We start from the raw sequence: 115343 nt of genomic DNA, 5'->3' as shown, positions 1-115343 counted from the left end.
GTCTCGACCAGTCACGAGTCAATGTCAACGGAGGGGCAATCGCTTTTGGACATCCACTTGGGGCGAGCGGTGCAAGGATTTTAACGACTCTTTTGTATGAAATGAAAAAACGGGATTCTAAATATGGCCTTGCGACAATGTGTGTTGGAGTAGGCCAGGGAATCGCAACGATTATTGAAAATATAGGAGAGAGTTAAATGAAATATATCAAATTCCAGAAGGAACAGCATATCGCTTATATCACGATTGATCGACCTGAATCACTGAACTGCTTTAATTACGAAACGCTGCAGGAGCTTGGCAATGCAGTAGAAAGCCTGCATACAGATCCAGATGTAAGAGTGGTAATTTTTACAGGGGCTGGTGACAAGGCATTCAGCGCCGGCGCGGACTTGAAGGAACGAAAAAATCTCTCAGAGGCCGAAGTACGTCGAAATGTGAAGAAAATCAGGGATGTCTTTAGCGCGGTTGCAGAATTGCCTCAGCCGACGATTGCGGCTGTGAATGGGTTTGCTTTTGGCGGGGGATTCGAACTGATGCTTGCATGTGATTTTAAAATTGCCGCAGAAAGTTCCTTGATGGGCATGACAGAGGTAAGCTGGGGCATCATCCCAGGTGCTGGCGGGACACAGCGTCTTTCAAGGCTCATCGGGGAAATGAAGGCGAAGGAATTGATTTTTACTGCAAGAAAGATCTCAGCTGAAAAAGCTCTCGAGCTTGGTATTTTAACTGAGGTGGCAGCAAAAGAAAACGTCATGACAGTTTGCAAGGAGTTAGCAGATGAAATCCTGCAAAATGCTCCAATAGCTGTTAGACAGGCGAAGTATGCCATCCAGCATGGAAGCAGCACCGCCCTGCAGACAGGGCTTGCAATAGAGTCGAAGGCGTATGAAGTCACGATTCCAACAAAGGATCGTGTTGAAGCTTTAAATGCTTTTAGCGAGAAACGAAAACCTGTTTTTACAGCAGAATAAGACTTATCCATAGGGACAATTCCCTATGGATTTTTACTATTTAAGCAATTTGTTTTTGCAAAATAATGATAATACTGTAAAATATTCTATAACGGATTTTTTCCGTTCAACTAAAAAAATGAGGATGACAAAAGCTTGAATACTAGATCAATGATTTTTACACTTTATGGTGACTATATATCCCATTATGGGAGCAAGATTTGGATTGGCAGCCTGATTCGGCTGCTTAACGAATTTGGCCACAACGATCAGTCTGTTAGAGCCGCCATTTCAAGGATGAACAAGCAAGGATGGGTGCAGGCTGAGAAGATTGGCAACAAGAGCTATTATTCGCTGACCCCCCGCGGCCAAAAAAGGATTGATGAAGCGGGTAAGCGTATCTTTAAGCTGAAGCCTGAAGGATGGGATGGCAAATGGAGAATCCTGATGTATACGATTCCTGAGGAAATCCGGAATGTCCGCGATGAGCTTCGGAAGGAATTAATCTGGAGCGGGTTCGGTTCGATGTCAAACAGCTTTTGGATATCGGCTAACAATCTTGAAAGGCAAGTAAATGATTTAATTGAAAAATACGAGATTAAACAGTACGTTGATTTCTTTGTTGCAGAATACAATGGTCCCCATGAAAATCAGAGATTGGTAGAAAAAAGCTGGGATTTACATGATATCAATGCTAAGTACCAGGATTTCATCAGCGAATACAGCCAGAAATACATCATTGATAAAAACAAGATTCAAAAGGGAAGCATGTCAGACGCCGAATGCTTCGTTGAGCGGACAAAGCTCGTACATGAATACAGAAAGTTCCTGTTCTTCGATCCAGGACTGCCAGAGGAGCTATTGCCTGAAAAATGGCTCGGCAGCCACGCCGCGGCACTCTTTAGTGAATATTACAAGGAGCTGGCTGAGCCCGCATCCCGTTTCTTCGAGTCCGTCTTTAAAGAAGGCAATGAAATTAAGCATAAAGCTGTAGATTATGATGTAATGGACCATCCGTATATCATGGAATGATTGTTAGAGGCACAAATCATCTATGGTTGTGTCTCTTTTCATTTTTTACCGGCAAACACCGATTACATACGGTAAACTATGGGAAACTTTTGACCGTGAAGGATACAAGAACAAGAAGGGAATGGCCGAAATAGAGGTAGTAGAAGCTGGTATGTTCGGCAAGGAAGACTTGCCGGAATACGAAATGGAAATCTGGGTGCCGGTTGAATCATAAAAGAGCCTGAAATCTCTTCAGGCTCTTATTTAACGCGATAACCTAAATACTCTTTAAGTGCTCTCGGTATTCCTTGCCCTTTTGGACATATGTATCGATTGAGAGCTGGATCAATTCCAAATCCTTTTCGCCAATTTCCCTTACGACCTTTCCAGGTGCTCCAATCACTAAGGAGCGCGGTGGGATTTTCTTCCCGGCAGGTATCAGAGTATTAGCTCCGATAATACATTCCTCGCCAATTTCAGCGCCATCAAGAATGGTCGAGCCCATGCCAATGATACATCTTTTTCTGATGGTGCAGCCATGCAGAATGGCATTATGCCCAACGGTCACTTCATCTTCAATGACCAGCGGCGATCCTTCATACAAGTGGCAAGTGACATTGTCCTGAATACTGCAGCTTTCCCCGATGGTAATCGTATCCTCATCTCCGCGCAAAACAGCATTGAACCATACACTTGTATTCCTGCCAATATTTACGTCGCCAATAATATAGCTCCCTGGTGCCTGGAACACTGTTTCATCGACTGAAGGTTTTTTATCCAGATAGGAAAGAATCATGAAACCACTCCTTTTCTTAATTGTCTTAATTTTAAAATTAGTATAACATTATTATAACGAAGGGGGAATTTTTGTGAATGGAATTACTTCTGTTCTGGGCATAAAATATCCAATCATCCAGGGTGGAATGGGGAATATCAGCAATGCTGCTTTAACCGCGGCTGTTTCAGAGGCGGGTGGTCTTGGAACGATTGGTGCTGGCACGATGTCCGCCGATGAAGTGGAAAAGATAATTGTTGAAACAAAAGCGAGGACATCTATGCCGTTTTCAGTAAATGTGGCATTAAGTGTTTCTCCGAATGCGGTGGAAGTGCTGAGACTGGCTGTTAAACATCAGGTTCCTGTTGTCACTCTTTCTGCAGGCAATCCAGCACCTTTTATTCCTAAACTGCATGAAGCAGGCATAAAGGTTATTGCAGTAGTTGCTTCTGTTAAACAGGCAAAAAAAGCTGAAGAAGCTGGGGCAAATATTTTAGTAGCAGAAGGATATGAGGCTGCTGGCATCAATTCAAATCTTGAAACTACGACTCTTGCCCTTATTCCTCAAATTGTCGAACATGTCAATATACCCGTTGCAGCAGCTGGAGGAATCGGGGACGGCAAAGGTCTTGCTGCCATGCTGGCATTGGGAGCATCTGGGATTCAAATGGGAACAAGATTTATCGCTACCAGGGAAGCTCCATTTCATGAAGCCTATAAGCAAAAATTATTGCAGGCAACCGATCATGAAACCGTAATTGTGGGGAGGTCTGTTGGAAGGATCCGCAGGCTGTTGAACACCCCATACGCAGAGAAGCTGCTTGAGGCTGAAAAGCAGGGTATTACCGCAGATGAGTTTGCTGAGCTGACTTCTGAAGAACTGCATAAAAAAGGTGCGCTGGAAGGGAATGTAGAGCGAGGGTTCATGAATGGCGGACAGGTCTCCGGATTGATTTCCGATATTCCAACTGTTCAGGAACTGCATGACCGAATGGTAAAAGAGGCGAAGGAACGGCTTCGAATATCAGTAGATTTAATATGAATGACCAAGCATGCTTCGAATAGGAGCGTGCTTTTTATAGCTGAAAAAAATTTTTTATTATTATTTTTGTAAAACATCTTGCTAGTTTAGCAAAGTGATGGTTTAATTAATAATTAAAAATCTAAACATACTAAATGTTCGGAATATTATTGACACTATTTTTACCTGGTGTTAATATAACGTTATATTTACGGTGTTCATAGTGAATATCATACATTTTGAAATCGTTTTCAAAAAACTTTCCATGTTTAGTACAACTTATGCAAAAACCGTTTCAAAATTGGTGCGTTCCGGCAGCTTGCAAGTCTTAAGTCTACATAGTAATTTTTGCCGGTTTATAAAAATATCAAGGGGGATCTTTATGAAAAAATCAGTGAAAGCTATTTCTCTTGTCCTAGCCAGTGCCCTGTTAATGGCTGGATGCGGAGGAAAGGAAGCATCAAACGGCGCTTCTGACAAAAAACAGTACAAGATTGGATTGACGCAATTTGCTGAGCATCCATCACTTGATGCTGCAACAGAAGGGTTCAAAAAAGCTCTAGAAGATAAGGGATTCAAAGAGGGCGATAATGTAAAGTATGACTTCCAGAATGCCCAGGCTGATATGAACAATACAGCATCGATTGCGAACAACTTTGTAGGTGACAAGGTTGACCTGATTTTTGCAAACGCAACTCCTAGTGCAGTTGCAGCACTTAATGCAACAAAAGATATACCGATTATCTTTACTTCGGTAACGGATCCTGTGGGGGCAGGTCTTGTCGAATCATTTGATAAGCCTGGTGACAACATTACTGGTACTACAGATAATCATCCAGAAGCAACTAAAAAGACGATTGATTTTATGACAAAGGAAGTTGGAGCGAAGAAAATCGGCGTCATCTACAATGCTGGTGAGCAAAACTCTGAAGTCCAGCTGAAAGAAGTCAAAAAGCTAGCTGAAGCAAATGGTGCGAAGGTAGTTGAAGCGTCTATCTCAACATCTGCAGAAGTTAAACAGGCAGCTGAATCTCTCGTTGGCCGTGTCGATGCCATTTATGTACCGACTGACAATACGGTAGTTTCTGCACTTGAATCAGTCATATCTGTTGCGAATGGAAAGAAGATTCCTTTATTCGTTGGAGAACTGGATTCCATGAAGCGTGGAGCGGTTGCGGCAAGCGGATTTAACTACTACGATATCGGTTACCAATCAGGACTGATGGCTGCAGAAATTTTATCAGGCAAAAAGAAAGCATCTGAAATTCCTGTTGAGCTTCCTGATTCATTGACATTAACAATCAACAAAAAAGCAGCTAAGGAACAAGGCGTCGAAGTGAAGGAAGCTTGGGGAGAAGACGCTGAGTTCTACGAAGAATAAGAGAAAGGATGATACATCTTGTTTACTGCAATATTTGGAGCATTTGAGTCAGGTATCATTTATGCGATCATGGCTCTCGGCGTATATTTATCCTTTCGAGTACTAGATTTTCCAGATTTGACGGTTGACGGCAGTTTCGTAACAGGAGCTGCGGTTGCCGCCATCATGATCGTGAACGGAGCAAATCCATTTGTTGCTACAATGACCGCGCTGATTGCGGGGTTCATCGCTGGCTGTTTAACAGGGTTTATCCATACAGTCGGAAAGGTAAATGCACTCTTGTCAGGTATCCTGATGATGATTGCCTTGTATTCTATCAATCTCAGAATCATGGGTAAATCGAATGTGCCTTTATTAAACACAGATACTGCAATGACTGCTGTAAGAGACTTTTTTGATAAAACGGGCATTGATTCATTTTTCAATGGTATCCTGACAGCAGCTGGACTTGGTGACAGTCTGCCAAGAACATGGGGAATCCTTTTGTTCATGGTGATTGTAACTTTTGCTCTAAAATTTATTACCGATGCTTTCCTAAAGACTGAAATCGGTTTGGCAATTCGTGCTACAGGTGATAACAAAAGGATGATCCGGAGCTTTTCTTCCAATACGAACTTAATGATTATTCTCGGCCTTGGCCTTTCGAATGCAATGGTTGCCTTTTCTGGAGCATTGATTGCCCAGCAAGGTGGCTTCGCGGATGTTGGAATGGGAATTGGGATGATCATCATAGGTCTTGCTTCTGTTATTATTGGTGAGGCTCTTTTCGGTACAAAATCGATTGCACGGACTACACTGGCTGTCATTGGCGGTTCGATCATTTACCGAATCGTTGTAACGCTGGCACTAAGGGTAGAATTCCTTGAGCCAGGAGATATGAAACTGATTACAGCAGTCATTGTTATCCTTGCGTTGACTGCACCAAAAATGATTGATAGCTACAAAGAGAAAAAACGGAAGGTCAAAAGGCAGCTTGAAGGCTTGCAAATGGTAAGCTTACCTTCTGAAGGAAAGGGTGAGGCTGGTGCTGCACTTAAATCAGATTCATAGAGTCTTTAACGAGGGTACGCCAGACGAAAAGATTGCCCTTGATAATATCAATCTCACTTTGAAAAAAGGGGATTTTGTTACGGTAATTGGGAGTAACGGCGCTGGCAAATCAACGTTGATGAATATCATTTCCGGCGTGATGCTTCCTGACCACGGGCGAGTCTCCCTTGACGGAAAAGATGTCACGTATATGTCAGAGTATAATCGTTCAAAGATGATTGGCCGTGTATTCCAGGATCCGATGGCTGGAACCGCACCAAGTATGACAATTGAGGAAAACCTCGCAATTGCCTATTCAAGGAACAAGCGCCGTTCACTCGTGCTAGGCGTGACGAAAAAACGGCGCGACTTATTCAAAGAAGTACTGGAATCGCTGCACCTCGGTCTTGAAAATAGACTGAACGCTAAAGTAGGATTACTGTCAGGAGGAGAGCGGCAGGCGTTGTCACTGCTGATGGCGACATTTACGGAGCCATCAATTCTCTTGCTTGATGAGCATACTGCAGCCCTTGATCCATCCCGTGCTGAGTTGATCACGAATTTGACAAAGGAAATCGTCGAAAAATACCATTTGACGACCCTGATGGTTACTCATAATATGCAACAGGCACTTGACCTTGGCAACAGGCTGATCATGATGGATAAAGGTCAGATTATCTTTGAAGTAAATGAAGAACAAAAAGCAAAGCTTACGATCGAAGATTTGCTTAATGAATTCCAGCGGATACGCGGGACCAAGATGGCAAGCGACCGGGCATTGCTTAGTTAGAATATTAAGGACCAATCAGCTATTATATGGCTGCTTGGTCCTTTTTTCTGTTCTCCAAAGGGAGATAAGATAACTATTTTTCATTTAACCCAACCAAAGAGAAAATATTATATCACTATTACTTTGAGAAAATACCAAAATTTCTTACAATTTATTGACCATTTATTTAACGAAATGTTATGATAACGTTAAATAAACGTTATACATATTTACAACTTGGAAAGGTGGGATATGATGCGCGATGGCTTAACAGCAGGCAAATCGGCCACCATCAATGTCATAGTTACACCCGATATGTTTGCAAGCTTTGAGGGAAAGCTTATCCATCCAGTATACTCTACGGTATCAATGGTATATCACATGGAATGGGTCTCAAGGCAAATTATCCTTCCGTTTTTGGAGGATCATGAAGAAGGGATGGGCGGAGCAGTGACTGTGAAGCATATTGCCCCATGCATTGAAGGCGCAGAGGTTTTGATTACTGCTACTGTTACTGATGTGCATGCTAATACAATTATAACCAACGTGAAGGCTGAATGCCGTGGTCGACTCGTTGGGGTAGGAGAAGTGAAGCAAGTCATCCTTCCTAAAACGAAAATAACTGAATTATTAACAGGAAGCTAAAAAAATTTGCGCTAAAATGAAAGCGCTAACACGATTTAACGGAATAAAGGGGGAAAGAGAAATGGATATGTTTGAACAAATCAGAGAGCACGAACAGGTTGTATTTTGTAATGATGAAGCTACAGGATTAAAGGCGATTATTGCGATTCACAGTACAAGATTAGGACCTGCTTTGGGAGGGTGCCGCATGTACCCATATAAAACAGTGGATGATGCACTAGAAGATGTACTTCGTCTTTCAAAGGGAATGACATATAAATGTGCAGCTGCAGATGTAGATTTTGGCGGAGGAAAAGCGGTTATTATCGGTGATCCTGCCAATGATAAGAGTCCGGAGTTATTCAGGGCATTTGGACAATTTGTAGAATCGATCCAAGGCCGTTTCTATACAGGCACGGACATGGGAACTGATCCAGAAGATTTTGTTCACGCATTAAAGGAAACAAACTGCATTGTAGGTGTGGATGAAGTATATGGCGGCAGTGGGGATTCTTCCGTTCCGACCGCACAGGGCGTTATTTATGGATTGCAGGCAACCAGCAAAGCACTTTGGGGAACAGACGATTTATCCGGAAAATCCTACTCAATCCAGGGTTTAGGAAAGGTTGGCTACAAGGTTGCAGAATACTTGCTTGAGAACGGTGCAGATCTATATGTAACAGATATCAACCAGAAGGCGATTGACCAGATTGTGCAGAAAGCACAGGAAATGGGTGCTGGAATCAAGGTTGTGGGCAGTGATGAAATTTATTCCCAGCCAGCTGATGTATTCATCCCATGCGCAATGGGCGGAGTAATTAATGATGATACAATTCCGCAGCTTCAGGTCAAAGCAGTTGTCGGTTCTGCAAATAATCAGCTGAAGGAAGTGCGTCATGGGCTTATCCTACAGGAAAAAGGAATTCTTTATGCTCCGGACTATATCGTCAACGCTGGCGGCTTAATCCAGGTAGCGGATGAACTGTATTCACCTAATAAAGAGCGCGTCTTAATGAAGACGAAAGCAATCTATAATTCTCTATTGAATGTGTACAGCCAGGCTGAACGTGAAGGAATCACAACAGTAGAAGCGGCAAATAAGTTCTGTGAAAACAGGATTGAGGCAAGAACGCGGCGTAACAGCTTTTTCTCTCATATGAAACGCCCAAAATGGGCAGTGAGAATGTAATAGATTTATAGTTTATTAAAATCAGACTTTAAAAAAGGGTGAGCCGATGGATAAACTTTTTCCGATTTTTCAAGTGATGGATCAAAACGGAAATATCGTGTCCGAGGAACATAAGTATTTAGTTACAGAGGAACGTGTGAAAAAATTCTTTTCAGAAATGGTCAGGATTCGTATGTTTGACCGAAAATCAATCAGTCTGCAGCGCCAGGGGAGAATCGGGACGTATGCTCCATTTGAAGGCCAGGAGGCTTCACAGGTAGGTACAGCCCTAGCGCTGAAAAGCGATGATTGGTTGTTCCCGACATACCGGGACCACGGGGCGGCTATGGTATTTGGCCATTCACTAAGAAACATTTTGTTGTTCTGGAATGGACGGAATGAAGGCTGTGTTCCGCCGGATGGGAAGAAGATTTTTCCTCCGGCAATACCGATTGCGACGCAGATTCCTCATGCTGCTGGCGCAGCATTTGCAGAAAAACAAAAGGGAACGAAGAATGCCGCTATCTGCTATTTTGGCGATGGCGCTACTTCCGAGGGCGATTTTCATGAAGGATTGAATTTTGCAAGCATCTTTAAGTCTCCGGTTGTTTATTTTAACCAAAATAATCAGTATGCGATTTCTGTTCCAATCAGCAAGCAAATGAACTCCGCTACGATTGCACAAAAGGCGATTGCTTATGATATACCAGGAGTAAGAATTGACGGGAATGATGTATTTGCAGTTTATCTGGAAACAGAGAGAGCACTTGAACGCGCTCGAAGCGGGGAAGGTCCTACATTGATCGAATCGGTGACGTGGAGATATGGAGCCCACACGACAGCGGATGATCCAACGAAATATCGAGACCAGGGAGATAGTGCAGTAAGGCGGATGGAAACAGATCCACTACTTCGACTTGAACGCTGGATGAAAAATGAAGGTGTTTATGATGAAGCGTGGGTTAAGGATATCGAGGCGAAAGCTAGCGCAGAAATTGATGCTGCGGTCCATGAAATGGAGAGCTTCCCGGCTGCCGATCCTGCTGTGATTTTTGATTATGTTTTTGAAAAACCGACATGGACGATTGAGAAGCAAAAGCGGGAATACCTTGAGTTGATTGGTGGTGAGGCGCAATGAATACAGCTGTTCAAACAAAGACATTAACACTTGTTCAGGCGATAACTGATGGTCTTGATACGATGCTTGCAGAAAGCAAGGATGTCATTCTACTTGGAGAGGACATCGGGAAAAATGGAGGAGTGTTCCGTGCAACTGACGGACTTCAGGAGAAATACGGAGAAGACCGTGTTGTCGACACTCCTTTAAGTGAAGCAGGATTTGTCGGAGCAGCAATCGGCATGGCGGTAAATGGTTTCCGTCCGGTAGTTGAAATCCAGTTCCTTGGTTTCATCTATCCGGCGTACGAACAGATTATGACTCATGCATCTAGATTGAGAATGCGGACATTGGGCCATTTTACGGTACCGATGGTAATCCGCGCTCCTTATGGCGCAGGAGTTCGTGCTCCAGAAATCCATTGTGATAGTACGGAATCACTTTTCACTCATATGCCAGGCATAAAGGTTGTTTGTCCATCCAATGCTTATGATGCAAAGGGTTTGATGATTGCCGCGATTGAAGATCCAGATCCCGTTTTGTTCCTTGAACCGATGAGGAGCTACCGCTCTTCCAGGGATGAGGTGCCTGAGGGCAAGTACACCGTGGAAATCGGGAAGGGTAAGAAGCTTACCGAAGGAGAAGATGTCACCGTCATCGCATGGGGAGCAATGATACCTGTTGTCATGAAGGCGGCTGAAGAAATGAAGAATAAAGGGATTGACTGTGAGGTGCTTGATTTAAGGACTCTTTATCCGATTGATAAAGACCTGGTCATTGAGTCTGTCCAAAAGACAGGTCGAACAGTCATCGTCCATGAAGCACACGCGACCGGAGGAACAGGCAGCGACCTGATTTCCCTGATCAATGATGAAGCATTCCTATATCAAAAAGCACCTGCAGAGCGAGTAACTGGCTATGATACGCCGGTGCCTTACTTTGGATTCGAAGACCATTATCTGCCGACCCCAATAAGAGTCGCAGCTGCAATTGAGAAAGTGATGAAGTTTTAGGAGGCGTGCCAATGGTTGAAGTTAAGCTCCATGATATTGGGGAAGGGATGACTGAAGCGGATATTAACTGTTACCTCGTTAAAGCTGGTGATTTTGTTAAGGCTGATGACCCATTGGTTGAGGTTCAGACGGATAAAATGACCGCGGAAATCCCTGCACCTCGATCAGGAATTGTTAAGCAAATACTTTTAAGTCCAGGTGAAACGGTCAAGGTAGGAACCACGCTGTTGATTATGGAGGATATGCCTTCAAACAGTGCAGAAACGTCAGTCGAGAAGCTTGATTTGAATGATAGCCATATCGAAGCAGAAGCTCAGCCCGTGCCAGGACTTAATTTGCTGAATCGGCCTATGAATGGCGTTTTAACAGAAGGTGAAAGCAAAAAGCCGAAGCGTATTTTAGCATCACCTTATACGAGGAAAATTGCCCGGGAAAATAACGTCAACATATTAGATGTTACCGGTTCAGGACCTGCCGGGCGAATAGTTGATGAAGATGTATATACTTTTATTAAAAGAAGAGATTCTAAGGCTGCGAACGATTCTGAAGGTGCTTCTGTATTAAAGGTTTCGAAGGTTTCAGAACATGGTTCCGAAGCGAAGGTTCTGAATGATTCGGAAGGTGGTTCTGAACTTGCTCGGAATGAGGTTCCGAAGCATTCAGAAGCACTGCATTCAGATATATTACCGTTTAGAGGCCGCAGGAAGCAGATTGCAAAAAAGATGGTTCAGTCGCTATACACGATTCCGCATTGCACTCATTTTGAAGAAATCGATGTGAGCGAGCTGATCTGCTTCAGGCAGGAACTTAAGGATGCTGGAAATTCGATTTCAGCCACTGCTTTTTTCATCAAAGCCTTGTCAATTGGCTTAAAAGAATTCCCTGTATTCAATGCGAAGCTTGACGAAGAAAACGAAAGCATCCAACTTTTGCGTGAGCACCATATCGGAATCGCGATCGATACTCCTGATGGACTGATCGTTCCAGTCATTAGGAATGTTGAGCAGAAAAATTTAAAGCAAATTCATGAAGAGATGAAGAGGCTGACGAAGCTTGCGCTAGACGACAAGCTGACGGTCAAGGATATTTCGGGTGGTACATTCACAATCAGCAATGTAGGACCGCTTGGCGGAAGTATTGGTGCGACACCGATTATCCAGCATCCGCAGACTGCTCTCGTTTCCTTCCATAAAACAAAGAAGCGTCCGGTTGTGACTGAACAGGATGAAATAGCGATCCGTTCAATCATGAATCTTTCAATGGCCTTTGATCACCGAGTAGCGGATGGGGCGACAGCTGTTGCTTTTACCAACCGTTTTGCCCAGTTGATTGAAAATCCAAAAATGATGCTGCTGGAGTTGATGTAAATGGTCGTTGGTGAACTTGCACATGAAAAAGATCTAGTCATCATTGGCGGAGGACCTGGCGGATATCATGCGGCAATCAGGGCAGCGCAGCTTGGGAAAAATGTCACTTTAATAGAAAGAGATCAGCTCGGCGGGATTTGCCTGAATAAGGGCTGTATCCCTTCGAAGGTGATGACCCATGGAGCGGAAAGACTGGTGGCTGCCAAGCAGGATGAGTTGCTTGGAATTGAATCTTCGGGGATACATTTTGAGATTCAAAAGCTGCTAAGCTATAAAAATCAAGTCGTCAAGCAGCTTCGCGATGGAGTCGAAGCATTATGTAAGGTGAATAAAATTGAAGTTGTGAAAGGCAGCGCTTTTTTCCTGTCGGATGAAAAAATCGGCGTCGAAAATGAAGACAGCTATGAAGTTTATCGATTTAATGAAGCAATCATAGCTACTGGAGGTACTCCAGTGAAATTGGAAGGTGTACCGGTATCTGATGAGAGATTCATAGATATTTGGTCGATCGCCGATTTGGCTGAAGTCCCTGAACATCTCATCGTGCTTGGAAGTGACTCGATCGCCTTGGAAATGGCAATGACCTTTCAGGCATTCGGTTCAAAGGTAACCCTCGTTTTAAATGAAGGAAAAGAGGACTTTTCATTCGACTCCAGCATTAATAGAGAATTAAACAGGGTGTTAAAGAAGTCCGGTATTTCTATTGTTAAAGGCTTCTCATTTGAGGAAGTTAAATTAACAGTAGATGCTGTTTCTGTTACCCTTGATAGTTCAAAGGGTCAGAGGACTGTTGAAGGCAGTCATTTATTTTATTCTCTTGGCGTGAAGCCTCAAATAGATCAATTAGGTATAGATCGGCTGGGAATGAAAATGTCTGCAGAAGGTTTTATTTTAACAGACCAAAAAGGCCGTACTTCGATTGAGAGGATCTTTGCAATCGGTGATGTAACAGAAGGACCACAGCTTGCAGTCAAGGCAATTAAACAAGGCAAGACTGCTGCGGAGACAATTTGCGGCAGGGCAAGTGAAAATGACCTTACTTTTATTCCGCATATTGCCCGGACACGGCCGCCGATTGCCTGTTCAGGGTTAACCGAACAGGAAGCTGAGCTGCAAGGATATGAAGTTGGCGTTGGAGAATTTTCAATGTCTGCCAACGGATTCGCGACGATTCTTGGTAAAAAAGAAGGCCTTGTGAAGGTAGTCTTTGATAAGGAAAGCGATTTGCTGTTAGGCGTCCATTTAATCGGCCAAGGAGCAGTTGAATTGATTTCAAACGGGATCCAGGCTTTGGAGATGGCTGCGCGTGATGAGGATATAAAGTTTCCGTCCTACCCGCATCCATGCATAAATGAAGCACTGCTTGAAGCTGTAGAGGCGTTTAAAGGGGAAGCGATTCATAGCGTGCCGAAGAAGCAGAAGGTGAAGGTTTAGAGCTGGTTATTAAAATGTGCCAACTGGTGAAAAAATGATTCCAACCGGTGAAAAATTCACTCCAACCGGTGAATAATCGAGCCCAACCGGTGAAAAAACACTTCCAACTGGTGAAAAAAAATTAAACTGCTCATTTTAAAGATAGATTGATAGAAAAAACGTATAAAAAGATACTTTTGGATCTTCAAATAAATATTATTTTCAAATCAAGATCGAAAAAGTGTGAAAAAATCATTTCCCTTCACCACGTAAAAGCATTATAGCTTTACATCGTGTTCTTGAGAGCATAGCTATAGTTAATGTAAAATAATTTTAAATATTATAAATATTTAAAATGGAGGTTTTAGGATGGAAGAGAAAGTGATGGTTTCTGGTCAAACAAATGAAGATTTTTTTCCTGTTAAGGATGTAGATTATTTGGAGCTTTATGTAGGGAATGCAAAGCAGACGGCTCACTTTTTTCAGACGGCTTTCGGCTTTAAGGTTGTAGGCTATTCAGGCCTTGAAACTGGCAATCGTGAAACGACTTCATTTGTTCTTCAGCAGCGTAAAATTCGCTTGGTGGTGACGGGAACATATAGTGACTCCACTCGTGTTGCTCAGTTTGTAAAAACTCATGGTGACGGTGTTAAGGATATTGCGTTGGCTGTTGATGATGTTGAAAAGGCTTACCAATCTGCAGTCAGCCGCGGCGCAATTGAAATCCAGCCTCCACATGAGCTTTCAGATGAGCATGGCACTTTGAAAAAGGCAATCATCGGAACTTATGGTGATACAATCCATACGCTTGTTGAAAGAAAAGATTACAAAGGATTTTTCATGCCGGGATTCGTAGAGCATGAAACGAATGTACCTTTTGTGGATGCTGGCTTCATCGGCATCGACCATGTTGTTGGCAATGTTGAGAGAATGGAAGAATGGGTTAACTATTATGCCAATGTAATGGGCTTCCAGGAAATGAAGCACTTCACAGATAAGGACATAGTGACTGAGTATTCAGCGTTAATGTCCAAGGTTATGCACAACGGCGGCAGAATCAAATTCCCAATCAATGAGCCAGCTGAAGGGAAGCGCAAATCGCAGATACAGGAATACCTTGAGTTCTATAACGGTCCTGGCGTCCAGCACCTTGCCATCCTGACTGAGGATATCGTCAGCACAGTCTCAACGCTGCGTAAAAACGGCGTAGAATTCCTAAGCACACCTGACTCTTACTATGAAATGCTGTCAGAACGTGTAGGGAAAATTGATGAAGAAATCGATAAGCTTAAAGAGCTTAGCATTTTAGTAGATCGTGACGACGAAGGCTATCTGCTGCAAATTTTTACAAAGCCAATCGTCGACCGTCCAACATTGTTCATCGAGATCATTCAGCGTAAAGGCGCACGAGGATTTGGTGAAGGAAACTTCAAAGCCCTATTTGAATCAATTGAACGTGAACAAGAAAGACGCGGCAACCTTTAAAAGCCGGATCAAAAGGGGGCAATCGCTCCCTTTTCTTCTTATTTAAGATTGCGATCAAATTAGGGGGATGAACATGAATGTAAAAGCACGAGCAGAACTAGAAGGGATTACACCATATGCCCTCGGCCAGACAATAGCGGAAATCAAGGAGCAATATGGAATCACCACAGTAAGAAAGTTATCCGATAACGAAAATGTGTATGGTACTTCAATGATGGTCCGACAGGCGATCATCCAAGAAACGATGAATCTTAGCTTGTATCCGGATGGTTTGACTTCAAAGGTCGTTGAAAAATTATCCTCACATTATCAAATTGAACCGAAGCATTTTCTTGTATCAAATGGTTCAGAGGAGATCCTCAGGCTCCTCACAAGAGCGTATATCGATAAAAATGATGAAGCCGTCATGGCTGAAGTGACGTTTCCGCGTTATAAAACAAATGTGTTGATTGAAGGTGGCAATGCCGTTACAGTGCCTATGTTAGTGGGCAAGCATGACCTTGAAAAAATGCTGCAGGCAATCAATGAAAAAACAAAAATGGTATTTGTCTGCAATCCTAATAACCCAACTGGAACAATCGTCGCAAAACAGGAGCTGCTTTCTTTTATAGCCAGTGTTCCTTCCCATGTTTTAATCATCATCGATGAAGCTTATTTTGAATATGCGGATTCTGAAGAGTATCTGGATACGATGCCTTTGCTAAAACAATATCAAAATCTAGTGATTCTCAGGACCTTTTCGAAAATCTATGGGCTCGCAAGCCTCCGCATTGGCTATGGAATTATGCATGAAGAGATCGCGAAGGAACTCCATAAGGTGCGTGATGTCTTTAACGTCAACCAGCTTGCACAGGCTGCTGCAGTGGCGGCGCTGGAAGACCAGAACTTCGTAAAGGATTGCTCAGCTAAAAATAGCATTGAAAGAGACTTTTTGAGCGCTAAATTCAAGGAGCTTGAAATTGATAGCTTTCCGTCACAATCGAACTTTTTATATGCGTTCACAAACAAGCCAGTTATTCAGAAGCTTACTGAAAATGGCATACTGGTGCGACAGATGCAGCTGCCTGTTTATAAGGAAGCGTTCCGGATTACGCTCGGAACTCGTGATGATCATGAATTCATTTTGCAAGTTGTCGGCCAGCTTTTTCATGAAAGGGCGGTGTAGGCTTTGGAAATCAAAACAGACTCCCTTGAATGGAGAGACGCGTATAAACTGCTGCAAGGCTCTATTCTTCCTCGGCCGATTGCCTTCGTATCAAGCGTGGATGAGAACGGCAATGCCAATCTTGCTCCATTCAGCTTTTTCACAGCGATCAGTGCCGATCCGATGATGGTCTGCTTTTCGCCGATGCGAAGAGGAACGGATGGCGCGAAGAAGGATACTCTGAAAAATATAGAAGCGACAAAGCAATTCGTCATCAATATTGTCAGCGAGGAATTCGTTGGGCAAATGAACGAGTGTGCGACCGAGTTCTCTTCAGAAGTGGATGAATTCGAGGCCTCAGGTCTTACTAAGGAAAAGAGCTTAGCAGTCATAGCGCCTAGGGTTAAGGAATCTCAGATCCATCTCGAATGTGAATTAGATCAGGTCCTCCATTTCGGCGGCGATCATGCAGGTGCCGGAAGCCTGGTAATCGGCAAGGTAATTCATGTTCATGTGAGTGACGAGCTATATGAAAGCGGCAGGATCATCTCTGTAAAATTAAACCCTGTAGGCAGGCTTGCTGGTGCCACTTATACGCTGCCTCTGGCAAAAACGTTTGAACTGCAAAGAAAATAGGTGATGACATGAAATTCATTACGTTTATGAAAAAAGATGGCTCGGTCAGTGCGGGCTGGATTAACTCCAGAAATATGGCAGTGGATATGCACGAAGCCTCAAATGGAACACTGCCAGATAATATGCTTGCCTTTATCGAAAACCATGAAAAGTACATGGAATATATCGAACAATATAAAGGGTTAATCGAAACGGGGAACGGCTCTTATCCAATGGAGGATGTCTCGTTAAAAGCTCCGCTGCCAAATCCAAAAAGCGTGCGCGATTTTTATGCGTTTGAACAGCATGTAAAAACGGCTAGGGAAAACCGTGGTCTGGAGATGATTCCAGAATGGTATGAGATTCCTGTATTTTATTTTACCAACCACCTTGCAATTAAGGGGCCTGAAGAAGAAATCAGAAGGCCAAAAGCATGTGAATGGCTCGACTATGAGCTTGAAATCGCATGTGTCATTGGCAAGGAAGGTCGAAATATCAAAGCTGAGGATGCTGAACAGCACATTTTTGGCTTTTTTATCATGAATGACTGGAGTGCCCGTGATTTGCAACGCAAGGAAATGATGGTTGGCCTCGGTCCTGCAAAAGGGAAGGACTTTGCGACTTCCTTTGGTCCGTATTTGATTACAAAGGACGAACTAAAATCCCTTAAAGCAAAAAAGGGTTATGATCTTGAAATGACTGCAAGGGTAAATGGCAAGGTACTTTCAAAGGGGAATATGAAGGACCTTTACTATTCCTTCGGAGAAATGATCGAGCGCGCTTCTGCAGGCACGAGCCTTTTTCCAGGGGAAGTCATCGGATCTGGGACTGTCGGAACAGGCTGCATTCTTGAGCTTGGAACAGATGTGCACCGCTGGCTGGAACCAGGGGATGAAGTTGAACTTGAGATTACCGGACTTGGTGTCCTGAAAAATAAAATCATAGAAGATTAGAAGGAAGGTGTTTTCATGTATTACCGCCAGCTTGGAAAAATCCCGAAGAAACGCCATACCATTTTTAAGAAGGAAGACGGCTCACTTTTTAGGGAGCAGGTTATGGGAACAAAGGGTTTCTCGGGAACACAGTCGATCCTTTATCACCACCATATGCCTACAGAGGTTGCGAAAAGTGAATTGATCGGCAGCTATCTTCCTGAATATGAAGAGCAGGGATCTTTGAACCACAGGCATTTTTTAACTGATCAAATCACGAAAACCGGGGATGCCCTAAATGGAAGGGAGTATATTCTCGGCAATGATGACCTGTTGATTGGAACTGCGAATATAACGGAGGCGATGAAGCAGTTTTACCGTAATGGCGATGGGGATGAGATGCTGTTCATCCACCATGGCTCAGGACTGGTGGAAACAATGTTTGGAACGTTGCCATATCGTCCTGGAGACTATGTTGTTATTCCAATCGGAACCATCTATCGAGTTATTCCTGATACTGCAGAACCGACTAAAGCACTGATTGTTGAATCGTTCAGCCAGATTACGACTCCGCGCCGTTATCGCAATGAATATGGGCAGCTGCTTGAGCACAGCCCGTTCTGTGAGCGCGATATCCGCGGACCTGAAACACTTCAAACCTTTGCAGATAAAGGCGAATACGAGATAATCACCAAGACGCGCGGCTACCTTCATCGCCATGTACTGAACCACCATCCGCTTGACGTGGTAGGCTGGGATGGCTATCTGTATCCTTGGGCGTTCAATATCGAGGATTTCGAGCCGATTACCGGGCGGGTCCATCAGCCGCCGCCAGTCCATCAAACTTTTGAAGGCCATAATTATGTTATTTGTTCATTTGTACCGCGGCTATATGATTACCATCCGGAAGCGATTCCCGCACCATACTATCACAGTAACGTCAACAGTGATGAGCTGCTGTACTATGTGGAAGGCAATTTCATGAGCAGGAAAGGAATCAAGGAAGGATCGATTACATTGCATCCAAGCGGAATTCCACATGGGCCGCATCCAGGTAAAACAGAAGCGAGTATCGGTAAAAAGGAAACACTTGAGCTTGCTGTGATGATTGATACCTTCAAGCCGCTGAAAACGGTCAAGAAAGCGAAAGAGATTGAAGACGAACAATATATGTATACCTGGATTGAAAAATAACTACTTTAACACACCCTTCCTAAAGGGTGTGTTTTTTTATTGAAGGATTTGGTTATTTGTCCTCCTCTTAGGGAAATCCATTAATAAACAATCTCAACATAGGAAACACTAACAAAATCTATTTCGGATTAGGAGGATTTGAATTGACCTTATCTATATTCGCCTTAGGCGGCATAAACGAAATTGGGAAAAACATGTATGGTATCCAGTATGATGATGACATTTTTGTTGTTGACTGTGGTGGTAAATTTCCGGATGAAAGTTTGTTAGGGATTGATTTAATTATCCCGGAATTAACGTATCTTGAAGAAAATAAAGAAAAAATCCGTGCTTTAATCGTGACACATGGGCATGAGGACCATATTGGCGGTGTTCCATATTTCTTTAAAAAATTAAATGTTCCTATTTATGCGACTGATTTCACATTAGGATTGATCGAACTGAAATTAAGTGAACATAGGCTTTTAAGAGATACTGAACTCATCAAGGTTCATTCAGATTCACAGATCGATTTCGGCCAGGTCAAAGTTTCATTTTTCAAAGTTAGCCACAGCATTCCGGATTGCCTGGGAATTGTATTCCACACACCAGAGGGAAATGTTGTACATACGGGGGATTTCAAATTTGACCTAACACCAGCAAATGATGAGCAGTCTGAGATTCATAAAATGGCACAAATCGGGACTGAAGGCGTAACAGTTTTATTATCAGAAAGTACAAACGCAGAACGTACCGGATTGACACCATCTGAACGAATGGTTGCAGGCCACCTGGAAGAAGCATTTATGAAGGCGGATGGTAAAATCTTTGTTTCTACTTTTGCATCGAATGTAAATCGTGTACAGCAGGTTGTTGAAGCTGCTATCAAGACAAATAGAAAGCTTGCATTACTGGGCAGGAGCATGGTGAATGTTGTAGATGTCGCAATCGAACGCGGATACTTGAATGTACCAGAAGGCATGCTAATTGAGCCAAAGGTCGTCGACCAACTGGATCCTGAAAAGGTAGCGATTTTATGTACGGGAAGCCAGGGTGAACCAATGGCTGCTCTTGCCCGCCTTGCAACTGGTAATTTCCGCGATGTTTCCATTTACCCTGGTGATACAGTGATCATGGCAGCTTCCCCAATTCCAGGAAATGAAAAAGATGTATCGCGAATTATTGATAATCTTTTTAAACTAGGCGCTAAGGTCATATATGGTTCAGGCAGCACGACAGGAATGCATGTTTCTGGCCACGGCTACCAGGAAGACTTGAAGCTGATGCTTACTTTGATGAAACCGAAGTATTTCATCCCGATACACGGCGAATATCGTATGCTGCATCATCATCGCTTGCTGGCTGAATCGGTCGGAGTGGAGAAGGGAAATACGTTTATTATAAAAAATGGTGATGTAGTTGATATTGAAAATTCAACAGCGAGACAAACTCGCAGCATTCCTGCTGGTGATACGTATGTAGATGGAGTAAGCGTTGGTGATGTCGGGGAAATTGTACTTAGAGACAGGAAACAGCTGTCTGAGGATGGTATGCTCGTCATAGTGTTAACGCTGAGCAAAACAGAACGGAAAATCATTTCAGGACCAGATACCATTTCGCGAGGATTTGTTTTTGTTAAAAACTCAGAGGATTTAATGAGAGATGTAAACAGAATTGTCACGAAAACAGTTACCGACATGCAGGAAGATAATATTTACAGATGGAATGTGATTAAACAAGGCATCAAGAAAGCGGTAGGGCAGCATATTTTTCAACAGACAAGAAGAAAGCCGATGATCCTGCCAATCATAATTGAAATATAAGATAATTTTCCAAAGTCCACATCGGAAATGATTTGGACTTTTTTTTCTTATCATGTTGTCATTCGATTGGCTATGTTTAAGGTGCAGGTGCGAATGATCAAAAAAGGGATAGGGCGAATCGAAATCTCTCTTTGATGGGAGTGTCTCTCATACAAACTGAGGATTTATTAAATTAGTAACATTACTATCACAGACACCTTTGGGGAAGAATTTAATTTAGATAAAAAATAAAAATATTCTTACCCAGATTGACATAACACTAAAAGGTGTTGTAATTTAAATATAACACTAAAAGGTGTTATTAATATTTGGAGGTTTTAGAATGCAAACATTACCTGAAATCCGCAAAACAGTTTTACTTAATGCGCCAATTGAAAAAGTATGGAAAGCAGTTGCTACTTCTGAAGGGATTGCTCGCTGGTGGATGCCAAACACTTTTGAACCTGAACTGGGTAAAGAATTCATCCTACATGCAGGCCCTTTTGGTGATTCTCCTTGTAAAGTAACTGAGTTGGCTCCGCCAAACCGTTTGGGCTTTGACTGGGGAAAGGACTGGCATCTTGTATTTGAATTGAAGCAGGTTGATGAAAAAACGGAATTCACCCTGATTCATTCTGGCTGGGATCCTGAAAAAGCTACTGAGTTCGGACAGCCTCACTCAATTGTCCAGGGCATAATGGACAACGGCTGGGATAAGATTGTGAAAGAAGCACTTCCAGCCTACCTGGAGGCATAGCATGGGGGCTGCTGAGGCAAAGCATGATGTCTTCCAGGCTATAGCTGACCCAACCCGCCGCCAAATATTAAAATTGCTCGCAGACAAGGAAATGCCGATCGCTTCCATTACAGAAAGCTTTCCAATCACTAGGACCGCTGTTAATAAACATCTGTTTGTTCTGTCAGAGGCAGGGCTTGTTTCGAGCAGGAGGATAGGAAGGGAAACTCGGTTTTCACTTCAGCCAGAACCATTGCAGGAATTAAAAGAATGGCTATCTTTTTTTGAACTTTATTGGGATAACAAACTTATTTCCTTGAAGAACTTTGTGGAATCAGATGAGTAACCAAATAACAAAGGAGTTAGTTTAGTATGGAGAAAGTAACCCCATTTTTAATGTTTGAAGGTCAAGCAGAAGAAGCGATGAATTTTTATACTTCCTTGATAGAGGACTCTGAAATTACCAGCATTGCAAAATATGGTGCTGAAGGGCCTGGAAAAGAAGGCAGCGTCATTCAGGCTACATTTACTCTAAAAGGACAGGAATTTATGTGTATAGACAGCTATGTTCAGCATGAATTTACATTCACACCTTCATACTCCACGTTTCTGACTTGCAGCAGCGAACAGGAAATAGACGATCTATTTGAAAAATTATCTGAAGGTGGAAGCACCTTGATGCCACTAGGGGACTATTCCTTTAGCAAGAAATTCGGATGGATAGTGGACAAGTTTGGCGTTTCCTGGCAGCTTTCTCTTCCATTTTAAACATATAAAGCCTGGAGTCATTCTCCATGCTTTTTTTGTGCATTCATACTTAACAAAAGATGAGATAAAGTCTACACTATTAACATTGATTCCTATAAGTTGTTTTCTCATGAATTTTCAACATATTTATAACACCTACCTAAAAGAGTTTTAGAAAAGAGTTTATATAAAATAAAGCATCCAAAGGAGGAAGCAGGGCATGGAAATAAAATTGAACCATAATATCATAAAAGATTTGTGCGGAACTGTTTCCTTCAAGCGTGGGGATGCTTTTTACCGGGCAGATAAAGTGAAATTTGAAAATTATAGCCATCAACGTGTGGAAGCGGCCGTTACGGGTGCCGATGTATTCCATGTAACTGTTATATCAAATGAGGATGGTGGATTCGTTACGGCTTGCACTTGTCCAAAGTTGGCTTCCGTCAAAAATGAATGCCAGCACACCGCAGCTGTTTTATTGGCTATGATGGATCAACAAAAGCAAATCCCTACAGCTGCTCCTTATAACCAGGATTCATTAAATGGACTGGCAGATGGCTTGCTGTCTATTTTCAGTGAGCAGCCACGGAGGTCGAGCGGGCACCAGCTGCATTTCGAAACAAGAAAAGTGTTAAATGCAGAGTTCCTAATAAAGCCCATTGAGGCTGGCGACAAGCAAAACATTATTGGTATTTCAATGAAGATTGGTTCCATACCAATAAAGGACATTAGTGGATTTTTAAAGGATGTAAAAGAAGGGAAAACAAATTCACTTTCAAGTTTGTTCACATATGATCCAATGCTGCATTGCTTCCAAAATGAAGCAGATGCCATCATTCAAAAGTTGATTCAGGTTACAATGGACTCCGACTCACTGCCGAATGGCTTAGAGAGCAATGATGAAAATTTAATCATACCGCCTACTATATGGACTCAATTGCTGCCATTGCTAACAAAGACTCCGCATGTAAAGATTGGGCATAAAGGTGAAATATTTGATGGACTTTCTATAACTAAGGGGAAATTGCCATTAACATTTAATTTTGAAGTAACAGTTCAAAAGTATTATCACCTGAAAATAAAGGGACTAAAACAGCTTACCGTGCTGAACTCATATGATTCTGTTTTAGTTAGTGGCCAAGTAACTCAGCTTGAGACTGAGGATTGTGCTCGTCTGTTTGAGCTAAAACAGATGATTTTGGCAACAGATACTGAACAGATTCCGATTACGAAGGATCAAATCGGATTTTTTGTTGAAAAAGTGGTTCCTGGCTTGAGAAGACTTGGTGAGGTACAAATAAATGGCGATATTTCCAAGCATTTTATGAAAACGCCGCTGACTGCTAAATTGTACCTTGATCGCGTAAATAACCGACTGCTTGCGGGGCTTGAATTCCACTATGGGAATATCGTTCTCAATCCATTTGAGGGCAGGGAACCTAAGACAGGTTCACTGTTGGTCAGGGACAAGGAGAAGGAAGATTTAATCCTAGAAATGATGGAAGAGAGTTCGTTTGCAAAAACAGAAGGCGGATATTATCTACATAATGAAGATCTTGAGTATGAGTTTTTGTATCATATGATGCCGAAGCTTCAGAAGCTAGTGCAAATATACGCTACCACAGCCGTGAGGAATCGGATTTTCAGGGAACCTGCACGTCCGCAAATCAGGGTCAAAGTGAAAAAAGTGCGGACAAACTGGCTGGAGTTCAAATTCGAAATGGACAGTATCCCAGAGAGCCAGATTCGTGAGCTTTTGGACGCGCTGGAAGAAAAACGGAAATATTTCCGTTTGCGTAATGGTTCTCTGATGTCACTGGAGACAAGGGAATTTGAAGAAATCCAGCGCTTTTTAAAGGCTGGCGCCATCCAGAATGAAGACTTGGAGAAGGGATTGAACCTCCCGCTGATCCGGGGAATGCAGGTCCTTGATTCGTTCGATGATCAAGCTGTTTTTATGCTAGAGCAATCATTCAAAGAATTTTTAGCCGAAATCAGCCATTCAGGAAGCAATAAATTCAAATTGCCTGAAAAACTTGATTTGATTTTGCGGGATTACCAGAAACAAGGGTATCAATGGATGAAAACTCTCGCTAGCTATGGCTTTGGCGGAATCCTTGCTGATGATATGGGACTAGGAAAAACGTTACAAAGCATTGCCTACATTGCCTCCGTGCTCCCTGATCTAAAGAAAATGAAGCTCCCAGTATTGATTGTTTGTCCATCATCTCTAACGTATAACTGGCTCAGTGAGTTTATGAAATTTGCACCGGAAATTCAGGCTCTCATCATCAATGGCGAAAGCAAAGAACGGGCAAAGCTGTTTAAAGAACTGGATGATGTGGATGTCGTCATTACTTCTTATATGCTGCTGCGCAGGGACATTCACCTGTATGAAAAAATGTCCTTCCATACGATCTTTTTCGATGAAGCGCAGGCCTTTAAAAACCCTGTTACTCAGACAGCCAAGGCAGTACTCAAGTTGAAGGCTGAACATCGCTTCGCTCTTACAGGTACTCCTGTTGAGAATTCGATAGAAGAATTGTGGTCTATTTTCCGGGTTGTATTTCCAGAGCTTTTTAAAGGATTGAAGGAGTACAGCAATTTGCCAAGAAAAACAATCGCCCGGCGGATCCGCCCTTTTTTACTGCGGAGGATAAAGGAAGACGTCCTGGGAGAGCTTCCTGAAAAAGTTGAGTCCATTGACACGGCCGAATTGCTGCCTGAACAAAAAAAGCTCTATGCGGCTTATCTTGCAAAGCTTCGCCATAAAACTCTGAAGCATCTTGATAAAGATACAATCCGTAAAAATCGGATTAAAATCCTGTCCGGCCTGACGAGACTAAGGCAAATTTGCTGCCATCCAGCTCTGTTTGTGGATGGGTATAAGGGGAGTTCAGCCAAATTTGAGCAGCTTCTTAAAATCATCGAAGAAGCAAGGCTTTCTGGCAGAAGAGTCCTTATTTTCTCGCAGTTTACAAAAATGCTTGGACTGATTGGAAAAGAGCTGACATATCAGGGCATTCCATTTTTTTACCTGGACGGTCAAACTCCATCTGAGGAACGAGTAGAGACATGCAATCGATATAATGAAGGGGAGCGGGACTTTTTCTTGATATCCCTGAAGGCTGGCGGGACAGGGTTGAATTTGACAGGTGCTGATACAGTGATTCTCTATGATCTATGGTGGAACCCGGCGGTTGAGGAGCAGGCTGCAGATCGTGCTCACAGGATGGGTCAAAAAAATACCGTCCAGGTAATCAAGCTGATTGCCCGCGGTACAATTGAGGAAAAAATGAATGAACTGCAGGATCGCAAAAGAAACATAATTGAAGAAATTATTGAAGAAAAAGCAACCGCAGCACTAACTGAAGAAGATATCCGGGAAATCCTGATGATTTAGAGGCTCATAGAGAGTTGTGACTTTAAGAATTGAGAAAAAAAGCCGATAATAATTCTGATGTCATCATAAAGACTGATTGGAGAAAGAGGAGAGATTTTATTGGCTAATAAAGGATTGAGTGTGGGGAAACAGGCGCCGGATTTTGCTTTGCCTGGTACGAACAATAAACAATATAGATTATCAGACTACAGTGAGCAGCCGGTCATTCTTGTTTTCTTAAGGGGAACGTGGTGACCGAATTGCCGAAATCAGCTGGTCCAGCTGAACGAATTTTATGATATCTTAAAGGAAAAAGGAATCCAGATCCTTGGGATTGCCGGACAGAACTTAAATGGAATCCAGGCATACGTGGATAAGGAGGGAATCAAGATTCCAATCCTTTCGGATGAAAATAGAGCAGTTATCAAACAATACGAGGTATTCGTGCCAATAAAATGGGATAGCTTCCGAATCGCGATCCCAAGTACGTACGTTTTGGATAAAAACCATACGATCCAATACAGTTATATCGGAGACTCACAATTTGACCGTCCAGCGATAGAAGAAATTATCCAGATGGCCAAAAGTCTTGAGCCCACATCTGATGTATCTGGAAAAGCTGCCGATTCGGGCCAAGCTGCGGTTTTTGTTGGAGCGATGAAGGAGACATTCCACGACATCGTTTTCTCGACCCAAACGATCAAGAAAAGTGTAAACCATAATTTATCTTCAATTGACGATCTGGCTGCTCAGCTCGAGCGCAATAATGAGTCACTTTCACAATTTTTTTCTGTCTTCGAGCAGATGGAATCCAAAATAAATAGGCATAGTGATACGATTCGTAAAGTGGTGGAGGAAACGTCGGCAATCTCCGAGGATAATAAACAGGCTTCAGCGCATATGGCACAGACATCTGAATTGCTTAAGGAGCTTGTGAGCCTGACGCAAATGGTCGGCAGCATTAGTTCAACGATTTCTGGCATTGCTGCACAAACGAAAATCCTGGCACTTAATGCATCAATCGAGGCAGCACGTGCCGGTGAGCATGGAAAAGGTTTTTCCGTAGTGGCGAAGGAAGTTGGAAAGCTTGCGACTGCTTCAGCCGAGGCTTCGCAAGATATTTCAGCTCAGCTCAATAGAATTGAAACTAAAATTAACTCGAGCTTTGATTCCTTTAAGGATTTTGACGGTCTTATGCATGAAATTGATGTCAAGGTTCAAGGTCAAACCAAGGAATTAACAGATGTTTCTTCAGGAATCCAGTCCATTCGCTATGAAAGCTCTGAGCTTGCTGAAAGCCTTAGACAAATTACAGAACAGCAGCAGATGCAGCAGAAACTGATTTTTTCCGTCAAAGAGCAGGAGTATACAATTGCGTCTGAAATAGAAGGAATCCACAAGGACATTGAGGAAAATAATAACCTTCTCCTTGAATTGGATAAAAGATTGTAAGATTTAATTGCGGAAAATACTTTTTATAGCGAGAATGAAAATTTAATAGCGAAAAACTATTTTTATATTGGACTAGAAATAATCATTGTTTTTCTTTCAGTTCGCTACATAAAACCCCCTTGTGCTATACAAGGGGGCTAACTTGTTCCTTAGACTTACATTACATTTTCACTATCAAGATAATGCTTTAGGGTTTGCTGCAGGGTTCCTCTTGTCTCTGCCTTCTGGATAAAGCTAATTCCTGTATGGATCATTCTTCTCACAAGCTCAGGGCGCATTCCTGTAATGACAGCCTTTGAACCCATCATGTTGATCCCATTCAAAACTTTTTGGAAATGGTCAATTACGTTCATTTCCATATCAGCAATACCGGATAGATCCATAATCAGAGTTTGGACTTTAAGTCGAGAAATATCCATTAGGACTTTTTCCTCGATAATTTGCATACGATATTCGTCGATCATGCCAATCAAAGGCAATACTGCCACTGAAGTGCTGATTGGAATGATCGGAACAGATAAATGTTCAACTAATTTTCTCTGAGAGTTCAGAAGTTCATCCTTATAATTGGTATAGCTCAGGAAGAAGGTATTCAAAAATTGGTCAACCTGTTCATTGATTCTCTTTTCCAGTTCGAAAAATTCGTTTCTATCACTGAATTTCCCGTTCATACGGTCAAACTGATTCAGAAATTGCCATAATGTACGTCTGATTGCCTGGACCCATTCCAACTTGAAGGCTACAGTCAAGGAATGTTCTGCCCAAGCAACGCCCTCTATTTCAGCAAAAGCAATTAAGCTTTCTTCATCCCGTTCTACAATATATCCTACTAATTTTTCAGCGTTTTTTAAAAGGTCGATGTTGCCTCTCAGCAAAATATCATGGATCTTGGTTGCTACATTTACAGCTTCTGATAATAACTTCTCTTCGAAAATCCCTCTGTTTGCTCTGATGAACTCGATTACTTCATCCTTTTGAACATAGGTTGCTTCCATTATGTGCACTCCCTTAGATAAATCAAATTTATATGAATATGAAGAAATATTAGTTAACACCATCAGTATAGGTAAAACCTTCTTGTAAGCAACTTTAGCAAAGGTCGTTGGAAAATTCAAATATTTGCAGGAAGCTCAGCTTTAAAATAGTAATGTGGAAGGAATTTAGCTACCTTGCAGCGAAATAGATGATGAAAATTATTATATCGCAAATATAGGTGGAATAAAAATGAGACTAACTGTCAACATCGAGAATGTCATTTCCAGGACTTATGACGAAGACTTTGAAGCCATTGCTGACCAGGATCAGAAAAATGAGAATAGAATGGGAGATTGTTAATGGGCGTCACACTTAAACCAATTACAAAAGAAAACTGGGAAGAAGCCATCGATTTAACCGTTAAAGAGGAGCAGAAGCATTTAATCGCTTCAAATTTATATTCGATTGCAGAGGTCCAGTTTCTTGAAAATTTCAAGGCATCAGGCATTTATTACGAAGAAAAGATGATTGGGTTTGCAATGTATGGAATCGATTCAGACGACAATAATTATTGGATATATCGTTTGATGCTTGATCAGGCTTATCAAGGCAAAGGATTTGGTGCCACATCTGTAAACTTAATTGTGGAAGAGATAAAGTGTATCAATTCAGCAAACATTCCATTTATCATGATTGGCTACCATCCAGAGAATGATGGGGCACGGTATGCATATAAAAAAGCTGGATTTGTTGAAACAGAAATGGCACCATGGGGGGAGCAGCTTGCTGCGTTTTATTTGGGTGATTTAATAGAAACAGTGGAATAAGATGCTCTAAATAAAGATAGCCAGCATGTGGTTTACACCAAGCTGGCTATCTGTTTCTATTAAGAAGCTTTATTTATAGCTGATGAAGTCTTTGCCGGTTTGAAGACACCTTCCCATTTAGCAATAACAATTGCAGCAAGGGAATTACCAACAACATTCACGGCAGTTCTTCCCATATCAAGGATCCTGTCAATACCAGCAATGAATGCCAAGCCTTCAACAGGTAGTCCGACCGTACCCAGTGTTGCTAAAAGAACTACGAAGGAAACACCAGGAACTCCGGCGATCCCTTTTGAGGTCACCATTAATACAAGCATTAAGGATACTTGTTCAGAGATGCTCATATCGATACCGTACATTTGGGCAATGAAGATCGCAGCCAATGCCTGGTAAAGTGTCGAGCCATCCAGATTAAAGGAATAGCCTGTTGGAATAACGAAAGAAGTAATATGTTTAGGTGCTCCTTCTTTCTCCATTTTATCCATGATTCTAGGCAAAACAGTTTCAGAGCTTGCTGTCGAGAATGCTAAAATTAATTCATCTTTTAGTGTTAAAATTAATTTGAAAATATTGTATCCAGCAAGCTTGGCTACAAGACCCAAAACACCAATTACAAAGAAAATCATTGTTCCATATACAGTCAGGACCAGTTTGCCGAGCGGAATCAAGGATTCAAGGCCGAATTTAGATACAGTAACCCCAATCAGGGCGAATACTCCGAATGGAGCGAACTTCATGATTTGGTTTGTTGCATAGAACATTGCGTCAGCCGTTCCTTGGAAAAATGCGATAACAGGTTTTCCTTTTTCACCAATTGCGGAGATTCCTAGTCCAAAAACGAGAGAAAAGAAAATGATCGCCAGCATATCGCCTTCAGCAACTGCTGCAATTGGATTTGTAGGTACGATTTCAACCAATGTAGTAATCATCGATTTTGTTTCCTGTGTTTCAGCAGTATCTACATAACTAGCAATATCGGTTTTATCAAGCTCGCTCATGTTTACCCCAGTTCCAGGGTGGAATACATTTGCAGCGATAATACCTACGATGATCGCAATGGTAGTTATGACCTCAAAATAAAGTAGCGTTTTACCGCCAATTTTACCTAACTGCTTAATATCGCCTACACCAGCAACTGCCACAACAATACTTGCAACAACGATTGGTACGACGATCATCTTAATTAATCGGAGAAAAATATCTCCAATCGGCTGCAGGTAAGAAGCAACAGCAGGATTTCCAAAGAAGACTGCGCCTACAATAATACCAAGAACCAGACCGATAAAAATTTGACCAGCTAAACTGATTTTTTTCATCTGCATTTCCTCACCTTCTGTAAAATTCTATGCTAAAAAAGCAATTGGCAATGGAAACAAGATCTTTCCTCCGCAAAAAAAGACACTTTGGGTGTCTATTAACAGAGTATTCTCCTCTGTTCCCTTAGTCGCTGACGAGGTTAGCTGTCGGGTTAGGAATTGGAAACACAAATCCCCTTCGTAATGAATTCACCCCAGGCGGAAACCGCCGTTTGGTTCCCCCGTTCTTATAAATAAGATTAAGCGGTAAATATTGATTTATATTATATCAATATTATTAATATGTAAATGTTAATTGATTTCCAGAGTATTAGTTTGTATTGAATTCATTAGGAAATAACGTGAATGCTCATGAAAACGGAAGGGGAATTTTTTAATTGCAGAACAAGATTTAATGATGATTTAGTGTTTTAATAACCAGAAGCAAGCCGAACATAAGGAGGATTTTTATTGTTATTCCAGAGTGGAAAGATAAAAGTATGAGAATTAGAAAAAAAGGATGCCGATTTTTTAGCTAAATGGCTATCAAATCCTGTTGTCCTTCAATTTTTTGAGGGAAGGGATCGTTCCTTTGATTTAGATATGGTTAGGGATGTGTTTTTTACATCTGATTCTGATGAAACACGATGCATTGTTCTTTTTGAGGATAAAGAAATAGGCTATATTCAATTTTATGAATTGGGACCGTCTGATCGTTTTGATTTTGGTTTAGACCAATCGGAAATCATATACGGTACAGATCAATTTATTGGAGAAATAAACTATTGGAACAAAGGAATAGGGCAGCTGTTAATGCAATCAATGTTAAATTATTTAATTGAACAAAAAGGAGCGGATCTGGTTATTGTCGATCCGCAAACCTGGAATGAAAGGGCAATAGCCTGTTATGAAAAAGTGGGATTCCAAAGTATAAATTCTTGCCCAAACATGAATGGCATGAAGGAGAACTTCGGGACAGCTGGCTGATGCAATATAAAGCAAAAAAATGTTAGATATCCTCGCCTGATCTATTGCCGGAAAAAATGTGTGTAACTATGCTGGAAAGGGAGCCTAAAATCGCGCTGCCGATTATATCGGACGGATAATGATGTCCAACCCAAATCCTTGAGAATCCTGTTAGTCCAGACATGAAGAGCATGAAGATACCTAGTGTTCGATGATACATGAAAATGGTTGTAGAAGCAGCAAAGGCAAGCAGTGTATGTTTGCTTGGGAAGGTTGAATCCATCTTCGAGGGGATAAGGATTCCTACGCGCCTTTTCTTAAAAGGACGGGGTTTATAAAAAAATAACTTAAATAAACTATGGATAAATAATGTGTAAAAGATTGAGCCGCCGGTTTCAACAGTTAGCCTCTTTTTAAATCGGTTTTTGATCAAAAAAACAACTAAAAACGAAATATATACATACCGGATTCTATTGGAAATGAGAATCATCAATTTATCAACGACCCAATTGCGTCCGGACAGCTGATTGATTAACTGAAATAGTCTAAGGTCCATCGGAGAACTCCTTAAGGTTGTTTTGTTTATTTTCTCCTGGCAATTATGAAACATGTATGGAAATAGAATCAATATTAGCTGGATAAATCAGGACAACAAATAAAGTTTCAGGAGGAGGCGAGTAATAATGGAATTGAGAAGGATAAAAGAAATTAATGAAATAACAGATTTTATCGCAAATCATAACAGCCTGCTACTCAAACATATAAAAGGCCAAATTTATTGAAAATAGGAAATGAAGATGGAAGAGGATTTTTAGAGGGATTAAAACTTTCCCAATTTCATTTTTACCAAAAAAAAATCAAGCACTCGCGTAGCTGCTTGAAAAATAATGCAGCAAACTTCTTTCTGTCAGGCTGAGGTATTGTTTTTTTCATTGCCGATATCCTCCGCGCCTCGGTTACTGTTGTCTACTCTAAACAATTCAAGCCCTCTTAATAATGCATCTCCACCAAAACCAGCCATTATTGACATCAAAAATACTCTTAACAGCGAATCCGCCTCTGACGATATTACGAGCAATGCAGCAGCTAAGGCACCTGTAAGAATTTCTTCTAGGAAACCAAGATAGATAAACTTCTTTGTCTTTCGGGGCATGATGATCTTGCCTCGTTTTCTCACATGGCCCGTCAATCCCACAAACCCACCAATCAGCATTGCCAAAATAATGCTTTCTGACATTCTTCTTCACACTCCTAAAGTCTAAATTTTTGTGGCTGACCTTAGGTAACTCTTGGTGTAATACTATTATACAAGTATCAATAGGAGAAAAGCATGTGTAAATTTAACGAATTTTCAGTACATTAAAATTAGTAAAAACTATGTGTAACTTTTTCAATTAATGCTTTTTTAATGTAATAAAGGGATCTCCTAGAAAAGTTACAGGTCCTTAGACTCAAAGGAGGAATTAATGTGAGGCGAGGCGAAGATTTATACAACAAATGATAAAGGAGCCAAAAATGTTCATTATCAATGTCGAGGGAGCCATATTTAGAGATGGAAAGTGGCTTATCATTGAAAGCAGTACCAAAGAAGAACACGCAGGAGGTCTGTTATCTTTGGTGGGAGGTACAGTGGAGAATGAGGGCAATACAAAGGACTTGCTTGAAAGAACTTTAAAAAGAGAACTGTATGAAGAAGTTGGAGTGACGATTAAGGACAAAGTTGAGTTCGTTCGCAATACTACTTTTATGCTTAGGGACGGAAAAGAAGTCATGGATTTTGTATTTCTAGCAGAGATAGAGTCGGGCGAGCCTTTTGCAAAAAGTCTGGATGAGGTTGATAAGGTATTATGGCTAACAACTGAAGAAACTCATGTCCATCCCAGGTCTCCAATCTGGCTGAAGGAAAGTATTCAAGAGGCAGACCTAGTTAGACGATGTTTGATAGCTATGGGACTTTAGCTACCTGCTTTAGGCGGCTTTCTTCATGAAAAGGAAATCTTACCCATTATGTGGAATTTTTATATGAGTGTATTAATGAAGGCATATAGCGGTTGAAAGGTGAGGAAGGCAATCAGTGGATGTCATACAAAATTTCGTATCACTATTTGAATCAGTTAACCGGGCAGAGCGTTTTATAGTAGGAATCGATGGCCTGAGCAGGTCCGGGAAAACTACACTTGTTAAAAACCTAGGCAATGTATTGGAGAAAATGGACATTCCGTATCAAATTTTGCATATAGATGATTTCATTGTAGAAAGGCCAAAGCGTTATCATACTGGCAATGATGAATGGTATGAATATTATTCCCTCCAGTGGGATGTACATTGGCTAAAAGAGAATCTTTTTGAAAAACTTCCTTGGTCGGAAACACTTATGCTGCCTTTTTATGATCATGAAAAAGACAGGCAAGTATTTAAAGAGGTAGGATTGAAAGAAGCGGCTGTGGTCATTGTAGAAGGAGTTTTCCTTTCAAGAGAGGAATGGAGAAATTTTTTTGACTATATTGCATTTCTTGATTGTCCAAGGGAAGTTAGGTTTTGCCGTGAAAGTAGTGGTACTCAACAAAACCTTCAAAAATTTGAACAGAGATATTGGAAGGCAGAAGATTTTTATTTGGAAACTGAATCACCGAAGGATAAGGCTAATTTAATTATTCCTTTTCAGCTATTAAAGGAGTGACTTGAGATAGCACAAACAATAAGGGTTTTTGCATCGGAGGAAGAAAATGAAAAAAGGTAAAATTATATTGTTAAACGGGGTTTCAAGTTCAGGGAAAACCTCTTTATCCAAGGAGCTAATAAATCTGCTGCCAGATTATTTTCATATAAGTATTGATGATTTTGATACCATTATTGAACGGATAGAGGACAGAGAGAATGACAGACTGATTCCAGTTCCAACTGAGCACTTTTTCACAGGAATCTTGCATTGTTCTCAGACAAGGGAGTCAATCTGATAGTCGACCAAATACTTCATGATGAAGATACTCTAAAGGATTGTGTGGCAATACTGGAGAACTATCTTGTGTTTTTCGTAGGGGTTCACTGTCCGGCTGGTGAGCTTAAACGCAGGGAGAAGGCTAGGGGTGACAGAACGCTTGGTCAGGCTGTCAGACAATTGGATTTTGTACATAAGCAGAAAGAGGTTTATGACGTAGAAGTTGATTCTTTTCAAATGAGTTTGGGCTCAGCAGCAAAAGTGATTGCTGAAAAGGTAAATGAGCTGGAAGCGCCGGCAGGCTGGAAAGCTACTGTACAGAATCTCAAGCAAACAAACCATTCGTAGATTAGCAGGTGATGAATAGATGGGCTGGAAGAAAATATTTGGTTTTGCAAAAAGTCAGGCTAAGCAAGTTAACGTTGAAGAATTGGCTATTCAGTTAGGATTTACAGAAGAAATGATAAAAGTCATAAAAAAGGCTGCAAATACAGATTTACGGCCTTTTTATTGGAAAGATTTATATTCAGAAGTTGACGACAAAGCAATTGGAATATCCTTTAATACGAAAGAGGATACAGCGGAACGTCTTCTCCATAAGCTGCAAACAGAGTTAAAGCCAATGGGCTGTTTAGCTTTTATCAATGAAAGAGGAAACAATAGCACTAGTGTGGGGATTGTAATAGGAGATGACCAGTTTGAGATACTTAAATTTCAGCAGACGAATGGGGAAAACTACGACATTAGTAATGGTGATGTAGTATTTAAATTAAAGGAGTGGCATAAACGATATTCCTTTACTATTATTGGGGCGGATTAGGATTGTGTTGAAGTCGATTTTGCCAAGTTTCCAACAAATACTGACTTGCAACCTTTCGTAAAAGAATTGTATGAATTTTGCCCAGACATCATCGACCAGGGAACAGGGAATATAGAAGGTTTTATTGAAGATCTGAAAGAGTTTAGAAAATTGGTTTTGTGGTGGGATTAGCGAATGTGAGAAAGATAAGAATAAAAGTTCATCATCGCTTCTTACTCATTTCTATTGCTATAGGATGGTTAGGAGTTTCGATTACACCATTTTTTGACTCCGTAATTGTTACTGCAGAATATGATTTAACAATGCACAAGCTTGGTTTTCCCTTGCCGATAATTGAACAGCATACATCGTTAACACCTTTGGAGGAAGCATTTCCGTTTCGATTGGGCCTGGTCAATCTACAAGAGAATCCCACTTCTCTACTAATAGGAAACTATTCATTACAAGTCATTTTAGCAAGTATCACCTTTTATTTTTTAATGATGACTTTTGCTAATTTAATGAGAAATCATAGAAATTGAAAATTGGTCAAAAGGGGGACGGGGAATTTGAGTGTTAATCATCTTGCTGAAAAATTTAGGGATTTTGCAATGAATGAGTGCAAAAATTCAAGTCCTTTATATGAATTCCTGGCAATGAAAATAGCTGAGGATGAGGAAGTTCTTGGTCTAGCCTTAAAAGCAAGGGAGGGCCAGCCTATCCCGAATCTGCTTTTTGGGGCAGTTCACTATCTATTGTTAAAAGGAAATGAGCATGAATTAAGAGAGTTCTATCCAAGCTTGGTAAAAAAACCGCGAAATCTGGAAGAGTCTTTAAAGTATTTCAGAGATTTCTGCGTACAAAAATCTAAAGAAATAAATGAGATGCTAACAAACAAGATTGTGCAAACAAATGAAGTTAGAAGGTGCTCATACCTCTATCCAGCTTTTAACTTTATATACGGAAAGACTCAAAAACCGCTGGCCTTAATTGAAATAGGCACAAGTGCAGGGCTGCAGCTCTTAGTCGATAAATACAGTTACTCGTATGGTACAGAGCGAAATTATGGGGATGAAAATTCAGGTGTACATATTTCAGCTGAAATAAGAGGTGACTACACCCCTTTGAATCAATTAGGTCATTTTAATGTGGCTTCAAGAATTGGAATAGACCTTCATATAAATGATGTATCAGATGAAGAAGATTACTTGTGGCTTAAATCGCTGATTTGGCCAGAACATCAAGAAAGACGTGAACTTTTCGAAAAGGCAGCATGGTATGTAAGGAACAATCCATTGAAATTAATAGAGGGTGATGGAGTCGAATTGCTTCAGAGCGTTTCAAAAGATATTCCTGATGATCAGATAATTTGTGTTTTCCATACTCACGTTGCCAATCAGATGCCTATTGAAACAAAGGAAAGACTCCTTCTGAACATCAAAAATATTGGAGAGAAGCGGGACATTTTCCATCTTTATAACAATATTCAGGACCGTGATCTCCACCTTGATTACTATTTGAATGGAAAAGAAAGCTTAAATAAAATAGCGGAAACTGAGGGGCATGGCAGATGGTTCACATGGCTGATGCCGGATTAAAGTCATGAAATAGCAGCCAATAAGGAGGTCAGCACATGATATTAGATGCTAGTTTGATATTTTGGATACTAGTTAGTGCTGCGAGTATTTTATTTGCTATCGGGATGATTAAGAAATCATGGAAAGTATTTTTATATAGTGGATTAACAATTTTTCTGCCCGCCATCTATTTCTTTGGTGCAGAGAATTGGTTCATGCTGCTCGGACTAGTGCCTTTGATTCCGTTTGGGATTGCTTTTATCATCGCAAAAAATCGTGTAACAGAATGAGGTGGTCTTTTGCTGGAGACAGAACGATGCAAACTTCTTGATTTAAAGCATATTGATTTTATTGAAATTAAAAAACTGTACATTAACCATGATGTTAGAAAGTATTTAGGCGGCATTGTTGATGAAGCTGATTTGAAGAAAGCTGCAGAATTTATGCTTAAAAATGAGGGAGAATCTCATTTCTGGGTAGTAAGAGAGAGAATTTCTAATGCGTTCATGGGCTTAGTTTCACTCACGCCTCATCATGATGGTGAGTATACCGAGGTGTCCTACCAGTTCATGCCATCATGGTGGGGGAAGGGTTACGGGAGAGAAGTGGTAGGAGTGGTTATCAAATACGGTTTAAAGGAATTGCATCTTTCAAAAATAATCGCAGAGACACAAACAGCCAATAAGGCTTCCTGTAGACTTTTAGAATCGGCAGGCATGGAAAGGGAAAAAACGCTAATCCGGTTCGGAGCAGAACAGGCTCTTTATTCTATCGAGAGAAGATAATCGGAGGGAAGATTGTGAAATTAAGATTAGCACAAGAAAAAGATATAGATCAGCTTATTAAAATGAGATGGGATTTCACACTTGAGGATTATCCTGAAATGGGTGAGGGAACCGAATATTGTACTTTTCAAAAAGAGTGCGGAGATTTCCTGAAAGAAGCGATCGGCAGTGGCGAGTGGTTTATTTGGATAGCAGAAAACAATAATAGAATCGTTTCCCATATTTATATTGAATTGTTAAAAAAGGTACCGCGTCCAGGTAGAATCACGCATCCTTTTGCTTATATGACAAATGTCTATACTGTGCCAGAATACAGAGGCCAAGGGGTTGGCAGCAAGCTTCTATCAAAGGTGAACGAATGGGCAGAGAATATGAAATTTGAATTCATTATCGTATGGCCGAGTGAGACCAGTATTGAATTTTATAACAGGAACGGATATACACATTGCAAAGAGCCTATGGAGAAGCATTTTTAGAGGATTCTCAGCGGTTCTTAATTAAAGAGAATCGTTGTATAAATGCGAAAAATTCCAAATTTTCGAAACCTAATAACCTTAAAATCGTAAAAATATGTTACTTGGTTATTAGGAGGAAGAACATGGCTAAACTTACATTCAGTACAGAAAGTACTTCGAAAATCCTTTTGGTTTCAGCGCTCATTTTGTTGATCAGCAGTCTTTTCATGCCTTTTGTATTGGTCTTCTTTATTCAAGATTATTTATATTTGTCCAGCGAGAAATGGTTTTATGATACTCCAGCGTCTGCCTATGTCATTTTTATTATTGGCATGCTATGGATACCTATAATGATTCTGATTCATATGTTTAGTCAGTGGAAGTTTGAACTTCGATATTTTAAGTGGATTACACTTTTGCTTATGACCCTGAGCATTCCATTCTTTATGTTCGGAATATCTAATTATTACTACCTAGATGATAAGGGAATCCATTTTAACGATGTAAAAACATTCAACACAATCACATCGTATGAATGGGAAGATATTAAAAATGCAAAGGAAGTATATACGAAGAGTAATAATGTCACCGTAATGGATCACTATGAATTTGAAACAAAAAAAAGTGAAATAATCAACCTTGCTTCAAACCATAAGGTAAGCAGCTATAAATTTAGGATATATGAAAAGCTGGAGGAACATGGTGTGGTGATAACTAATAATCTTGGTGATTTATATGAATGATCGTCTTAAACAAAATATAGGCTTTGTTTGGAGGCAAATATGTTAAAAAGAAGATATGGTGACCGTGCGGATTGGGCCCGCGTCACGGAGAGAAGGTTTATTCAAGCATACCTTGATGAAGATGAATTTAAAGGATATGTAACCTATCTAAATGTTTTGCAGGTTACTGAACCTCTTTTCGTTCAATATGGAGATAAAAAAGTTTGTATCGTTGATAAGGGTTTTACCTGGCTCCAGCATTTCCCGCAAGAGGAGCAATTTTCTATTACAACCATGTTCGATTCGAAGGGAGAGATTGTCCAATGGTATATTGATATTTGCTATCAAAACGGGATTGAAAATGAGAGACCATGGTTGGATGATCTATTTTTAGATATTGTAGTTCTTCCAAAAGGGGAAATTTTTCAATTAGACAAAGATGAATTAGAAGTTGCGTTTGTTACAAAAATTATTGATCAACCGTTATATGAACTAGCTCGGTCTAAGGCTGAAGTTATCACCGGATTGATTGAAATAAATGAATTTCATTTCCTTAAGCTTTCAGAGATCCATAAAGATCGGTTGCAGAGATTGAAAGAAAAAGAGAATTTATAGTCTTTTCACAGTGACCCACATTGGAGGATTCCATGTTTATTAAAGTTTATACATATCACATTATTCCTGAAAGAGAGCAGGATTTTCTAGAAATACAAGCCCAAGCTGAAAATGTATATTCAAGATATATAGAAAAACAATCTCTTTTTTTGAGAAGCAAAGAAGACTGCACAAAGTGGTTGGAAGTCCAGATTTATAAAGATGAAATCAGCTACGATGAGAGCATCAAAATAATTGATCAGCAAAAAGAAATCGCGGATCTTTACACCAAGTTTCTGAAGTTGATTATTTCAAAGGAAGAATTAACCGAAGAAAATTATGAGCAAATATTAATTAAGTGATTCTTATGAGGAGTGTTATTTTGAAAAAAACTGCCTTACTATTATATTCGCAGTTTAGCGAATATGAATTGAGTGTTGCTTTATCCATTCTGATGCAAGGAGAAAAGCCTGTCCATAACTGTTAGCCTGGATAAGTCGCCACTCAAAGGTGAGTCGGGTTTGAAATGTATACCAGACATGGCTTTGGAAGACTTGAATTTGGATGAGATTGATAGTCTTTTATTGCCGGGATGCATGAATAATAATGCCCTGCAAAATAAAGAAAAATATTCCGAGTTTATCAAGCAAGCTTCAAAGAGAGATTTAGTGATTGCTAGTATTTCGAGCTCTCCCATGCAATTAGCAGAAGCGGGTGTACTCGTTGGACGAAAGTACACTGTTGGCCTCATGAAAGAGTTTATGGAGGACTCAGGAGTATTCGAAATGGAAAACTATTCAGATGAGCTAGTCGTTCAGGACGGAAACATTATTACTGCCCGCGGAAGAGGCTTCATCCGATTTGGCTGTTGTTTAGGTAAAGCCTTAGATCTGGAATTTGATGAGAGATGGTACAGGGAATAACTTAGGAGGCTTTAGCAGCTATAGTTCAAAGGAAAAGAGAACTTTAATCATTTTTCCGTTATTTTGCACAAAGTCGGAACTATTAAAGGTAAAGAAATTAGATGGGTGGACAATCAGCAGCAAGATAATATTTAGGATGAATGGTTTCTCGATAATCCTAGTATCATGACCAATAAGATAAGTAAAATCCTGATCAAGTGGTCCTTTGTTACGGTCTTTAAATGAGCAACAAGAATGATTCCAATAAGTGGATTTTCCTCTACCTGCAAAATAACAATAATATCTAACAATGCGATGACCATATCACTTGCAAGGTTTTGTATGGATTCCTCCAATCGTCAGTCTCCTCCCTTCCTACTAGGCATATCTTATGCCGGTCTGTGGAGGCCTGTGTTTGAATTAAGGAATATTTGCGCCAAGTTCCCAAAAAAAATTGTAAAAATATTAAGAGAATATAAGAAAAAGTGGTGTGATCTTAAATGGTAAATATTAAGGAATTGATCAATAATGAACAGTTGCTTGAAGCATACCCAGTTATGAAACAGTTAAGGACTGATTTGACAGAGGAAACGTACTTTGAGCTGCTTAATCAAATGAAAAAGGAAGGGTATCAATTGTTTGCCTTATATGATGAAGAGAAAATAGTCTCCTTGGCTGGACTTAGCTGGAGAACAAATTTTTACAATAAAAAACACATATATATTCATGACCTTGTTACAGACGCTTCTGCTCGTTCGCGGGGTTATGGTGAAAGTCTGCTAAGGTATATCCATAACTGGGGAAAAGGAAATGGAGCTGAATTTGTCGCTCTGGAGTCTGGCATTCAGCGGAAAGATGCCCATCGGTTTTATGAAGAAAAATTAAACTATGATAAGTGGTGCTATTCATTTAGGAAGACATTATAGCAAGGAGTTTAGGAATTAGCGTATTAAAAAAGTGTCTCAAAGGCTCTTTTTCAACCCAAAGTCTAAGAAACAGCGTTAAATGCAGGCGGATATTCGATCCTTCCTTGCATCCCTGATAATGAACCGCTTTCGAGTTCAAGTCCCATAAATACCTCATCTGGCACGGGGAAAGGGGGATTTATTCCAAAAGCTTTGGAAGAGGCGAATCCGAATCGAGGGTGAAAGTTAGGATGACCAAGTACAAAATTTGATGATAACCTGATTCTCTACAAGCTTCCAAACCTCTGGTTACTAGTACGGAGCCAATGCCTTTATTTTGATATCCTGTATTGATATTGTTTTAGGTAATAGTGAATTACTCACAAACTAGTTATTGGGTCTGGATTTCTTCTACGTACCTTATACCTATTTCTTTCGTTATCTCCGTAATTTCATAAGAAATAATCTACATTCATTTTAGCAGTATATTCCATATATAGAATCGAAGATTTTTTAAAATAGATAAATTTTGCTTTATCTTTTGCGCGTAAGTTTATTTTTCTGTTATGATAAAAGTTGGCTTTTTTGTGCCAAGAACGAAAATGCGTAATTTTTGAGGAGAAGAATGCATGACAAACACACTTCCATTTACCATTACCAAGGACGATACCTTTTTTGATTTATTAGGTGATTATATTGGTGATGTATTTTATGATATTTTGCCTGAAAAAGGCTATGAACTGCGTGACGAACAGATATATATGGCCTTCCAGGTGGAGCAGGCTTTTAAAAATAAGGGAATCATTTTTGCGGAAGCGGGAGTGGGAACTGGCAAAACATTTGTATATCTAATATATGCCATCCTTTATGCCCGTTATATGAGAAAACCGGCCATTATTTCATGTTCGGATGAAACACTTATTGAGCAGCTTGTAAAAGAAGGCGGAGATATTGAAAAGCTTGAGAAAGCACTTGGCCTGAATGTGGATGTCCGATTAGCAAAGGCCCGAGAAAATTATGTCTGTGTAAAGAAGCTCGACAATCTTTCAAATACAACGAATGAAAAAGAGATTCTCGATGTTCATGACCAGCTGCCGGATTTCATCTTTGATGAAGGCATATCCATGAACTCTTTCAGCCGTTATGGTGACCGCAAAGAATATCCATGGGTATCCAATGAAAAATGGTCCATGATGGCATGGGATCCGCTCCAGCAATGCTCCACTTGTGAATGGCGCCACCGCTGCGGCCAAACCTTGAACCGTGATCACTACCGTCATGCTGGTGATTTAATCATATGTTCCCATGACTTTTATATGGAACATGTCTGGACGAAAGAGTCCCGCAAAAGGGAAGGGCAAATGCCGCTTCTCCCTGAAGCGAGCACCGTCATTTTTGATGAAGGCCACCTGCTTGAATTTGCAGCGCAAAAAGGGCTTACTTATCGTTTTAACTCACAAACGCTGACGACGGTCCTAACAGGATATATGCATCAGGATGTTAGGGAAGAGTCGCTTTATTTAATCGAGGATATTTTAGAGCTTCATGATGCATGGTTCGACCTGCTTGTTGATAACTCAGTAGCGGTTGTAGGATCTAATCGAAAAGAAGTTCCGCTCCTTGCTAGTATCAGGAAAACAGCTGAAACCCTTGAGAAAAAGGTAAGTGATTTGATGGATCAGCTTGTTTTTGATGCTGAATTATTCGTCATCGATGATTACCATTTGAAAATCATGGAAGAGTATTTGGAGTTCTTTGCTTATGGTTTAGGAATTTTCCTTAAAAATGATGAAGGGATCTTCTGGCTTGAGGAGAATGAGGTTCAAACATCATTGGTTATTATGCCTCGATTAGTTGAAGAAATTTTGAAGAAGGAAGTCTTTTCACAAAATATTCCTTTTGTTTTTTCTTCAGCTACATTATCCCAGGCTGGCGACTTTAGTTATATTGCTAAAAGCCTTGGTATTGAACAGTTTTCTTCCTTTACAGTGGCGTCTCCGTTTGATTATGAAGAGCAGATGAAGATGGCGGGACACATCCAGACAGATGAAACGAATAAATGGGAGCAGATTGGGGCCGACTTATTAAGCCAAAACGGAAAATCTCTTGTGTTATTTTCATCCTCTCAGGAAATGGAACGCTTTAGGGCATGGGCAGATATTCAAAAATGGCCATTTGCCATACTTTTTGAGGGAGACAGAGAAATTAGTGAAACCGTAAAGGCCTTCCAAAGCGAGCATACAACAGTACTATGTTCTTATAGTTTATGGGAAGGATTGGACGTTCCAGGTGAATCATTAATCCAGGTGATTATTTCTTCCTTGCCGTTCCCTCCTCATGATCCTGTTTTCCAGGCGAAACGAAAGCATGCCAATAACGCAACTGTAGAGATTGACCTGCCATATATGCTGCTGCGTTTAAGGCAGGGAATGGGCCGTTTGATTAGGAGCAGCCAGGATTCCGGAATTGTACATCTGTGGTTAACTGCTGGGCAAAAGGAAGCCTATTTAAATGACATCGTAAAAGTTCTCCCTGTTCAGAATGTAAAATGGTACTAGAAAATATTAAAGATGAAAAAGACTCCCGGAAGATAAATACCTCCGGGATTCTTTTTAGCGAATTAGGTGTGGATTTAAATTAGAACCAGCATCCACATTTTCTGTGGTGGCGATTACGATCATCACGATCGCGATCACGATCACGATCATCTCTATCATCCTGAGCACCTTCTAAGTCTTCGATAATACAACGGCGCACTGCGCGGCAAAGATCATCAAAGTCAATAGTTGCTCTCACTTGATTACGGTCCCTATCCCTGTCCCTGTTAGGGAAAAAAACATTAGAAACATCGTTGTTATTTCTGTTGCATCCCATTTTTTTCAACTCCTTCCCTTGTTGATACATTATCTTATGAGATAATGGACAACATGCTAGGGGTTCTGCCCTGTAAATGGTAAAATGTGCTACTCTCCTAGATAAGGGGTAGTATAAATTAGATACACAAAGATAATCACGAAATAGTTTAGAACTGTATCTTTCCATTCTAAATGTGTTTCATCAATTAAAATGGTTAACAATATGGTTGTATTTATAAATGAACGGAGTTGATAAACATGAGTAAAGCGAAGAGTAAAGGCGGAACAGGTCGAGGTACAGGTAAAAAAGGATGGAACAGATGGCAATCAAGCGCGAATAAGGCTAAAAGTGCCAAGCCTTATAAGAGTAAAGGTGTGAAACACCAGGATAAAACAGAAGAATAATAAAGGGGCTAGTCCGTAATGGAGATGGTTTATAGAGAATCTGAAGGTTCCATAATCAGTAAAACATCTTATTTAATAGATTCATATGTAAAAAAGCAAGCGGAAAGCCGCTTGCTTTTTTTTAATGCATATGACGGTATACTCCGATCACTTTGCCCAGAATCGAAACGTTGCGGAGGATAATAGGATCCATGGATGAATTTTCTGGCTGGAGCCTGAAATAATCCTTTTCCTTGAAGAAACGCTTAACTGTTGCTTCGTCTTCTTCTGTCATCGCAACAACGATATCACCATTGTTGGCCGTTTTCTGCTGCTTAACGATGACATAATCACCATCAAGGATTCCCGCTTCAATCATACTGTCTCCCATGATTTCAAGCATGAACACTTGCTCATCATGAGGGACGAGACGATCAGGAAGAGGGAAGTACTCTTCGACATTTTCGATTGCCGTAATCGGCATACCCGCAGTTACTTTACCAACGACAGGTACGTTGACAACATTATATTTAGGGATACGGCTATCTTCTTCTATTTCAAGGATTTCGATTGCGCGCGGCTTTGTAGGATCGCGTCTGATCAAGCCCTTGCTTTCTAGTCTAGCTAAATGTCCATGGACAGTGGAGCTGGAGGCAAGGCCAACCGCTTCGCCAATTTCGCGTACGGATGGTGGATATCCTTTTTTCTTGACTTCACCTTTAATGAACTCAAATATGTCTTGTTGCCGTTTCGATAACTTCGTCATATTCACGCACCTCGTATATTTTCTTGTCCTTATTATACCATGTCCTCTATCGAGATACAAACATAAGTTCGAATATTTAGTTGACACGAAACAAATGTTCGTTTTATAATGAAATCAAATGAACGAACATACATTCGCAAAGAGGTGCTGAACATGAAAAAACTTTGGGAAAACTATTCATATGCAATCATCCTGCTTGCTGTCAGCTTGATTTTTTCGTTAGTGGCGAAAGCTCATTTAAATATTTCAGACGATGCATACATAACTGTTACTATAGAAGAAGGGCAATCATTATGGGAGATTGCCGAAACATATGCAAATGAACATAATCTTTCAGAAAACGAGTTCGTTAGCTGGGTACAGAAAAAAAATGGAATAGCCGGCGAGGTGATTTTTCCTGGCGATGAACTTGTCATCCCCGTGATGGCTGAACAAGTAGAGCCGACACAGATTGCCGGCGCAGAAAGATAAAATAAGCAAAGCGAATAAGGTGACATCATGAAAGCAATTATTTATTGCCGCGTAAGTACGACAAAAGAAACACAGGAAACCTCACTGGCGAGGCAGGAGGAGGAATTAATCCGCCTTGCTGGCAGCTACGGCTTCGAGGTTCAGAGAATCATTAAGGAGCAGGCAAGCGGATACGATCTTGAAAGAGAAGGTATATTGGAACTCCTCGACCTAATTAAAGATAAAACAATCGGAGCACTGTTGATTCAGGATGAAACACGTCTTGGCAGAGGAAATGCTAAGGTCGCAATTCTCCACTGCATTTTAAAAGAAAAAATCAAGCTTTACAGTATTTCGCACAATGGTGAGCTTCAGCTTTCAGAATCAGATTCGATGGTGCTTCAAATTGTGAGCATGGTCGAAGAATATCAAAGAAAGATCCACAATATCAAAATCAAAAGAGGGATGCAGCGGGCTATTGAGCACGGATATAAGCCTCAGCGGAACTTGAAAAATCAAGGTGACCATTCTGGGAGAGAACGGAAAGATATGCCAATCGAAGAGATTGTCAAGCTCAGGAATAATGGTCTTACTTTTGCCGAGATTGCTGCAACATTAAGAGGCTTTGGGTTCAATGTTTCAAAAGCAACAGTTAATCGCAGATATCTAGAATACATAGAGACAAAGGATGAGGAAACTCCTTTCTTGTAAAAATCCCCTGATTCTAGTAACATGACTTTTAACGTAACTTTTTTACAAAGGAGCTTTACCAATGCTATCTAGTGATAAAATTGCCAGAATTAATGAATTGGCACGAAAAGCAAAAGCATCAAAGTTGACTGAGGAAGAGGCAAAGGAACAAACGAAGCTTCGAGCAGAATATCTGCAATCCTTCCGTTCTTCCATGCTTAATACATTAAAAGGTGTAACCATTGTGGATCCAGCTGGGAATGATGTTACTCCTGGTAAGCTAAAAGAATTTCAAAACAAAAATAAGCTTCATTAATAGAGTTCATACAAAGGGATACATAATGTTTGTATCCTTTTTCTGTTTCTAAAGTGAGTTGGAACAGTACTTAAAACAGCGTAACTGCGTGGATTCTGTTACATAACTTTAAGGCATTTGTGTCAAAATAAATAACTATACGGCCTTTTCTGTCTCCTTCAGGCACAATTTGTTGTATAATAATTATTCTCGCTATAATATTAAGATTGTAGCCAGTACTTATAGAAAGGATGTATTTAATGTTTAATAAAATTGATATGCTTTCAATTGATTCAATTCGTACTTTATCGATTGACGCAATTGAAAAGGCGAATTCCGGACACCCTGGCATGCCAATGGGAGCAGCTCCGATGGCATACACGCTTTGGACTCGTTACATGAACATCAACCCTAAAAATCCTGAATGGTTTAACCGTGACCGTTTTGTATTATCTGCAGGTCATGGATCAATGTTGTTATACAGCTTGTTGCACCTTGCAGGTTATGACCTTTCAATGGATGACATTAAGCAATTCCGCCAGTGGGGCAGCAAAACTCCAGGCCACCCTGAATTTGGCCACACAGCAGGAATCGATGCTACTACAGGTCCACTAGGACAAGGGGTTGCTATGGCAGTAGGTATGGCAATGGCTGAACGCCACCTTGCAGCTGTTTACAATAAGGACAACTATAACATCGTTGACCACTATACATATAGCATTTGCGGCGATGGAGACTTAATGGAAGGTGTATCAGCAGAGGCAGCTTCTCTTGCAGCTCACCTCAAATTAGGCAGATTGGTCGTTATGTATGATTCGAACGACATTTCACTGGACGGAGAGTTAAATAAGTCATTCTCTGAAAGTGTTGCTGACCGATTCAAGGCATATGGGTGGCAGTATATTCGTGTAGAGGATGGCAACAACCTTGAAGAAATCGCTAAAGCACTGGAAGAAGCGAAGACAGATGAAAATCGTCCAACATTAATCGAAGTAAAAACGGTTATCGGTTATGGTTCACCTAACCTTTCTGGTAAATCTGATGTTCACGGTGCTCCACTTGGCGCTGACGAACTTAAGCTTACTAAAGAAGCATACAAATGGACTTTTGAAGAAGACTTCCATGTCCCTGGCGAAGTATATGACCACTTTAAACAGCAGATTGCTGATAAGGGTGAACAAACTGAGCAGGCATGGAATGAACTATTCGCTAAATATAAGAGCGAGTATCCTGAACTCGGTGCACAGCTAGAAAAAGCAATGAATGCTGAGCTTGTAGAAGGATGGGATAAGGACATTCCGGTATATGAAGACGGAAAGAGTCTTGCAAGTCGTGCATCTTCAGGTGAAGCTCTTAACGGCATCGCAAAAAATCTTCCTTATCTAGTTGGAGGATCTGCTGACCTTGCGGGTTCCAACAAGACAATGATTAAAGGAACAGGAGATTTCTTCCCAGGTTCTTTTGAAGGCCGCAACATCTGGTTCGGAGTGCGTGAATTCGCAATGGGAGCAGCAATGAACGGAATGGCTCTTCACGGCGGTTTAAAAGTATTCGGGGGAACTTTCTTCGTATTCTCTGACTACCTTAAACCTGCAATCAGACTTGCTGCATTAATGGGATTGCCTGTGACATATGTATTCACTCATGACAGCATTGCAGTAGGAGAAGACGGACCAACACATGAACCAGTTGAACAACTTGCTGGTCTTCGCGCAATTCCCAACTTGTCAGTAATCCGTCCTGCTGATGGAAATGAAACAGCAGCGGCTTGGAAATTAGCTGTTGAATCAACAAAGACGCCAACTGCGCTTGTGTTGACTCGCCAAAACCTTCCTACCATTAAAGATACTGCTAAGAATGCTTATGAAGGAGTATCTAAAGGTGCATACGTAATTTCACCTGCAGGAAAAGAAACAGCAGATGCAATGCTGCTTGCTGCAGGCTCTGAAGTAGGCCTTGCAGTACAGGCTCAAGAAGCTCTTGCTTCTGAAGGCATTAATGTCTCAGTAGTCAGCATGCCTTCTTGGGATCGTTTCGAGCAACAATCAAAGGAATATAAAGAAAGTGTCATTCCTAAGTCAGTCAAGAAACGACTTGGAATTGAAATGGGCTCTTCACTAGGCTGGCACCGCTATGTTGGCGATGAAGGTGAAGTTATTGCGATTGACACATTTGGAGCCTCAGCACCAGGTGAAAAAATCATGGAAGAGTACGGCTTCTCTGTGAACAATGTAGTAGCTCGTGTGAAAGCTTTGCTTGAACAAAACTAAATACACAAAACGAGTATGAAACCATTTGGTTTTATACTCGTTTTTTTTGTTGAAAAAAGAATTGAAAAAGTTAAGTTGAAATTTTTGAGTCATTTAGCAATATAGCTTGTCTGCATTTCAACAAGCTTTACAAGCAGAGGAGGTAAAAATGTTATTGTGATACAATTGATAAAGTAAATTAACTAATTTCTAATTAGAGAAATTTGCAGCAAGGTTTTAATTGGTCCGTTTATTCAAGGATAATAGTAATTATATTTTAATCATGAATGGGCAAAATAGTTTATTGTGTCGTGCAGAAATATATGGTAAAGTTAAATACGAACGTAAGTTCTATAAAAAGAAGAAGAGGTGCTGTCATGGTAACAGGAATTGTCCCTTATTTAGTTACGAATGGAAACGGTCAGGAAGCAGTGAAATTCTATCAGCATGCATTAGGAGCAGAAGTGATTAATCTCTCTACATTTGGAGATATGCCTGAGGATCCTAATTATCCAATTGCTCCTGAAATGAAAAATCTTGTTATGAATGCTCAGCTGAAAGTTGGAAATGCACTTTTGATGCTTTCTGATAATATGCCGGGTCATCCTTATCAGCTGGGAAACCAGGTTACAGTAGCGCTTTTGATCAGCAATAAAGAGAAGGCTAATGAGATATTTGAGAAGCTGCAGGATGGTGGCAAGGTAACGATGCCAATTCAGGAAACCTTTTGGAGCCCAGCTTATGGCCAGGTAACAGATAAATTCGGAATAGATTGGCAAGTATCTACTGATCCTGAAAAATAAAAATAAAGGCCAGTCTGCACCCGCAGACTGGCTTAAAAGAAATATTTTAGAGTGAATCATTAATGACCTTTTTAGAATAAATCACGGATAGTACACCAAAAATCGAATAAAGTGCTGTGTAAAGGACCATGACAATCAGCATTGGCCACCATAATTCTGTTCCGAAAAAGAACCACCCAGATTTCACAGCAAAGTAGCTGTGCATCAAGCCAATTATTAAAGGAATGCCAAAGTTAAAACTTTGTTTTGCCTGGATACCTCTAAGCAAATCTCCCTTGGTGAAACCAAGTTTACGCAGAATCGTGTAGTTTGGTTTTTCATCCTCGCTTTGATCCATTTGTTTAAAATATAGAATGCAGCCCGAGGTGACCAAAAATGTCAACCCAAGGAAGCCGACGATGAACATGATCAGCCCCATTTGGCTTTTTTGCTGGTTTGTTAAATCAAGTCTGGATTCATTTCCGTCAATTTCACCTAACTTCATTTCATGAAACAATACATTTGCCTTTTCAAGATTCTTCTCATTTTTAATATCTATGCCGATATAAAGGGATGATTCATATTGTAAGGAGGGATTCAAATCTTCCTTTAGTGTATCAAATACTTTTTGATCAACGACAGCTACTGGAGAACTGCCAAAATATCTTGAAACAGGAAATTCTTTTTTCATACCAAGATAATTTAATGGAATGGCAGTTGTTTTCCCTTTTACCTCAATTGGACCCGAGTCCTTCATCGAAATAAATTTCACCATGATATCACTATAGCCAGTTAAATAAGCATCACCTTTCGCTACTTCTAGATTAACAGATTTTTCGCTAATAACAGAAACACTCATTGATTCAGGGTCCTGTGTATAGTCCTCCATTTTTAAACCAATGATTTCTCCGGCGTTCATTAATGCTTGTAATACTTCAATTCTATTTTCTCTAAAAGAAATATCATTACCCTCTAAAGCAGTTTTGAATTTTTCAGCAGATTTTGTATTGATAAAAGCAAAATTCGCTGGAACATTATTGATAGCCATTTTTTCTGCTGAATAATAGGAAATATAACTTAATGATAATAAGCCAATCGCAAGGGCAGATACGGTAGTGATAATCGTTAGTAGAACAGCGTTTGATTTCATTCGGAACATGATTGAGGACAGCGACAGTACTTCATTTATATTTAAATAACCGTCCTTCTTTTTTCTAATCAGATTGGCAATGAAACTGACTGATCCTTTATAAAAAAGGTAGGTCCCGATAATAACTGAAGCCAATATGAATACCATAGCCAGGAACAATTCATTCATCGTTGTAAAATCTCCTTCAAATAACAAGGAGGAAACATAATATCCTGAACTAATTAAAACAACACCAAGGATGCCAATCAACATCTCCCAGACAGATAACTTCTTTATTTTTCCTTCTGAAGATGAAATGACTCTGAACAAAGATAAAATGCTTTGCCGTTTAATGAAAAGATAATTCAGCAGCATAATAATTACATAGATAACTGAGAATACAATCAGCGTTTGAATAAATGCTGTGCCAGAGAAGTGAAGAGTTGCGATCCCGTTAATCTGGGTTATCTTAAACAGAATCATAATCATAAGCTTAGAGGCAGAAAAACCAAGGAAAACTCCAATGATTAACGAACCATAATAAAGGATGAAATTTTCAGCACTGAGGATGCGGAAAATCTTGTTCTTTGTCATCCCTACTAGTTGAAATAAGCCGATTTCTTTACTTCTTCTTTTGATAAAAATATTGTTAGCATACATAAGAAAAATAGAGACGATGGCAACGAGTAAAACGGAAGCTGCCTTGATGGAGGCTGCTCCTTTTATCCCATCCTTCGTTTGATCCAATGCCGGGTCATATTGGAGTGTGACAAAGGCAAAATAAAGAGCGACGCTGAAAATAAGCGCAAATACATATAGATAATAATTTTTTAAGTTCTTTTTGAGATTTCGAAGCATGAGCTGGTTAAAGTTCATTTTGGACACCGCCCAGCACACCTTGGGTTTTCATAATATCTTTGAAGAACGCCTGCCTTGATTGGTCACCCTTAATTAATTCAGTGTATATTTGTCCGTCCTTGATAAAGATGACACGGCTGCAGTAACTAGCTGCTACTGGATCGTGGGTGACCATGACAATAGTAGCCATTAGTTTTAGATTTAATTCACTGAGCTTATTCAACAGGTCAGAAGCCGACTTGGAATCAAGGGCGCCTGTCGGTTCATCAGCGAAAATGATGCTTGGTTCGTGAATGAAAGCTCGTGCGGCCGAGGTACGCTGTTTTTGACCGCCGGAAATTTCATTTGGATATTTATTTTTAATATCAGAAATACCGAGTTCACTTGCTACCAGTTCAAATTTTTGTTCTGCTTCTTTTTTCGGCGTTTTGCTGACGGACAATGGTAATAGGATATTTTCCTTTACTGTTAATGTGTCAAGCAGATTATATTCCTGAAAAATAAACCCCAGATGGTGCTTGCGAAATTCTGCGAGCTGCTTTTCCTTAAGTTCAGTAATTTCTTGTCCTTCAATCTTAATGGAACCATTGCTTACTGTATCAATGGAGGAGAGGACATTCAGCAAAGTCGTTTTGCCTGAACCAGAAGCACCCATTATGCTGACAAACTCTCCTTTGTGGATTTTAATATCAAGGCCTTTCAGTACCTCTTGCTTATTAAATTTATTGCCATATGTTTTATGGAGTTTATTTGCTTCCAAGACGATCATATCAGCACATCCTTTCTTTGATAGCTTCATTATAGAATCAATACACGATGGATTCCTTCGATTCACCGAACAATCAGCAAAGGCATGTGACATTTTTGTCACATGCCTGTTATCCTGACAAATTCATTCGATTTTGGGAAGGTAAGAGTAAAAGTAGTACCATTGCCAAGAACAGACTCTACACTAATTTGTATCATTAATGGTTTAGCAGCTTTTTTGGCAAGATATAGTCCCATGCCGGTAGCAGCGTTATCTTGATGGTAGGCAGTTGAAGTGAAGCCTTTATCAAAAATGCGATGAAGATCTCTTGAATCAATTCCTCTTCCCGCATCTTCTATTTGCAGGATTGTTTGATCGTTTTCTTGAAGGCTTCTAACGATAATATCTGAACCCTCACTATATTTGACTGCATTTGTCAGCAGCTGTCTTAATATAAAGGCGAGCCATTTTGCGTCAGTTAGTACATCTTCGATCTCTAGATCCACTTCAAAGCCGACGCCTTTTTGAATGCACCATGATTGCAGCGTTTTGATCTCGGAGAAAATTAATCCTTCTAGATCAGTTTGTTCAATATATAAGTCATTTTCCATAAAAGGAATCCGTTTTTGATGCAGCTGCTGATCGAGTAAGAGATGAATTCTTAGCCATTCATATGTCATATCTTTTTTCAATGATAGATTTTCCATCCGGTCAATCATCAAGCTAAGTGCTGTAAGAGGTGTTTTTACTTCATGGATCCAGGACAACAGATCATCCTTTTCCTGCTCAATCATTATTTCACTAGCATCAGCCGATTTTTTTAGTCTTTGTGTATGAAGATTGATGATTTCAGCAACGATTTCTTCAAAAGGTGAAACAGCTTTAGGAACACTTGTAAGGTCTAAGACATCATCTCGTTCCTTTAGTTCCTGGTAGAATTTCGTTTCTTTTAAAAAGCGAATAACGAAAAAGATCGCAAAAATAATGGATGATAAAAACGCGTAATAGAGAATAGGGCGGACGGATAAGGCTGAATCTATGTAGGTGATAAAGACAACGAGACCTTGAAGCAATATAAACAAAAAGATCCAGCTTCGTCTTTCCTTCAAATATGTGTTAAACATTTGAGATGTCCTCTTCAACGGCCAAATAACCTTGTCCGACTTTGGTGATGATCTTATTGCCCAACTCTATCTCTTCTAATTTTTTTCGAAGTCGGTTCACATTAACTGTAAGAGTATTATCACTGATAAATCTTTTATCGTCCCAAAGGCTGTTGATCACCTCATCGCGTGTGACAATTTGGTTTTTCTTTTCAATCAGCAATTTTAATATATAAATCTCATTTTTGGTCAAATCGATAGTGCCTGTCTCATTTGAAACTGTGTTTTTATCATAATCAATAGTTGCTCCGCACCATGTTTTAAGCTTGTTTTTAGTTGAACTGTAATTATAGACCCGGCGGAGAATGGCTTGGATTTTGGCGATTAGAACATCGAAATGAAAGGGCTTTTGTACAAAATCATCTGCGCCTAGCTGCATGGACATGACCATGTCTGTCGGATGATCGCGCGATGACAGGAAGATAATCGGTACATTTGAATGGGAACGAATCATCCGGCACCAATGGAAGCCATCAAATTTAGGCAGCTGGATATCAATAATAACCAGATCAGGTTCAACTGTTGCAAACTCTTCAATTACCTTGCTGAAATCAGTAATGCCATATACATCATAGGACCATTGCGTCAGCCTGTCCTTAACTTCATTAAATAAAGACGTGTCATCTTCGATTAGCATAATTTTAAACATAACCTACACCACACTTTTTTACATTATCTATAAATATTGTAAAGGAAAAAATTGCTGCGTGCCATAATACCTCAAATGTTTATATTGATTAAGGTTGAGTGTATTTGAAAAAAGGTATAGTAAGAAATAGAAGATTATGAAGGGATTGAAATGAATTGTTGAAAAATTTCACAGGAAAAACAGTCATCATTACCGGTGGTTCCAATGGAATCGGCAAAGGAATTGCAAAAGCTTTTGGAAAAGAAGGAGCGAATGTTTGCATTGCTGACCGTGAAGAGGAAAAAGGAAAAGAAGTTGTTCGACTGATCGAAGAGGCAGGAGGGAAAGCAACATTCTACCAAACAGATGTCAGGGTAGAAGATGATATAATTAATCTATTAGACAAGGTGATCAATGATTTTGGAACCATTGATCTCTTAATCAACAATGCAGGAGTTTCAAGGTTCAAGCCTTTATTTGAATTATCGACTGAGGAATGGGAGGATGTCGTTTTTACCAATCTCCGGAGTGTGTTCATAGGGTCACGTGAAGCAGCTAAAAGGATGACTCAAGGAGGAAGGATCATCAATATGGCATCGACTAGAGCGACTATGTCGGAACCGAATTCAGAAGCATATGCTTCATCTAAAGGCGGGATTGTCGCATTGACCCATGCACTGGCAGCATCCCTTCAAGAAAAAGGAATCACTGTTAACTGCATTAGTCCGGGCTGGATCCAGACAGAAGATTATCAAGAACTTCGAGAAAAGGATCATCTTCAGCACTGGTCAAATCGGGTAGGCAAGCCTGAGGATATCGCAAAAGCCTGCCTTTATCTTGCTGACCAAGCTAACGATTTTATTAATGGCCAGAATTTGATTATTGATGGCGGCATGACAAGGAAAATGATTTATGAAGAATAATCTGCAAGGGAGCTGCTGGAATGTCGGCAGGTCCCTTGTAATTTTCAGGCATTATTTTATAAAATAGAGAAAAAGAGAGTTTTGAAATTGGGAGAGAATCATGAAATACAACAATAAGAAACCCAAAAAGAAGAAACAAGTCCAAAGAAACTTCAATATTGTCATTCTGCTGTTTTCTGTTTTTGTTGGATTTTTCCTGCTTGATAGATTCCTAGATTTGTTCAACCAGAATTTAGTGAAAATAAACAGCGGGGCAAATAGTTCGATCGGTGAAGTGGCGAAATATACTCCATATATTCATGAAGAATTAAAAAAGGTAGGTCTTGATGAGCATACTGTCACGGTTGCTGCCTTAATGATGCAGGAGAGTAAGGGAAAAGGCGGTGATCCGATGCAAGCCTCTGAATCCGCAGGACTTTCACCCAATTCTATTAAGGATCCTAAACAGAGTATTCAGCAGGGGGTCAAATACTTTAAAAGAGCTATAAATTACGGGAATCAAAAGCAAGTGGATTTTCCGACGGTAATTCAGTCTTATAACATGGGCATTGGATACATTGATTTTATTGCAAAGAATGGCGGGAGGCACACCGAGGAGTTAGCGAAGAAATTTTCAATGATACAGGTGGAGAAAAATCCGCAAACCTATGATTGCGGTGGGGATAAAAATAACTTTCGCTATCCATACTGCTATGGTGATTTTACCTATAGCACAAAGGTAGCAAAGCATATTGAATCGATTACAGTTAGCAATCAATCCCTGCTGTCTGCAAAACGGTCATTTTAAATTAAAAGTATAAAAGCAGTGTGCTTCACTAAATTTTGCTCCTTTTTCTGATAAGGAACTCTTTATTTTAAATTCAGCTTTATTATGATTAAATATGAATAGGTGATGGAGCTCACCTCTAACCGCCATACGGCTAATGACTCCTGTCAGTAATTTTAGCTGGCAGGAGTCTATTATTTTTCAGTTCAAATTCGGAGGCATTGATCATGGCATACTTATGGATTGGGATAGCAGGTTTCTTTGGAGCAATTTTAAGATATAGTATTGGTCTTTTCTTATTTGATGAAAGTGAAATGTTTCCATTTGCTACACTTACCGTCAATCTAATAGGCAGTTTTTTATTATCCTGGTTCACCACCTATTTTGTAAAAAGATTTTCCATTCCTGACCACTTGCAGGCTGCCATCGGAACGGGTTTTGTTGGCTCTTTTACTACTTTTTCTACGTTAAGTGTAGAAACGGTCACTTTAATTCACAATAATGATTTATTTTTAGCTGTTGTTTATGTTTTCATTAGTATTGCAGGAGGCCTCATTATGAGCCGGCTAGGATATCGTGCAGTAAAGGAGAAGCGAACCAATGAGCATGCTTAATGTTTTTTTAGTGGGGTTAGGGGGATTTTTTGGGGCAATCACTCGTTTTTCTCTCAGTCAATACATAAATAAGAAGTTTTCTTTTAAAATTCCAATCGCTACACTTTTTATCAATTTACTAGGGTCCTTTCTTTTAGGCTTAATTATTGGAATCGGAATGAGGGGCTCTGCCCTATTATTAATCGGTACTGGGTTTATGGGGGCATTTACAACATTCTCAACCTTTAAACTTGAAGGAATACAACTCCACTTAGAAAAAAGGAAAAAAGATTTTTTTATTTACAACGGAGTTAGTTATGGTGGCGGAATTTTGTTAGCTTATATAGGGCTTGAACTGGGACATATATTTTTATAGTGATTAATTTTAAGTAAGGTATTTTTTCTCATTTGTATAACTGCGAAAACATAAAAAGTTGGTAAATTAAAGGCTGCACATTTTCGATAAGAAATTTGAAACGACAGAGATCTGTCGTTTTTTTGTTTTAGAATTAGCCTATTTATTCGCAAAATTAATAGCAGAAGCATAATTTTTATTGAGTATTTGCTCGTTTGATTTTGCATAAAGTATTTTTAGTAAATAAAATTCGGAAGTTTGCAGGAAAAAAGTATTGTTAATGGAAATATATTAGTAATAAATACCCATACTAATAAGCAGGAGGTGGAATGAATGTTTGAATATGGCAAGGATATTCCATTAGAAGGTGCGGTAATAGGCCAGGTGAATCAGCAGGTCAATGCTGAGGAGCTGGCAAAAGATGGAGGGACTGTTTTCAGTTTTGATCATCGCAAGGACATCCCGCTGGATGGAGTTAATAAATAAAAAATAAAAAGCCTGGGCTTCCAGGCTTTTTTGGTGGGTTAAAATTGTTTTGCGAATTCCTTCGCACGATCAATTGCTTTTTGTTTAATATCTGCTGCTTGATCAGGAGTTGCTGCCATACCTTCAACTGCGATCGTTTCAATTTCAGGAACGCCCATGAATCCTAGGATTGCACGTAAATAACTGTCTCCAAATTCCAGGGCCTTTGCCGGTCCTTCGGAATAAACGCCGCCTCTCGCCTGGATGTGAAGAGCTTTTTTATCTGTCAATAAACCAACAGGGCCTTCCGCAGTATATTTGAACGTCTTGCCAGCAATCGCGATGTTGTCTATATAGGACTTCAATTTTGGAGGGAAGCTCAAATTCCACATTGGAGTTACGAAAACATATTTATCGGCTGCCACGAATTGATCTGTCAACTGATTAATTGAGCTCACTTTTTGTTTCTCATCTGGGCTTAATTCATCAAATGCTGTTCCTTTCTGCAATTTGCCCCAACCACTAAATACATCTGTATCTATGTAAGGTACATTGATTTTGTAAAGATCGAGTCTTACTACTTCATCATTCGGATTGTTCTCGCGGTAGGCGTTAATAAATTCCTCTCCAACAGATAAGCTGAATGCTTCCTCAACCGGTTTAGGATTTGCTGTAATGTATAAAACTGTGGCCATCTATTTCATCCTTTCTCTTCTTGAATAACATTGATATATTCCCCCGATTTAAACGAAGTATGCCTTTTTCACCGATAAAATTGCAAAACGTATGAATTATTTCTTTTTCCGTGACATCCATTTTTTATAAATTTATAATAAATAGTAAGAAATTTTTGAATTCGACATAATTAGTGGATTTTTACGGCATCTTTAGACAAACGCAGATGGATTGTTTTTCTATAATTAAGACAAAAGCTTGTCTGCAGAGGAGGGGATCATATGAGATCCTACCAGCTATATTTAATAGAAGATGAATTTGCTTCTCATTATTTCGGGAGAGAACGGATGTTTTATCAATTATTTTTGGAATACAGTCGAGCAAACGGTCATTTAAAATCAATTATTTCAAAGCAGGTAGATTTTGTAACAAGACCGATCCCGGTTCTGCGCATCCATCAACTCCTTCATCAGCAGCTTTCAAAGGTAAATGGATTTAAAGTTGAGGATGGAAAATATATATTTGAGAATAAAAATTCCTCAACCGCTGCAACTTTAAAGGTCCATGACAGGTGGCTGGAGCTTGATTCACATGGTCAAGTTGACGCAGAAACAGTATTTTTTGAGATTTTACGCAAATGTGAGACGTCATTTCTGGCGATCGACCTTGCCTCGAACAAATACGGCTGGCTTAAGCCTATTAAAGAACGAAAATATATATAATAAATATAGAAAAAAAATCAGCAGATATTGTATAATAACTGTTGGTTTAGTACACTGTATGTTAGACAACATGAAGGAGGAAGTTTTTATGTGGACGTATATTCTAGTTGGTATACTGGCATTGGTTGTCGGTGTAGCACTAGGATTTTTCATTGCTCGTAAATATATGGAGAGCTACCTGAAGAAAAATCCGCCAATCAATGAACAAATGCTTAAAATGATGATGATGCAGATGGGAATGAAACCATCCCAGAAGAAAATCAATCAAATGATGTCAGCAATGAACAAGCAGACAGGTAAATAATAGAGGACAAGCACTCATTCTTTGGATGGGTGCTTTTCTTATGGGCTGGAAGAGATTAAATAGAGGGGGCCGGAAAAATAGTCTTATTACGGAAGAAAACTACGCAAATAAAATTTCGTTTAAACTGGTGCGTATTCAATAAATACGGTTTGTGGTATTATTTTTTTAACTTGATGTATTAAATTAACCAGATATTAAAATGTTAGAAGCAGAAATGGGGAGATTGGACGTGGGGAACAAAAGTGAGGATGCTGCGGCATTAGAAGGTCAGCCATCATGGCTGCAAAGTTATGTAGAGTCACCTGAAAAGCAGCGGGCATTATATAAGCGGACTTTGATTATTGTTGTCCTGTCCCAGATATTTGGCGGTGCAGGTCTAGCTGCTGGAATCACCGTTGGGGCATTGCTTGCTAAAGACATGCTCGGAACGGATAGTGTTGCAGGACTGCCGACTGCGCTCTTCACATTAGGTTCAGCTGGGGCGGCCCTTATTGTTGGACGACTATCCCAGCGTTTTGGCAGGCGAGCGGGCTTGGCAACTGGATTTTTAGCAGGTGGAATAGGTGCGATTGGAGTCATCCTTTCAGCTGTTACAAGCAATATATACATGCTCTTTGCTTCCTTGCTGATTTATGGAGCGGGCAGTGCGACAAATTTGCAGGCTAGATATGCAGGAACTGATCTAGCTAATGCAAAACAGCGAGCCACGGCAGTAAGTATCGCTATGGTATCAACTACCTTCGGAGCAGTAGCAGGACCAAACCTTGTTGAAACCATGGGGGAATTTGCACTATCCATTGGGGTGCCTGCTTTATCGGGACCATTCATTTTGGCTGCTGCTGCCTATATTATTGCAGGTTTAGTGTTATTATTTTTCCTTCGTCCTGATCCGTTTGTAGTAGCCAGGACAATTGCTGTGGCAGAAAGAAAAGCGATTGAAAGCAACATGGGAATACAGCCAGAAACATTCTCTACTGACAGGCGAAGAATTGCTGTAGCCGCTCTTGTCATGGTACTAACCCAATTGGTTATGGTGGCAATCATGACAATGACTCCTGTACATATGGGACATCATGGTCATGGATTGAGTGCAGTGGGCATGATCATTGGATTCCATATAGGAGCGATGTATCTTCCGTCTTTATTGACTGGTGTTCTCGTTGATAAAATTGGCAGAAACGCGATGGCGGTGGCTTCAGGAGTAACTTTGTTAGCCTCTGGCTTACTTGCAGCTTTCGCACCAGGTGAGTCAATGCTGCTGCTGACGATTGCTCTTATTCTGCTTGGGCTAGGCTGGAACTTTGGGCTAATCAGCGGGACGGCATTGCTTGTGGATGCGACAAATCCTACCAACCGTGCAAGGATGCAAGGAACCATTGATGTTATGGTTGCGCTATCCGGTGCATCAGGAGGAATGCTTTCAGGGGTGGTAGTTGCTCACTCAAGCTACGGATTCCTGTCGCTTGCAGGTGGTATTCTTTCATTAGTGCTCATTCCGTTTGTCATTTGGTCGGGCAGAACGAAGTGACATAAATGATTAAGATAATATATGACGATTAAACAAATGCAGAGCCTGGGGAATTCCCCAGGCTCTTTCCTATAGGAGCATAAAATGGTTTTAGCCGGGGTGTGAAAAAATGTAAAGAGCGCTCTAGAACACAATTCGTCTCTGGCAAAAAGTACTCCTTTGAAGGACATAGGAGCACTCTCAGCCAGGTGGAGAAGTGTTTCAATGTATTGGGAAAAAATGAATGCCATTCTGCTCTGCAAAAAAGGGGATAGATTGGGTACTGTCGAAATATTCAGAAGGAAAAATGAATTCAGAATGAAGGTGAATTAGTATTATGGCTAATCTCGTTATGCTAAGTGACTTAAGTAAGAGTAATAATGCTTTAATAAATAGAATCAAAGAGTTAATTGGTAATAAACCTTTTAAACTTGCGTACATTCCGTCTCAAACTGATAAGGAAAGAAAATACTTTGAAACGGGAATGGATTTTTTTTCAACAGTGGGGGTTGAGGATTTCCTTTATTTTGATATCGATCAGGAGTTTGATGTATCTACAGTTGTTCCATTAACAACATGTGATGGAATATACCTATCTGGCGGGAACACTTTTTATTTTTTGAAAAAGCTTAAGGAAAGAAAGCTCGATTTTCTTTTAAAAGCGCTGGCTGAAAAAGGTAAGCTTATGATTGGTGTCAGTGCCGGAGCGATTTTGATGTCAAAATCAATAAAGATAGCAGAATTCATAGACGAGAACGAGATTCAATTAAAAGAATTTGATAGTTTAAACCTGGTGGATTTAGAGTTCATGCCACATTGGGAATCGCAGAAGACAAAGTTACAAGAATTACTTGACTATTCATTGAATCAGGAAGGCAGCATTTTTACATGTAATGATGGCAGTGGAATTGTGATCGCGGGAAGCAGGGTTGATTATTTCGGTGAAATTTATGAAATTCGAAAAGGTGAAATAACAGCTCGAATTGGGAAGACAAAGGTCTGAGTAAGGTAATAAGCTTAAATAAAAAGTGGAAAAGCAGAAAAGAGGCATTGCAGAATTTCAATGCCTCTTTTTTATTCTTTTAATAGCAACTTTATTTTAGAAATGACTTCTCGCGGACTGAAGGGCTTTAAAATATATTCGTTCGCACCTAAGTCTTGTCCTCGTCTTAAATCATTTTCTTCACCTTTTGCAGAAAGCATGATAACAGGTGTTTTTATTGTTTTCCTAATTTCTTCGAGTATGGTGAATCCATCTTTGCCAGGCATTAATATGTCTAAAATAATTAAATCGAATGGTTCACTCAATGCTTTTTCTAGTGCATGATCCCCGTTAGCCACTAATTCAACATTATATGATTCACGTTCCAAGTATAGTTTCAATAAATTGCCAATCCTTAGTTCATCTTCGGCTACAAGAACTTTTTTATCCATCATTTCCCCCCTGAGATCATTGTATATAGTTAGTATACACTACCAATTAAGTGTTTTCCTTCTGATTTTATTGTAGTCAGCTAACTAAACATAGTTGAAAATTATAAAGTAAAACATAACAGTCAATAATTGATTTCGAATTATTTGTATGCTACTATGTGACCTATAAAGTTTTAATTCATACTATACTTATAGGATTTATATAAATTAAAAATGCGGAGTGAATACAATGGGCAGAGAGTTTATTCCTTTATTTGATGATTGGGCTAACTATTATGAACAAACTGTTTCAGGACAGGATGAAGAATATAAAGAAGTCTTTGAAAATTATGATAATATATTAGAAACGGTGGCTTTAAAATCCCAAGGAACAGTTGTGGAATTTGGAGTGGGAACCGGTAATCTGACAGAGAAACTGATTGCTGCTGGAAGAGAAGTATATGGAATTGAGCCTTCGAAGGTAATGAGGGGGATGTCAAAAGCTCGTTTTATGCAGTTGGAATTGTTTGATGGCGATTTTTTAGACTTTCCTGACTTGCCTGGAAAGATTGACTCGATTGTCAGCACTTATGCATTTCACCATTTAACAGATGATGAAAAGGACTCAGCACTTGCAATATACAGCAAGTTGTTGCCTGAAAAAGGCAAGGTGGTTTTTGCTGATACAGCTTTCATCAATGAAGAGGATCGTCAAGAGCGATATCGAACTGTCACAAAACAAGGCTATAACAACTTGTTGGAGGATCTTCAGAGAGAGTACTATACAACGCTTGATGTACTTGATGAGCTTTTCAAGAAAAATGGATTCCAGGTCAGATTCGAAAAATTAAACTCCTACGTCTGGCTGATGGAGGCCGTAAAAGAAAACCGTATTTAACATTGATTGGAGAGGTGTACCTATGAGGGTTGGAATTATCGGAGCAATGGATGAAGAAGTTGAATTATTGCGGAGCAAGCTCATCGATCGAGAGGATACGAGTCTTGCAGGAACAGAGTTTTATCAGGGCAAGATTGATAGTCTAGAAGTTGTATTGCTTAAATCAGGAATAGGGAAAGTGAATGCAGCTTTAGGTACAGCTTTATTGATTGAAAAATTCAAGCCAGATTTCATTATCAATACAGGGTCGGCTGGCGGTTTCCATAGGGATTTAAATGTTGGTGATGTAGTCATTTCGACAGAAGTTCGTCACCATGACGTGGATGTCACTATTTTTGGTTATGAATATGGTCAGGTTCCAAGAATGCCTGCCTACTACTCTCCGGATCAAAGGCTTGTCAGCATAGCTGTAAAAAGTGCCGAAAAAATAAATGGTATCCAGGTTGCTGAAGGGTTGATTGCTTCCGGTGATTCCTTTATGAATGATCCTGAACGAGTCGAGTTCATAAGGTCGAAGCTGCCTGATTTATTTGCTGCTGAAATGGAAGCGGCAGCGATCGCTCAGGTTGCCTACCAGTTTGAAGTACCTTTTGTCATTATCAGGTCACTATCCGATATTGCCGGAAAAGATTCAAATATATCATTTGATCAGTTTTTGGAAACTGCCGCAAAAAATTCTGCAGAATTGATTTTATTAATGTTAGAGGAGCTGAAGTAGAATGGTTAAAAAAATGAATGTTGAAAGCTTCAATCTCGATCATACAAAAGTAGCAGCACCTTATGTTCGTCTCGCAGGCACAACTCAAGGAGCTAACGGTGATGTTATCAATAAATACGATATTCGCTTCTGCCAGCCGAACAAAGAACATATGGAAATGCCAGGTCTTCATTCCCTTGAACATCTGATGGCTGAGAACATCCGCAATCATCATGACACTGTAGTAGATATCAGTCCAATGGGCTGCCAGACAGGGTTTTATTTAGCTGTCATCAACCATGATGACTATGATGATATTCTTGTAGTCTTAGAAAAAACACTGAAGGATGTCCTTGAAGCTGAGGAAGTTCCGGCATGCAACGAAATTCAGTGCGGCTGGGCAGCGAGTCACAGCCTTGAAGGCGCGAAAGAAATTGCGGCTAAGATGCTGGCGAAGAAGGATGAATGGCGCCAGGTGTTTGCTGAATAAGGAGAGTCTTTGGAAATGACAGTGTACCGCAGTATTCATGAAATGATTGGACAGACACCAATGCTTGAGCTAACTCAATTTCAACTGCCAAACAATGTCCGTTTATTTGCAAAGCTGGAATACCTGAATCCAGGAGGCAGTATTAAGGACCGCCTGGGACAGGAATTGGTTGAAGAGGCGTTCAGATCAGGCAAATTAAAAGCAGGTGGGACCATTATCGAGCCGACAGCAGGCAATACTGGGATTGGCCTAGCTTTAGCTGCAATTAACAGGGACATTAAGGTAGTTTTTGTGGTTCCTGAAAAATTCAGTATTGAAAAGCAGGAAATCATGAAAGCTTTAGGGGCGGAAATTGTTCATACTCCCACTGCTGAAGGAATAGAAGGGGCAATTCGTAAAACAAACCAATTGCTTGAAAAAATTCCTGACTCTTATTCTCCTTCACAATTTTCTAATCCTTCAAATCCGGAAACATACTACAAAACTTTAGGACCAGAGATTTGGAAAGAACTTAATGGTGAAATTGATATTTTTATAGCAGGAGCTGGGTCTGGTGGAACCTTTATGGGTACCGCTCGATTTTTAAAAGAAAAGAATCCGATGATCAAGACAGTAATCGTTGAACCGGAAGGATCCATTATCAATGGCGGAGTTTCGGGCCCTCATAAAACAGAAGGGATAGGCATGGAATTCCTCCCTGACTTTATGGATTCTGCTTTTTTTGATGGGATTCAGACCATTTTAGATCGAGATGCATTTGAAAGTGTAAAGGAATTGGCGAGTAAAGAGGGAATCCTCGCTGGCAGTTCTTCCGGAGCTGCTCTTCACGCTGCCATGATTGAAGCAGAGAATGCCCCGCCAGGCTCAAAAATTGTAACGGTCTTCCCTGATGGAAGCGATCGTTATTTAAGCAAGAAAATCTATGAAGGGGGTATTTAAATGAAACGAAAAACAAAATTGATTCACGGAGGAATACCAGGAGACAAAGCGACTGGTGCGGTATCTTTTCCTATATATCAAGTAAGCACGTATAAACAAGACGAAGTGGGTGTGCATAAGGGCTACGAGTACTCCAGGACAGGGAATCCGACCCGTTTTGCGCTTGAAGAATTGATTAAGGATTTGGAAGAAGGGAAAAGAGGATTCGCTTTTGGATCCGGGATGGCGGCAATTACAGCAGTGATGATGCTGTTCAGTTCTGGTGATCATATCATCCTGACAGATGACGTTTATGGCGGAACTTATCGAGTGATGAACAAGGTTCTTAACCGGATTGGTATCGAATCCACTTTTGTAGATACGACTGACCTTGAAGCAGTAAAATCAGCGATCAAACCTAATACGAAAGCATTATATATCGAGACGCCTACCAATCCGCTCTTAAAAGTAACTGACATTAAAGCATCTGCCCAACTGGCAAAGGAATATGACCTTTTAACGATTGTTGACAATACCTTCAGCACACCTTACTGGCAGACTCCGCTTACTCTGGGTGCGGATATCGTTCTTCATTCTGGAACGAAGTACCTTGGAGGACATAGTGACGTTGTGGCAGGACTCGTTGTCGTAAATGATAAACAGCTAGCTGATGAACTTCACTTTGTCCAGAACTCTACAGGCGGAATATTAGGACCACAGGATTCGTGGCTGCTAGTAAGAGGGATCAAGACCCTTGGCTTGCGTATGGAAGCCCATGAAACCAGCACAATGAAAATCGTAGAGTTCCTCTCAGGGCATGAGGGTGTGGAGAAAATCTACTATCCTGGCCTGGAAACTCATCCACAGCATGCGATTGCAAAAGAGCAAGCAGGTGGATTTGGCGGTATGGTAAGCTTTGACGTAGGCAGCGCAGAAAAAGCTGCAGAAGTTCTAAGCAAAGTAAAATACTTTACCCTGGCTGAAAGCCTTGGTGCAGTCGAAAGCTTGATTTCAGTCCCGGCTAAAATGACACATGCCTCCATTCCGGCAGAAAGGCGTGCTGAGCTAGGGATTACTGACGGATTAATCCGTATTTCTGTAGGAATCGAAGATGTTGAAGACTTAATTGAGGATTTAAAGCAGGCATTATCATAAAAGACAGAAGCTCCCGGTTACATCCGGGAGCTTCTTTTGTATGGGAATTCTTTAAATGTGTATCATTTGTCAAATAGAAAGAGGGTTTTTCATAGTTCAGTGATAGAAAATAACCCGCTTGCAAAATTATAAAAATCTTCCCCATTTTACAAAAATTTGTTAAACTATTTAAGCATTTGAGGGGTTTGGGGGAAATATATATGAGCGTATTTAAGGATTTGATGTGGTATTTCAAGGCGGAGAAGAAAGCCTATTTAACAGGGGTTTTCCTGTTATTGTTTGTCGCTCTGCTGCAGCTTGTGCCGCCAAGGATCATTGGCATTGTTGTCGATGAAATTACAAATGGGACACTGACTGCAGGCACACTTGGCAAATGGATTTTTGTGCTTGCTGCTTCAGGGATGGCAATGTACACATTGCGCTATTATTGGCGAATCATGATTTTCGGATCGGCAGTAAAATTGTCTCGTTTATTAAGGAACCGTCTATATGCTCACTTTACGAGCATGTCGCAGTCGTTTTACCAGAAAAGAAGAACCGGAGATTTGATGGCCCACGCGACAAACGATCTTTCGGCAATCCAGCAGACAGCCGGTGCAGGGGTGCTTACCTTTGTGGACTCTCTGGCAACAGGCGGATTTGTCATCATCGCGATGGCGGCTACAATCAGCTGGAAGCTGACATTGATTGCACTGATTCCAATGCCGCTTATGGCGATCCTTACGAGCTGGTACGGAACTATGCTTCATCAGCGCTTCCATAAGGCACAGGAAGCCTTCTCGGATTTGAATGATAAAACGCAGGAAAGTATTACTGGAATCAAGGTCATCAAGACTTTTGGTCAGGAAAAGGAAGACATAGAAGACTTCCGGAAACAATCTGAAGACGTGGTTAAAAAGAATATCGCGGTGGCGAAGGTGGACTCCCTTTTTGACCCGACGATTTCAATCATTGTTGGGATTTCCTTCTTTTTATCAATTGCGTTTGGATCAAGATTTGTTTTAAATGGTGAATTGACGATCGGACAGCTTGTGGCGTTCACTTCCTATTTAGGATTGCTGATCTGGCCGATGCTCGCTTTTGGCTGGTTCTTCAATATCGTCGAAAGGGGCCGCGCATCCTATGACCGAGTATCAGCGCTGCTTGACGAAAAAATAGATATCCAGGACAAACCAGATTCACTCGACATTGTCCCGCATGGCCGCATCGACTACAATATTCGTTCATTTACTTATCCAAATGATCAGGAACCTATTTTAAAGGATATTGTATTTGGACTTGGCAAAGGGCAAACACTCGGAATCGTTGGAAAAACAGGAGCAGGTAAAACAACTTTGCTTAAATTGCTGATTCGTGAATTCGATCTGATGAATGGAAATATAAGCATTGGTGGCCGGAACATTCAGGATTATAAAATGGAAAGATTAAGAGAGGCAATCGGGTATGTTCCACAAGACCATTTTCTTTTTTCGGCAACAGTCCAGGAGAATATTGCCTTTGCAAACCCTGCAGTTAACAAGGAAGTAATCTTTGATGCAGCGAAAATCGCAAATATCCATGATGATATCCTCGAATTTACCGATGGATATGAAACGGTTGTAGGCGAGCGAGGAGTTTCGCTTTCCGGAGGGCAAAAGCAGCGGATTTCAATCGCAAGAGCACTAGTGATGAATCCCGAGATCCTCATATTGGATGATTCGTTATCGGCTGTTGACGCTAAAACAGAGGAACAAATTTTATCTGCATTAAAAGAAAATAGAAAAGATAAGACAACGATCATCACAGCCCACCGCTTGAGTGCAATTCACCATGCTGACCTGATCATCGTTCTTGATGAAGGTGAAATCGCTGAACGTGGTTCGCATGATCAGCTGATGGAACAAGACGGCTGGTATAAGGATATGTATGTAAGGCAGCAGCTTGAAGAGCTTGTCGAGCAGGGAGGGTGACATTGATGGAAAAGACACCTGTATTAAACGCAAAAGAGCAGCGATTTGTGCTGTTCAGGCTTCTTGCATATGCAAAGCCACATTTAAAAAAGATCTTGGTCGCCTTTGGCTTCTTGCTGCTTGCGACCGTGGGAGATGTTTTAGGTCCAATCCTGGTAAAGATTTTTATTGATGATTACTTAAGGGAAGGCTATCTGCCTTTCAAACCCCTTATTATGCTTGGGACAGCTTACATGGGGATTCAGGTACTGAATGTTTTAGTTTCTTATTTCCAGCTGCTGAAATTCCAGGAGATTGCCCTTAAGATTATTCAGCAAATGCGGATTGATGTTTTTACAAAGGTACAGCAGTTAGGATTGAAATACTTTGACAAAACACCTGCAGGGTCGCTTGTTTCAAGAGTAACAAACGACACAGAAGCGATTAAGGACATGTTTGTCAGTGTAATCGCGACCTTTATCCAAAGTGGTTTCTTATTAGCTGGTATCTTCGTGGCGATGTTCATTCTTAACGTGAAGCTTGCGTTATTCACGATGCTGATTTTACCGCTGATTGTGTTCATTATGAGCATGTACAGAAAGCTTAGTTCAAAGTTTTACCAGGATATGAGGGAACGCTTAAGCCAGCTGAATGCTAAATTGAGCGAATCACTACAGGGAATGGCGATCATTCAGATGTTCCGTCAGGAAGAAAGGCTGAAGAAAGAATTTGGCGATATTAATGATAAGCACTTTGAAGCGGGCATGAAAAATATCAAGGCAGATGGACTTCTTTTAAGGCCGGCAGTAGACCTTGTATATGTATTCGCACTTATCATCGTACTGAGCTTTTTCGGGATCACATCCTTTAACAGTCCGATTGAAATTGGTGTCCTGTATGCGTTCATCAATTACCTTGACCGCTTTTTTGAACCGGTTAACAATATGATGATGCGGCTGTCGATGTATCAGCAGGCAATCGTAGCAGCATCGAGGGTATTTAAACTCCTTGATGAGCAAGAACTTGCGCCAGCGCAAACTGGTTCAGTATCCAAGGGAATTAATGAAGGTCAAATTGAATTCAAGGACGTTAGCTTCTCATATGATGGGAAGCGTGATGTTCTGAAAAATATTAGCTTTACGGTAAATCCAGGAGAAACCCTGGCTTTTGTCGGCCATACTGGAAGCGGTAAGAGCTCGATCATCAATTTGCTGATGCGTTTCTATGAATTCAAGCGCGGGGAAATCCTGATTGATGGTTCTTCGATAAAAAATTATCCGGTAAATGAATTGCGTGAAAAGATGGGGCTTGTTCTCCAGGATCCATTCCTGTTTTATGGAACGGTGGGGGAGAATATTAAGCTGCATAACAGTGATTTGAATGAAGATGATATCAGGAAAGCAGCAGAATTCGTCCAGGCGGATTCGTTCATAGAGAAGCTTGAGGATGGCTATGACCATAAGGTAACGGAGCGAGGTTCTACTTTCTCAAGCGGGCAACGACAGCTGATTGCCTTCGCAAGGACGATTGCCGCGAATCCGAAGATTCTTGTCCTAGATGAAGCAACGGCTAATATAGATACGGAAACTGAAGAGGCGATCCAGACGGCACTCGCAAAAATGCGCCAAGGCAGGACCACGATTGCGATTGCCCATCGTTTGTCGACGATACAGGATGCGGATCAGATTGTCGTGCTGCATCATGGAGAAATCGTCGAACGGGGTACACATCAGGAGTTGCTTGCGCATCAGGGACTTTACCATAAGATGTATTTACTGCAAAATGGTTCAGTCGAGAGGCTGGAAGATGTAGTAGGATAACAATCGAAAAAAATAAAACAGCTACAACGCCGGATGCGTTTAGCTGTTTTTTAATGGGTCGGAACTTTTTTTATGTATGCCCGGTTATATTCATTCAGTAGTTCATCAAGCTCTTGGCTGTGATGGATCGCAATGTTTGAGCTGAGGCCGTTCTTCGAAGCGATTTGAATCAATTCTTCACGTTTCTTCTCAATAAGGGTGATCAGTTGCTCTTTAGACAATGTGAAAATCCTTTCCTGTTTTATCTCTTGGCAGTCTATCAAACTAAATTTATGTAAAAAGGTTATAAATATAGAAATAATTTCAAGTGCTATATTAGTATATAGCATTTGCTGCCAAATTTCAAAAGAAACATTTGTAAAAAAATTCCCTGCTAAATTAAACACCATCTTAGTTTACCCAGATATTTTAACGTTAAACATCATTTTTATAGAATTAATAAATTGTTCACAGCTTATATATTATAATGAGATTGAAATTTTGTTAGAATAGGAACAAATCGACTAATTATTGGAGTTGTGATCATGACAGATATAAATATATTTATAGCCTTGAGTGCTGGATTCCTGAGCTTTATTTCTCCATGCTGCCTGCCGCTATATCCTGCATTCTTATCATATATTACCGGGATGTCAGTCGGGGAACTGAAAGGTGAAAATGCAATGCTGCAGAAACGCAGCCTGCTGCATACACTATTTTTCCTTTTAGGCTTCTCAATGATCTTTATTGCAATCGGCTTTGGAACATCATTCCTGGGCCAATTTTTCATCCAATACCAGGACTTAATCCGTCAGCTTGGCGCGATTTTTATCATTGCATTTGGTTTGATGGTCATTGGCTTTTTTAAACCGGAATTCCTAATGAAAGATCGGAAGTTCGAGTTCAAGAACCGTCCTTCAGGTTATTTTGGTTCTTCCTTGATTGGTATGGCATTTGCTGCGGGATGGACTCCATGTACTGGTCCAATTCTGGCGTCTGTTATCCTTCTGGCTGGTTCAAATCCAGGGTCAGGAATGCTTTATATGATCGCTTATACACTTGGCTTTGCAATCCCTTTCTTCATTCTTTCATTTTTCATAGGAAAAATGCAGTGGATACGCAAGCATAATGTCAAGATCGTTAAAATTGGCGGCTATATCATGATTTTAGTCGGTGTCATGCTATTTTTTGACTGGATGACAAAACTGATTTCCATACTTTCTATGATGTTTGGCGACTTTACAGGTTTTTAAAAAACATTATAGACTTCGAATTGCTTAAGAGATATATGTCCATAAATGAGATTTTTTTCATAAGTTATTTTTTCCAATTCAGCATATTCTTAGTGTATTAACATTGAAATTAATTTATAAATATAGTTATATTGTATTAGAAGGGAAATATAATAGATTTATACTTGTTGTGATTGTCGGGGAGGATACAGCGATGGCCAGAATTTTGATAGTTGACGACGCAAAATTTATGAGAATCACTTTAACGAATATATTGAAAAAAGCGAATCACGAAATCGTAGGGGAAGCAGAAAACGGACGTGAAGCAGTAAGGCTATATCGCGAGTTGAAACCCGATCTAGTGACAATGGACATTACTATGCCTGAAATGAGTGGGCTTGATGCGGTAAAAGAAATCAAAAAGGATTTTAATGACGCAAAAATCATTATGTGTTCGGCTATGGGACAACAAAAAATGGTCGTAGATGCCATAGAAGCTGGAGCAAAGGATTTTATTGTCAAACCGTTCGACGGATCACAGGTAGTAGATTCAGTTTCAAGGGTATTAAGATAATAAACAGCCATTTAAGTCTATCTTAAATGGCTTATTTTCATTATAATAATAGTGGAAATCTACAAATAAAGGATGGAAATGTGAATGAATTATGTTGTGGCTTCAACAGTTGGTGCTGTCGGTATGGCCGTTTTTGTTACAGCCGTGCGCATGAAAGCTGCCAAAAAACCAGCCAGCGCAAAGAAAATCATCTTACCGCCAATCTTCATGAGCACTGGAGCGCTCATGTTCATTTTCCCGATGTTCAGGGTACACTTTTTGCAAATCATTGAAGCTTTGTCAGTCGGAATGCTTTTTTCAATCCTGCTGATTAAAACTTCCCAATTTGAAATCCGCGATCGAGATATCTATCTCAAAAGATCGAAAGCATTTATTTTCATTTTAATCGGCCTATTAATTGTACGTGTGGTTGCAAAGCTTTTGCTCAGCAGCACAATTGATGTAGGCGAGCTCAGCGGTATGTTTTGGATTCTGGCCTTCGGAATGATTGTTCCATGGCGGATTGCGATGTATTTGCAGTTCCGTAAGCTTCAAAGCGAGCTGCGCGGTTGATTCAGTTTTCGAATAATGTAAATCTTATCCCCTTATCTTTATGATGAGGGGATTTTTTTTTGCAAAGTTTTTGTGAAAAGTGGAGATCATTTGTGGGGAAATTTTGTTCTGCAGATTTTAGTTAGAAAGGGAAATGCTCGATTGCTGCCGAATATACATTAAGTCACAATTTGATTTTTAAAGACTAATGATACTGATGAGTTAATATAATTCTCTTTTATTTTCAACTCCCCCTGGAAATAAAAGCTCACCAATAGAAGGAGAAAATGATGAATAATAGTCCAATTTAAAAGCTCCCTAGTAATTGATTTATTCAGGTAAACGGGGGAGTTAAAATGAAAACAAATAAAAGCTTTATCTATTTAATTCTTGGCCAAACGCTGGCAAATATAGGCGATGTTTTCTATACCATTACGGTTATCAGTGTTTTATATAAACAAACGGAATCTGCTGCGCTAACCTCGATGGTTCCTTTTACGATTACGATGTTCATGTTTATTTCAAGCCTTTTGACTCCTATTCTAGTTGGCAGAATCAATTTAAAGTATCTTTTGCTCTGGCCACAATTAGGGAAGACGGCTATTATGTTTGGGCTCAGTTCTTATTTTATGACAGGAATGAACCTGAATAGTTTTTACTTAATATTTATATTCATTGCTGCAATAGCATTTCTTGATGGATGTGCAAATCCAGTCAAACTGGCTATGATCCCTCAATATGTTGAGGAAAAAGATTTGGTTAGGGCGAACGGCATAAGTGAAACGGTAAATCAATTTATCCAGGTATTTATGTGGTTTATCGGAGGAATTATATTGTCCATTTCCTCCGTTGAATTTATTCTTTGGTCGGTCACTCTGATTTTTGTTTTTGCAAGTTTAGTAATTAGTTTTCTTAAGCCTGTTGAATCTATGCCGGTAAAAGAGGAGAAAAAGCGAAACCAAATAACCAGTGGATGGAAGACAATTGTTGAGACTCCAGCCCTTTTGAGGATAGCAATCATTGATTTCCTCGAATCATTTGCTGAAGCAGTCTGGGTGTCAGCAATCATTTTGGTTTTTGTGACAGAAGCACTTAATCAAAATGAAGCCTGGTGGGGGTTTATTAACGGAGCATTTTTCACGGGACTCATACTTGGGAGCGTTTTTAGTGTGAAATATGATTTTTTCATTGAAAAGAACCTAAGTAAATTCTTTTATATTAGCGCCATGGCGAGCTTTATTCTGACCAGCTTATTCAGTTTTACAACGATTCCAGTGATGGCATTAATAATATCCCTGTTATTGGGTATATCTGGTCAGCTTGAAGGTATTCCAAAACAGACAATCATTCAAAAAAGTGTTTTGAAGGAGAATCTTGCAGCAGTCTACACTTCTTTGAGCAGCATCGCTACAGGAACTTTTGGGATTGCAGCTGTCACTATGGGATTGATCGCAGAGATCATTGGAATACGGGCCGTTTTTATTACGGCGAGTCTATTGCTCTTAATTGTCAGTGTCATCGCGTTTAGGGGCAGGAATTTATTTGGGGGAGAAACAATGAAAATACAGAACTAGGACACAAGGGCATTGTTCATTTGATACAATGCCCTTGTGTAGATTGGACACTATGGGAGGAGTTTGTATATGGGAGAGTTTGTTTATTTGATTCGGCCGGTTAGGCAGGGTTTTATTGAGACGATGACGGAAGAGGAAAGCGGGATTATGAAAAGGCATTTTGATTATTTAAATGCGTTGCTTTCTGAAGAAAAACTTATCCTGGCGGGTCCTTGTTTGGATGGTGCTTTTGGGATTGTTGTTTTTCGGGAGGAAACACTGGATGCTGCACGTGAAATCATGGTAAATGATCCAGCAGTTCTGCATGGGCTGATGAGTGCTGATCTTCATCCTTATCGTGTTTCATTGATGCAATCAAGATAATTTTAGGTTACTTGATTCAGGTGTCGGAATAGGTGGGAGGATGCTTTAAAGAAACGGTCATCTTTATGGGATTGCTGCTCAAATTTTCGGCTGATTGAAAAGGGGAGAATACTAATGTATATACCGAAGCACTTCATAATCGCTGATGAAACCATTATTTTCGACGTAATCGAGAGTTTCAGCTTTGCAACCCTAATTTCCCAGCATCAGGGTGAGCCTTATGCTACTCATCTTCCCCTCATATTAAATAAAGAGGAGAGGGTATTGTATGGGCATTTTGCTCGAGCGAATGAACAATGGAAGGATACTCGAGACCAGAAGATCCTGGTAATTTTCCAGGGTCCGCATAGCTATATTTCTCCATCCTGGTACGAAACGAACAAGGCAGTTCCTACCTGGAATTATGTTGCCATCCATGTATACGGTGAGCTGGAAATCATCGAAGATAAAAATGTCATTTTCAACACATTAGACGATATGGTGAAAAAATATGAGAGACCCGATAGCGACTACAATATAAATATTGTGGAACCAAGTTATATAGAAGGAATGAGCAAAGGGATAGTAGCATTTAAAATTAAAATCTCAAAAATTGAAGCAAAGGCTAAACTTAGCCAAAACCACCCTGTTGAACGGCAAAAATTAATTCTAGGGCAGCTAGAAAACTCCTCCTCTGAAAATGACAACCTTATTGCCTCCCTTATGAAGAAGAATCTTGATAAGTATTGCTAATCACGCTGCATAATCTTTTCGAATTTTCATCTTATCATCCCATCTATTACATTAAAGGGGACTTGAAAATTAGGAGTTGAGTGTATGAAAGCTATATTAGTGACGGAATTTGGCGGGCCTGAATTTTTAAAATATGAAGAGGTAGCTGTTCCTGAAATTAATTCGGATGAAGTATTAATTAAAGTTGTTAAAACAAGCGTTAACTTTGCAGATATTAAATCAAGATACGGTAAAAAGGGTGCAAAGCTTCCCTTTATCCCTGGGCTGGATGCAGCGGGATATATTGAAAAAATAGGATCAAACGTGAAAGATTTAAGAAAAGGCCAAAGGGTCATGGCTTTCCCGAAATATGGCTCATATGCAGAATATGTGGTTGCATCTGAGGTATTGGTTTTTCCGATTCCGGATGAACTAGATTTTCAAACGGCTGCGGCAGCCCCAATAGTATCTTTTTTATCCTATAGATTGCTGAATGATGTAGCCAGAATTCAAAAAGGTGAATCTGTATTGGTACATGCGGCGGCTGGCGGCGTGGGGACGACAGCCATTCAGCTTGCAAAGGTGATGGGCACGAGTAAGGTGATCGGCACTGTAGGGAGTAAAGATAAAATTAAGACTGCAATAGAAAGTGGAGCTGATCACGTTATTTGTTATCAGGAAGAAGATTTTGCAAAGAGAGTGAACGAGCTTACGAACGGATACGGTGTAGATATTATCTTGGATTCTGTGTCAGGATCTGTAACGGATAACAGTATGAATTGCCTTGCACCATATGGAAGATTGGTTCATTTCGGAAATTCAAGCGGCGATATCGGCAATGTGAAAACGATTGATGTACACGCCAGTTGCAGGTCGCTGCTTGGCTTTAGCTTAGGGACGACAAGAATGCTAAGGCCCTATTTATTAAAGGAAACGGCAGAGCAAGTAATTCCCTACCTTGTTAACAAGCAATTAAAGAAAAAAATAGGACACGAATATTACCTTAGTGAGGCAGCGGAAGCTCATCGACTAATGGAAAACAGGCTTAATCAGGGGAAAATCATTTTAAATGTTGATTCACCGAATTCATGGCAGTAAGAGAGAGGAATTAAATGCATAACTTGTTAAGAGAATCGCTACATACTTATTCACTGGGGAAGTTTTCACTAACTATTGAAAAAGAACTTAAAAGCTGGAGCAAGGATTTGCACTTTAAAATTTGGACGGATGGAAAGGCTTATTCTGCCAGGTTTTTAAAAGAAGACCGATCCCCTAATAATGTTTTTGGGGAAATGAATGCTGAAATTTTATATGAGCAATCTGAATTTTGCCGCTACCTCGTTGATCAGCAGATTCCATTTATGAAGTTAGTTCCAGAAACAGAAGGTCAACCGTTTACGAAAATAATATGGCAAAATGAAAACTATTATTTTATTCTTTTTGAATGGATTGATGGCCAGCATATTACACATGGTGATGAAAATATTGCCCGTGAATTTGGAAAAACGGCTAGGAAATTTCATGATGTATCCATTGCTTTTTCAAGTTCCCTTTTTAAGAAAAGGTCGCACCTGGTTGGATATGAAGCATTTATAGGGAAACTGCGCGACAAGATTCTTACATCTAATATTTCTTCAGAGAATATAAAAATAGTTGACGAGTATTTCAGTGTCGCAGAAGAACATATTGAATTAGCGCGGACTGAAAAAATGGATTTTATTATTCAATCAGATTTGAATCCACTTAATGTTCTCTGGGACGAAAAAAGGAATGTAATCGGGATTGTCGACTTCGAGTCTATCGGCTATGACGACCGAATTGAAGGTTTAGCATGGCTTATCAAATGGTATTCGAGAACAGAGGGTATCCATTCATCAGAAATGTCACCAGTGCTTGCTGAAGATTTTTTACAAGGCTATGGTGCTGCTGACTTTCTTGAGGAAAATGACTATAGCAGGCTTGCCTCGCTTGTGTGGTTATCAGGCTGCATGAACTGGAACTTTGTGAAGGATACAGCTTCAATATTAGAAACGAATGATAGTGAATTACTTAAATCTCACATTGATTTTTATAGGCAACGCGGTGAAAAATTATTATCACTTATACCAAAGACGCTCTTATAACAACAGGAGCGCTTTTTAAATTTAAAAAAATGGTAGGAGTTTTTAAGTTTTAATAGAATTAATATTAGTTGTTTATTTTTCCAGATTATAGAAGGAGATAATATGGAGCTGAAATTTAATCATTTTTTGAAAGAAGAATTAACGATTCAGAATTTACAATTTGCGATGGAAAAAGGAGAACTTACATCAAGGGAATTGGTGATGTTTTATATTTACAGAATTGCAAAGCTTGACCAGGATGGACCGATGATCAACTCCCTTCTTGAAATAAATCCTGACGCAATATTTATTGCGGAAGGGCTGGATGCAGAGCGAAAGGAGAATGGGCCAAGGGGTCCTTTGCATGGCATTCCTGTTCTCCTAAAAGATAATATTGAAACAAAGGATTCGATGCATACAAGTGCTGGCATGCTCGCTCTTGAAAACCATCTAAGCGAGAGGGATGCATTCCTTGTTGAGAAGCTCCGTAAAGCTGGAGCAGTCATATTAGGCAAAACGAATATGACAGAATTGGCAAATGGAATGTCGTTGACGATGTGGGCCGGATACAGTGCCAGGGGAGGACAAACTTTAAATCCGTATGGTCCTGGTGAATTTTTTGTAGGAGGATCGAGTTCTGGTTCTGCTGCTGCAGTTGCTGCGAATTTTACCGTATTGTCAGTTGGTACTGAGACCGATGCTTCCATTTTAAGTCCTGCTGTGCAAAATTCAGTTGTTGGTCTAAAGCCAACTTTAGGGTTGATTAGCCGTTCAGGCATCATTCCTTTTACATATACACAGGATACGGCGGGGCCAATTACCAGGACTGTCAGTGATGCAGCCGTTTTACTTGGAACTATGGCAGGGTATGATTCCAATGATTCAGCGACGCATAAGCAGGTGAGCAAACCTCCTCAGGACTATACAAATTTTTTAGATTCTAATGGATTCTGGGGTGCTCGAATTGGGGTTTATAAAGGATCGGAAAAGGATTTTCGAGAACCAAGTGAATATGATGAAACCCTATTTAGTGATGCTATTTCCGTCCTCGGCAGCCAGGGAGCGGAAGTCGTTCAGGACATCGATATTCCATCATTCAAAAGAGAATGGAGCAGGTCTGTGCCTACTCATGAAATGAAACACAGTCTTGACAATTATCTTGCTAAACTGCCTGCAAATGTCCCGGTCCATTCGGCTGCTGAGCTGATCCAGTTTAACAGGGTGCACGAAGAGAAGGCATTAAAGTACGGGCAAAACATGCTCGAATATAGAGAGAAGTTCCCAAATACATTAAAAAGTCCCGAATACTTACTATCCAAATTGGAGGACATCTATTATTCTCAGGAGCAGGGGATTGATTATGCTTTGAGGAAATATGGTCTTGATGCAATTTTATTCCCAGCGTATATTTGTTCAACGATTTGTGCCAAAGCTGGGTACCCAGCCATTACAGTACCTGCCGGTTATATGGAAAATGGAAGACCATTCGGCATCACCTTTGCAAGCACTGCATTCAGTGAGGGGACTTTAATCAAATTAGCATACGCCTACGAACAAGCAACAAAACACCGAAAACCACCAAAACTAAACTAATATACACAAAATGATTAGAAACTGCATAAAGGGGTCTGACCCCCAGTGCTTTAAAGGGATAAAGGGGGATTTGGAAATGGATGCAACGTTTTATTTGGAGGGTGCTGTTTTTAATTATCGGGTTGCAGCGGTTATTGTGAAGAACGGTCATGTGCTGATTCACAAACAAGGAACGGATTCATACTGGGCATTGCCTGGTGGAAGAGTGGAGGTTATGGAGGATTCACAGACTAGTATCATCAGGGAAGTGAAAGAGGAATTAGGGCTTAATGTTAATGTGGAGCGCTTGCTTTGGTTCACGGAAAATTTCTTTGATTACAATAATAAAAATTATCATGAAATCGGCTTATATTATCAGGTTGCAATTGTAGATGGTAGTTTTACTTTTAAGACTGAACCCTTTTATGGGGAAGAAGGAGAACGATTAATTTATCAGTGGGTTCCTGTTGAGGAACTTGAAGAAATATTGCTTTATCCTGAATTTCTTAAATCAGCCCTTTTAGAAATTCCATTTACTCCACAGCATTTGATTGTCAGGAAATAATTATTTAGATTTGGAAGGAGGATATGAATGATTTTACATATTATTTCAGAAGAAGACTGGAAAAAAGCACAAAGAGAAGGACTGCATACTCCATCTAGTTTAGACGATGAGGGCTTTATACACTGCTCAACTAAAGAACAATTGATTTGGGTGGCGAATTCTTTTTTTAAGGGACACACCGATTTATTGCTTTTATGTATAGACGCTAAAAAGGTAAGGGCAAGAATTGTATATGAAGACACATCAGATACAGGCATGTTGTTTCCGCATATCTATGGTACGTTAAATTTAGATGCGATATTCAAAGTGATGACTTTTAAGCCATCAATGGATGGGTCATTTGTTTTGCCTACAGAAATTAACGAAGTATATTGAGCATTTTAATAATGATAGGAAATAAATTTTTAGGGGTCAAGTATGCCATTCGAGCAATGTAATTGGGTGAATTCAATAATGTCAAACTTTGAAAGTTCCTGGTTTATAGCTGGAGGCTGGGCCTTGGATCTTTATTTTGGCAAAGAAACAAGGGAGCATAGTGATATTGAGATAGCCATCTTCAGACAAGATCAATTCCATCTAAAAGACTATCTGAAGGGTTGGGACTTTAAAAAAGTTGTAAGCCATAAAATGATTCAATGGAAAGATGAGTTTTTAAGTCTGCCAGTTCACGAAATTCATGCATCCAACAGAGACTCTGGAGAAAAATTAGAAATCCTTCTAAATGAGTCCATAGAAAGGGAATGGATTTTCAGGAGAGATGGAAGAATCAAGCTCCCTCATTCTTCAGCTTGGTGTTATTCAAAGTCAGGAATTCCAATATTAAATCCAGCAATTGTCCTTCTTTATAAGGCTAAAAATACGAGCGAAAAGGACAATCACGATTTTATGATAATAAAAGATTTTCTTACCGTTAATCAGAAAATGTGGCTTCGTAATGCAGTACATTTACAGAATTCTAAACATGCATGGCTTGAGTATTTAGAATGATTGGGTTGGGATTATATGGATAAGCAGCTTTTCATAGGCTGCTTATTTTATTGGGTAACATGAAAGGAAATGTAACCCATTTGGCGAATTTTTATAAATCTAGGTGATTATAGGCGGATACTTTTGATTAAGAAGCTGAGGGAATAAAATTTGGAGGTACCTAATGGAATTTTATGAATTTCGAAAAGAAACCGGAATGCACATTACAATGTACGAATCAGATTTTATCATGTCTCGAATAACAAGAAATCAAACTCCCACATCAATTGGAGTCATGCATTTAGATGAAAATGGACTCATTGGCTACCATCAGGCGACTAAACCACAGCTCCTCCTGATCCTGAGCGGAGAGGGATATGTTTGCAATGAATCAAAGGAATATTATAAAGTGCAGCCGGGTGTTGCGGTGTTTTGGGATAAAGACGAATGGCATGAAACGAAAACGGAACACGGAGTGACAGCATTAGTGATTGAAAGTGATGAAATGAACCCTTCGGCATATATGGCTGTAGCAGAAAAGGAATCGTTGAAGGGTTGCTGATATGAAACTTGGTCTGAAGATGGATGAGGTTAGGGTAGAAAAGTTTACGATAAGTAAAAAAAGGGTGGTCTAAATAGAGGTGCGTACATATCATTCAAATACCTATTATCCTCAATTAGTTCTGGCAGCCAAGTCTTTGGCAGAACAAAATAATTTTAATCATTCGTGTAAAGATGAAGCAGGAAGATTATTAAGCGTATTGGCAGGACAGGTAAAAGCCGGGGGAATCCTTGAGGTAGGAACCGGGCTTGGAGTAGGAAGTTCGTGGATTCTATCTTCCATTTTGCCTGGAGTCCAATTTATATCAATAGATAATGATATAAAAAGAGTGGATTTAGTAAGAAAGTATATTAGGCATCCACAAGCAGAGTTCGTTGAAGGGGACTGGAAAGAAATCTATGGAAATGGTCCATTTCAGTTTATTTTCGCAGATGCGGCTATCGTTAAATCTGTCGAAGGGGAAAAGCTTTTTGATATACTAGAGATTGGCGGACTCCTATTGATGGATGATTTTACACCTGAAGAGCATTGGCCGGAGGAATGGAGGGGAAAACATGATGCAGTTCGGGACTTCTGGCTGAATCATCCATGCCTATCTTCCACCGAAATTTATCTGACTCCAACGACTGCTGCTATTTTAGCTACAAGGATAAGGTGAAGCATAACTATGCCTATTCAATATTAAGGAGGGAATATCTAGATGAACAGTAAAGAGATTCTCATAGCTCAATTGCAGGCTTGCCATGACCAGGATACCTGGTTTGTTTCACTCCAAAGTGCTCTAAGAGGACTAACTGAAGAACAAGCATTTGCAAAAACGAATATATCAGCAAATAGCATCCGTGAAATAGTGAATCATTTAATTTACTATAACCAGAGGTATTTAAACCGATTTAATGGGATATCCAATCCTAGAGGTCTGGAAAGTAATGATTTTACATTCACTAAAAATGACGATAGGAGCTGGCAGTCAACTGTAGAAATGATTGACCACATCATGTCTGAATGGATCATTTCTGTAAAAGAATCTCAGGAAGACAGGCTGCAGCAATGGGTCTCAGATCTTACCCACCTTACGATTCACACAACGTATCATATTGGCCAAATTGTTCATATTCGTAAAGAGCAAGGGTCTTGGAACCCAAGCTATGGAGTCCATTGAAATCTTAACCATTATTAATGGAGGTTTCATGAAAATATCTCAGCAATGGGAACAGAACTGAAGAATGAAAAGAAACGTGCTGTAAGAATTGGAAGGGTTCCTTACCCTATTTGGGATTGAAACTGTATAATTCCCAATAATCTTTTGGCTAGTTGATGCGGTTCAAGGATATCAGTTCACCATCATAGCTATTTTATTGTCATTAACCGGCTTCCACATTCTTTCACATGAAACCAATTCAAATTGATCATTAATAGTCAACTTGTATATATCCGGCTTGGTCGTTTGTTTCCAAAATTCATAATCATAAATTTGATCAAAGAATTGCATGGTACAAGTCATAATGTTCCCATGGATGCCAATGGCTATATTTTTACCTTTATATTTAGAGACCACATTACGAAGGGCTGAGATACCTCGCTGCTGAACCTCTGAATTTGATTCCCCGCCAGGGAAATTGAAATTTGGCTCTGCAAATACCTTTTGCATCGCTTCCGCAGGGTTTTCAAAATAATGGTCCCTTGCCGCCAGATCACGTTCACGAAAACGCGGATCAATTTCAATATCCATTTGTAGATGTCTAGCTAGCCCTTCAACTGTTTGCCTAGCTCTTACGTAAGAACTAGAGATGATATGAACGATATTCTCTTTTAGTAAGATTTCCGTAATTCGTTCCGCATCCTTCCAGCCTTTTTCAGATAGTTCGCGTGTTTCTTCATGCTCTAAAGAGAAGAAGGAATGTGCGTGCCTAACCATATATATTTCCGTTAGCATGTTATTATCTCCTTATGCAAAATTATAAAGCTATTTTCATAGCTTTAATTACTCTTGAAACATGTAAATCTTCCTTCATTACTTCAATCGGGAACCATTTTACATCAGTAAGAGTTTGTTCAACCGAGTTAAACTCAGGGTCGTACCCCAGCAGTGGAGTCTGATCATGTAAAAGGTGAACTAAATAACATTTTTCTTCACCGCCGCTGTATTGACCGGCGAAAAGGAAATTTACGACCTCCACATCCAAATTGACCTCTTCTTTTACCTCACGAATAACAGCGTCCTCAAAGGTTTCTCCTTCTTCAAGGCCTCCTCCAGGAAGGGTCCAAAAAGTTTTATCAGGATATATATGTTTTGTCATAAGGATATGATCATCTTTTATAATTGCCGCAAAGGCTCGTGGCCTGGCCATAATTAATTGCCCCTCTGTATTATACTTTTTGATTATTTTACCATATTTTAGCTTGAAGGGATGTTTTAAACTTTGAAAATTCAGAAAATTTAAGTGGCATGTTAATATTAAAAATAGAAAACAATCATTAAGGATTATTAATTGTGTTAAGATAAGAATTCACATAAAGATACTAAAAAAAAAACCACCTAATTTTTGAATACCAAATTTGCATTCACATTGAATAAGTAGTTTACAAGTTTTTTAATATGAAGAAATACTATTTTTAGAATCATAGAATAATTTCACCTGTAAAATGCTATAATACAAGGTAGTTGTTAAGTAAGGGGATAATTTTTTATGGACAATTTTCTGACAGAACTTGTAAGAGATCTCAAAAAGACTAACCAGGGACATATTTTTTATCAGTATATTGATATGGAAAAGTATCTTCAAAATGCCCTTAATTTCACTGTGTCTGCCGTTCAAAACGGTTCCCACGTCTTATTAGTAGAAAATGATCGCAATATTATTCACTTGCGTACGAATCTAAAAAAACAATTAAATGATGAACAGTTTAATAACATACACTTTATCAATAACTTTGATTTTTACTATGCAAATGGGGATTTCCATGCTCAGACGATCTTTGATTATTTCAAAACATCCATTGAGCCTTATTTAGATTCAGATGTTTCCGTCTTTACATGGGGACTTATTGAGTGGTCTGATGAGGATGATATTACCGATAACATTGAACAATATGAAAAAGATATAGATATGCATATTAAAGATAAAGGGGTTATTTCAGTTTGTGCCTATGATGCTAACAGGACACCCCCACATTTAAAGGAAATCTTAATGAGATTTCATGGAATCATGATTACCGATGATCAAGTTCATTACTTGCGTGACCATAGAGCCATGTAAACTAAAAGTTAAAGCTGCCAATTGGCAGCTTTTTTCTTTCTGAAAATGTTGGATTTTGGAAATATAGCAGGAATTCTTTTCTCTATTTAGAATATTGAAGGATGGGGGAGTTTGAAAATGAACCTAGAGCAATTTGAATTATCGATTAAAAAACTATTTCTTCATGATCTTTTGGAAGTATTTAATGATGATTTTGGCTTTACAAATAGGTCGAATAATTCAATCAAGATTATTGGATATTCTACTAACTTATCGATAGAGATCATTGAAAAGGCCGCGGAAAATAATGTTGATCTCTTGTTAACGCATCATGATGCCTGGGACTTTGTTTATGGACTTAGAGAGGAATGTGTAAAAAAGCTTACTGAGTATAATATAAGCCATTTTTGGATTCACGGTCCATTAGATTATATAGATTTCGGTACATGCACATCACTTATGAACAAGTTATGCATTGATAAATTATTGAAGCCTTCAATTTATACGGATGGCGGCGAAACTCCAGGAATAGGTGAGTTTAAGGTGCCTATGGGCTTTGATGTTCTCGTGGGCAAAATGTGCAATGAATTACGTGAGCCTATTAGAGCGTGGAGAAATAATGACAAAGAGATAAAAAGGGTTGGAGTACTGACAGGGGCAGGTCATGCTACTAACCATCTTAAGACTGCGCTTGATGAGGGCTGTGATACATATATAACGGGTGAAGCGACCCTTTATACAATTCAGTATGCTCAATTCGCAGGAATAAACCTTTTGGTCGGAAGTCATACATACACCGAAATTTTCGGTGTAGAAAGTTTGGCTATGAAAATACAAGATTTAAATGATGATATTAAAATTGTTAGATTGGATGAAAGTCATTTCGAATTAGGCCAGAACTAGTTTAAATTTGAAATTGCTGATAACCACATTTTTTTTAACAAAGGGAGAGGGGATATTTCTATGATTTATGAGCTGACCTATCAGGTACGAGTATCTGACTTTAACGAAGGATTAATGTGGTATAAAACATTACTGAATAAAGAGCCGGATTTAATCCCTCATGCAGGCTTTGCGGAATGGGAGCTGATGCCCCGATGCTGGCTCCAGGTGGCTGAGGGTATCCCTTCTAAAGAAAGTGGACCTCTTCGCTTAGGCGTATTATCAATCGAGGAAGCAAGAAATAGAATGATTAAAGAATTAAATGTAGCTTCCTTCGAGATTTGCTCAAGAGAAGAAGTTCCCGTTAAGTGGGCGACATTCACGGACCCTTGGGGAAATCGCCTTGGTTTCTTTGAATATAAAAAATAAAAAAGAAGAAGAAAAAGAATGCCAAGTTAAATCTATCTAATATCCTTGTATAAAATATACATCGAATTAAAAGCCATACCTCATCAAACAGGTATGGCTTTCCAGTATTGAATTAAAAGGAAAAACCGATTATTTAGTAGAATGATATCTATTATTATGGTTTTGAAATTTTTAGGAGGTAAAGATGTCCGATCGTTAAATCTTAAGAACATTATCATCTGAAGTTATTATCTTGGTATCTTATCTAAATTTCCTTGCATAGTTTCTATAACCGCTGTTATAAAGCAAATCGGATGTTAAAAAGGCTCCTGCTGGAGGCAGCTTTCCTGTGTGTATTGCAGGTCCTGTAAGGGCTATATCTGTTGTTGCAATCCAATTACCAGATTCCCCAGCCTGTAAAGAAGGTGGTTTCATGATAAATCGCCCACTTAAAATTAAATGACGGATTTTGATGGCGGCATCGTCAAAGATGTCCAGCTTACCTGTAAAAGATGCGTATGGTGAATCGAATCTTAATTGTTTTATATTTTCATCCCAGTAACCCTGGATTGGTATAGGTGTTCCACGGAAATTGGCTGTACCAATGACAGTATTACCTGATATCGAGTTGATTGTAATTACACCCCAGACAATGGGTCTTCCAGCTATCTCAGCATTAATTCCCCACCGCGAAGGGAACGGTAAACTTACAGAAGCGTTTTGAGTGGTTCGCACGATAATCTCTCCTTGTAATTTATCTTATCAATTTGCCCCTTTGTTGTGCCTAACAATAATCGTATGTTTATTAACCCTTGAGGTTTAATGGCCTATTTAAAATTATATGCGGCTTTAAATAAATTGGGGAATAAAGGACATTACCGTTGATTATGGTGGAAGTAGTTATAAATCCTAAAACGATTTAAGTGAGCATTAGGTTTGTGAGTACAGATATGGAGGTATTGTGTATGGATTTTGATTACGAAAGATTTAACTCAATTCCTGAAGACGATATTCTAGAAGGAATATGTAAACTGCATAGGGAGATTTTTGGTCAATCTGATCATTTAATCACCCAAATGAAACGTAAGTCTCAATTGCTGTTTAATCTCTCTTTGAATGGCAGAAAAGTAATTGGATATAAAATTGGTTATCCACTCGATGAAGAAAAATTTTATAGCTGGATAGGCGGGGTGGATCCTGCTTATAGAACTCAAGGAATTGCTTCAATGTTAATGGAAAAACAGCACACACATTTAAGAGCAAACGGATTTAAAGTTGTTCAAACCAAAACAAAGAATAAGTGGCGCAGCATGCTGATTTTAAATATAAAAAATGGCTTCAATATAATAGGCACTTACACAGATGATGAAGGAGAACCAAAAATCATTTTGGAAAAGCGGTTAACTAATTAGCCATTTTAATTAAAAATTTATTTGAAGAGACGGGGAGGATCAATGTCTGATAAATTTATCGTGTTAGTTGTGAGTGTATCAATTCTCAAAGAAAATAAAGTATTAATGATTAAGGAAAACAAACCAGGTGCATATAATAAGTGGAATTTTCCATCTGGACGAATCGAGTATATGGAAGACATCCTTGTTGCTGCGTGCAGGGAAGTAAAAGAAGAGACTGGTTATGATGTTAGGCTCACTGGCGCAACAGGTGTATATAACTTTATCAGCAGTATGAATAATCAAGTCATCCTATTTCATTTTACGGGTGAAATTGTCGGAGGTGCTTTAAATCTGCAAGAGGACGAGATTATAGAAGCAAGTTGGGTCACTCTTGATGAACTATTAGATTTTGACCTTAACGAACTACGGGATGGAAAAGTCATTAAGCAAATTGCGAATCGTTTATCGAATCAAGAAATCCACTCATTAGAAATTTTTAATGAGCAGCTTTTAGGTAACTGGGGAGTTTAGGATCCTAATGATAAAATTGAGGAGAAGTCATGAGTCATTCCGTTAATTATAAAATTTGGACCGTATGTATGATTCAAAATGAAGACAAGGTTTTGCTTCTTGATCGACAACATGACAATTTTAAGGGTTATATACCGCCTGGTGGCAAGGTTGAATTTCCAGAAAGTATTGTCGAGAGTGCGATAAGAGAGGTGAAAGAGGAAACTGGACTGGAGGTCAGTAATCTTATTTTTAAAGGACTTTATGAATATGTAAATCCTGTTGCAATGGATCGATATATGATTTTTAATTACATAACCACGGATTTTAAGGGTGAACTCATCGAGAGTGGTCCAGAAGGAAGAGCAGTTTGGGTCAATATAGAGGAGGCATATCACCTTCCCATGCAGAATTCTATTAAAAGAAGATTCCCGTTATTCTTCCAAGATGGGACTTTTGAAATCCAAGTTGAATGGAACCCCGAAGAAAACATTGAAGGAAAGGTAAGCATAAAATCCACTTAAGAAAAAGATGACCTTTTTTACAAACAGCTGCTATTTTTACTTGGCTGCATTTTTTTGATAAATAAAAATAGAGAATTCTACTAGGGAGGTACGTAATGTCCATTACTGAAAAGGATGCTATTTCATTAAGTTTTTTTAAACCTGAACACAATGCTTTATTAGCAAATTACCAATTGCATGATGAGCAGAAAAGATACACAGCTCTGCCATTTGATGCTTTGGGAAAATGTGAGATTGATCATGATCGTCATCCAGTTGTCATTCATTTTGGCAACGAGGTAGGTGGATTCTTTGTTCTTCATGGATGGAATGGAGTAAAACAATTTAGTGAAAATCAAGACGCTATTCTTTTAAGAGCGTATTCCGTCAATGCATCGTTTCAAGGAAGAGGAATAGCACGTAACTCAATGAGCTTATTGCCCTCATTTGTAAGAGAGCATTTTCCTTCAAAGAATGAAATTATTTTGGCTGTTAATCATGCTAATAAGATCGCTCAGCATGTGTATCTTAAAGGTGGTTTTAAAGATAAAGGAATTCGTGCAATGGGGCGAGAGGGAGAAATGTTTATCCTTCATATGGATCTATATTAATTACGAAACTTTTAATGCTAATAAGTTAGTTGCAAAAGCTTTATAAGATGGAGGAGTAAATTGCTTCAAAGTCATGAGTTGAGGTCATGGCGAATAAATTGAGAAAATAATAAATTTTACTGGGGGAATTCAAGATATGACCAAAACAGCCTTACTTGTAATTGACCCACAAGTGGGTATCATTGAGGGACCATCCATTGGACCGGTTCATAATAAAGAAAATCTCCTTCGCGTTTTGAAAAGTGTACTGGGAAAAGCAAGAGAAAAACACATTCCTGTCATTTATATTCAAGACCTGGATGTTGGAAACGATCAGCCTGAAGAGCATAAGATTCATCCTGAACTTTCACCTTTACCTTCGGATCTTGTCATTAAGAAGAAAGCTACAAATGCATTTTTTATGACGAGCCTCCAAGAGACATTGAAGGAATTAGATTGCGAACATCTAATTATAATCGGAGTAAAGACAGAGTTTTGTGTTGATACCACTGCAAGAAGTGCAACCACTCTGGGGTATGACGTAACATTAGTGGCAGATGGCCATTCAACAACAGATAATAAGGTTTTGTCCGCAGAACAAATCATTGCCCATCATAATTGCAATTTGCATGGTCTTGATAATATAGATCATTTTATTTTAGTAAGGGATTCAAATGAAGATCTATTTGAACACAAACACTTGGAGTATAAGTAATTCTTACCTTAGTCCATTTGATTTTAGCTGCCTGTCTGGTAGCTTTTTTTAATAATGAGGAATTTACATTATTTAAGGTGATTGTAGAAGTTGTCTTAGTTGGAAAAAGGAAAAATCCTCCGAATCTTTTTAGCTTTAAAAACGTAATGTAAACAAGAATAAATAAAAGTGATTATAGACAAAAGTGATGTTTTTTTGCATCTGGCAGAATGGTTAAATCAGATTGGGGTGAATAGGGGATGTTAGAGGCACCGGGTGACTTCATGTTTACGGCTGTACCAGTTTTCATCGGTATAATTTTTGTATTGGTTATCGGGATCTTTATCTTTGTCATCGTAAACGGCATTTCAACTTGGAGTAAGAATAATAAGCAGCCACGTGTTAATTCAAACGCTAAAATAGTCACAAAAAGAACGAGCGTGCATGGCGGGGGAGAAACGAACGCACACAATAGTTATTTTGTTACCTTTGAATTCGATAGTGGTGACAGGCTGGAGTTGCAGGTGAATGGTCGGGAGTATGGTCAGCTTGTATCAGGTGACGAAGGAGAACTTCAATTTCAGGGGACGCGATATTTAGGATTTAATCGATATCGGTATGAAGCTTAGTAAAAATTATATCCGGAAGAGCAGCAGTGGCAGCTCTTCTTTTTAATTTTAGAAAATAAGAGACAGTTGTCGTCATTTAAGGAAGATATAGTTAATGGTAAATGATTTTTAAGGCAATACTATCTACAAAAATCAAAGAGGGTGAGATTTCTTGCCACGTAAGTCAGCAACGACGAATGAGGAAATCGAGAAGGAAACGTCTGAAGAGAAACCTGAAAAAGACGCTAAGGAAATAACGGACAAAGCTTCAGCTGAAATTGAAAAACTTAACGGGTATTTAGCTGCAGTTTTAAATTATTTATCAGACGATGAAGTAGAGGTCATCGATATCGAGTATTTATTGAATAATACAGAGGGCTTGCAGGAGTGGTGGGATCAATATAAAGAAAAAAACAGGAAACAGATTGAGGAAGAAATCAAGAAATCACTTGGAGAACTTTCTATGGAAGAATTAGAAAGTATACGTGAAAAGATTAAGGGGAAGGACAAGTAATACCAATAGCTTTTTGTTCTTATCTTAAAGAGAATTAAGGGATGATCTATAGTGCTACTTTTTGTTTCTGTTATCATATTTAACTTGATGGCATATAAGTTCAATAAAAGATTAACACCGAGCCAAATCGTTCAAATTTGGACATTCACAATTGCATTTCAATCGCTTTTTGATTTGATTGTGGAGTTCAAATATCATAGTTACTGGTATTTTGGACGAGGTGTTGATTGGCTTGGGTTAATTCCTCGACTGGTATTGATTCCGCCCGTAAATATACTCTTCCTTAATTGGTACCCTTTCAATAAAAGTGCTGGTAAAAGAATACTTTATGTTGCTGTCTTTGTTGTGGTAATCGTTCTTTATGAGCTTGCTACATTGCTTCCTGAACCATGGGGATATTTTCACTATGGGGGATGGAAAATATGGTATTCCGTAATCGTCGATCCGATCATATTGTATTGTTTGGTTGGGTTTTATAAGTGGGTTCTTTACCTTGAAAGTAAAAGCCATTTGTGGTGAAGCAAGTAGAAAAGGTGGTGAACAATGTGTATTGGTTACCATATTCAATCTTGATCATAAATCTTCTTATTATTTGGTTCATGCCCAAACGGTTAACAACAAAGAAATCTATGCAACATGGTTTGTCATTGCCTTAATAAATTTATGTACAGATGTATTACTAAGTTTATATTTCAAGTTATATGAATTGAATGGACCTGGGGTCATTTATCTAAATTTCATGCCTTTTGACTGGCGAAGTTTTACTATATATACATCAATCTACAGTCTTTTCAATAATTTTTGAATAGTGCTAGTAAAATGCCGATTTATCAATTATATGGGTTGGAAAATATGGTATTCAATACCTTACTATATAGCAGCTTTTTTATTCATGCGTTGGCACCTGAATTTCTTAAGGAAGGAATAAAGTTAAGTTATTAGGAAAAAGGAATAGAAATTTTGTTATATAATGGTACAATTATCCAAAATATATTTTGAGGTTGGTGCCATGGAAAAAAATATAAAAGGACAATTACAGAATGATGCCGCTTATTTAACAGAGGAAGAATATGAAATATTTCTCCAGGCTATAGATTTTGCTGAACATGCCCATCAAGACCAAAAAAGGGCAACTGGAGAACCCTACATTATTCACCCCTTTATAGTCTGTAAAATACTATTGGATTATAAAGCCGATGTAACTACCTTAAACTCCTCACTACTCCATGATGTTGCGGAAGATACCCTGTTTTCTATTTTAGATATCGAAAAGAGATTCGGATTAGATGTTTCTACGATTGTAGATGGACTGACCAAGTTTGAAAAAGGGTTGGTCAAGGAAGAGGAGTACGATGCGATTAATTTTGAAAAATTATTGGCTGCATCTGCTAATGACATAAGAGTCGTCATTGTTAAAATTGCTGATCGATTACATAATATGAGAACACTCGCAGTAAAAAAAGTAGAAAAACAAGTGCCTTATGCAAATGAGTCATTAGTATTTTTCTCACCCCTAGCTGAGAGGCTGGGACTATACATGATGCAAAAGGAATTAGAAGAGTTAAGCTTCCAGTATGTTAACCCAGCCAAATATAAAGGGGTTAAAAAACTTTTAAACAATTATTCTAACCTTTTTACAGAGGTGTTCGAAAGCTTTAGTGAAAAAATAAAAACCACTGCTGAACCGGATTTGCAACTTCAGCTTGATTGGTATGATACTCCTATTTATAAGGCTTATTCTCTTTTACAGGAGGGGGCCTCACTTTCTGATTTGTATATCATCGAAGTAATTACAGACTCCACTCCCAATTGTTATCCCATTCTAGGAATCCTCCATGGACTATTTGAGCCTTTGGACAATCAATTTCACGACAATATTGCAATCAATAAAAGCTTCTTTCACAAACATTTAACAACCAAGGTATTCATTAAAGACATTGAAGTTCGAATCGAAATTAAAACAAAAAGTATAAAACAACAAAATCAGACGGGCATCTTTGGATTACTGAACTGTGAATTATCAAAAGATGAAACTCAAAAGATGAGCACTAAACTACTTAAAGACTCAATCAGCAATGTTAAGTCAGTTTCTAACAACCCGATTGAATTTTTCGATTTGATTTCATATGAATTGCTGCAAAAAGAGATCATAGTCTTCACACCAAAAATGGATGTTGTAGCCTTGCCTGAGGGATCGACAGCCCTTGATTTTGCCTTCCACCTAAACCCGCAGCTAGCCAAAAAAATGTCCAGTGTAAAGGTGAATGGGAAACAAAAACCTCTTAGTATCATACTTAAAGACAAGGATATAGTTGGAATCGATATTGAAAATCGGTTGATGGTCAAAAAAGAATGGCTGAATCATGCTCATACATCCAAAACGCGGAAGGAAATTGTTGGTTTGTTAAATGGTTCATTTTAGATAGTAGATTCCTAGTTATCGTGTTATAAATTAATGAAGCACTCTCAGATGAATTTTTGAGAGTGCTTTATTTTTAATTGGTAATAAAGGAATGCAACAGAAGAGTGTCATCGGTTTCGATGAATTCAAAGATGATTTCAGCATTATTTTCTGCGAACCCAACTGTGCTTTTATTATTGACCTTGTTATGAAACCGGTATTCTAGTTTACTGTAGTCAATGGTCTGGAGGAAGTTTTGGTCATGACGGCCCTCGAAGTGGAAAGAATCGGTTTCTTTGTCGATGCTTACCCCTGAATCTGAAATCGATTCAAGGTATTGATAATCTTTTCTTTCCATGGCAGCGATTGTTTTAAATGAAAGATTTAGTGTTTCCCTCCGTTGATCAGAATTGAGATTTGGTCTTTCATCTAACAAATCTTGAAGTCCTTCAATTTCTTCTACAAATTTATTGTCTTCTGAACGATTGGAATCTGCCTTTTCATTGGTACAGACAGCTAATAAAAATAAAAAAGTGATAGCTAATAGGATTTTTCTCAACCTACACTCTCCTTCCATTAATTGGATTTTATCATTAAAAAGCTCAGTGCATTAATAGATTAATTGGAAAAAAAAGGTGAAAGGCTAGAATTGTAGAATTTTAATATTATAAGGGGTGGTCAGATTATGAATAAACAATTACTTAGAGTTGGAACGATTTATGTTCCTGTTACGGATGTGATTCGTGCCTCAGCTTGGTATGAGAAGATGCTGGATGCAGAGTTAAGCTATCAGGATGAGGATAAAGCGATCCTGAACATGGCGAATATGAGTTTCTTCCTAATTAAGTCAAAGGATCAGACTTCAAACTTTATAGATATCCATGGGTATGAGCGTTTCGTTTTGACATTTGAAGTAAATGGCATAGATGCCCTTGTAACATTACATCATAATTTTTTGGAGAAGGGTGTAAAAGTCAGTGAGATAGAATACAGAGGTCACACCGGGAGGAACTTTGTTTTTTATGACTTGGATAACAATAAGTTTGATGTTTGGAGTGTACTGAGCCAGGAGTTTAAAAAGAGGTATATGCTTTGAGGGTTTTCTTGTGTATATGTTTGTGTTCACTATAGCGTACGAGTTAAGTGGGGAAAATGATAATTTCCAGTTCGCTATAAATATAGAAATTTTAAAGCTACCAGGGAGGAATTATGAAATTTGTATTGATTTTTGGCCCACAGGCTGTCGGGAAAATGACGGTTGGGCATGAATTAGAAAAAATAACAGAGTTAAAGCTTTTTCATAACCATATGACGATTGATTTAGTGAATCCATTTTTCGATTACGGTACAAAAGAGGGAAAAAGGCTAGTTTCTTTATTTCGCAAGGAGATATTCGAAGCAGTGGCGAAAAGTGATTTATACGGTTTGATTTTCACGTATGTCTGGGCATTCGATTTGCAGGCGGATTGGGATTATGTGGAGAAGGTATGTCAGTTTTTCGAGTCTAACGGAGGCACAGTATATTTTGTGGAGTTGGAAGCTAATCTATCAGAACGACTTGAGCGAAATAAAAGTTCACATCGTCTTGAACATAAGCCTACAAAGAGAAACATCCAGTGGTCTGAGAATAACCTATTAGAGTCCATGCATCAATACCGCTTGAATTCCTTCAATGGTGAAATCAAGAAAGAAAACTACATGAAAATTAACAATACAGATATGAGTGCAGAAGACGTAGCGGAAATGATTAAAGAGAGATTCGAATTATAGATTTAAATTTAAAAGGAAAGAGCGAAATACATAGAGAATAAATAAGAAAATGAGTGGAGGGATATTACGATGAATTTTACATCAGTGCAAAAAGAAAAACTGGAGCAGGAAATCGAGAATAAAGAAAAAGAACTCATGCAGATCAAAAAGGAATTGAACGAGTTAAGGAAGCAGCATCCTTCTTTTACAGTTAAGGACTATACATTCAAGACGACTGGTGGTGAGGATGTATCGTTAAACGAGCTGTTTGGGGACCGGAAAGAGTTAATTGTGATACATAATATGGGAAAATCCTGTTCCTATTGTACGCTTTGGTCGGATGGTTTTAACGGATTTACGAAGCATTTTGAAAGCCGCGCTTCGTTTGTTTTGACGAGTCCTGATGATTATAAAACTTTGGCGGATTTTTCTGGAAATAGAGGATGGGCATTTAAAAGCGTTTCGACAAAAGGGACGACTTTTAAAGAGGATCTTGGTTTTAGAGATGAAAAAGGCTATCTGCATCCTGGTGTTTCCATTCTAACGAAGGAAGAGGATGGCAGCATCAAGCATTTTACTAAGGCTGCTTTTGGTCCTGGAGATGACTATTGCAGCATTTGGTCCCTAATTGATCTATTGCCGGATGGCAGTGAAGGATGGAGTCCGAAAAATAAGTATTAATCATAAAAGGATAATTTGATGGTGATAAAATGAATGATTGGTTGATTAATAAAGTTCAAGAAATAATTGGTGAAGTCAATTCTGTGGAAAAGCTTGCTGAACAGGGCTGTACCTCTGAAGTGCGCTGTATTTTTACAAAAGGTCATCGGTACATATTAAAAAGTTCTTTTAAAAAGAAGTATCGAGAGTGGCTGTCAGCTGAAGCACGTGTTTTAGAGACACTAAAATACCAAAGTGTTATACCTTTTCCGGCATTCTATGGGTTCATTGAACACGAGGATAGCAGTCACCTGATCATGTCTCATGAAGATGGAATTACCTTGACTGCGGCTTTAAGGGAAGCGGCTGCTGCTTCCGAGCAAGAAGATTTGATTCGCAGCTTTGGCAAGTTTCTACAGCATCTCCACGATCAAGAGCCTCTTACTCAATTCGTTCATGATGAGGAGTGGTTGGATACACAGCTGGTCAGAGCAAAAGCTTATGTTGAAAATGGTCAAACAGGTGGAAGCTTAGAATTATTAGAGCGGCTTACAACTAACAAACCTCAGCGAGTGAAGCAAACAATGATTCATGGTGACTGCACAACTGATAATGTTCTCGTGATCGGCGGAGAAGTCCGTATGTTCATTGATGTTGCCGGAATGACCATTGGTGATCCTCGTTATGATGAGGCACTTGCTATTGGGAGATTCATGAACAGATCAGATTTATTGAACGCCTTTTATAAAGGCTATACCCGCTACAAAGTGACTAGGGAAGAGTATCAATATTTTGATGAAGGTCTATATACCTTCTTCTAATTACAGGGGGCAGGTTTATGTGTAAAGTAGTATTAAAAGAATTTAAAGTAGTTGGCATGAAGCACAAAGGCTTTTTTAAGGACTATGGAGATATAGTCCCTAAAGCAGCACAGCGATTTTTAGAACATGCCATGGTTATATCGAATAGCACAGGATTAGAAGTGACAGTCTATGAACCTCCAAAAGAACAATCTCAACTGGAGGGTACCTTTTATGTAGGTGTTTTGGTGAATGATCAAACAGATTCTGTACCAGAGGGAACGGACTACCTGCACATTCAGCATAGTTATGGAGTTATTAAAGGCAAAGTCACAGAGATGGGTAATTTGTATTCGGAATTAGACAAGTGGATTCTAGAACAAAGCTATGATCGTGCGACTCCGGAACAATACATTATTGAGGTTTACTATCCGGTTAAGGATGACGTTGAAGATGTTGAGGTATATATTCCGATAAAAAATTAACATTAGAAGAGTTAAGGTGGCCCTTTTTATGAAAAAACTAATCAAGGAAACGGATTACTTCTCCCTGTATTTGTTGAGTGATGGCGTTTATGCACCTATTGCAAAACCGGGAAAAGGCGCTTGGAGTAATGCTGGATTTGTAGATCTCGGTGATGAAGTGATTGTGTTTGATGCTTTCAGCACTCCTTCTGCTGCACACGAATTAAGGTTCCAGGCTGAGGAGATCACTGGGAAAAAAGTAAAGTACCTTGTTAACAGCCATTATCATGGGGACCATACTTTTGGTAACCAGGCATTTAGTGATACAACGATTATATCTACATCCTTAACACGCCAGTTAAATGAAGAGAAAAATAGAATTGGAGATTTGGAGAAAGAACAGGAGGAAATGCAACAGTATCTTCTGCAGCTGAAAACTCAAATAGAAGCTGAGGAAGAGCAAATCATAAAAAGCAGCTTGATCAATCAATATAATGAGATGTCAAAGGTATTAGAGGATTTACCTAAGATGAAGATTGTGCTGCCTTCTGTTTTATTTGAAGATAAAGTCGTGATAGAAGGTTCACAGCGAAAGGTTGAACTGCATTGTTTAGGTGGTGGTCATACACCTAGCGATTCATTCATGTATTTACCTGAAGAAAGAATAGCATTTATGGGGGATTTAGTCACGGAGTCTTTGCATTTGCCATTATATGATCCAGAATCCTTTCTTTCAATTCTAAATAAAGTGATACAAATGGAGATAGAAACGTTTGTCCCAGGCCATGGGAATATAGGGAACAAAGGCTTAGTCGATGATTTAATTGGCTATTTGACACTATTAATAGAAAAAGCAAAGGAAGCACATCTTCACCAAAAATCATTAGAAGACTTTCTAAAAGAATTTCAGATGCCTGTTCTATATAAAGAGTGGAAGGGTGTAAATGGAATTAACCGGAACCTTCTTCAAGTATATAATTTTTATAAAACGTTTTGAAAAGTTAAACTGCAAAAATTTGCAGTTTTTTTGTATTAGAAGTTGAAACAATTCTGAATTATGATAAGATATTAAAGATTTGTCATTCTTTATAAAATGGAGGAAATGGAATGGAGTTCAGAGGCGCGTCTGTTTATGATGAAGGGGAATTTTTTGAAAGTTATATGGAGCGCAGAACACGGCCAGAGAGTCCTAATAATGCCATTGAAAAACCGATTTTACTTGAGCTTATTGGGAATGTGAAGGGTAAAAAGGTTTGTGACCTAGGCTGTGGCGACGCAGAAATTGGCGGAGATCTTCTCCAGCGAGGATGTCTTAGCTACACAGGCGTTGAAGGGTCTGAAAATATGGCTCAAGTGGCCGCGAAAAAACTGGACGGTTTAGCTGGACAGGTTCAATTGTCTACAATGGAAGAATGGCAACCTCAGACAGAAGAATATGATTTGGTTCTTTCACGCTTTGCTTTACATTATTTAACTGATTTAGAAGGTGTCTTTAAAAAGGTTCATCACACTCTAGTGGATGATGGAAGGTTTGTTTTTAGTGTCCAGCACCCTGTCCTTACTTCCTCTACTAAAAGCGCAGAAGCTTCGGGCTCAAGGACGGACTGGATTGTCGATGACTATTTTAACCAGGGTGAAAGAGCTGAGCCTTGGATCGGGAAAAAGGTAATCAAATATCATCGGACGGTCGAAGAGTATTTTCGAATACTGAAACAGACAGGTTTTAAAATCGAGGATCTGAGGGAAGGAACTCCAAATGCTGAAAACTTTAGCAGCGAAAGCGAATATCAGAGGAGAATGAGAATCCCTTTAGTCCTGATGTTTTCTTGTGTCAAACAAGGAGTTTGATACATGATAATTAGATTAGCAAACACGGAAGATCAAAAGAAAGTTTTAAATGTTTTAAATAAGGCAGCACTAGATTTACAAAATAAAGGAATCAACCAATGGGACTATCCATGGAATGAGAATGATGCTTTCAATCAGATACAGTCCAACTATTTATACATCGTTTCAGTTGATGAGCAGTTAATGGGTACCTTTGGCATCAAAGAAATTAATCGTCTAAGTGATTGCCTAATCGATCCTGACAGTCAGTATTTATTTCAAATTGCCATCCTTCCTGAATATCAGGGTAAAGGTTATGGCCGAGCGATCATCGACTGGGCTTGTGGATACGCTCTAGAAACTAATGTGTCATTGTATTTAGATTGCTGGGCCGGGAACGACAAATTGAAGAGCTTTTATCAGGAAAATGGGTTCAATTACGAAGGGGATTTTCCTGAAGAGGATTATTACATAAGTGTATTTAGAAAGATCTAATTACGGACCAGGAGGAGTAATATGGAAGACATATTTAAAGAAATCGTCCATATTATGCATCATGATTATGCCGGATGGAAGGACAAAGCAGGCTGGGATGACCCAGCCTATTTTTTACAGAAATTAAGAGAAACAGATGAGTTTAATACCGAAAGTTTCACCAAACTAGCAGAGTGAATTATGGTGGAAGTGATGCAAGCTATTATCGATTACTTCCATACTTAATGCCGGAAGAGGGAGCAGAGCTTGCAGACAAAGACGAGCGAATGCTATTTAACTGTACAGTCGCTAATGCTGAGAGACAATTGGCGGGGTTATCTGATCAAATCAAACACACCCAGGATGAACAGGCTCACGTTTTCTTGACTGCATGGCAGCGGGAGTGGGAGAAAAACAAAGGGAATCGCTTCGTGGAATTCGATTTTGCTGAGTTCATTCCAGATACATTTGTAAGAGGTTTGCCCAACCCGAATTGTGTCATCGTTCTGGCCGATGTTTTTTGTGGAAGTGCTGGAGATTCGTTTGTCGAGCATTGTAAGAAATCAAGGAAAGTAACCGTTATCGGAAGGCCAACCAAAGGGTTGAACGATTATGCCAATCTGGCAGTCAAGAGATGGGAGCAAGGGTTAGAGCTTTGGTATCCAACTTCCAGGCTATCCCGAATCGATCACGGACTTGGCATGACAGAGAAAGGCATTGAACCACATGTCCTTATTCCGTGGACTCCAAACCATATTGAGACCGATGTTGATTTGCAAGAAGCCTTGAATTTGTTAGAAAAAATAAAATTTACAAAATAGACGATTTTGTTTTATTTTAGCTTAACAATCATCTGTTAAAGTAGAGATGTAAAAGGACCATGTAATTGACTCTTACTAAATAAGGAGTGTGTACGATGGTTTACAAAGTTGTCATTAATTTCTTATTGGTGATCACGCATTTCTATATCCTTTAACAATCCTTTAGAAAATAAAAAAAGCTTTAACAAAATCATGCTATGATCTTAATATTCATTATTTATTATAAATACTAGGTAGGATAGCATGTGTGGCTATCAAGGCAAATGGCGAAGGCGGGGCCGTTGCCTTTTTTTTATTGGATCGAATAATGACGAGCTTCCACTAATATAATGACAAAACCACCTCATTTTAGACAGGAGGAGAATTTTGTCATTGAAACATTTCGCTGTATTTTTGAAAGCCTCAGGGCTCTCCCTCATCCTTGTGCCCTTGTTTATGCAAGGCATGGGTTTTATCCGAATCCTTCCAAAGGCAGGTATTTATATCATGGTTGGGATTGGGAGCATAATGCTAATTGTCGGCATGGTGGGGGAAGTAAAAGCTTTGCGAGCTGGGATGAGAACGGCCAGGAAAAAAGCCGGCCCGGAAAAATGAAAACGAGTCCTGAACCATTATCGTTCAGGACTCGTTTCTTTGATTGGATTATCTTTTTTAAATTTTTATTTATCGTTTATCAGAAAATTCACTTTCATCGATCAATATCTGTTATATTGTGGTAATATTTTATTGGTAAGCTGTTTATTTATTTTGATTGGTCAGGGTGGAAACATTGACGAAAATTCACATCATCGGTGGTCCCGGTAGCGGGAAAACCTACATAGCAAATAAAATATCTAAAATGTTAAAAGTTCCAGAATATGAATTGGATAATCTCTTTTGGGATCATGATTCAGAGTATTTTGGTTCGCAGACTCTTCCAGCTGTAAGGCAGGAAAAGCTGGCCAATATACTGGCGGAAGAAAAATGGGTCATCGAGGGTGTCTATTATAGCTGGCTCGAGGATAGCTTTAACCAGGCAGATTACATTCTGGTACTTAAAACAAATGTGTATGTTCGTGATTGGAGAATCGTTAAAAGATTTTTATTAAGAAGAATCAAACTGCAGAGATCTCCAAGGAAAGAAAATTTACGGACCTTGATTGACTTATTAAAATGGAATCACAGTTATGATGGAAATAATCTTGTTCAAGCGATAAAGCTAATGAAAAAACATAAAGATAAAGTCATTATCCTTACTAAAAATGATGATGTATTTAAGTTATTTAAGAAACGAAAGAAAAGATGACGTTCAAAATATTAAAGGCAAGGCACAATGAGCTATTTTTACCGCTCATTGTGCTTTTTTCTTTTTTAAAATTTCCTGTACATAAAATTATGCTGATTGGCAATTCTATGGTTGATAAAACATAACCTTAGGAGGAAAAATCATGAAGTATATAAAAAACTTATCATTTATTTTGTTATTAATTGCCTTCTCAGCTGGCTGTACAATGAACAACGGTGCGCGAGAGGATGTTCGGGACCGCGACAAAGCAGAAATCCAAACTTATGACAATAATGTCAATGATGGTGTAAGAATTCAAAATAATGATACTAACCAAAATGATAATCAACTCCGATTTGGGGACGAAGCCAAAGCAAAAGTTGAAGATCTGGATGAAGTTAAAACGGCACATATCATTATGACAGACAGAGCTGCTTATGTAGCTGTTGTTCTAAAAGATGATGAAACAGGTAATGTGAGAAAAGATCTTGAGAATAAAATCTCTGACCGAGTTAAATCCACTGATAGTGATATCCAGAATGTTTATGTTTCAAGTAATCCTGATTTCGTTGACCGTATGAGAGATTATGGAGATAAAATCCAAAATGGGGAACCGATTCGTGGTATGTTTGATGAATTTAGTGAAATGGTACAAAGGGTTTTCCCAACAGCTCGATAAAAACGAATGTAAAAAGGGAACCTTCTGGAGGTTCCCTTTACTAAGTTACTCGATATAAAAAACATAGCTAAAACAAACTCTCATATGGTGTAGTGCTGATTTGTTTCTCAGCAAGCCTTTTGCGCAAAAACTTGTGATCCCGCTTTGGAGTAGCAAGGATGTAGCCGCGAATCACCAATTCCTGATTAATTGTTTCGGCTTTTTCCTTTAGAGCAAGCTCGCCAATTTTACCGGCAATCTTATGTCTCGCCACATCCCTGAACAATTCAGGAACGGGACTGACAAGATCCTCAAGCAATGCCTTTTGGTCACCTGGCCATAAATGCCTCGTCTCATTCACATAATACTCTTCCCAGTCCATATCTGATTTTCCATCGTTCTTCGGAAGCTTTTTTAAAAACTTGCGGAACATGAAAAACCCGCCAATTGCAAATAACCCTATTAATACCAGAACCCAAAATAAAATAAACCATAAAAACCAGCCTTCAAGCTGCATACCCTTCACCCACACATTTAAAATATCTCCCTATATTATAGTATTGGCGCGGGGGGTAAGACAAGTCATGTGACAAATTGAGTAACTCTCTTGTAAAAAAGGCAGCTTGTAAGTATAATAGACCTTGTTCTTAAAACGGGGCTGAATGGGGTACTGGTGTCCCCCACGGTCTTCAAAACCGCTTGTGACCTGCGTGCCAGGTTAGCTGGGTTCGATTCCCAGGCGGTCCCGCCAAAATAACATAGTAACCGTACGTGTTGTAAACACGTGCGTTTTTTTTTTGGGCAAGGTAGAATTTTTGCAGTGGTACTAGTTTTATTCTCAAGTTTTATTCTCATGTTTAATTATCAAAATTTAAAGAATAGTCAAAATTATGATAATATTAAATAGATTATAGTATTAGAGAAGAAACTGATTTACAGGAGTGGGTGAGTTGATGAATTTAATTGAGTTAGGAAAAAGTGATAATTTGTTGATTAAACCACGGAGTGTAGATTCAAATTTTTCAACGATGATTAATCAATCCTTGCTTAGGTCCAAGGAAAACAATATTAACCCATATATGGAAAAGGGTAAGGTTTCGAAGGAGCTCTTAAAAAAAAGTCGATTCAAGAATGCTGAATTGATTGAAACAAGCTTGCCGTTAATGAGAGATATTTACAAAATTGTTGAAGATACTGGATTTATGGTTGTTCTATGTGATAATGATGGATTGCTTTTAAAAACGATTGGAGATGAAGAGACTTTAGAAAAAGCCAGTAAAATCTCTTTTGTGGAGGGGGCCGATTGGAGTGAAGAGGCGGTAGGAACGAATGCCATTGGTACATGCATTAAAGAAATGGCGCCTCTTCAGGTATTTCACCACGAGCATTATATGAAAATCTGTCAGGAATGGACATGCTCGGCGTCTCCGGTTTTCGGTCATGATGGAAAGATGATTGGCGTCCTGAATGTTTCCGGTCCTTATGAAAAAGTCCATCCCCATACTCTTGGAATGGTTGTATCTACTGCCAAAGCCGTGGAAAACCTGTTGGAACTAAAGGAAAAAATCAGGCGTAATGAGTTAATGCAAAGTTATTTAGAGGCAACTGTGAATTCGCTTACATCTGGAATCATCCTGATCAGTCAACAAGGAGATATTGTCAAGGCGAACCAGACACTGTTGGATATGATTCAGCTGGAAGAAGCTGAAATAATCCACCAAAAGATAGAAGATGTTTTTGATAATAAACTTTTCCGAGATGGTTCCAGTATATTTGGGGCCATTAAAGATAGGGACATAAGGCTTAAATTTTGGGATAGAAGAAATACAAAGCATGTCTTGTTGAATAGTAAGCCAGTGTATCAGGGGCAGTCTCAAATTGGTTCCTTGTTAATCTTTCAGGAGATTCAAAAGGTCCGCCAGCTGGTCAACCATTTTACCGGACACAGAGCTAATATTACTTTCAAAGAAATCATAGGGGAAAATCCGATTTTTATTCGAAGTATAAATGAAGCCATTGCCGCCTCAAATTCACCGTCTAATGTGTTACTGCTAGGTGAGAGTGGAACCGGAAAAGATTTGTTTGCACAGGCTATTCACAATGAAAGCGACAGAATGAATATGCCTTTTATTGCAATAAACTGTGGGGCGATACCAAGGGACTTGCTCGGAAGCGAATTATTCGGCTACGCGGAAGGGGCTTTTACAGGAGCGAGAAAGGGTGGAAGTTCGGGTAAGTTCGAGCTCGCCGACGGAGGAACGATTTTTCTTGATGAGATCGGAGAAATGTCATTGGATATGCAAGTACTTCTTTTACGGGTTTTACAGAATCGGGAAATTAGCAGGATTGGAGGCCATAAAGTAATTCCTGTGGATGTACGAATCATTGCTGCTACCAATAAAAACTTAAGGGAAGAGGTCCAGAAAGGGAATTTCCGGCAAGATTTATATTTCCGTCTAAATGTCCTGCCGATTAAGATTCCAAGCTTGAGTGAAAGGGGAGAAGATGCCAAGCTTCTGGCATCTCACTTTGTTGATATCTATAGTAAGAAAATCCCACGGAAGATTGAAGCTATCCATCCTTCATACATGGAGGCCATAAAGAAATATAATTGGCCTGGAAATGTGCGTGAACTTCAAAATGTAATTGAAAGATCGTTAAATAGATGTACGGTCGGGGTTTTATCACATGATACTCTTCCAGAGGAAGTTGTGGCTCATTATGAGCCTGGACAGTCTCAGTATAAATTTAATAGCTCTAAAGATATGATACAAAAACAAATGCTCGTTCAGGTGTTATTGGATTGTAATTATAATTATAGTAAAGCAGCCAAAAAGTTAAATATATCCCGAAGTACATTATACAGATGGATGGAACGTTTCAATCTGCAATAAAAGTGTCCCATTTTGTATCACTGTATCGACTTGAACGATACACTTTGATACAAAATGGGACATTTTTTGAATCATTTAATCTAATCCCAATGTGTATAAAAGTAGGTACAAAAAATTTGAACCGTTGTCAGGGTTGAATCAAGAAGAAATTTAAAGTCATTTTTCTTATGAATTTTGTAAGCGTTTTCTGAATTGGCATGCTTCTTGCAAATATACAATATGAGCCAGAAATTTAATAGAAGGAGGATTCAAGATGTCAATTCCTAAGGAAAAGTTACTTTGGATGTATCAAACCATGGTGAAAAGCCGCTATTACGAAGAAATGCTTGTTGAAGCTTATGCTGAAGGGAAGAAACCAGTATTCAACATTGGTGCAGGTCCGGTACCGGGTGAGATGCATCTTTCAAATGGACAAGAACCAGCAGCAGTTGGAATCTGCGCCCATTTAACAAAAGACGATACAGTTGCTTCACCACATCGCCCTCACCACCATGCGATTGCAAAAGATGTGGATTTAAAGAGGATGACTGCCGAAATTTTTGGGAAGGTATCTGGACTAGGGAAAGGAAAAGGCGGACATATGCATTTGTTTGATCCGGCCGTCAAATTTTCATGTGGAGGTATTGTCGCAGCAGGCATCCCTCAAGCTGCCGGAGCTGCACTTGCTGCACAGCAAAAGGGCGAAGACTGGGTAGCTGTTGCTTTTATCGGTGAAGGTGCGGTCAATGCTGGTGCCTTCCATGAAGCAATGAATCTGGCAGCACTTTGGAAACTGCCATTAATAGTCGTGGTGGAAGATAACTCCTGGGGCATTTCCGTACCGAAGACGGCTTCCACTGCTATTTTCTCAAATGATAAGCGTGCAACTGCTTATGATAATACAAAAGGATACTATGTGAAAGACAATGATCCACTAGAGATGTTCCGGGTTTCCAAGGAAGCTGTTGAAAGAGGTCGCCGCGGTGAAGGACCTTCGATAATTGAAATTGAAACCTACCGCTTTTTAGGACATTTCCAGGGGGATCCAGAATTATACCGTGAAAAAGATGAAGTTCCATCTTTATTGAAGAAGGACCCTATTGAAAAATTAAAAGGCCACCTAATAAATGAAGGTATTGTTTCTAATGAAGAACTTGAGCAATTAGAGAATGAGGCAAAAAATGACGTGGAATCAGCTTTCCAATTTGCCAGGGAAAGTGAGTATCCACTGCCAGAATCTTCATTAGAAGATGTATTTTGTTAATTTACTATGATAGGAGATGAATGAGATGCAAACAACAAAACGTATGCTTACAGGCAATAAAGCAATGGCAGAAGCAATTGCTCAAGAAATGGAACGAGATCCAAATGTATTTGTACTTGGCGAAGATGTTGGCAAATACGGGGGCATATTTGGTGCAACTCAGGGACTTCTAGATAAATTTGGAGAGAAACGGGTGATGGATACGCCTATATCTGAAACAGCATTTATTGGTGCAGCTATCGGGGCAGCAGCCGAAGGGATGAAACCAATTGTTGAGCTGATGTTTGTGGATTTCTTTGGCGTATGTATGGACCAAATTTATAATCATATGGCGAAAATCCCGTATATGTCCGGGGGTTCTGTTAAATTGCCAATGGTGTTGATGACCGGGGTCGGCGGCGGATACAGCGATGCAGCTCAACACTCACAAACACTTTATGCCACCTTCGCACATTTGCCAGGGATGAAGGTAGTTGCACCTTCTACTCCTTATGATCTGAAGGGAATGATGACTTCTGCAATCCGAGATGAAAATCCCGTGGTGTTCATGTTCCATAAAACCTTGCAGGGATTGGGGTGGATGGATCAGGTGGATGAGTCAGTTGGAGAAGTACCGGAGGAATCATACACTGTTCCTCTGGGGAAAGCAGAGGTAGTAAGGGAGGGCACAGATGTTACCATTGTGGGAATCCAAATGATGACACATCAGGCAACTGCAGCAGCAAAACTGCTGCAAGAGCAAGGAATTAGCGCAGAAGTAATCGATATTCGCTCACTCGTTCCACTAGATAAAGAAACAATCCTATCCTCAGTAAGAAAAACCCACCGCTTAGTGGTAGTGGATGAGGATTATCTTTCATATGGATTTACATCTGAGATTGCTGCAATTGTAGCTGAAGAGGCGCTTTACGAGCTTGAAGCTCCGATCAAGCGATTGGCGATTCCGGATGTACCGATTCCGTATAGCCGTGATCTTGAAAAGTACGTAATTCCAAATGCACAAAAAATAGCAGACGCTGTCGTTAAACTAATGGAAGAATAGTAGATTGTAAGCAGGCGGCTGTTCTTGGCAGAATAGCCGCTTTTTAGTTATACAGGGAGGAATCAGAATGCAAGATACTAAATCATTACATCAAATTACACTGCCGAAGCTCTCAGAAACAGATGAAGAAAGTCTGATCGTCTTTTGGCATAAATCTGAACAGGACACGGTTAAAAAAGGTGACGTCTTGGTAGACGTACAGACAGAAAAAGCAGTTACTGAGATTGAATCAGATACGGACGGGGTAATTGCCCAAATTCATAAAAAAAGAGGTGAGGTAATCGAAGTTGGGGAGGTCCTTGTAAGTATAGCTCTATCTGCAAGAGCAAATCCTGGAGCTGGGGTAAATCGCACCAGAGATAATGAAACATCTGGACCTACCCGGCAGGTGAATGAGCAAGAGAAGAGTACCTTTGTCAAAGCCTCACCTCGAGTCAGAAAGCTGGCAAGGGATTTGGGTGTTGATCTGGTAGCTGTATCAGGAACAGGGAAGAACGGTGAACTAACGGTTGATGATGTCCAAAATGCTGCAAATGCACCAAAAAATAATGCTCCTAACGAGAAAACTGCCGGTGAAAAACCTAGAGTGATTGCGTCTCCTTCTGTTCGAAAGCTTGCCAGGGAAAAAGGTGTTGGCCTGGAAGAGATACAAACATGGTCTTCAAATGGCAGGATTCATCGCGAGGATGTTTTGAAATTTTACGAAGAAAAAGACAATGACCTGCAGCAAGTCCATCAAAATACCGAAGTACAACAAGTAAAAGAAAATAGTCACGATGCTGATATTGAAAGAGTCAAACTGGCGGGAGTCCGTAAAGCGATTGCCAAAGCAATGACTCACTCAAAGCAAACTATTCCACATGTAACCCATTTTTCAGAAAGTGATGTAACTGCTCTAGTCTTTCACAGGGACAGGCTAAAGGAGGCAGCTAAATCAAAGCAAATAAAACTGACTTTCTTGCCATATGTAATAAAAGCCCTAATAAGTGCATTAAAAGAATTCAAGGAATTAAATGCCGCAATTGATGAAGCAGAAGAGACAATTCTCTATAAAAAGTTTTATAATATTGGATTCGCAGCCCAGACAAATAATGGACTTGTAGTACCTGTCATAAAGGAAGCCGACACTAAAAATATCTCAGGACTTGCAAGGGAGATAGAGTTTCTGACAGAAACAGCCAGAGAGAATAAATTAACACCGGCACATGTGAAAGGAGGGACATGTACAATTTCTAATATTGGATCAGCAGGAGGTCAATGGTTTACTCCAGTCATCAATCATCCTGAAACGTCGATTCTGGGAATTGGTGAAATTATTGAGAAGCCAATTGTCAAAAATGGAGAGATTGTCATAGGAAAAATGATGCCACTTTCTCTTAGTTATGATCATCGGATTATCGATGGTGTGACGGCACAAAAGGCATTAAATCATATAAAAAAATTGTTGGTAGATCCAGAGCTATTGTTATTGGAATTGGAATAAATGATCAAAAAATGCCTTGCTTTAAACTTATAGTAAAAAGCAAGGCATTTTCCATGTTCTCTTTTGCAGCCACGATTTAAAGCGTGGGGACAGAATTAACGCTTTATGTTATTGACGGTAAATGGAAAATGCTGATTTTGTGGCATTTAGGAAAAGAGGAAACGAAGCGATTTGGTGAGCTGAAGGATGCCGGGCAGTACTCAACGAATGCTTGTTAACCAATTACGCGAGCTAGAAGAAGACCTCATTGTTGAACGAAAAGTCTATCCTATTGTTCCGCCAAAAGTGGAATATTGATTGACCGAACAAAGAAAAAGCTTAATGCCAATACTCGATTCCATGTATGAATGGGGTAAATACTATATGGAGAATGTGATGGATATTCCTGTCAATAAAAGTGCGTCTATTAAATAGCAATCGCTCTAAAAAGAGGGGATTAAAAAACCACAAGTAGACTTTTAATAAGTCAAGACTTGTGGTCTTTTTATTTACAATGATCCAGTGCATAAAGGAAATAAAGGAGTACAATCTGGAAAAAGGTAAATAATATTCCTGTGTTGTAAAGGATTTTATGAACTGTTTTATAGTAGGGAAACAAGAATAATACATATTTAAAGGTGAGATGATGAAAAAATTTGTTGAGTATGTTTTTTTAACTTTGGGGGCGTTAATCGTTGCTATGGGATTAGAAACGATGTTAGCACCAAACGGGCTAGTAGATGGTGGTGTAACAGCGTTATCGATTATGGCCAATGCTTTATGGGGAATCCCAATTTATGTTGTATTTTTGGGCTTAAATATTCCTATCTTAATATTTACAGCTAAAGAAGTGGGTAAAACCTTTGTCATTAGAACTCTATATGCAAATATCATTACAACCGTTGGTTTAGCACTATTTAAATCGATTCCTCCTATTACTCAATCTGAAGTATTAATTGTTTTATACGGTGGGGTAATCTTAGGAGTTGGGATAGGAATCGTTGTAAAGTTTGGCGGCGCAATAGATGGCACTGAAATGCTGGCGATTTGGTTTAACCAACACCATCGATTTCCGATTGCCTCATTTTTATTAGTCGTGAATGCTTTCATATTTACGATTGCAGCGCTTGTCTATTCATTGGAACAGGCCATGCTTTCTCTGGCGGTTTTTTATATAGTGACGAAAATGATTAATTATGTTTTAGATGGATTAAATCGTGGGAAATCTGTCATGATCATTTCAGAAAAACCGGATGAAGTTGGAGATAGTATTATCAATCATTTAAATATCAGCATCACATTTTTATATGGAGAAGGCGGTTTTTTAGGGGAAAGAAAGAAGGTTATTTATTGTATTACGAACAGGTTTATTTTTTCCAAATTAAAAAGTGTCGTTTTAGCAGAAGATCCATCAGCTATTATGGAGGCATCCTATGTTTGTGAAACATCTGGTATAGATAGGTCGCTTATATTACCGAAAGCCAACCCTTCTAACAATAAATCGTAATATTGCTTACATTAGTTAGCATCCTGTTTGATACTAGAGAATAGAAAGTGTGTATATTACCTGTTATAAACCAATTCGCAGAGGTTTGATAAAGTCTGTGTAAACGACAAGGGCCAAGAGTCGGGATTAAGAAAAAATATCACAACAAGTCTTGAACCCAAGGATACTCCATTATTTATCATGAGTTGATCAAACTATATTTACATCATGACCCCTAGGCAATTTTGAAAGATCCTCGTACATTAACGGGGATTTTTCTGTTTTAATTCCCCTAATGGAAAATGCCATAATCTCAATAGTGTAAAAAAGTATACTAAATATATTTTTGTTTACTATATAACAAAAAAGTGCGTACTTTTAATTGTCTGTTGTAGATATTATACTAACATCAACACAGCAACCAATTCTTCTTAAGCGGCGATTGTTAAGATGAAAAGACACATATACCATTAGACATTTTAAGAGGGAATGAATAATTCTCCTTTGTATTTTGTAAATAAGATCGAATTTAAGATAAATCAATTTTTTTATCTTAACTGTAATAAAATAAAATACAGTTTTTAGGTGAAAGTTATAGAACCTTATTCAATATAGATCGTCAATTAATGAACACAGAAAGGAATGAAACGATTATGTTAAGGCCAAAAGCAAAGCATCGAAAAGTTTGCGAAAGATGTTTAACGATTACTACAAATGATCAGTGTCCTCAATGTGGTCATGACCATTTCCGGAAGTTCATTTTCATGGTGCAAGCTGGAGAAAAAATCAGGTATATAAAGCAGCGAAATTCTAAAATCATTTAGATCGTGAAAAATTTGATGTGCTTTATACGGTTGTCATAACCAACAATTATCAAGCATTAGAGTAGGTACCTTTATTTTTACCGGGAAAGTGGTCGCTGCTCTTCGGAACGAGTTTGGTGGACATGAAGTCGAAAAAAGCAATTAGCCAAATTTTGAGTGGATTTTCGTAAACTAGCTACTAAAAATATCAAAACAATCCGCAAAGTGAAAAAGGGAGTGAAATCATGAATGTAATGGATGCAAAAATCATTAGTACCCAATATGGTTTGGAGACTTATTTAGACGTTGGAAAAAGTGTTGATGTAAGAGATCTTCATTATCCTACAGAGACAGAACTCTTTTATGAAATCACAGTAGGGATAGAGTATTTTCTATTAAAGGAAGAAAGATATTATGACAGTAGAAAAAATTATTTTCGTATCCGTATGGATTCCGATTTAAGTTCCGTAACGCTCGTAGAAACAAAAACGGAAAGTTTATTTGCTGTCAAAAATGAAGGAGAGAGAGACACAACAAAGGAACTGGTTGGAGAATGGCTTATAAAGACCGATGCTTTTAAACACGTTATCAATGAACTGATTGTTCAAAAGAAAATGGAAAACGTTCAAACAGAGGGAGATATTAAAGTAGTACTAGGAACTATAAGATTCCTAGAGAAATTACTCGAGATCAAAACTGAAGACATTTTAAGTACCAATGTTGAGAGAGACCTTGAGTATGTTCATTAGTCCCTTTTAAGATGATGGGAAACATTTATGTACTTCTGTTTTGTCATTGAAAGGAGGTGAATGAGCATGAGTAAAAAAATCGCTACACTTATAACAAACCTATTTGAAGATGTGGAGTACACTGAACCAGCACAAGCCTTTAAAGAAGCTGGTCATGAAGTTATCACGATTGACAATCAATCAGGTAACCAAGTAACTGGTAAAAAAGGCACAACCGTAAAAATTGATAAATCCATTGATGAAGTTCATCCTGCAGACTTTGATGCGTTGCTTATCCCTGGTGGATTCTCTCCCGATTTATTGCGTGAAGACGATCGTTTTGGTGAATTTGCAAAAGCATTTATCCAAGATGGAAAACCAGTTTTTGCCATTTGTCATGGGCCACAAGTGTTAATCGATACAGACCTTTTAAAAGGGGTCGACATCACTGGCTATAAATCCATTCGCAACGATTTGAAAAATGCTGGTGCAAATTATAAAGACGAAGAAGTTGTCATCAGCAAAAATATTGTAACAAGTCGAGAACCAAAAGATATTCCAGCATTTAATCGTGAATCACTAAAACTTTTAGCTAAATAATAATGCTGATGTAAAAATGTAAATATTTCTAACTTGCGGATTCTTTAATCAGAATCCGCAAGTTGGTTAAACAAATATATGAATAAAGGAGGTTATTGCGTTGTCATTAAAAGGAAAAAGAGTGGTTGTTTTAGGAGGTACATCTGGTATTGGTTTAGCCTCTGCTAAGGCGTTTCTCGATGAATCCGCTCAAGTCATTATTGCTAGCCGTTCTGCTTCAAAATTATCTGACGCAAAAGTGAAGCTTGGTGGTAACGTAGAGGGCTATGAAATCGACTTTCGCAGCGAGGAAAAGGTTGCAGACTTTTTCAAGAAGGTTGGGAAATTTGATCACCTGGTGGTTACTGCAGGTGAAGGCGCTATGGGTCACTTTAGCGAACTGCCTATTGCAACCGTAAGAGAGGCTTTTGATAGTAAGTTCTGGGGGCAGTATATTTCGGTTCGTGCTGCTCTTCCATACTTGAATAATGAAAGTTCTATTACCTTAACTTCTGGTGTATATGGTGTGCGTCCTCCTCAAGGTGCCTCGACTCTAGCTTCCATTAATTCAGCAATCGATGGATTAGTACGAGGACTTTCAGTAGACCTGGCACCTATCAGAGTAAACGTGGTATCACCTGGTATCGTTGACACTCCTCTTTACGGCGGAATGCCAGAAGATCAAAGACAAGATATGTACTATGGGATTGCTAAGCAATTACCTGTCGGACGTGTTGCTCAACCTAAAGATATTGCTGAAACCTATGTTTACCTAGTGAAAAATGTGTTTACAACAGGCACATCGGTTCTTATTGATGGAGGAGCTCATCTGATCTAATCCATTTAATATCAAAGTCAATTGATAAATTGATTTAGAATAGAAGTGGTGAGGATGACTCAAAGTGTCAGACACTTATAGGCCATCCTCACTTCTTTGTTTTTTTGCACAGCGGAAGCAGGAAATGGCCATATCATGTAACAGAGAATGATTTTGTTGGTTGAGGAAATTCTAAATATATAAGTACTTTATACGAAGAGTGGTTAACATTCTACTTCTATGATACCCAAATACATAAAAGAAAGGGTCGAGCCTAATGGATGAAAAGAAAAGAGCGGAAATTAAAAATACATTAGCCAAACACGTGGTAACCCTGTCTGACGGCACTTCTTTACCTAGTTTAGGACAAGGAACATGGTACATGGGGGAAAATCCCCAAATGAGAGACAAAGAAATAAAAGCCTTGCAGCTCGGCTTAGAATTGGGTATGAAACTTATTGACACTGCTGAAATGTACGGAAATGGCGACTCTGAACGCTTAGTTGGCGAAGCCATTAAAGGACGCAGAAATGAAGTCTTTTTAGTCTCAAAAGTGTATCCCCATCATGCAGGTTTAGATAAGATTTCAAATGCATGTGAAAACAGCTTAAAACGAATCGGAACAGACCACTTGGACTTATATCTTCTCCACTGGAGAGGACGTGTTCCTTTAGAGGAAACAATTGAAGGAATGGAAAAACTACGTGAAGAAGGGAAAATTTTAAGATGGGGCGTCTCTAATTTTGACAGGGTTGATATGGAAGAGCTATGGAACACTACAAATGGAAAAAATTGTGTGACGAACCAAGTGCTATACCATTTAGGTTCAAGAGGAATCGACTTCGATCTCTTACCATGGCAGCGGGAACATAACATGCCACTCATGGCCTACAGTCCCCTTGCTCAAGGAGGCTCTTTAAGAAGACAGCTTTTAAACGATCCAACTATTCATGATATTGCTGACAAATACAATGTCCAACCATTACAAATCGCTCTTGCTTGGACCATCCGTTCGAATAACGTCATCGCTATTCCAAAAGCGGTTCAAGATGAACATGTTTTAGCAAATGCTAAAGCAGCAACAATTGAGTTTACGGAAGAAGATCTCAGTAGAATTGATCAAGTATTTCCTAAACCTACTAAGAAAATGCCATTGGATATTATTTAAAAATATATTTTAAAAAAGGACTCTTGTTGGAGTTGCTGACAATCTAATAGGAATTTCAAAAAAACTGTGTAGAATTTATTCCATACAGTTTTTTTATCGGGAAAATTTAATATTCTTATCGAATTATTCTCGCATCAAAACCCTATTTAGATAGTTTTTGTTTAATGTTAATCGTTAAAAAGAGAAAAGGGATATATAGATATACAAAGTAAAAAGCAATGTTTGAATACATTTCATTCAATCGCTCTATTTGACTCCACTCTATGAGCACATTAGCTATAATAAAGAATAGGATCAGTACAATGAACAGACTTATACGTTGTTTCACATTTATTACTTTCTTTATAGCACGACAACCTGCCCATATTTTCACACTGATATTGGGTAATACGAGAAGTAACCAAATCGAAACAACGATAAATTCGACTCTTTCTATTAGAGGGAATTTCGCAATTTTCATTTGAGCTAATGTAGGCCATATTGTCTGGTTTAATAGTCCTTCACTAAAGAAGACAAATGTGATGAGCGCTGTTATTAGATAAAGTAAGCTTGAGAACAAAAGTCCAAAATGGGCCCATTTTTGTGATCTTTCTGGATTTTTTATGAATGGGTAGAACATGAATAAGGTCTCAAAGCCAACATACTGAAACAACATAGCTTTAGAGGATGATACGATTTCCTTCACAGAGTGGTTAAAGACAGGTAAAAAATTGTAAAAATTGGCAAATTCCAATGAAAAAAAATTTAAGGGATACAGGATAATAATAGGTATGATAGTTCCCCAGAAACACATTCCAGTTATCACGCGGAATCCACCGGATACAACGTAATAAATGAGGACTAGAAGAATGAGGCTTATTTGCCATGTCTTCATTAAGGGAAACAGCCAAACTTGAACAACTTCAATATAAACACGGAATACAATGAAAGCTAATATAAGAAAGTAGAAGATCACAAAAATGTTGAACAGTCCGCCAATCCATTTTCCAAAGTAAAATTTGTGAACATGTATGACATCATTATTAGCAATTCCAAGAATACGATAGATCATCCAAACGAGTATATGAATGCTTATACTTGATAAAATGATGGAAATCCACGCATCATAACCTGCGTCCTTCGTTATATCTCGTTGAAATCTCATGATTCCTATGCCAATAATATTCGTGTAGATCAGAAAGAAAACGTAAAAGGAAGATACTAAATGTCGTTCGTCTAGTAATGATTTCACGTGGTTCCTCCTCTTATCATGCAGACTTACTCTACAATACCTGTATTTAGGATGTAAATATTTGTGTGTACAGTGGTTTTTACTTCTGGGTATATGTCCATAAACCGTTGATAGTCCCAATTTCTTGAGGTGGCTCTAACCTTTTCTCCCAACCCAATGGGATCTACATTGTATCCTTGTGCCAGTGAAATTAAACTTTGGACCTCTTCCTTAAAGTGTTCATTTAAAATTCGTCTCAATTTTTCAATATCTTTATCTTTTTTCAAATCAAACCAGGATGATGCTTTTTCAATCTCAGCATGGATGGTTAAATCGATGAATATACTCGGAATGCCTTCGCTTTTCTCAACCGTATATGTAGTTTTTGCATCCATGTTTTTCAGGAGAATAAAACCTTCCTTTTTATTTTGTGTGATTTTGGTTTTATATTGCCCATTTTGAGACCCATCAATTAATGTTTTTAGAATAAAGGACTTTCTTAAATTAATATGATTTATGTACTTCCCGTTCTTTAATAAGGCTAACCCGTCAATTTTAATTTGATCTTCCTCTAGGATAAAGTAAGGTAAAATTTGATCCCTCCCTTCTTGATGAAAATTGTTCAAAAACATGTGCAGATTCATTTTTGGCAAATTACCACTTTCAATGTTTTGATTGATTTTTTCACTTAAATGGAATGAAAGATTCACATGGCTACTGGTTTGAAGTATTTCTTCGGCTGTGTTTTCAGCAATGCCCAACTGCATTCGACTCCCCGTTTTTGGATTTCGGGCAAAATTAGTGATAACATCTTCGATCCCTTGTGTGGCATATTCCTTGCCGAACAATACAAAATCTAATTTTCCTATCTCAATAGGATAGGCTGATTTTGCATTAATTCTCGGGAGTATATCTTCATATGAATCAGACACCGTTTTATAAATCTTCAATTTGACATTATCCTTCTCTCCGAAAGTAGGATAAATAGCAATTCCTTTGACTTTGCCTTCTTCCCGATCATATCCTAGAGATTCAATTATCTGAACTTCATCAATAATCCTCTCATTTATACCACACCCTGATAAAAAGAAAGTTAAGCTAAAAGTAAACAGAAAACATAATTTCATTTAATTCACCTTTATTATCCTTTCCTGATTATTCATCAAAATCACTTTTCTTTTTTTTGTGATTATGTGGGTGGTATCTCCAAATTGATTTAGGACGTAAGTAATTTGGCCTTTTGGT

At 39.2% G+C, this 115343-nt stretch carries 135 protein-coding genes, 1 tRNA gene, 4 pseudogenes and 2 riboswitches (2 of these 142 cut by a window edge); of the genes and pseudogenes, 117 read left to right on the top strand and 23 right to left on the bottom strand.

Going from position 1 to position 115343, the window contains the following annotated elements:
• The 4 genes from pcaF to V7654_RS08670 all read left to right on the top strand — a co-directional run.
• A protein-coding gene (gene pcaF / locus V7654_RS08685; protein ID WP_335429947.1) for a 3-oxoadipyl-CoA thiolase crosses the window boundary here: on the top strand, positions 1-197 show its end. The gene continues 1012 nt to the left of window position 1, outside the view; 197 of the gene's 1209 nt are visible here — the last part of the coding sequence; its start codon lies off the left edge, out of view; its stop codon occupies positions 195-197.
• Positions 198-974, top strand: a complete 777-nt coding sequence (locus V7654_RS08680) for an enoyl-CoA hydratase-related protein (protein WP_335429946.1) — start codon at positions 198-200, stop codon at positions 972-974. It begins immediately after the preceding gene.
• 135 nt (positions 975-1109) lie between these two features.
• The gene (paaX, locus tag V7654_RS08675; protein WP_335429945.1) at positions 1110-1985 is read left to right on the top strand and encodes a phenylacetic acid degradation operon negative regulatory protein PaaX; all 876 of its coding nucleotides are present in this window, start codon (positions 1110-1112) and stop codon (positions 1983-1985) included.
• Between the two features lie 22 nt (positions 1986-2007).
• A complete protein-coding gene (locus V7654_RS08670; protein ID WP_335429944.1) occupies positions 2008-2199 on the top strand; it encodes a hypothetical protein in 192 nt (63 codons plus the stop codon).
• 42 nt (positions 2200-2241) lie between these two features.
• Here the strand turns inward: V7654_RS08670 and V7654_RS08665 are convergent, their stop codons facing one another.
• Positions 2242-2760 carry a gamma carbonic anhydrase family protein gene (locus tag V7654_RS08665; RefSeq protein ID WP_335429943.1) on the bottom strand — a complete coding sequence of 173 codons (519 nt, stop codon included), beginning with the start codon at positions 2758-2760 and terminating at the stop codon, positions 2242-2244.
• A 73-nt stretch (positions 2761-2833) separates the two neighbouring features.
• Between V7654_RS08665 and V7654_RS08660 the strand changes: the two genes are divergently transcribed.
• The 22 genes and pseudogenes from V7654_RS08660 to V7654_RS08560 all read left to right on the top strand — a co-directional run bounded on the left by V7654_RS08660 (position 2834) and on the right by V7654_RS08560 (position 27109).
• The gene (locus V7654_RS08660; RefSeq protein ID WP_335429942.1) at positions 2834-3781 is read left to right on the top strand and encodes an NAD(P)H-dependent flavin oxidoreductase; all 948 of its coding nucleotides are present in this window, start codon (positions 2834-2836) and stop codon (positions 3779-3781) included.
• A gap of 361 nt (positions 3782-4142) precedes the next feature.
• Entirely contained in the window at positions 4143-5141 is a 999-nt protein-coding gene (locus V7654_RS08655) for an ABC transporter substrate-binding protein (protein ID WP_335429941.1), read from the top strand.
• Between the two features lie 18 nt (positions 5142-5159).
• Positions 5160-6191: an ABC transporter permease gene (locus V7654_RS08650; protein ID WP_335429940.1), complete on the top strand. Its 1032-nt coding sequence runs from the start codon at positions 5160-5162 to the stop codon at positions 6189-6191.
• Positions 6166-6960 (top strand): ABC transporter ATP-binding protein, encoded by a 795-nt coding sequence (locus V7654_RS08645; RefSeq protein WP_335429939.1) that lies wholly within the window; start codon positions 6166-6168, stop codon positions 6958-6960. The genes V7654_RS08650 and V7654_RS08645 overlap by 26 nt, the downstream gene beginning before the upstream one ends.
• 234 nt (positions 6961-7194) lie before the next feature.
• A complete protein-coding gene (locus tag V7654_RS08640) occupies positions 7195-7584 on the top strand; it encodes a thioesterase family protein (protein WP_335429938.1) in 390 nt (129 codons plus the stop codon).
• Positions 7585-7645: 61 nt separating this feature from the next.
• Positions 7646-8752 carry a Leu/Phe/Val dehydrogenase gene (locus V7654_RS08635; RefSeq protein ID WP_335429937.1) on the top strand — a complete coding sequence of 369 codons (1107 nt, stop codon included), beginning with the start codon at positions 7646-7648 and terminating at the stop codon, positions 8750-8752.
• A 46-nt stretch (positions 8753-8798) separates the two neighbouring features.
• Complete coding sequence (gene pdhA, locus V7654_RS08630) at positions 8799-9869, top strand: pyruvate dehydrogenase (acetyl-transferring) E1 component subunit alpha (RefSeq protein WP_335429936.1); 1071 nt, start codon at positions 8799-8801, stop codon at positions 9867-9869.
• Positions 9866-10861: an alpha-ketoacid dehydrogenase subunit beta gene (locus V7654_RS08625; RefSeq protein ID WP_335429935.1), complete on the top strand. Its 996-nt coding sequence runs from the start codon at positions 9866-9868 to the stop codon at positions 10859-10861. The genes pdhA and V7654_RS08625 overlap by 4 nt, the downstream gene beginning before the upstream one ends.
• An 11-nt stretch (positions 10862-10872) precedes the next feature.
• Positions 10873-12228 carry a dihydrolipoamide acetyltransferase family protein gene (locus V7654_RS08620; RefSeq protein ID WP_335429934.1) on the top strand — a complete coding sequence of 452 codons (1356 nt, stop codon included), beginning with the start codon at positions 10873-10875 and terminating at the stop codon, positions 12226-12228.
• Positions 12229-13662, top strand: a complete 1434-nt coding sequence (gene lpdA, locus V7654_RS08615) for a dihydrolipoyl dehydrogenase (protein ID WP_335429933.1) — start codon at positions 12229-12231, stop codon at positions 13660-13662. It begins immediately after the preceding gene.
• Positions 13663-14010: 348 nt separating this feature from the next.
• Positions 14011-15126: a 4-hydroxyphenylpyruvate dioxygenase gene (gene hppD, locus V7654_RS08610; protein ID WP_335429932.1), complete on the top strand. Its 1116-nt coding sequence runs from the start codon at positions 14011-14013 to the stop codon at positions 15124-15126.
• A 73-nt stretch (positions 15127-15199) separates the two neighbouring features.
• Complete coding sequence (gene hisC / locus V7654_RS08605; protein WP_335429931.1) at positions 15200-16291, top strand: histidinol-phosphate transaminase; 1092 nt, start codon at positions 15200-15202, stop codon at positions 16289-16291.
• A gap of 3 nt (positions 16292-16294) precedes the next feature.
• Complete coding sequence (locus tag V7654_RS08600) at positions 16295-16906, top strand: flavin reductase family protein (protein WP_335429930.1); 612 nt, start codon at positions 16295-16297, stop codon at positions 16904-16906.
• 8 nt (positions 16907-16914) lie between these two features.
• Entirely contained in the window at positions 16915-17838 is a 924-nt protein-coding gene (locus V7654_RS08595; protein ID WP_335429929.1) for a fumarylacetoacetate hydrolase family protein, read from the top strand.
• Positions 17839-17853: 15 nt separating this feature from the next.
• Positions 17854-19011: a homogentisate 1,2-dioxygenase gene (locus tag V7654_RS08590; RefSeq protein WP_335429928.1), complete on the top strand. Its 1158-nt coding sequence runs from the start codon at positions 17854-17856 to the stop codon at positions 19009-19011.
• Positions 19012-19205: 194 nt separating this feature from the next.
• Positions 19206-20813, top strand: a complete 1608-nt coding sequence (locus V7654_RS08585) for a ribonuclease J (RefSeq protein WP_438825273.1) — start codon at positions 19206-19208, stop codon at positions 20811-20813.
• Between the two features lie 322 nt (positions 20814-21135).
• Complete coding sequence (locus V7654_RS08580) at positions 21136-21549, top strand: SRPBCC family protein (protein WP_335429926.1); 414 nt, start codon at positions 21136-21138, stop codon at positions 21547-21549.
• 1 nt (position 21550) lies between these two features.
• Positions 21551-21874 carry an ArsR/SmtB family transcription factor gene (locus V7654_RS08575; RefSeq protein ID WP_335429925.1) on the top strand — a complete coding sequence of 108 codons (324 nt, stop codon included), beginning with the start codon at positions 21551-21553 and terminating at the stop codon, positions 21872-21874.
• 26 nt (positions 21875-21900) lie between these two features.
• Positions 21901-22296, top strand: a complete 396-nt coding sequence (locus V7654_RS08570; RefSeq protein ID WP_335429924.1) for a VOC family protein — start codon at positions 21901-21903, stop codon at positions 22294-22296.
• A gap of 199 nt (positions 22297-22495) precedes the next feature.
• A complete protein-coding gene (locus tag V7654_RS08565; RefSeq protein WP_335429923.1) occupies positions 22496-25678 on the top strand; it encodes a DEAD/DEAH box helicase in 3183 nt (1060 codons plus the stop codon).
• A 120-nt stretch (positions 25679-25798) separates the two neighbouring features.
• A pseudogene (locus V7654_RS23915) lies at positions 25799-26206 on the top strand (peroxiredoxin family protein); the annotation flags it as partial.
• Positions 26207-26233: 27 nt separating this feature from the next.
• On the top strand, positions 26234-27109 hold the full coding sequence (locus V7654_RS08560) for a methyl-accepting chemotaxis protein (RefSeq protein WP_438825272.1): 876 nt from the start codon (positions 26234-26236) through the stop codon (positions 27107-27109).
• 155 nt (positions 27110-27264) lie between these two features.
• On the opposite strand, the gene V7654_RS08555 is transcribed toward V7654_RS08560, so the two are convergent.
• Positions 27265-28104, bottom strand: a complete 840-nt coding sequence (locus tag V7654_RS08555; protein ID WP_335429922.1) for an STAS domain-containing protein — start codon at positions 28102-28104, stop codon at positions 27265-27267.
• 339 nt (positions 28105-28443) lie between these two features.
• Between V7654_RS08555 and V7654_RS08550 the strand changes: the two genes are divergently transcribed.
• Positions 28444-28911: a GNAT family N-acetyltransferase gene (locus tag V7654_RS08550; protein WP_335429921.1), complete on the top strand. Its 468-nt coding sequence runs from the start codon at positions 28444-28446 to the stop codon at positions 28909-28911.
• A gap of 59 nt (positions 28912-28970) precedes the next feature.
• Here the strand turns inward: V7654_RS08550 and V7654_RS08545 are convergent, their stop codons facing one another.
• Complete coding sequence (locus tag V7654_RS08545) at positions 28971-30227, bottom strand: cation:dicarboxylate symporter family transporter (RefSeq protein WP_335429920.1); 1257 nt, start codon at positions 30225-30227, stop codon at positions 28971-28973.
• 114 nt (positions 30228-30341) lie between these two features.
• Positions 30342-30483: riboswitch (cyclic di-AMP (ydaO/yuaA leader) on the bottom strand.
• Positions 30484-30773: 290 nt separating this feature from the next.
• Here V7654_RS08545 and V7654_RS08540 point away from each other — a divergent pair.
• A pseudogene (locus V7654_RS08540) lies at positions 30774-31193 on the top strand (GNAT family N-acetyltransferase); the annotation flags it as partial.
• 22 nt (positions 31194-31215) lie between these two features.
• Here the strand turns inward: V7654_RS08540 and V7654_RS08535 are convergent.
• Positions 31216-31728, bottom strand: a complete 513-nt coding sequence (locus V7654_RS08535) for a phosphatase PAP2 family protein (RefSeq protein ID WP_335429919.1) — start codon at positions 31726-31728, stop codon at positions 31216-31218.
• A gap of 351 nt (positions 31729-32079) precedes the next feature.
• On the bottom strand, positions 32080-32409 hold the full coding sequence (locus tag V7654_RS08530) for a DUF4257 domain-containing protein (protein WP_335429918.1): 330 nt from the start codon (positions 32407-32409) through the stop codon (positions 32080-32082).
• 278 nt (positions 32410-32687) lie between these two features.
• Here V7654_RS08530 and V7654_RS08525 point away from each other — a divergent pair, with 278 nt between their 5' ends.
• From V7654_RS08525 to V7654_RS08455, 14 genes and pseudogenes are all read left to right on the top strand, one after another.
• On the top strand, positions 32688-33131 hold the full coding sequence (locus tag V7654_RS08525) for an NUDIX hydrolase (protein ID WP_335429917.1): 444 nt from the start codon (positions 32688-32690) through the stop codon (positions 33129-33131).
• A 124-nt stretch (positions 33132-33255) separates the two neighbouring features.
• Positions 33256-33852, top strand: a complete 597-nt coding sequence (locus tag V7654_RS08520) for a kinase (protein WP_335429976.1) — start codon at positions 33256-33258, stop codon at positions 33850-33852.
• A gap of 46 nt (positions 33853-33898) precedes the next feature.
• A complete protein-coding gene (locus tag V7654_RS08515) occupies positions 33899-34129 on the top strand; it encodes a phosphotransferase-like protein (RefSeq protein WP_335429916.1) in 231 nt (76 codons plus the stop codon).
• Positions 34102-34458 (top strand): phosphotransferase-like protein, encoded by a 357-nt coding sequence (locus V7654_RS08510; protein WP_335429915.1) that lies wholly within the window; start codon positions 34102-34104, stop codon positions 34456-34458. The genes V7654_RS08515 and V7654_RS08510 overlap by 28 nt, the downstream gene beginning before the upstream one ends.
• A 19-nt stretch (positions 34459-34477) precedes the next feature.
• A pseudogene (locus V7654_RS08505) lies at positions 34478-35101 on the top strand (DUF4253 domain-containing protein).
• Positions 35102-35106: 5 nt separating this feature from the next.
• The gene (locus V7654_RS08495; RefSeq protein WP_335429913.1) at positions 35107-35451 is read left to right on the top strand and encodes a hypothetical protein; all 345 of its coding nucleotides are present in this window, start codon (positions 35107-35109) and stop codon (positions 35449-35451) included.
• A 27-nt stretch (positions 35452-35478) separates the two neighbouring features.
• Positions 35479-36507, top strand: a complete 1029-nt coding sequence (locus V7654_RS08490; RefSeq protein WP_335429912.1) for a DUF2332 domain-containing protein — start codon at positions 35479-35481, stop codon at positions 36505-36507.
• A 35-nt stretch (positions 36508-36542) separates the two neighbouring features.
• Positions 36543-36776 (top strand): hypothetical protein, encoded by a 234-nt coding sequence (locus V7654_RS08485; RefSeq protein ID WP_335429911.1) that lies wholly within the window; start codon positions 36543-36545, stop codon positions 36774-36776.
• Between the two features lie 9 nt (positions 36777-36785).
• Complete coding sequence (locus V7654_RS08480; RefSeq protein ID WP_335429910.1) at positions 36786-37271, top strand: GNAT family N-acetyltransferase; 486 nt, start codon at positions 36786-36788, stop codon at positions 37269-37271.
• A 14-nt stretch (positions 37272-37285) separates the two neighbouring features.
• Positions 37286-37747 (top strand): GNAT family N-acetyltransferase, encoded by a 462-nt coding sequence (locus V7654_RS08475; protein WP_335429909.1) that lies wholly within the window; start codon positions 37286-37288, stop codon positions 37745-37747.
• 122 nt (positions 37748-37869) lie between these two features.
• Positions 37870-38469 (top strand): hypothetical protein, encoded by a 600-nt coding sequence (locus tag V7654_RS08470; RefSeq protein ID WP_335429908.1) that lies wholly within the window; start codon positions 37870-37872, stop codon positions 38467-38469.
• Between the two features lie 39 nt (positions 38470-38508).
• On the top strand, positions 38509-39063 hold the full coding sequence (locus V7654_RS08465) for a DUF402 domain-containing protein (protein WP_335429906.1): 555 nt from the start codon (positions 38509-38511) through the stop codon (positions 39061-39063).
• Positions 39064-39095: 32 nt separating this feature from the next.
• Complete coding sequence (locus V7654_RS08460) at positions 39096-39404, top strand: hypothetical protein (protein ID WP_335429904.1); 309 nt, start codon at positions 39096-39098, stop codon at positions 39402-39404.
• 159 nt (positions 39405-39563) lie between these two features.
• Positions 39564-39965: a DJ-1/PfpI family protein gene (locus V7654_RS08455; RefSeq protein WP_335429902.1), complete on the top strand. Its 402-nt coding sequence runs from the start codon at positions 39564-39566 to the stop codon at positions 39963-39965.
• A gap of 131 nt (positions 39966-40096) precedes the next feature.
• Here V7654_RS08455 and V7654_RS08450 read toward each other — a convergent pair whose 3' ends face one another.
• Positions 40097-40300 (bottom strand): hypothetical protein, encoded by a 204-nt coding sequence (locus tag V7654_RS08450; protein ID WP_335429900.1) that lies wholly within the window; start codon positions 40298-40300, stop codon positions 40097-40099.
• Positions 40301-40444: 144 nt separating this feature from the next.
• Here V7654_RS08450 and V7654_RS08445 point away from each other — a divergent pair, with 144 nt between their 5' ends.
• Positions 40445-40870: a GNAT family N-acetyltransferase gene (locus V7654_RS08445; RefSeq protein WP_335429898.1), complete on the top strand. Its 426-nt coding sequence runs from the start codon at positions 40445-40447 to the stop codon at positions 40868-40870.
• 178 nt (positions 40871-41048) lie between these two features.
• Here the strand turns inward: V7654_RS08445 and V7654_RS23910 are convergent, their stop codons facing one another.
• Entirely contained in the window at positions 41049-41204 is a 156-nt protein-coding gene (locus tag V7654_RS23910; RefSeq protein ID WP_438825271.1) for a GNAT family N-acetyltransferase, read from the bottom strand.
• 274 nt (positions 41205-41478) lie between these two features.
• Here V7654_RS23910 and V7654_RS08440 point away from each other — a divergent pair, with 274 nt between their 5' ends.
• Together V7654_RS08440 and V7654_RS08435 are read left to right on the top strand one after the other, a co-directional pair.
• Positions 41479-43407: an ATP-dependent DNA helicase gene (locus V7654_RS08440; RefSeq protein ID WP_335429897.1), complete on the top strand. Its 1929-nt coding sequence runs from the start codon at positions 41479-41481 to the stop codon at positions 43405-43407.
• A gap of 555 nt (positions 43408-43962) precedes the next feature.
• On the top strand, positions 43963-44109 hold the full coding sequence (locus V7654_RS08435; RefSeq protein ID WP_207498161.1) for a DUF3934 family protein: 147 nt from the start codon (positions 43963-43965) through the stop codon (positions 44107-44109).
• Between the two features lie 121 nt (positions 44110-44230).
• Here V7654_RS08435 and lexA read toward each other — a convergent pair whose 3' ends face one another.
• Positions 44231-44854 (bottom strand): transcriptional repressor LexA, encoded by a 624-nt coding sequence (lexA, locus tag V7654_RS08430; RefSeq protein WP_335429896.1) that lies wholly within the window; start codon positions 44852-44854, stop codon positions 44231-44233.
• 153 nt (positions 44855-45007) lie between these two features.
• Between lexA and yneA the strand changes: the two genes are divergently transcribed.
• The 5 genes from yneA to V7654_RS08405 all read left to right on the top strand — a co-directional run bounded on the left by yneA (position 45008) and on the right by V7654_RS08405 (position 49341).
• Positions 45008-45325, top strand: coding sequence for a cell division suppressor protein YneA (yneA, locus tag V7654_RS08425; protein WP_335429894.1), 318 nt, complete (start codon positions 45008-45010; stop codon positions 45323-45325).
• A gap of 27 nt (positions 45326-45352) precedes the next feature.
• Positions 45353-46015 carry a YneB family resolvase-like protein gene (locus V7654_RS08420; RefSeq protein ID WP_335429892.1) on the top strand — a complete coding sequence of 221 codons (663 nt, stop codon included), beginning with the start codon at positions 45353-45355 and terminating at the stop codon, positions 46013-46015.
• A gap of 61 nt (positions 46016-46076) precedes the next feature.
• Positions 46077-46310, top strand: a complete 234-nt coding sequence (locus V7654_RS08415) for a DUF896 domain-containing protein (RefSeq protein ID WP_335429890.1) — start codon at positions 46077-46079, stop codon at positions 46308-46310.
• Positions 46311-46549: 239 nt separating this feature from the next.
• Positions 46550-48559: a transketolase gene (gene tkt / locus V7654_RS08410; RefSeq protein ID WP_335429888.1), complete on the top strand. Its 2010-nt coding sequence runs from the start codon at positions 46550-46552 to the stop codon at positions 48557-48559.
• A gap of 356 nt (positions 48560-48915) precedes the next feature.
• Positions 48916-49341, top strand: coding sequence for a VOC family protein (locus V7654_RS08405; RefSeq protein WP_335429975.1), 426 nt, complete (start codon positions 48916-48918; stop codon positions 49339-49341).
• Between the two features lie 46 nt (positions 49342-49387).
• Here the strand turns inward: V7654_RS08405 and V7654_RS08400 are convergent, their stop codons facing one another.
• From V7654_RS08400 to V7654_RS08385, 4 genes are all read right to left on the bottom strand, one after another.
• Positions 49388-51325, bottom strand: a complete 1938-nt coding sequence (locus V7654_RS08400; RefSeq protein ID WP_335429885.1) for an ABC transporter permease — start codon at positions 51323-51325, stop codon at positions 49388-49390.
• Positions 51315-52076, bottom strand: coding sequence for an ABC transporter ATP-binding protein (locus V7654_RS08395; RefSeq protein WP_335429883.1), 762 nt, complete (start codon positions 52074-52076; stop codon positions 51315-51317). Before V7654_RS08395 ends, V7654_RS08400 begins: the two co-directional genes overlap by 11 nt.
• A gap of 98 nt (positions 52077-52174) precedes the next feature.
• Positions 52175-53179, bottom strand: coding sequence for a sensor histidine kinase (locus V7654_RS08390; RefSeq protein ID WP_335429882.1), 1005 nt, complete (start codon positions 53177-53179; stop codon positions 52175-52177).
• Entirely contained in the window at positions 53172-53867 is a 696-nt protein-coding gene (locus V7654_RS08385) for a response regulator transcription factor (RefSeq protein WP_335429881.1), read from the bottom strand. Before V7654_RS08385 ends, V7654_RS08390 begins: the two co-directional genes overlap by 8 nt.
• A gap of 158 nt (positions 53868-54025) precedes the next feature.
• Here V7654_RS08385 and V7654_RS08380 point away from each other — a divergent pair, with 158 nt between their 5' ends.
• The 5 genes from V7654_RS08380 (at position 54026) to V7654_RS08360 (ending at position 56969) form a co-directional block, all read left to right on the top strand.
• Entirely contained in the window at positions 54026-54769 is a 744-nt protein-coding gene (locus V7654_RS08380; RefSeq protein WP_335429880.1) for an SDR family NAD(P)-dependent oxidoreductase, read from the top strand.
• 100 nt (positions 54770-54869) lie between these two features.
• Complete coding sequence (locus tag V7654_RS08375) at positions 54870-55556, top strand: lysozyme family protein (protein WP_335429879.1); 687 nt, start codon at positions 54870-54872, stop codon at positions 55554-55556.
• Between the two features lie 92 nt (positions 55557-55648).
• Positions 55649-55709, top strand: a riboswitch (Fluoride riboswitch).
• Positions 55710-55762: 53 nt separating this feature from the next.
• Entirely contained in the window at positions 55763-56149 is a 387-nt protein-coding gene (crcB, locus tag V7654_RS08370) for a fluoride efflux transporter CrcB (RefSeq protein ID WP_335429877.1), read from the top strand.
• Positions 56136-56504, top strand: a complete 369-nt coding sequence (gene crcB / locus V7654_RS08365; protein WP_335429875.1) for a fluoride efflux transporter CrcB — start codon at positions 56136-56138, stop codon at positions 56502-56504. The genes crcB (V7654_RS08370) and crcB (V7654_RS08365) overlap by 14 nt, the downstream gene beginning before the upstream one ends.
• Before the next feature lie 312 nt (positions 56505-56816).
• Positions 56817-56969: a hypothetical protein gene (locus V7654_RS08360; protein ID WP_335429874.1), complete on the top strand. Its 153-nt coding sequence runs from the start codon at positions 56817-56819 to the stop codon at positions 56967-56969.
• Between the two features lie 38 nt (positions 56970-57007).
• Here V7654_RS08360 and V7654_RS08355 read toward each other — a convergent pair whose 3' ends face one another.
• Positions 57008-57643: an FMN-dependent NADH-azoreductase gene (locus tag V7654_RS08355; protein WP_335429873.1), complete on the bottom strand. Its 636-nt coding sequence runs from the start codon at positions 57641-57643 to the stop codon at positions 57008-57010.
• 261 nt (positions 57644-57904) lie between these two features.
• On the opposite strand from V7654_RS08355, the gene sirA reads away from it, so the two are divergent.
• From sirA to V7654_RS08335, 4 genes are all read left to right on the top strand, one after another.
• A complete protein-coding gene (gene sirA, locus V7654_RS08350; RefSeq protein WP_335429872.1) occupies positions 57905-58345 on the top strand; it encodes a sporulation inhibitor of replication protein SirA in 441 nt (146 codons plus the stop codon).
• Between the two features lie 88 nt (positions 58346-58433).
• A complete protein-coding gene (locus V7654_RS08345) occupies positions 58434-58649 on the top strand; it encodes a YneF family protein (RefSeq protein WP_207498145.1) in 216 nt (71 codons plus the stop codon).
• 214 nt (positions 58650-58863) lie between these two features.
• Positions 58864-60177: an MFS transporter gene (locus V7654_RS08340; protein WP_335429974.1), complete on the top strand. Its 1314-nt coding sequence runs from the start codon at positions 58864-58866 to the stop codon at positions 60175-60177.
• 316 nt (positions 60178-60493) lie between these two features.
• Positions 60494-61159 (top strand): Type 1 glutamine amidotransferase-like domain-containing protein, encoded by a 666-nt coding sequence (locus V7654_RS08335; protein WP_335429871.1) that lies wholly within the window; start codon positions 60494-60496, stop codon positions 61157-61159.
• A 71-nt stretch (positions 61160-61230) separates the two neighbouring features.
• On the opposite strand, the gene V7654_RS08330 is transcribed toward V7654_RS08335, so the two are convergent.
• A complete protein-coding gene (locus tag V7654_RS08330) occupies positions 61231-61590 on the bottom strand; it encodes a response regulator transcription factor (RefSeq protein ID WP_335429869.1) in 360 nt (119 codons plus the stop codon).
• A 229-nt stretch (positions 61591-61819) separates the two neighbouring features.
• On the opposite strand from V7654_RS08330, the gene V7654_RS08325 reads away from it, so the two are divergent.
• The 7 genes from V7654_RS08325 to V7654_RS08295 all read left to right on the top strand — a co-directional run bounded on the left by V7654_RS08325 (position 61820) and on the right by V7654_RS08295 (position 69475).
• A complete protein-coding gene (locus V7654_RS08325; protein WP_335429868.1) occupies positions 61820-62467 on the top strand; it encodes a class I SAM-dependent DNA methyltransferase in 648 nt (215 codons plus the stop codon).
• A 22-nt stretch (positions 62468-62489) separates the two neighbouring features.
• Positions 62490-63185 (top strand): 5'-methylthioadenosine/S-adenosylhomocysteine nucleosidase, encoded by a 696-nt coding sequence (gene mtnN / locus V7654_RS08320; protein ID WP_335429866.1) that lies wholly within the window; start codon positions 62490-62492, stop codon positions 63183-63185.
• 1 nt (position 63186) lies between these two features.
• Complete coding sequence (locus tag V7654_RS08315; protein ID WP_335429864.1) at positions 63187-63654, top strand: S-ribosylhomocysteine lyase; 468 nt, start codon at positions 63187-63189, stop codon at positions 63652-63654.
• Between the two features lie 15 nt (positions 63655-63669).
• Positions 63670-64593 (top strand): PLP-dependent cysteine synthase family protein, encoded by a 924-nt coding sequence (locus V7654_RS08310; RefSeq protein WP_335429863.1) that lies wholly within the window; start codon positions 63670-63672, stop codon positions 64591-64593.
• Positions 64594-65727 carry a bifunctional cystathionine gamma-lyase/homocysteine desulfhydrase gene (locus V7654_RS08305; protein ID WP_335429861.1) on the top strand — a complete coding sequence of 378 codons (1134 nt, stop codon included), beginning with the start codon at positions 64594-64596 and terminating at the stop codon, positions 65725-65727.
• A gap of 200 nt (positions 65728-65927) precedes the next feature.
• Positions 65928-67676, top strand: coding sequence for an ABC transporter transmembrane domain-containing protein (locus V7654_RS08300; protein ID WP_335429859.1), 1749 nt, complete (start codon positions 65928-65930; stop codon positions 67674-67676).
• A gap of 5 nt (positions 67677-67681) precedes the next feature.
• Positions 67682-69475 (top strand): ABC transporter ATP-binding protein, encoded by a 1794-nt coding sequence (locus tag V7654_RS08295; RefSeq protein WP_335429857.1) that lies wholly within the window; start codon positions 67682-67684, stop codon positions 69473-69475.
• 50 nt (positions 69476-69525) lie between these two features.
• On the opposite strand, the gene V7654_RS08290 is transcribed toward V7654_RS08295, so the two are convergent.
• Positions 69526-69696, bottom strand: a complete 171-nt coding sequence (locus V7654_RS08290) for an aspartyl-phosphate phosphatase Spo0E family protein (RefSeq protein WP_335429856.1) — start codon at positions 69694-69696, stop codon at positions 69526-69528.
• A 303-nt stretch (positions 69697-69999) separates the two neighbouring features.
• Between V7654_RS08290 and V7654_RS08285 the strand changes: the two genes are divergently transcribed.
• From V7654_RS08285 to V7654_RS08215, 15 genes are all read left to right on the top strand, one after another.
• Entirely contained in the window at positions 70000-70707 is a 708-nt protein-coding gene (locus V7654_RS08285; RefSeq protein ID WP_335429854.1) for a cytochrome c biogenesis CcdA family protein, read from the top strand.
• Positions 70708-70900: 193 nt separating this feature from the next.
• On the top strand, positions 70901-71260 hold the full coding sequence (locus V7654_RS08280) for a response regulator (RefSeq protein ID WP_335429853.1): 360 nt from the start codon (positions 70901-70903) through the stop codon (positions 71258-71260).
• An 84-nt stretch (positions 71261-71344) separates the two neighbouring features.
• Positions 71345-71812 (top strand): CcdC family protein, encoded by a 468-nt coding sequence (locus V7654_RS08275; protein ID WP_335429851.1) that lies wholly within the window; start codon positions 71345-71347, stop codon positions 71810-71812.
• A 335-nt stretch (positions 71813-72147) separates the two neighbouring features.
• On the top strand, positions 72148-73365 hold the full coding sequence (locus tag V7654_RS08270; protein WP_335429849.1) for an MFS transporter: 1218 nt from the start codon (positions 72148-72150) through the stop codon (positions 73363-73365).
• 69 nt (positions 73366-73434) lie between these two features.
• On the top strand, positions 73435-73728 hold the full coding sequence (locus tag V7654_RS08265; RefSeq protein ID WP_335429847.1) for a YciI family protein: 294 nt from the start codon (positions 73435-73437) through the stop codon (positions 73726-73728).
• A 114-nt stretch (positions 73729-73842) separates the two neighbouring features.
• Positions 73843-74460, top strand: a complete 618-nt coding sequence (locus V7654_RS08260) for an FMN-binding negative transcriptional regulator (protein WP_335429845.1) — start codon at positions 73843-73845, stop codon at positions 74458-74460.
• 84 nt (positions 74461-74544) lie between these two features.
• Positions 74545-75537, top strand: a complete 993-nt coding sequence (locus V7654_RS08255) for a quinone oxidoreductase family protein (RefSeq protein ID WP_335429843.1) — start codon at positions 74545-74547, stop codon at positions 75535-75537.
• Positions 75538-75551: 14 nt separating this feature from the next.
• Entirely contained in the window at positions 75552-76562 is a 1011-nt protein-coding gene (locus tag V7654_RS08250) for a phosphotransferase enzyme family protein (protein ID WP_335429841.1), read from the top strand.
• 102 nt (positions 76563-76664) lie between these two features.
• On the top strand, positions 76665-78134 hold the full coding sequence (locus V7654_RS08245; protein ID WP_335429839.1) for an amidase family protein: 1470 nt from the start codon (positions 76665-76667) through the stop codon (positions 78132-78134).
• A 76-nt stretch (positions 78135-78210) separates the two neighbouring features.
• The gene (locus V7654_RS08240; RefSeq protein WP_335429838.1) at positions 78211-78678 is read left to right on the top strand and encodes an NUDIX hydrolase; all 468 of its coding nucleotides are present in this window, start codon (positions 78211-78213) and stop codon (positions 78676-78678) included.
• Positions 78679-78705: 27 nt separating this feature from the next.
• On the top strand, positions 78706-79053 hold the full coding sequence (locus V7654_RS08235) for a DUF952 domain-containing protein (RefSeq protein ID WP_335429837.1): 348 nt from the start codon (positions 78706-78708) through the stop codon (positions 79051-79053).
• Between the two features lie 78 nt (positions 79054-79131).
• On the top strand, positions 79132-79665 hold the full coding sequence (locus V7654_RS08230) for a nucleotidyltransferase domain-containing protein (protein ID WP_335429836.1): 534 nt from the start codon (positions 79132-79134) through the stop codon (positions 79663-79665).
• Between the two features lie 163 nt (positions 79666-79828).
• Positions 79829-80206, top strand: a complete 378-nt coding sequence (locus V7654_RS08225) for a cupin (RefSeq protein WP_335429834.1) — start codon at positions 79829-79831, stop codon at positions 80204-80206.
• Between the two features lie 79 nt (positions 80207-80285).
• Entirely contained in the window at positions 80286-80864 is a 579-nt protein-coding gene (locus V7654_RS08220; RefSeq protein ID WP_335429833.1) for an O-methyltransferase, read from the top strand.
• Positions 80865-80906: 42 nt separating this feature from the next.
• Positions 80907-81368, top strand: coding sequence for a DinB family protein (locus tag V7654_RS08215; protein ID WP_335429832.1), 462 nt, complete (start codon positions 80907-80909; stop codon positions 81366-81368).
• A gap of 171 nt (positions 81369-81539) precedes the next feature.
• Here the strand turns inward: V7654_RS08215 and V7654_RS08210 are convergent, their stop codons facing one another.
• Entirely contained in the window at positions 81540-82142 is a 603-nt protein-coding gene (locus tag V7654_RS08210; RefSeq protein ID WP_335429831.1) for a histidine phosphatase family protein, read from the bottom strand.
• A 22-nt stretch (positions 82143-82164) separates the two neighbouring features.
• Positions 82165-82557 (bottom strand): NUDIX domain-containing protein, encoded by a 393-nt coding sequence (locus tag V7654_RS08205; protein WP_335429830.1) that lies wholly within the window; start codon positions 82555-82557, stop codon positions 82165-82167.
• A 339-nt stretch (positions 82558-82896) separates the two neighbouring features.
• Between V7654_RS08205 and V7654_RS08200 the strand changes: the two genes are divergently transcribed.
• The 3 genes from V7654_RS08200 (at position 82897) to V7654_RS08190 (ending at position 84756) form a co-directional block, all read left to right on the top strand.
• Positions 82897-83466, top strand: coding sequence for an MEDS domain-containing protein (locus V7654_RS08200; protein ID WP_335429829.1), 570 nt, complete (start codon positions 82897-82899; stop codon positions 83464-83466).
• Positions 83467-83583: 117 nt separating this feature from the next.
• Positions 83584-84348, top strand: coding sequence for a Nif3-like dinuclear metal center hexameric protein (locus tag V7654_RS08195; protein WP_335429828.1), 765 nt, complete (start codon positions 83584-83586; stop codon positions 84346-84348).
• 60 nt (positions 84349-84408) lie between these two features.
• Positions 84409-84756: a VOC family protein gene (locus V7654_RS08190; RefSeq protein ID WP_335429827.1), complete on the top strand. Its 348-nt coding sequence runs from the start codon at positions 84409-84411 to the stop codon at positions 84754-84756.
• 240 nt (positions 84757-84996) lie between these two features.
• Here V7654_RS08190 and V7654_RS08185 read toward each other — a convergent pair whose 3' ends face one another.
• A complete protein-coding gene (locus V7654_RS08185; RefSeq protein WP_335429826.1) occupies positions 84997-85470 on the bottom strand; it encodes a hypothetical protein in 474 nt (157 codons plus the stop codon).
• Positions 85471-85700: 230 nt separating this feature from the next.
• Here V7654_RS08185 and V7654_RS08180 point away from each other — a divergent pair, with 230 nt between their 5' ends.
• The 9 genes from V7654_RS08180 (at position 85701) to V7654_RS08140 (ending at position 91970) form a co-directional block, all read left to right on the top strand.
• The gene (locus V7654_RS08180) at positions 85701-86147 is read left to right on the top strand and encodes a GNAT family N-acetyltransferase (RefSeq protein ID WP_335429824.1); all 447 of its coding nucleotides are present in this window, start codon (positions 85701-85703) and stop codon (positions 86145-86147) included.
• Between the two features lie 42 nt (positions 86148-86189).
• Positions 86190-86660, top strand: a complete 471-nt coding sequence (locus V7654_RS08175) for an NUDIX hydrolase (protein ID WP_335429822.1) — start codon at positions 86190-86192, stop codon at positions 86658-86660.
• Between the two features lie 29 nt (positions 86661-86689).
• Positions 86690-87163 (top strand): 8-oxo-dGTP diphosphatase, encoded by a 474-nt coding sequence (locus tag V7654_RS08170; protein WP_335429821.1) that lies wholly within the window; start codon positions 86690-86692, stop codon positions 87161-87163.
• Between the two features lie 95 nt (positions 87164-87258).
• On the top strand, positions 87259-87753 hold the full coding sequence (locus V7654_RS08165) for a GNAT family N-acetyltransferase (protein ID WP_335429820.1): 495 nt from the start codon (positions 87259-87261) through the stop codon (positions 87751-87753).
• 136 nt (positions 87754-87889) lie between these two features.
• The gene (locus tag V7654_RS08160) at positions 87890-88447 is read left to right on the top strand and encodes a cysteine hydrolase family protein (RefSeq protein WP_335429819.1); all 558 of its coding nucleotides are present in this window, start codon (positions 87890-87892) and stop codon (positions 88445-88447) included.
• A gap of 239 nt (positions 88448-88686) precedes the next feature.
• A complete protein-coding gene (locus V7654_RS08155) occupies positions 88687-89055 on the top strand; it encodes a DUF2500 domain-containing protein (protein ID WP_335429818.1) in 369 nt (122 codons plus the stop codon).
• 151 nt (positions 89056-89206) lie between these two features.
• Complete coding sequence (locus V7654_RS08150; protein ID WP_335429817.1) at positions 89207-89548, top strand: hypothetical protein; 342 nt, start codon at positions 89207-89209, stop codon at positions 89546-89548.
• 51 nt (positions 89549-89599) lie between these two features.
• Positions 89600-90067: a CBO0543 family protein gene (locus V7654_RS08145; protein ID WP_335429815.1), complete on the top strand. Its 468-nt coding sequence runs from the start codon at positions 89600-89602 to the stop codon at positions 90065-90067.
• Between the two features lie 451 nt (positions 90068-90518).
• Positions 90519-91970, top strand: coding sequence for an HD domain-containing protein (locus V7654_RS08140; protein ID WP_335429813.1), 1452 nt, complete (start codon positions 90519-90521; stop codon positions 91968-91970).
• 73 nt (positions 91971-92043) lie between these two features.
• On the opposite strand, the gene V7654_RS08135 is transcribed toward V7654_RS08140, so the two are convergent.
• Positions 92044-92508 (bottom strand): hypothetical protein, encoded by a 465-nt coding sequence (locus tag V7654_RS08135; protein WP_335429811.1) that lies wholly within the window; start codon positions 92506-92508, stop codon positions 92044-92046.
• Positions 92509-92634: 126 nt separating this feature from the next.
• Here V7654_RS08135 and V7654_RS08130 point away from each other — a divergent pair, with 126 nt between their 5' ends.
• From V7654_RS08130 to V7654_RS08070, 13 genes are all read left to right on the top strand, one after another.
• A complete protein-coding gene (locus V7654_RS08130; RefSeq protein ID WP_335429810.1) occupies positions 92635-93045 on the top strand; it encodes a VOC family protein in 411 nt (136 codons plus the stop codon).
• A 113-nt stretch (positions 93046-93158) separates the two neighbouring features.
• Positions 93159-93719, top strand: coding sequence for an AAA family ATPase (locus V7654_RS08125; protein ID WP_335429808.1), 561 nt, complete (start codon positions 93159-93161; stop codon positions 93717-93719).
• A 69-nt stretch (positions 93720-93788) separates the two neighbouring features.
• On the top strand, positions 93789-94379 hold the full coding sequence (locus V7654_RS08120; protein ID WP_335429807.1) for a DUF899 family protein: 591 nt from the start codon (positions 93789-93791) through the stop codon (positions 94377-94379).
• Positions 94380-94408: 29 nt separating this feature from the next.
• Positions 94409-95179, top strand: a complete 771-nt coding sequence (locus V7654_RS08115; RefSeq protein ID WP_335429806.1) for a phosphotransferase family protein — start codon at positions 94409-94411, stop codon at positions 95177-95179.
• A 17-nt stretch (positions 95180-95196) separates the two neighbouring features.
• Positions 95197-95643, top strand: coding sequence for a GyrI-like domain-containing protein (locus V7654_RS08110; protein ID WP_335429804.1), 447 nt, complete (start codon positions 95197-95199; stop codon positions 95641-95643).
• Positions 95644-95671: 28 nt separating this feature from the next.
• Complete coding sequence (locus V7654_RS08105; protein ID WP_335429803.1) at positions 95672-96619, top strand: MBL fold metallo-hydrolase; 948 nt, start codon at positions 95672-95674, stop codon at positions 96617-96619.
• Positions 96620-96729: 110 nt separating this feature from the next.
• Positions 96730-97470: a class I SAM-dependent DNA methyltransferase gene (locus V7654_RS08100; RefSeq protein WP_335429802.1), complete on the top strand. Its 741-nt coding sequence runs from the start codon at positions 96730-96732 to the stop codon at positions 97468-97470.
• Between the two features lie 3 nt (positions 97471-97473).
• On the top strand, positions 97474-97944 hold the full coding sequence (locus V7654_RS08095) for a GNAT family N-acetyltransferase (protein ID WP_335429800.1): 471 nt from the start codon (positions 97474-97476) through the stop codon (positions 97942-97944).
• A 21-nt stretch (positions 97945-97965) separates the two neighbouring features.
• Positions 97966-98121: a hypothetical protein gene (locus tag V7654_RS08090; RefSeq protein ID WP_335429798.1), complete on the top strand. Its 156-nt coding sequence runs from the start codon at positions 97966-97968 to the stop codon at positions 98119-98121.
• Positions 98118-98744: a S41 family peptidase gene (locus V7654_RS08085; protein WP_335429796.1), complete on the top strand. Its 627-nt coding sequence runs from the start codon at positions 98118-98120 to the stop codon at positions 98742-98744. The genes V7654_RS08090 and V7654_RS08085 overlap by 4 nt, the downstream gene beginning before the upstream one ends.
• Before the next feature lie 366 nt (positions 98745-99110).
• On the top strand, positions 99111-99338 hold the full coding sequence (locus V7654_RS08080; RefSeq protein WP_335429795.1) for a hypothetical protein: 228 nt from the start codon (positions 99111-99113) through the stop codon (positions 99336-99338).
• Between the two features lie 175 nt (positions 99339-99513).
• Positions 99514-100029 (top strand): hypothetical protein, encoded by a 516-nt coding sequence (locus tag V7654_RS08075; protein ID WP_335429794.1) that lies wholly within the window; start codon positions 99514-99516, stop codon positions 100027-100029.
• 142 nt (positions 100030-100171) lie between these two features.
• Entirely contained in the window at positions 100172-100687 is a 516-nt protein-coding gene (locus V7654_RS08070) for a YhcN/YlaJ family sporulation lipoprotein (RefSeq protein WP_335429792.1), read from the top strand.
• Between the two features lie 67 nt (positions 100688-100754).
• On the opposite strand, the gene V7654_RS08065 is transcribed toward V7654_RS08070, so the two are convergent.
• Positions 100755-101183, bottom strand: a complete 429-nt coding sequence (locus tag V7654_RS08065) for a DUF2621 domain-containing protein (protein ID WP_335429791.1) — start codon at positions 101181-101183, stop codon at positions 100755-100757.
• A 137-nt stretch (positions 101184-101320) separates the two neighbouring features.
• On the opposite strand from V7654_RS08065, the gene V7654_RS08060 reads away from it, so the two are divergent.
• From V7654_RS08060 to V7654_RS08010, 11 genes and pseudogenes are all read left to right on the top strand, one after another.
• Positions 101321-101417: transfer RNA gene (locus V7654_RS08060), tRNA-Sec, on the top strand.
• A 202-nt stretch (positions 101418-101619) separates the two neighbouring features.
• Positions 101620-103560: a sigma-54-dependent Fis family transcriptional regulator gene (locus V7654_RS08055; RefSeq protein WP_335429973.1), complete on the top strand. Its 1941-nt coding sequence runs from the start codon at positions 101620-101622 to the stop codon at positions 103558-103560.
• 253 nt (positions 103561-103813) lie between these two features.
• Positions 103814-104803, top strand: a complete 990-nt coding sequence (locus V7654_RS08050) for a thiamine pyrophosphate-dependent dehydrogenase E1 component subunit alpha (RefSeq protein WP_335429789.1) — start codon at positions 103814-103816, stop codon at positions 104801-104803.
• A 25-nt stretch (positions 104804-104828) separates the two neighbouring features.
• Entirely contained in the window at positions 104829-105845 is a 1017-nt protein-coding gene (locus V7654_RS08045) for an alpha-ketoacid dehydrogenase subunit beta (protein WP_335429787.1), read from the top strand.
• Between the two features lie 67 nt (positions 105846-105912).
• Entirely contained in the window at positions 105913-107328 is a 1416-nt protein-coding gene (locus V7654_RS08040) for a 2-oxo acid dehydrogenase subunit E2 (RefSeq protein ID WP_335429785.1), read from the top strand.
• A 128-nt stretch (positions 107329-107456) separates the two neighbouring features.
• A pseudogene (locus V7654_RS23905) lies at positions 107457-107742 on the top strand (winged helix-turn-helix transcriptional regulator).
• 211 nt (positions 107743-107953) lie between these two features.
• On the top strand, positions 107954-108814 hold the full coding sequence (locus V7654_RS08030; protein ID WP_335429784.1) for a YitT family protein: 861 nt from the start codon (positions 107954-107956) through the stop codon (positions 108812-108814).
• Positions 108815-109841: 1027 nt separating this feature from the next.
• Positions 109842-110345 carry a hypothetical protein gene (locus V7654_RS08025; protein WP_335429783.1) on the top strand — a complete coding sequence of 168 codons (504 nt, stop codon included), beginning with the start codon at positions 109842-109844 and terminating at the stop codon, positions 110343-110345.
• Positions 110346-110411: 66 nt separating this feature from the next.
• The gene (locus V7654_RS08020; protein WP_335429782.1) at positions 110412-110924 is read left to right on the top strand and encodes a type 1 glutamine amidotransferase domain-containing protein; all 513 of its coding nucleotides are present in this window, start codon (positions 110412-110414) and stop codon (positions 110922-110924) included.
• 100 nt (positions 110925-111024) lie between these two features.
• Positions 111025-111741, top strand: a complete 717-nt coding sequence (locus V7654_RS08015) for an SDR family oxidoreductase (protein ID WP_335429781.1) — start codon at positions 111025-111027, stop codon at positions 111739-111741.
• Between the two features lie 256 nt (positions 111742-111997).
• The gene (locus V7654_RS08010) at positions 111998-112888 is read left to right on the top strand and encodes an aldo/keto reductase (protein WP_335429780.1); all 891 of its coding nucleotides are present in this window, start codon (positions 111998-112000) and stop codon (positions 112886-112888) included.
• 142 nt (positions 112889-113030) lie between these two features.
• Here V7654_RS08010 and V7654_RS08005 read toward each other — a convergent pair whose 3' ends face one another.
• The 3 genes in view from V7654_RS08005 to V7654_RS07995 are tightly spaced (at most 28 nt apart) and all read right to left on the bottom strand, a layout consistent with a single transcriptional unit that may run on beyond the window.
• Positions 113031-114119: a GerAB/ArcD/ProY family transporter gene (locus V7654_RS08005; RefSeq protein ID WP_335429779.1), complete on the bottom strand. Its 1089-nt coding sequence runs from the start codon at positions 114117-114119 to the stop codon at positions 113031-113033.
• A 26-nt stretch (positions 114120-114145) separates the two neighbouring features.
• The gene (locus tag V7654_RS08000) at positions 114146-115225 is read right to left on the bottom strand and encodes a Ger(x)C family spore germination protein (RefSeq protein WP_335429776.1); all 1080 of its coding nucleotides are present in this window, start codon (positions 115223-115225) and stop codon (positions 114146-114148) included.
• 28 nt (positions 115226-115253) lie between these two features.
• Positions 115254-115343: the 3' portion of a spore germination protein gene (locus V7654_RS07995; RefSeq protein ID WP_335429774.1), read on the bottom strand. Its footprint extends 1446 nt past the window's final position; 90 of the gene's 1536 nt are visible here — the last part of the coding sequence; its start codon lies beyond the right edge, outside the window — the gene reads right to left on this strand; its stop codon occupies positions 115254-115256.

Source organism: Bacillus sp. JJ1609, from assembly GCF_036967045.1.
Taxonomy (GTDB): Bacteria; Bacillota; Bacilli; order Bacillales; family Cytobacillaceae; genus Mesobacillus.
This window is presented reverse-complemented; position numbering and strand designations above follow the sequence as displayed.

Excerpts from the sequence above, each read along its gene's own strand:
- V7654_RS08045 (WP_335429787.1), top strand. The coding sequence starts at position 104,829 with ATGCAAACAACAAAACGTATGCTTACAGGCAATAAAGCAATGGCAGAA.
- V7654_RS08255 (WP_335429843.1), top strand. The coding sequence starts at position 74,545 with ATGAAAGCTATATTAGTGACGGAATTTGGCGGGCCTGAATTTTTAAAA.
- V7654_RS08625 (WP_335429935.1), top strand. The coding sequence starts at position 9,866 with ATGAATACAGCTGTTCAAACAAAGACATTAACACTTGTTCAGGCGATA.
- V7654_RS08400 (WP_335429885.1), bottom strand. The coding sequence starts at position 51,325 with ATGAACTTTAACCAGCTCATGCTTCGAAATCTCAAAAAGAACTTAAAA.
- V7654_RS08435 (WP_207498161.1), top strand. The coding sequence starts at position 43,963 with ATGAGTAAAGCGAAGAGTAAAGGCGGAACAGGTCGAGGTACAGGTAAA.
- V7654_RS08420 (WP_335429892.1), top strand. The coding sequence starts at position 45,353 with ATGAAAGCAATTATTTATTGCCGCGTAAGTACGACAAAAGAAACACAG.
- V7654_RS08390 (WP_335429882.1), bottom strand. The coding sequence starts at position 53,179 with ATGTTTAACACATATTTGAAGGAAAGACGAAGCTGGATCTTTTTGTTT.
- V7654_RS08360 (WP_335429874.1), top strand. The coding sequence starts at position 56,817 with ATGTTTGAATATGGCAAGGATATTCCATTAGAAGGTGCGGTAATAGGC.
- V7654_RS08200 (WP_335429829.1), top strand. The coding sequence starts at position 82,897 with ATGGACAATTTTCTGACAGAACTTGTAAGAGATCTCAAAAAGACTAAC.
- V7654_RS08590 (WP_335429928.1), top strand. The coding sequence starts at position 17,854 with ATGTATTACCGCCAGCTTGGAAAAATCCCGAAGAAACGCCATACCATT.
- V7654_RS08460 (WP_335429904.1), top strand. The coding sequence starts at position 39,096 with ATGTTTATTAAAGTTTATACATATCACATTATTCCTGAAAGAGAGCAG.
- V7654_RS08570 (WP_335429924.1), top strand. The coding sequence starts at position 21,901 with ATGGAGAAAGTAACCCCATTTTTAATGTTTGAAGGTCAAGCAGAAGAA.
- V7654_RS08310 (WP_335429863.1), top strand. The coding sequence starts at position 63,670 with ATGACAGTGTACCGCAGTATTCATGAAATGATTGGACAGACACCAATG.
- crcB (WP_335429877.1), top strand. The coding sequence starts at position 55,763 with ATGGCATACTTATGGATTGGGATAGCAGGTTTCTTTGGAGCAATTTTA.
- V7654_RS08640 (WP_335429938.1), top strand. The coding sequence starts at position 7,195 with ATGCGCGATGGCTTAACAGCAGGCAAATCGGCCACCATCAATGTCATA.
- V7654_RS08105 (WP_335429803.1), top strand. The coding sequence starts at position 95,672 with ATGAAAAAACTAATCAAGGAAACGGATTACTTCTCCCTGTATTTGTTG.
- V7654_RS08215 (WP_335429832.1), top strand. The coding sequence starts at position 80,907 with ATGAACAGTAAAGAGATTCTCATAGCTCAATTGCAGGCTTGCCATGAC.
- V7654_RS08440 (WP_335429897.1), top strand. The coding sequence starts at position 41,479 with ATGACAAACACACTTCCATTTACCATTACCAAGGACGATACCTTTTTT.
- yneA (WP_335429894.1), top strand. The coding sequence starts at position 45,008 with ATGAAAAAACTTTGGGAAAACTATTCATATGCAATCATCCTGCTTGCT.
- V7654_RS08110 (WP_335429804.1), top strand. The coding sequence starts at position 95,197 with ATGTGTAAAGTAGTATTAAAAGAATTTAAAGTAGTTGGCATGAAGCAC.
- tkt (WP_335429888.1), top strand. The coding sequence starts at position 46,550 with ATGTTTAATAAAATTGATATGCTTTCAATTGATTCAATTCGTACTTTA.
- V7654_RS08115 (WP_335429806.1), top strand. The coding sequence starts at position 94,409 with ATGAATGATTGGTTGATTAATAAAGTTCAAGAAATAATTGGTGAAGTC.
- V7654_RS08335 (WP_335429871.1), top strand. The coding sequence starts at position 60,494 with ATGGCTAATCTCGTTATGCTAAGTGACTTAAGTAAGAGTAATAATGCT.
- V7654_RS08680 (WP_335429946.1), top strand. The coding sequence starts at position 198 with ATGAAATATATCAAATTCCAGAAGGAACAGCATATCGCTTATATCACG.
- V7654_RS08055 (WP_335429973.1), top strand. The coding sequence starts at position 101,620 with ATGAATTTAATTGAGTTAGGAAAAAGTGATAATTTGTTGATTAAACCA.
- V7654_RS08620 (WP_335429934.1), top strand. The coding sequence starts at position 10,873 with ATGGTTGAAGTTAAGCTCCATGATATTGGGGAAGGGATGACTGAAGCG.
- V7654_RS08165 (WP_335429820.1), top strand. The coding sequence starts at position 87,259 with ATGTCCATTACTGAAAAGGATGCTATTTCATTAAGTTTTTTTAAACCT.
- V7654_RS08305 (WP_335429861.1), top strand. The coding sequence starts at position 64,594 with ATGAAACGAAAAACAAAATTGATTCACGGAGGAATACCAGGAGACAAA.
- V7654_RS08585 (WP_438825273.1), top strand. The coding sequence starts at position 19,206 with ATGTATGGTATCCAGTATGATGATGACATTTTTGTTGTTGACTGTGGT.
- V7654_RS08020 (WP_335429782.1), top strand. The coding sequence starts at position 110,412 with ATGAGTAAAAAAATCGCTACACTTATAACAAACCTATTTGAAGATGTG.
- V7654_RS08565 (WP_335429923.1), top strand. The coding sequence starts at position 22,496 with ATGGAAATAAAATTGAACCATAATATCATAAAAGATTTGTGCGGAACT.
- V7654_RS08580 (WP_335429926.1), top strand. The coding sequence starts at position 21,136 with ATGCAAACATTACCTGAAATCCGCAAAACAGTTTTACTTAATGCGCCA.
- V7654_RS08065 (WP_335429791.1), bottom strand. The coding sequence starts at position 101,183 with ATGCAGCTTGAAGGCTGGTTTTTATGGTTTATTTTATTTTGGGTTCTG.
- V7654_RS08270 (WP_335429849.1), top strand. The coding sequence starts at position 72,148 with ATGAAAACAAATAAAAGCTTTATCTATTTAATTCTTGGCCAAACGCTG.
- V7654_RS08295 (WP_335429857.1), top strand. The coding sequence starts at position 67,682 with ATGGAAAAGACACCTGTATTAAACGCAAAAGAGCAGCGATTTGTGCTG.
- V7654_RS08595 (WP_335429929.1), top strand. The coding sequence starts at position 16,915 with ATGAAATTCATTACGTTTATGAAAAAAGATGGCTCGGTCAGTGCGGGC.
- V7654_RS08465 (WP_335429906.1), top strand. The coding sequence starts at position 38,509 with ATGTTAAAAAGAAGATATGGTGACCGTGCGGATTGGGCCCGCGTCACG.
- V7654_RS08355 (WP_335429873.1), bottom strand. The coding sequence starts at position 57,643 with ATGGCCACAGTTTTATACATTACAGCAAATCCTAAACCGGTTGAGGAA.
- lexA (WP_335429896.1), bottom strand. The coding sequence starts at position 44,854 with ATGACGAAGTTATCGAAACGGCAACAAGACATATTTGAGTTCATTAAA.
- V7654_RS08170 (WP_335429821.1), top strand. The coding sequence starts at position 86,690 with ATGAGTCATTCCGTTAATTATAAAATTTGGACCGTATGTATGATTCAA.
- sirA (WP_335429872.1), top strand. The coding sequence starts at position 57,905 with ATGAGATCCTACCAGCTATATTTAATAGAAGATGAATTTGCTTCTCAT.
- V7654_RS08470 (WP_335429908.1), top strand. The coding sequence starts at position 37,870 with ATGGCTAAACTTACATTCAGTACAGAAAGTACTTCGAAAATCCTTTTG.
- lpdA (WP_335429933.1), top strand. The coding sequence starts at position 12,229 with ATGGTCGTTGGTGAACTTGCACATGAAAAAGATCTAGTCATCATTGGC.
- V7654_RS08670 (WP_335429944.1), top strand. The coding sequence starts at position 2,008 with ATGGTTGTGTCTCTTTTCATTTTTTACCGGCAAACACCGATTACATAC.
- hppD (WP_335429932.1), top strand. The coding sequence starts at position 14,011 with ATGGAAGAGAAAGTGATGGTTTCTGGTCAAACAAATGAAGATTTTTTT.
- V7654_RS08655 (WP_335429941.1), top strand. The coding sequence starts at position 4,143 with ATGAAAAAATCAGTGAAAGCTATTTCTCTTGTCCTAGCCAGTGCCCTG.
- V7654_RS08550 (WP_335429921.1), top strand. The coding sequence starts at position 28,444 with ATGGGCGTCACACTTAAACCAATTACAAAAGAAAACTGGGAAGAAGCC.
- V7654_RS08260 (WP_335429845.1), top strand. The coding sequence starts at position 73,843 with ATGTATATACCGAAGCACTTCATAATCGCTGATGAAACCATTATTTTC.
- V7654_RS08205 (WP_335429830.1), bottom strand. The coding sequence starts at position 82,557 with ATGGCCAGGCCACGAGCCTTTGCGGCAATTATAAAAGATGATCATATC.
- V7654_RS08095 (WP_335429800.1), top strand. The coding sequence starts at position 97,474 with ATGATAATTAGATTAGCAAACACGGAAGATCAAAAGAAAGTTTTAAAT.
- V7654_RS08575 (WP_335429925.1), top strand. The coding sequence starts at position 21,551 with ATGGGGGCTGCTGAGGCAAAGCATGATGTCTTCCAGGCTATAGCTGAC.
- V7654_RS08210 (WP_335429831.1), bottom strand. The coding sequence starts at position 82,142 with ATGCTAACGGAAATATATATGGTTAGGCACGCACATTCCTTCTTCTCT.
- V7654_RS08235 (WP_335429837.1), top strand. The coding sequence starts at position 78,706 with ATGATTTTACATATTATTTCAGAAGAAGACTGGAAAAAAGCACAAAGA.
- V7654_RS08405 (WP_335429975.1), top strand. The coding sequence starts at position 48,916 with ATGGTAACAGGAATTGTCCCTTATTTAGTTACGAATGGAAACGGTCAG.
- V7654_RS08180 (WP_335429824.1), top strand. The coding sequence starts at position 85,701 with ATGGATTTTGATTACGAAAGATTTAACTCAATTCCTGAAGACGATATT.
- V7654_RS08090 (WP_335429798.1), top strand. The coding sequence starts at position 97,966 with ATGGAAGACATATTTAAAGAAATCGTCCATATTATGCATCATGATTAT.
- V7654_RS08330 (WP_335429869.1), bottom strand. The coding sequence starts at position 61,590 with ATGGATAAAAAAGTTCTTGTAGCCGAAGATGAACTAAGGATTGGCAAT.
- V7654_RS08010 (WP_335429780.1), top strand. The coding sequence starts at position 111,998 with ATGGATGAAAAGAAAAGAGCGGAAATTAAAAATACATTAGCCAAACAC.
- hisC (WP_335429931.1), top strand. The coding sequence starts at position 15,200 with ATGAATGTAAAAGCACGAGCAGAACTAGAAGGGATTACACCATATGCC.
- V7654_RS08555 (WP_335429922.1), bottom strand. The coding sequence starts at position 28,104 with ATGGAAGCAACCTATGTTCAAAAGGATGAAGTAATCGAGTTCATCAGA.
- V7654_RS08225 (WP_335429834.1), top strand. The coding sequence starts at position 79,829 with ATGGAATTTTATGAATTTCGAAAAGAAACCGGAATGCACATTACAATG.
- V7654_RS08175 (WP_335429822.1), top strand. The coding sequence starts at position 86,190 with ATGTCTGATAAATTTATCGTGTTAGTTGTGAGTGTATCAATTCTCAAA.
- V7654_RS08545 (WP_335429920.1), bottom strand. The coding sequence starts at position 30,227 with ATGAAAAAAATCAGTTTAGCTGGTCAAATTTTTATCGGTCTGGTTCTT.
- V7654_RS08240 (WP_335429838.1), top strand. The coding sequence starts at position 78,211 with ATGGATGCAACGTTTTATTTGGAGGGTGCTGTTTTTAATTATCGGGTT.
- V7654_RS08300 (WP_335429859.1), top strand. The coding sequence starts at position 65,928 with ATGAGCGTATTTAAGGATTTGATGTGGTATTTCAAGGCGGAGAAGAAA.
- V7654_RS08245 (WP_335429839.1), top strand. The coding sequence starts at position 76,665 with ATGGAGCTGAAATTTAATCATTTTTTGAAAGAAGAATTAACGATTCAG.
- V7654_RS08250 (WP_335429841.1), top strand. The coding sequence starts at position 75,552 with ATGCATAACTTGTTAAGAGAATCGCTACATACTTATTCACTGGGGAAG.
- V7654_RS08375 (WP_335429879.1), top strand. The coding sequence starts at position 54,870 with ATGAAATACAACAATAAGAAACCCAAAAAGAAGAAACAAGTCCAAAGA.
- V7654_RS08525 (WP_335429917.1), top strand. The coding sequence starts at position 32,688 with ATGTTCATTATCAATGTCGAGGGAGCCATATTTAGAGATGGAAAGTGG.
- V7654_RS08100 (WP_335429802.1), top strand. The coding sequence starts at position 96,730 with ATGGAGTTCAGAGGCGCGTCTGTTTATGATGAAGGGGAATTTTTTGAA.
- pdhA (WP_335429936.1), top strand. The coding sequence starts at position 8,799 with ATGGATAAACTTTTTCCGATTTTTCAAGTGATGGATCAAAACGGAAAT.
- V7654_RS08530 (WP_335429918.1), bottom strand. The coding sequence starts at position 32,409 with ATGTCAGAAAGCATTATTTTGGCAATGCTGATTGGTGGGTTTGTGGGA.
- V7654_RS08385 (WP_335429881.1), bottom strand. The coding sequence starts at position 53,867 with ATGTTTAAAATTATGCTAATCGAAGATGACACGTCTTTATTTAATGAA.
- V7654_RS08325 (WP_335429868.1), top strand. The coding sequence starts at position 61,820 with ATGGGCAGAGAGTTTATTCCTTTATTTGATGATTGGGCTAACTATTAT.
- V7654_RS08395 (WP_335429883.1), bottom strand. The coding sequence starts at position 52,076 with ATGATCGTCTTGGAAGCAAATAAACTCCATAAAACATATGGCAATAAA.
- V7654_RS08040 (WP_335429785.1), top strand. The coding sequence starts at position 105,913 with ATGCAAGATACTAAATCATTACATCAAATTACACTGCCGAAGCTCTCA.
- V7654_RS08485 (WP_335429911.1), top strand. The coding sequence starts at position 36,543 with ATGATATTAGATGCTAGTTTGATATTTTGGATACTAGTTAGTGCTGCG.
- V7654_RS08025 (WP_335429783.1), top strand. The coding sequence starts at position 109,842 with ATGAATGTAATGGATGCAAAAATCATTAGTACCCAATATGGTTTGGAG.
- V7654_RS08560 (WP_438825272.1), top strand. The coding sequence starts at position 26,234 with ATGGCCAAAAGTCTTGAGCCCACATCTGATGTATCTGGAAAAGCTGCC.
- V7654_RS08315 (WP_335429864.1), top strand. The coding sequence starts at position 63,187 with ATGGTTAAAAAAATGAATGTTGAAAGCTTCAATCTCGATCATACAAAA.
- V7654_RS08070 (WP_335429792.1), top strand. The coding sequence starts at position 100,172 with ATGAAGTATATAAAAAACTTATCATTTATTTTGTTATTAATTGCCTTC.
- V7654_RS08415 (WP_335429890.1), top strand. The coding sequence starts at position 46,077 with ATGCTATCTAGTGATAAAATTGCCAGAATTAATGAATTGGCACGAAAA.
- V7654_RS08050 (WP_335429789.1), top strand. The coding sequence starts at position 103,814 with ATGTCAATTCCTAAGGAAAAGTTACTTTGGATGTATCAAACCATGGTG.
- V7654_RS08120 (WP_335429807.1), top strand. The coding sequence starts at position 93,789 with ATGAATTTTACATCAGTGCAAAAAGAAAAACTGGAGCAGGAAATCGAG.
- V7654_RS08445 (WP_335429898.1), top strand. The coding sequence starts at position 40,445 with ATGGTAAATATTAAGGAATTGATCAATAATGAACAGTTGCTTGAAGCA.
- V7654_RS08665 (WP_335429943.1), bottom strand. The coding sequence starts at position 2,760 with ATGATTCTTTCCTATCTGGATAAAAAACCTTCAGTCGATGAAACAGTG.
- V7654_RS08345 (WP_207498145.1), top strand. The coding sequence starts at position 58,434 with ATGTGGACGTATATTCTAGTTGGTATACTGGCATTGGTTGTCGGTGTA.
- V7654_RS08230 (WP_335429836.1), top strand. The coding sequence starts at position 79,132 with ATGTCAAACTTTGAAAGTTCCTGGTTTATAGCTGGAGGCTGGGCCTTG.
- V7654_RS08275 (WP_335429851.1), top strand. The coding sequence starts at position 71,345 with ATGAATTATGTTGTGGCTTCAACAGTTGGTGCTGTCGGTATGGCCGTT.
- V7654_RS08285 (WP_335429854.1), top strand. The coding sequence starts at position 70,000 with ATGACAGATATAAATATATTTATAGCCTTGAGTGCTGGATTCCTGAGC.
- V7654_RS08130 (WP_335429810.1), top strand. The coding sequence starts at position 92,635 with ATGAATAAACAATTACTTAGAGTTGGAACGATTTATGTTCCTGTTACG.
- V7654_RS08195 (WP_335429828.1), top strand. The coding sequence starts at position 83,584 with ATGAACCTAGAGCAATTTGAATTATCGATTAAAAAACTATTTCTTCAT.
- V7654_RS08155 (WP_335429818.1), top strand. The coding sequence starts at position 88,687 with ATGTTAGAGGCACCGGGTGACTTCATGTTTACGGCTGTACCAGTTTTC.
- V7654_RS08535 (WP_335429919.1), bottom strand. The coding sequence starts at position 31,728 with ATGGACCTTAGACTATTTCAGTTAATCAATCAGCTGTCCGGACGCAAT.
- V7654_RS08340 (WP_335429974.1), top strand. The coding sequence starts at position 58,864 with ATGGGGAGATTGGACGTGGGGAACAAAAGTGAGGATGCTGCGGCATTA.
- V7654_RS08265 (WP_335429847.1), top strand. The coding sequence starts at position 73,435 with ATGGGAGAGTTTGTTTATTTGATTCGGCCGGTTAGGCAGGGTTTTATT.
- V7654_RS08030 (WP_335429784.1), top strand. The coding sequence starts at position 107,954 with ATGAAAAAATTTGTTGAGTATGTTTTTTTAACTTTGGGGGCGTTAATC.
- V7654_RS08635 (WP_335429937.1), top strand. The coding sequence starts at position 7,646 with ATGGATATGTTTGAACAAATCAGAGAGCACGAACAGGTTGTATTTTGT.
- V7654_RS08125 (WP_335429808.1), top strand. The coding sequence starts at position 93,159 with ATGAAATTTGTATTGATTTTTGGCCCACAGGCTGTCGGGAAAATGACG.
- mtnN (WP_335429866.1), top strand. The coding sequence starts at position 62,490 with ATGAGGGTTGGAATTATCGGAGCAATGGATGAAGAAGTTGAATTATTG.
- V7654_RS08190 (WP_335429827.1), top strand. The coding sequence starts at position 84,409 with ATGATTTATGAGCTGACCTATCAGGTACGAGTATCTGACTTTAACGAA.
- V7654_RS08515 (WP_335429916.1), top strand. The coding sequence starts at position 33,899 with ATGAAAAAAGGTAAAATTATATTGTTAAACGGGGTTTCAAGTTCAGGG.
- crcB (WP_335429875.1), top strand. The coding sequence starts at position 56,136 with ATGAGCATGCTTAATGTTTTTTTAGTGGGGTTAGGGGGATTTTTTGGG.
- V7654_RS08160 (WP_335429819.1), top strand. The coding sequence starts at position 87,890 with ATGACCAAAACAGCCTTACTTGTAATTGACCCACAAGTGGGTATCATT.
- V7654_RS08140 (WP_335429813.1), top strand. The coding sequence starts at position 90,519 with ATGGTACAATTATCCAAAATATATTTTGAGGTTGGTGCCATGGAAAAA.
- V7654_RS08000 (WP_335429776.1), bottom strand. The coding sequence starts at position 115,225 with ATGAAATTATGTTTTCTGTTTACTTTTAGCTTAACTTTCTTTTTATCA.
- V7654_RS08280 (WP_335429853.1), top strand. The coding sequence starts at position 70,901 with ATGGCCAGAATTTTGATAGTTGACGACGCAAAATTTATGAGAATCACT.